The 103789-nt window shown below is 51.5% G+C and carries 101 protein-coding genes and 5 tRNA genes; 91 read left to right on the top strand and 15 right to left on the bottom strand.

Annotation, left to right across the window (positions count from 1 at the left end; all coding sequences use genetic code 11):
* Positions 1-17: 17 nt before the first annotated feature.
* The 3 genes from ACNRUY_RS02690 to ACNRUY_RS02680 all read right to left on the bottom strand — a co-directional run bounded on the left by ACNRUY_RS02690 (position 18) and on the right by ACNRUY_RS02680 (position 1409).
* Positions 18-221 (bottom strand): hypothetical protein, encoded by a 204-nt coding sequence (locus ACNRUY_RS02690; protein ID WP_488110097.1) that lies wholly within the window; start codon positions 219-221, stop codon positions 18-20.
* Positions 211-555, bottom strand: coding sequence for a hypothetical protein (locus ACNRUY_RS02685; protein ID WP_488110096.1), 345 nt, complete (start codon positions 553-555; stop codon positions 211-213). The genes ACNRUY_RS02690 and ACNRUY_RS02685 overlap by 11 nt, the downstream gene beginning before the upstream one ends.
* A gap of 161 nt (positions 556-716) precedes the next feature.
* The gene (locus tag ACNRUY_RS02680; protein ID WP_488110095.1) at positions 717-1409 is read right to left on the bottom strand and encodes a helix-turn-helix domain-containing protein; all 693 of its coding nucleotides are present in this window, start codon (positions 1407-1409) and stop codon (positions 717-719) included.
* Positions 1410-1543: 134 nt separating this feature from the next.
* Between ACNRUY_RS02680 and ACNRUY_RS02675 the strand changes: the two genes are divergently transcribed.
* From ACNRUY_RS02675 to ACNRUY_RS02570, 22 genes are all read left to right on the top strand, one after another.
* Entirely contained in the window at positions 1544-1813 is a 270-nt protein-coding gene (locus ACNRUY_RS02675) for a hypothetical protein (RefSeq protein WP_488110094.1), read from the top strand.
* Positions 1814-1841: 28 nt separating this feature from the next.
* Positions 1842-2366, top strand: coding sequence for a helix-turn-helix domain-containing protein (locus ACNRUY_RS02670; protein WP_488110093.1), 525 nt, complete (start codon positions 1842-1844; stop codon positions 2364-2366).
* The gene (locus ACNRUY_RS02665; protein ID WP_488110092.1) at positions 2366-3310 is read left to right on the top strand and encodes a hypothetical protein; all 945 of its coding nucleotides are present in this window, start codon (positions 2366-2368) and stop codon (positions 3308-3310) included. Before ACNRUY_RS02670 ends, ACNRUY_RS02665 begins: the two co-directional genes overlap by 1 nt.
* Positions 3300-3995 (top strand): DUF6475 domain-containing protein, encoded by a 696-nt coding sequence (locus ACNRUY_RS02660; protein WP_488110091.1) that lies wholly within the window; start codon positions 3300-3302, stop codon positions 3993-3995. Before ACNRUY_RS02665 ends, ACNRUY_RS02660 begins: the two co-directional genes overlap by 11 nt.
* Entirely contained in the window at positions 3988-4191 is a 204-nt protein-coding gene (locus ACNRUY_RS02655) for a hypothetical protein (protein WP_488110090.1), read from the top strand. The genes ACNRUY_RS02660 and ACNRUY_RS02655 overlap by 8 nt, the downstream gene beginning before the upstream one ends.
* Before the next feature lie 2 nt (positions 4192-4193).
* Positions 4194-4358 (top strand): hypothetical protein, encoded by a 165-nt coding sequence (locus tag ACNRUY_RS02650; protein ID WP_488110089.1) that lies wholly within the window; start codon positions 4194-4196, stop codon positions 4356-4358.
* Positions 4359-4410: 52 nt separating this feature from the next.
* Complete coding sequence (locus ACNRUY_RS02645) at positions 4411-4734, top strand: hypothetical protein (protein ID WP_488110088.1); 324 nt, start codon at positions 4411-4413, stop codon at positions 4732-4734.
* A 5-nt stretch (positions 4735-4739) separates the two neighbouring features.
* Positions 4740-5090, top strand: coding sequence for a hypothetical protein (locus tag ACNRUY_RS02640; protein ID WP_488110087.1), 351 nt, complete (start codon positions 4740-4742; stop codon positions 5088-5090).
* Positions 5083-5544 carry a DUF1367 family protein gene (locus ACNRUY_RS02635; protein WP_488110086.1) on the top strand — a complete coding sequence of 154 codons (462 nt, stop codon included), beginning with the start codon at positions 5083-5085 and terminating at the stop codon, positions 5542-5544. Before ACNRUY_RS02640 ends, ACNRUY_RS02635 begins: the two co-directional genes overlap by 8 nt.
* Complete coding sequence (locus ACNRUY_RS02630; RefSeq protein WP_488110085.1) at positions 5544-6776, top strand: phosphoadenosine phosphosulfate reductase domain-containing protein; 1233 nt, start codon at positions 5544-5546, stop codon at positions 6774-6776. The genes ACNRUY_RS02635 and ACNRUY_RS02630 overlap by 1 nt, the downstream gene beginning before the upstream one ends.
* Positions 6773-6994 (top strand): hypothetical protein, encoded by a 222-nt coding sequence (locus ACNRUY_RS02625; protein WP_488110084.1) that lies wholly within the window; start codon positions 6773-6775, stop codon positions 6992-6994. The genes ACNRUY_RS02630 and ACNRUY_RS02625 overlap by 4 nt, the downstream gene beginning before the upstream one ends.
* A complete protein-coding gene (locus ACNRUY_RS02620; protein ID WP_488110083.1) occupies positions 6991-7320 on the top strand; it encodes a Ref family recombination enhancement nuclease in 330 nt (109 codons plus the stop codon). The genes ACNRUY_RS02625 and ACNRUY_RS02620 overlap by 4 nt, the downstream gene beginning before the upstream one ends.
* A complete protein-coding gene (locus tag ACNRUY_RS02615) occupies positions 7317-7466 on the top strand; it encodes a hypothetical protein (protein ID WP_488110082.1) in 150 nt (49 codons plus the stop codon). The genes ACNRUY_RS02620 and ACNRUY_RS02615 overlap by 4 nt, the downstream gene beginning before the upstream one ends.
* Positions 7467-7925, top strand: coding sequence for a putative PDDEXK endonuclease (locus ACNRUY_RS02610; protein ID WP_488110081.1), 459 nt, complete (start codon positions 7467-7469; stop codon positions 7923-7925).
* A gap of 62 nt (positions 7926-7987) precedes the next feature.
* Complete coding sequence (locus ACNRUY_RS02605) at positions 7988-8206, top strand: helix-turn-helix transcriptional regulator (protein ID WP_488110080.1); 219 nt, start codon at positions 7988-7990, stop codon at positions 8204-8206.
* Positions 8203-8916, top strand: coding sequence for a hypothetical protein (locus ACNRUY_RS02600; RefSeq protein WP_488110079.1), 714 nt, complete (start codon positions 8203-8205; stop codon positions 8914-8916). Before ACNRUY_RS02605 ends, ACNRUY_RS02600 begins: the two co-directional genes overlap by 4 nt.
* 121 nt (positions 8917-9037) lie before the next feature.
* Complete coding sequence (locus ACNRUY_RS02595; RefSeq protein WP_488110078.1) at positions 9038-9355, top strand: hypothetical protein; 318 nt, start codon at positions 9038-9040, stop codon at positions 9353-9355.
* A 12-nt stretch (positions 9356-9367) separates the two neighbouring features.
* Positions 9368-9751 (top strand): hypothetical protein, encoded by a 384-nt coding sequence (locus tag ACNRUY_RS02590; RefSeq protein WP_488110077.1) that lies wholly within the window; start codon positions 9368-9370, stop codon positions 9749-9751.
* A 69-nt stretch (positions 9752-9820) separates the two neighbouring features.
* Positions 9821-10285 (top strand): DUF1441 family protein, encoded by a 465-nt coding sequence (locus ACNRUY_RS02585; RefSeq protein WP_488110076.1) that lies wholly within the window; start codon positions 9821-9823, stop codon positions 10283-10285.
* Positions 10251-12125 carry a phage terminase large subunit family protein gene (locus ACNRUY_RS02580; protein WP_488110075.1) on the top strand — a complete coding sequence of 625 codons (1875 nt, stop codon included), beginning with the start codon at positions 10251-10253 and terminating at the stop codon, positions 12123-12125. The genes ACNRUY_RS02585 and ACNRUY_RS02580 overlap by 35 nt, the downstream gene beginning before the upstream one ends.
* On the top strand, positions 12125-12319 hold the full coding sequence (locus ACNRUY_RS02575; RefSeq protein ID WP_488110074.1) for a phage head-tail joining protein: 195 nt from the start codon (positions 12125-12127) through the stop codon (positions 12317-12319). The genes ACNRUY_RS02580 and ACNRUY_RS02575 overlap by 1 nt, the downstream gene beginning before the upstream one ends.
* Positions 12319-13815 carry a phage portal protein gene (locus tag ACNRUY_RS02570; RefSeq protein WP_488110073.1) on the top strand — a complete coding sequence of 499 codons (1497 nt, stop codon included), beginning with the start codon at positions 12319-12321 and terminating at the stop codon, positions 13813-13815. Before ACNRUY_RS02575 ends, ACNRUY_RS02570 begins: the two co-directional genes overlap by 1 nt.
* A 110-nt stretch (positions 13816-13925) precedes the next feature.
* Here the strand turns inward: ACNRUY_RS02570 and ACNRUY_RS02565 are convergent, their stop codons facing one another.
* On the bottom strand, positions 13926-14192 hold the full coding sequence (locus ACNRUY_RS02565; RefSeq protein ID WP_488110072.1) for a hypothetical protein: 267 nt from the start codon (positions 14190-14192) through the stop codon (positions 13926-13928).
* Positions 14193-14419: 227 nt separating this feature from the next.
* Between ACNRUY_RS02565 and ACNRUY_RS02560 the strand changes: the two genes are divergently transcribed.
* The 20 genes from ACNRUY_RS02560 to ACNRUY_RS02465 all read left to right on the top strand — a co-directional run bounded on the left by ACNRUY_RS02560 (position 14420) and on the right by ACNRUY_RS02465 (position 29487).
* Positions 14420-16438, top strand: a complete 2019-nt coding sequence (locus ACNRUY_RS02560; RefSeq protein ID WP_488110071.1) for a prohead protease/major capsid protein fusion protein — start codon at positions 14420-14422, stop codon at positions 16436-16438.
* Positions 16439-16506: 68 nt separating this feature from the next.
* Positions 16507-16833, top strand: a complete 327-nt coding sequence (locus tag ACNRUY_RS02555) for a DUF2190 family protein (RefSeq protein WP_488110070.1) — start codon at positions 16507-16509, stop codon at positions 16831-16833.
* A 2-nt stretch (positions 16834-16835) separates the two neighbouring features.
* Entirely contained in the window at positions 16836-17141 is a 306-nt protein-coding gene (locus ACNRUY_RS02550) for a head-tail joining protein (protein ID WP_488110069.1), read from the top strand.
* A 2-nt stretch (positions 17142-17143) separates the two neighbouring features.
* The gene (locus ACNRUY_RS02545) at positions 17144-17683 is read left to right on the top strand and encodes a hypothetical protein (protein ID WP_488110068.1); all 540 of its coding nucleotides are present in this window, start codon (positions 17144-17146) and stop codon (positions 17681-17683) included.
* Positions 17680-17856: a DUF2635 domain-containing protein gene (locus ACNRUY_RS02540; protein WP_488110067.1), complete on the top strand. Its 177-nt coding sequence runs from the start codon at positions 17680-17682 to the stop codon at positions 17854-17856. Before ACNRUY_RS02545 ends, ACNRUY_RS02540 begins: the two co-directional genes overlap by 4 nt.
* Positions 17853-19322 carry a phage tail sheath subtilisin-like domain-containing protein gene (locus tag ACNRUY_RS02535; RefSeq protein ID WP_488110066.1) on the top strand — a complete coding sequence of 490 codons (1470 nt, stop codon included), beginning with the start codon at positions 17853-17855 and terminating at the stop codon, positions 19320-19322. Before ACNRUY_RS02540 ends, ACNRUY_RS02535 begins: the two co-directional genes overlap by 4 nt.
* Before the next feature lie 12 nt (positions 19323-19334).
* Positions 19335-19700, top strand: a complete 366-nt coding sequence (locus ACNRUY_RS02530; protein ID WP_488110065.1) for a phage tail tube protein — start codon at positions 19335-19337, stop codon at positions 19698-19700.
* Positions 19700-19984: a phage tail assembly protein gene (locus tag ACNRUY_RS02525; protein ID WP_488110064.1), complete on the top strand. Its 285-nt coding sequence runs from the start codon at positions 19700-19702 to the stop codon at positions 19982-19984. The genes ACNRUY_RS02530 and ACNRUY_RS02525 overlap by 1 nt, the downstream gene beginning before the upstream one ends.
* A 112-nt stretch (positions 19985-20096) precedes the next feature.
* On the top strand, positions 20097-21755 hold the full coding sequence (locus ACNRUY_RS02520) for a tape measure protein (RefSeq protein WP_488110063.1): 1659 nt from the start codon (positions 20097-20099) through the stop codon (positions 21753-21755).
* Positions 21756-21766: 11 nt separating this feature from the next.
* Positions 21767-22921, top strand: a complete 1155-nt coding sequence (locus ACNRUY_RS02515; RefSeq protein ID WP_488110062.1) for a DNA circularization protein — start codon at positions 21767-21769, stop codon at positions 22919-22921.
* Entirely contained in the window at positions 22914-23924 is a 1011-nt protein-coding gene (locus ACNRUY_RS02510; RefSeq protein WP_488110061.1) for a phage baseplate assembly protein, read from the top strand. The genes ACNRUY_RS02515 and ACNRUY_RS02510 overlap by 8 nt, the downstream gene beginning before the upstream one ends.
* On the top strand, positions 23924-24454 hold the full coding sequence (locus ACNRUY_RS02505) for a phage baseplate assembly protein V (RefSeq protein ID WP_488110060.1): 531 nt from the start codon (positions 23924-23926) through the stop codon (positions 24452-24454). Before ACNRUY_RS02510 ends, ACNRUY_RS02505 begins: the two co-directional genes overlap by 1 nt.
* A 31-nt stretch (positions 24455-24485) precedes the next feature.
* Positions 24486-24941 carry a phage GP46 family protein gene (locus tag ACNRUY_RS02500; protein ID WP_488110059.1) on the top strand — a complete coding sequence of 152 codons (456 nt, stop codon included), beginning with the start codon at positions 24486-24488 and terminating at the stop codon, positions 24939-24941.
* Positions 24942-24944: 3 nt separating this feature from the next.
* Positions 24945-26012, top strand: coding sequence for a baseplate J/gp47 family protein (locus ACNRUY_RS02495; RefSeq protein WP_488110058.1), 1068 nt, complete (start codon positions 24945-24947; stop codon positions 26010-26012).
* On the top strand, positions 26003-26599 hold the full coding sequence (locus ACNRUY_RS02490) for a YmfQ family protein (RefSeq protein ID WP_488110057.1): 597 nt from the start codon (positions 26003-26005) through the stop codon (positions 26597-26599). Before ACNRUY_RS02495 ends, ACNRUY_RS02490 begins: the two co-directional genes overlap by 10 nt.
* A 38-nt stretch (positions 26600-26637) precedes the next feature.
* Complete coding sequence (locus ACNRUY_RS02485; protein WP_488110056.1) at positions 26638-27369, top strand: hypothetical protein; 732 nt, start codon at positions 26638-26640, stop codon at positions 27367-27369.
* 11 nt (positions 27370-27380) lie between these two features.
* Positions 27381-28121, top strand: coding sequence for a DUF4376 domain-containing protein (locus ACNRUY_RS02480; protein WP_488110055.1), 741 nt, complete (start codon positions 27381-27383; stop codon positions 28119-28121).
* 115 nt (positions 28122-28236) lie between these two features.
* A complete protein-coding gene (locus tag ACNRUY_RS02475) occupies positions 28237-28560 on the top strand; it encodes a hypothetical protein (RefSeq protein ID WP_488110054.1) in 324 nt (107 codons plus the stop codon).
* On the top strand, positions 28560-28988 hold the full coding sequence (locus ACNRUY_RS02470) for a M15 family metallopeptidase (protein ID WP_488110053.1): 429 nt from the start codon (positions 28560-28562) through the stop codon (positions 28986-28988). The genes ACNRUY_RS02475 and ACNRUY_RS02470 overlap by 1 nt, the downstream gene beginning before the upstream one ends.
* Before the next feature lies 1 nt (position 28989).
* Positions 28990-29487 (top strand): hypothetical protein, encoded by a 498-nt coding sequence (locus tag ACNRUY_RS02465; RefSeq protein WP_488110052.1) that lies wholly within the window; start codon positions 28990-28992, stop codon positions 29485-29487.
* 192 nt (positions 29488-29679) lie between these two features.
* On the opposite strand, the gene ACNRUY_RS02460 is transcribed toward ACNRUY_RS02465, so the two are convergent.
* On the bottom strand, positions 29680-30618 hold the full coding sequence (locus ACNRUY_RS02460) for a hypothetical protein (RefSeq protein ID WP_488110051.1): 939 nt from the start codon (positions 30616-30618) through the stop codon (positions 29680-29682).
* Positions 30619-30801: 183 nt separating this feature from the next.
* Here ACNRUY_RS02460 and ACNRUY_RS02455 point away from each other — a divergent pair, with 183 nt between their 5' ends.
* On the top strand, positions 30802-31572 hold the full coding sequence (locus ACNRUY_RS02455) for a hypothetical protein (protein ID WP_488110050.1): 771 nt from the start codon (positions 30802-30804) through the stop codon (positions 31570-31572).
* Positions 31573-31615: 43 nt separating this feature from the next.
* On the opposite strand, the gene ACNRUY_RS02450 is transcribed toward ACNRUY_RS02455, so the two are convergent.
* Positions 31616-31942, bottom strand: coding sequence for a helix-turn-helix transcriptional regulator (locus ACNRUY_RS02450; protein ID WP_488110049.1), 327 nt, complete (start codon positions 31940-31942; stop codon positions 31616-31618).
* A 191-nt stretch (positions 31943-32133) separates the two neighbouring features.
* Between ACNRUY_RS02450 and ACNRUY_RS02445 the strand changes: the two genes are divergently transcribed.
* From ACNRUY_RS02445 to ACNRUY_RS02375, 15 genes are all read left to right on the top strand, one after another.
* Positions 32134-32313 carry a hypothetical protein gene (locus tag ACNRUY_RS02445; RefSeq protein ID WP_488110048.1) on the top strand — a complete coding sequence of 60 codons (180 nt, stop codon included), beginning with the start codon at positions 32134-32136 and terminating at the stop codon, positions 32311-32313.
* A gap of 847 nt (positions 32314-33160) precedes the next feature.
* A complete protein-coding gene (locus ACNRUY_RS02440) occupies positions 33161-33655 on the top strand; it encodes a CinA family protein (RefSeq protein WP_488110047.1) in 495 nt (164 codons plus the stop codon).
* A gap of 128 nt (positions 33656-33783) precedes the next feature.
* On the top strand, positions 33784-34845 hold the full coding sequence (recA, locus tag ACNRUY_RS02435; RefSeq protein WP_488110046.1) for a recombinase RecA: 1062 nt from the start codon (positions 33784-33786) through the stop codon (positions 34843-34845).
* Between the two features lie 4 nt (positions 34846-34849).
* Positions 34850-35305, top strand: coding sequence for a regulatory protein RecX (locus ACNRUY_RS02430; RefSeq protein ID WP_488110045.1), 456 nt, complete (start codon positions 34850-34852; stop codon positions 35303-35305).
* A gap of 222 nt (positions 35306-35527) precedes the next feature.
* Entirely contained in the window at positions 35528-44845 is a 9318-nt protein-coding gene (locus ACNRUY_RS02425) for a tandem-95 repeat protein (protein ID WP_488110044.1), read from the top strand.
* Between the two features lie 80 nt (positions 44846-44925).
* Complete coding sequence (locus ACNRUY_RS02420; protein ID WP_488110043.1) at positions 44926-45462, top strand: tRNA-uridine aminocarboxypropyltransferase; 537 nt, start codon at positions 44926-44928, stop codon at positions 45460-45462.
* A 102-nt stretch (positions 45463-45564) separates the two neighbouring features.
* Complete coding sequence (gene alaS / locus ACNRUY_RS02415; RefSeq protein WP_488110042.1) at positions 45565-48186, top strand: alanine--tRNA ligase; 2622 nt, start codon at positions 45565-45567, stop codon at positions 48184-48186.
* A 277-nt stretch (positions 48187-48463) separates the two neighbouring features.
* Positions 48464-49705, top strand: a complete 1242-nt coding sequence (locus ACNRUY_RS02410; protein ID WP_488110041.1) for an aspartate kinase — start codon at positions 48464-48466, stop codon at positions 49703-49705.
* Between the two features lie 371 nt (positions 49706-50076).
* Entirely contained in the window at positions 50077-50283 is a 207-nt protein-coding gene (gene csrA, locus ACNRUY_RS02405; protein ID WP_488110040.1) for a carbon storage regulator CsrA, read from the top strand.
* A 579-nt stretch (positions 50284-50862) separates the two neighbouring features.
* Positions 50863-50955 (top strand) — tRNA-Ser (locus ACNRUY_RS02400).
* A gap of 14 nt (positions 50956-50969) precedes the next feature.
* A tRNA-Arg gene (locus tag ACNRUY_RS02395) sits at positions 50970-51046 on the top strand.
* Positions 51047-51644: 598 nt separating this feature from the next.
* Positions 51645-51721 (top strand) — tRNA-Arg (locus ACNRUY_RS02390).
* 62 nt (positions 51722-51783) lie between these two features.
* Positions 51784-51860 (top strand) — tRNA-Arg (locus ACNRUY_RS02385).
* Between the two features lie 9 nt (positions 51861-51869).
* Positions 51870-51962: transfer RNA gene (locus ACNRUY_RS02380), tRNA-Ser, on the top strand.
* 560 nt (positions 51963-52522) lie between these two features.
* A complete protein-coding gene (locus ACNRUY_RS02375) occupies positions 52523-54385 on the top strand; it encodes a hypothetical protein (protein ID WP_488110039.1) in 1863 nt (620 codons plus the stop codon).
* Positions 54386-54425: 40 nt separating this feature from the next.
* On the opposite strand, the gene ACNRUY_RS02370 is transcribed toward ACNRUY_RS02375, so the two are convergent.
* Positions 54426-55604 carry a XylR family transcriptional regulator gene (locus ACNRUY_RS02370; protein WP_488110038.1) on the bottom strand — a complete coding sequence of 393 codons (1179 nt, stop codon included), beginning with the start codon at positions 55602-55604 and terminating at the stop codon, positions 54426-54428.
* A 318-nt stretch (positions 55605-55922) separates the two neighbouring features.
* Here ACNRUY_RS02370 and xylB point away from each other — a divergent pair, with 318 nt between their 5' ends.
* The 7 genes from xylB (at position 55923) to aroC (ending at position 66406) form a co-directional block, all read left to right on the top strand.
* Positions 55923-57392, top strand: a complete 1470-nt coding sequence (gene xylB / locus ACNRUY_RS02365) for a xylulokinase (RefSeq protein WP_488110037.1) — start codon at positions 55923-55925, stop codon at positions 57390-57392.
* A 10-nt stretch (positions 57393-57402) separates the two neighbouring features.
* Positions 57403-58746: a xylose isomerase gene (gene xylA / locus ACNRUY_RS02360; protein WP_488110036.1), complete on the top strand. Its 1344-nt coding sequence runs from the start codon at positions 57403-57405 to the stop codon at positions 58744-58746.
* 169 nt (positions 58747-58915) lie between these two features.
* Positions 58916-61348, top strand: coding sequence for a glycoside hydrolase family 3 N-terminal domain-containing protein (locus tag ACNRUY_RS02355; RefSeq protein ID WP_488110035.1), 2433 nt, complete (start codon positions 58916-58918; stop codon positions 61346-61348).
* Between the two features lie 65 nt (positions 61349-61413).
* Positions 61414-62754 (top strand): glycoside-pentoside-hexuronide (GPH):cation symporter, encoded by a 1341-nt coding sequence (locus ACNRUY_RS02350; protein ID WP_488110034.1) that lies wholly within the window; start codon positions 61414-61416, stop codon positions 62752-62754.
* 551 nt (positions 62755-63305) lie between these two features.
* Positions 63306-64112, top strand: coding sequence for a formate/nitrite transporter family protein (locus tag ACNRUY_RS02345; RefSeq protein ID WP_488110033.1), 807 nt, complete (start codon positions 63306-63308; stop codon positions 64110-64112).
* A gap of 157 nt (positions 64113-64269) precedes the next feature.
* Positions 64270-65214, top strand: a complete 945-nt coding sequence (gene prmB, locus ACNRUY_RS02340; protein WP_488110032.1) for a 50S ribosomal protein L3 N(5)-glutamine methyltransferase — start codon at positions 64270-64272, stop codon at positions 65212-65214.
* A 109-nt stretch (positions 65215-65323) separates the two neighbouring features.
* Complete coding sequence (aroC, locus tag ACNRUY_RS02335) at positions 65324-66406, top strand: chorismate synthase (RefSeq protein WP_488110031.1); 1083 nt, start codon at positions 65324-65326, stop codon at positions 66404-66406.
* A 76-nt stretch (positions 66407-66482) separates the two neighbouring features.
* On the opposite strand, the gene ACNRUY_RS02330 is transcribed toward aroC, so the two are convergent.
* Positions 66483-66989 (bottom strand): phosphoribosyltransferase, encoded by a 507-nt coding sequence (locus ACNRUY_RS02330; RefSeq protein WP_488110030.1) that lies wholly within the window; start codon positions 66987-66989, stop codon positions 66483-66485.
* Positions 66990-67177: 188 nt separating this feature from the next.
* Between ACNRUY_RS02330 and ACNRUY_RS02325 the strand changes: the two genes are divergently transcribed.
* From ACNRUY_RS02325 to ACNRUY_RS02315, 3 genes are read left to right on the top strand one after another with little or no spacing between them, the layout of a single operon-like run.
* Positions 67178-67627 (top strand): hypothetical protein, encoded by a 450-nt coding sequence (locus tag ACNRUY_RS02325; protein ID WP_488110029.1) that lies wholly within the window; start codon positions 67178-67180, stop codon positions 67625-67627.
* Between the two features lie 26 nt (positions 67628-67653).
* The gene (locus ACNRUY_RS02320) at positions 67654-68208 is read left to right on the top strand and encodes a hypothetical protein (protein WP_488110028.1); all 555 of its coding nucleotides are present in this window, start codon (positions 67654-67656) and stop codon (positions 68206-68208) included.
* Positions 68205-68636 (top strand): hypothetical protein, encoded by a 432-nt coding sequence (locus ACNRUY_RS02315; RefSeq protein ID WP_488110027.1) that lies wholly within the window; start codon positions 68205-68207, stop codon positions 68634-68636. The genes ACNRUY_RS02320 and ACNRUY_RS02315 overlap by 4 nt, the downstream gene beginning before the upstream one ends.
* Before the next feature lie 51 nt (positions 68637-68687).
* On the opposite strand, the gene ACNRUY_RS02310 is transcribed toward ACNRUY_RS02315, so the two are convergent.
* The 7 genes from ACNRUY_RS02310 to ACNRUY_RS02280 form a co-directional block, all read right to left on the bottom strand.
* Positions 68688-70502: an AMP-dependent synthetase/ligase gene (locus tag ACNRUY_RS02310; protein ID WP_488110026.1), complete on the bottom strand. Its 1815-nt coding sequence runs from the start codon at positions 70500-70502 to the stop codon at positions 68688-68690.
* Between the two features lie 281 nt (positions 70503-70783).
* On the bottom strand, positions 70784-72226 hold the full coding sequence (locus tag ACNRUY_RS02305) for a TrkH family potassium uptake protein (RefSeq protein ID WP_488110025.1): 1443 nt from the start codon (positions 72224-72226) through the stop codon (positions 70784-70786).
* A 92-nt stretch (positions 72227-72318) separates the two neighbouring features.
* Positions 72319-73296, bottom strand: a complete 978-nt coding sequence (gene acuI, locus ACNRUY_RS02300; RefSeq protein ID WP_488110024.1) for an acrylyl-CoA reductase (NADPH) — start codon at positions 73294-73296, stop codon at positions 72319-72321.
* Between the two features lie 201 nt (positions 73297-73497).
* Positions 73498-74343, bottom strand: coding sequence for a lysophospholipid acyltransferase family protein (locus tag ACNRUY_RS02295; protein ID WP_488110023.1), 846 nt, complete (start codon positions 74341-74343; stop codon positions 73498-73500).
* A gap of 3 nt (positions 74344-74346) precedes the next feature.
* Complete coding sequence (locus tag ACNRUY_RS02290) at positions 74347-75861, bottom strand: AMP-binding protein (protein WP_488110022.1); 1515 nt, start codon at positions 75859-75861, stop codon at positions 74347-74349.
* A gap of 9 nt (positions 75862-75870) precedes the next feature.
* The gene (locus ACNRUY_RS02285; protein ID WP_488110021.1) at positions 75871-76116 is read right to left on the bottom strand and encodes an acyl carrier protein; all 246 of its coding nucleotides are present in this window, start codon (positions 76114-76116) and stop codon (positions 75871-75873) included.
* A 123-nt stretch (positions 76117-76239) separates the two neighbouring features.
* Entirely contained in the window at positions 76240-77133 is an 894-nt protein-coding gene (locus tag ACNRUY_RS02280; RefSeq protein WP_488110020.1) for a LysR family transcriptional regulator, read from the bottom strand.
* A gap of 346 nt (positions 77134-77479) precedes the next feature.
* Between ACNRUY_RS02280 and leuC the strand changes: the two genes are divergently transcribed.
* The 23 genes from leuC to ACNRUY_RS02165 all read left to right on the top strand — a co-directional run bounded on the left by leuC (position 77480) and on the right by ACNRUY_RS02165 (position 103459).
* Positions 77480-78919: a 3-isopropylmalate dehydratase large subunit gene (gene leuC, locus ACNRUY_RS02275; protein ID WP_488110019.1), complete on the top strand. Its 1440-nt coding sequence runs from the start codon at positions 77480-77482 to the stop codon at positions 78917-78919.
* Between the two features lie 4 nt (positions 78920-78923).
* Positions 78924-79574 carry a 3-isopropylmalate dehydratase small subunit gene (gene leuD, locus ACNRUY_RS02270; protein WP_488110018.1) on the top strand — a complete coding sequence of 217 codons (651 nt, stop codon included), beginning with the start codon at positions 78924-78926 and terminating at the stop codon, positions 79572-79574.
* Positions 79575-79616: 42 nt separating this feature from the next.
* Complete coding sequence (leuB, locus tag ACNRUY_RS02265) at positions 79617-80696, top strand: 3-isopropylmalate dehydrogenase (protein WP_488110017.1); 1080 nt, start codon at positions 79617-79619, stop codon at positions 80694-80696.
* A gap of 69 nt (positions 80697-80765) precedes the next feature.
* Positions 80766-81899 (top strand): aspartate-semialdehyde dehydrogenase, encoded by a 1134-nt coding sequence (gene asd / locus ACNRUY_RS02260; protein WP_488110016.1) that lies wholly within the window; start codon positions 80766-80768, stop codon positions 81897-81899.
* Between the two features lie 17 nt (positions 81900-81916).
* Complete coding sequence (locus ACNRUY_RS02255; RefSeq protein ID WP_488110015.1) at positions 81917-82390, top strand: PaaI family thioesterase; 474 nt, start codon at positions 81917-81919, stop codon at positions 82388-82390.
* Complete coding sequence (locus tag ACNRUY_RS02250; protein ID WP_488110014.1) at positions 82387-82845, top strand: PaaI family thioesterase; 459 nt, start codon at positions 82387-82389, stop codon at positions 82843-82845. Before ACNRUY_RS02255 ends, ACNRUY_RS02250 begins: the two co-directional genes overlap by 4 nt.
* Before the next feature lie 121 nt (positions 82846-82966).
* Positions 82967-84013: an Asd/ArgC dimerization domain-containing protein gene (locus ACNRUY_RS02245; protein WP_488110013.1), complete on the top strand. Its 1047-nt coding sequence runs from the start codon at positions 82967-82969 to the stop codon at positions 84011-84013.
* A 219-nt stretch (positions 84014-84232) separates the two neighbouring features.
* Positions 84233-86482 (top strand): motility hub landmark protein FimV, encoded by a 2250-nt coding sequence (locus ACNRUY_RS02240; RefSeq protein WP_488110012.1) that lies wholly within the window; start codon positions 84233-84235, stop codon positions 86480-86482.
* A gap of 224 nt (positions 86483-86706) precedes the next feature.
* Entirely contained in the window at positions 86707-87519 is an 813-nt protein-coding gene (truA, locus tag ACNRUY_RS02235; protein ID WP_488110011.1) for a tRNA pseudouridine(38-40) synthase TruA, read from the top strand.
* A 98-nt stretch (positions 87520-87617) separates the two neighbouring features.
* Positions 87618-88262 (top strand): phosphoribosylanthranilate isomerase, encoded by a 645-nt coding sequence (locus tag ACNRUY_RS02230; RefSeq protein ID WP_488110010.1) that lies wholly within the window; start codon positions 87618-87620, stop codon positions 88260-88262.
* Between the two features lie 64 nt (positions 88263-88326).
* Positions 88327-89559: a tryptophan synthase subunit beta gene (trpB, locus tag ACNRUY_RS02225; RefSeq protein WP_488110098.1), complete on the top strand. Its 1233-nt coding sequence runs from the start codon at positions 88327-88329 to the stop codon at positions 89557-89559.
* A 10-nt stretch (positions 89560-89569) separates the two neighbouring features.
* A complete protein-coding gene (trpA, locus tag ACNRUY_RS02220; RefSeq protein WP_488110009.1) occupies positions 89570-90367 on the top strand; it encodes a tryptophan synthase subunit alpha in 798 nt (265 codons plus the stop codon).
* Between the two features lie 120 nt (positions 90368-90487).
* Positions 90488-91441 (top strand): acetyl-CoA carboxylase, carboxyltransferase subunit beta, encoded by a 954-nt coding sequence (gene accD / locus ACNRUY_RS02215; RefSeq protein ID WP_488110008.1) that lies wholly within the window; start codon positions 90488-90490, stop codon positions 91439-91441.
* A 75-nt stretch (positions 91442-91516) separates the two neighbouring features.
* Positions 91517-91831 carry a hypothetical protein gene (locus tag ACNRUY_RS02210; protein WP_488110007.1) on the top strand — a complete coding sequence of 105 codons (315 nt, stop codon included), beginning with the start codon at positions 91517-91519 and terminating at the stop codon, positions 91829-91831.
* 310 nt (positions 91832-92141) lie between these two features.
* Positions 92142-93428 carry a bifunctional tetrahydrofolate synthase/dihydrofolate synthase gene (gene folC / locus ACNRUY_RS02205; RefSeq protein WP_488110006.1) on the top strand — a complete coding sequence of 429 codons (1287 nt, stop codon included), beginning with the start codon at positions 92142-92144 and terminating at the stop codon, positions 93426-93428.
* A 292-nt stretch (positions 93429-93720) separates the two neighbouring features.
* The gene (locus tag ACNRUY_RS02200) at positions 93721-94269 is read left to right on the top strand and encodes an SPOR domain-containing protein (protein ID WP_488110005.1); all 549 of its coding nucleotides are present in this window, start codon (positions 93721-93723) and stop codon (positions 94267-94269) included.
* A gap of 829 nt (positions 94270-95098) precedes the next feature.
* The gene (tviB, locus tag ACNRUY_RS02195; protein WP_488110004.1) at positions 95099-96376 is read left to right on the top strand and encodes a Vi polysaccharide biosynthesis UDP-N-acetylglucosamine C-6 dehydrogenase TviB; all 1278 of its coding nucleotides are present in this window, start codon (positions 95099-95101) and stop codon (positions 96374-96376) included.
* 82 nt (positions 96377-96458) lie between these two features.
* Positions 96459-97481 carry an SDR family oxidoreductase gene (locus ACNRUY_RS02190; protein WP_488110003.1) on the top strand — a complete coding sequence of 341 codons (1023 nt, stop codon included), beginning with the start codon at positions 96459-96461 and terminating at the stop codon, positions 97479-97481.
* On the top strand, positions 97478-98863 hold the full coding sequence (locus tag ACNRUY_RS02185; RefSeq protein WP_488110002.1) for a UDP-glucose dehydrogenase family protein: 1386 nt from the start codon (positions 97478-97480) through the stop codon (positions 98861-98863). Before ACNRUY_RS02190 ends, ACNRUY_RS02185 begins: the two co-directional genes overlap by 4 nt.
* 74 nt (positions 98864-98937) lie before the next feature.
* Complete coding sequence (locus ACNRUY_RS02180) at positions 98938-99945, top strand: NAD-dependent epimerase (protein ID WP_488110001.1); 1008 nt, start codon at positions 98938-98940, stop codon at positions 99943-99945.
* 96 nt (positions 99946-100041) lie between these two features.
* Positions 100042-101127, top strand: coding sequence for a glycosyltransferase family 4 protein (locus ACNRUY_RS02175; protein ID WP_488110000.1), 1086 nt, complete (start codon positions 100042-100044; stop codon positions 101125-101127).
* A 177-nt stretch (positions 101128-101304) separates the two neighbouring features.
* Positions 101305-102573 carry an O-antigen translocase gene (locus ACNRUY_RS02170; RefSeq protein WP_488109999.1) on the top strand — a complete coding sequence of 423 codons (1269 nt, stop codon included), beginning with the start codon at positions 101305-101307 and terminating at the stop codon, positions 102571-102573.
* 124 nt (positions 102574-102697) lie between these two features.
* On the top strand, positions 102698-103459 hold the full coding sequence (locus ACNRUY_RS02165) for a class I SAM-dependent methyltransferase (RefSeq protein ID WP_488109998.1): 762 nt from the start codon (positions 102698-102700) through the stop codon (positions 103457-103459).
* Positions 103460-103789 lie beyond the last annotated feature (330 nt).

The raw sequence follows: 103789 nt of genomic DNA, 5'->3' as shown, positions 1-103789 counted from the left end.
GATGACGCTGACATTACTCATTGCTGCACCTCCCTGATTCCCATCAACTCATCCTGAAGTCTCTGAACGATTTCCCGCTGCTGTGAATGTTTCTTCTCCAGGTCAAACATTCTGGCAGTGGCTTCTTTGACCGCTTCGTGAGCGGCTGTCCTTTGCTCTTCCAGCGTCTGCAAAAGGTTTTCGTTATGCGCCAGACGACGGAGAGTCTTTTTACGGTTCATAAGCTCCCCCTCTGCGACGGTGCATTTCAATAACGCCAGTGTCGTATTCATCCTCCCTGGCTCTGATTTCCACCTCGGCTATTTGCATAGCGACAGCCTCAATTTCATCAGCGAGCTGATCAAGCGCGACTTTCATCAGGTCAAGAGAGCGCGCATCCATTGTCAGGGTGCGATAGCGCGATATCTGGGAGTTTGGGCGCGCAGAGTTCAGGTCTTCCTGAAGGAGCTCCACAAGACCTTTGGAAATACTTTCCACTTCTATCTCGTGGGCATCTCTGATGCCTTCTGTGTGGGCGTGACGGGCTTCGTCCGCCGATACGGGGCAGTTGTTCATAATTCGAATTTCCTATGTTCGTTTTATGACGGTTCGATATTTAATTTAATCCCTAAAAGGTTTACGGTCAACCCAAAAGGTGTAAAAAGATTTGTTAAAGGTGTGCTGGAGGAAGAGCTTGAAAAGGGTGGCCCGTGAGAGAAGTGCTCACGGGGAAAGAGTTACATCAAAGGAGAGAAGTCATTGAGGTATTGAGCAATGTGTTCGCCGTTCAGAGTATCGGTGGCTTCATCAAGAACAATAGATTCGATGTCAGGCAGGTTTTCGAGCACCGCCTTTGGTACCAGATAAAATGCAATCTCGGATGTGGACTGACAAACAGGAAGCGCCAATACATCAGGAAGACTCATAGAGTAAGAGGATTTGTAGCGGTAGGTGTCGAAGCCAGCCAAAGGAATAAACAGGTCTACCCGAACTGTCTTTCCATACCGTTCAATATTAAACCCGTCCTCTGATTCGGACTGGATTTCTGCACCTTTGTCGATCAGAAGGTTTCTTAAGTCAGTGCGAACCATATAGAGCGCCTGGGGGCGAACCTTCAGCCATTTTTTTCGGGACTCGACAAATGCTGCGGCCGCCTTGTTGGCCTTGGTGATGGCATCTACAGAATTGATTGCTGGTTCTGAAAGGTCGAAATCGGGCGGCTGTACTTTATCAAGATCATGTTCAGGAAGCCCAAACGATTTCTCAATCAGTCGAGCGATCTTGGGGCCTATACCCTTTGTAGGGTTTGGGCCTGCAAACTGGTTTGCCTGCTGCTGGGTGCGACCAATCTTATCCGCGAATTGTGTTATCCCACCTGCACGCTCAACCAGCTGGCGGGCCTTCTGCCAGCGAGCGGTCTTAATATCCATTAGAAGAATTATAAGCATCTCAGGTTGTGCGTCTAATCGCTAATTGCAAAAAAAACTTTAATTTTAATATCTAAAAGGTTTATAAATATATCTCCTTAGGGTAACTTATGGTCTACGAGAGAGCTGGAGGGCTTATGGGAACACTCAGGGAGTACTGGCGGCGACTTCCCAAGAAAGGCAGGCAGGCATTTGCCAGCAGGGTAGGCATAAGCGTCAGGCAAATGGACAACAACTATGTGTGTAAAAACCCGGCAAGGAGGAAAACACCAAGAACGGTAAGACAAGCGGAGTTTATCCAGGCCAGCAATGGAGAGGTAACAGCGGAAGGCTTGGCATTTGATTTTGTGATCGAGCCGTTGTTTGCACTAACCCAAAAAAAGAAAACCCTCGCGGACGAGGGTTGAACCGTCAATGTGACCATAGGAAATCACAATGAACAATTCCATTATCGACAAACAAGAACAAAAACTCAAGCGGCCTTATGCCAGCATCGGCAGGTTGATCAAAAACCAGCGGGAAGGGCTGGGGCTTTCCAAGATCGATCTGGCAGGAAAAATCCAGTGCGGTCTGTCAACGCTTGATCACTGGGAGTCGGGTTTCAAACTCCCCCAGGACAGCAATATCCAGGCGTTGGCCCGTGTGTTCGCAATGAGCCCGGAAAACCTGCTCATGGGCATGAGCTGCATTGAGTCCGCCGAAACAGAAACCCCGGAGCAAGCCGAGCTGACCAATGAGGTTCTGGAGAATCTTATCCACCCTGAGTCGGAAGCGGAGATCGAAGCCGCCAGGGGCACCAGCTTCACCGGCAGCGACAAACCCACGTTCAATCTGATCTTTCAGGAAAGTCGTCTGGTCAATATCCGCATTGTCCAGCAGTGCCGGGTAGTGGACCTCTCCCTTGGGGATTTCCCCGCTCTTGTGATTGACGCCATTGCTGAAGCTGCGAGGGCTGAGTAATGGGGCGTATACGAACCGTTAAGCCTGAACTCTTTCTGCATGACGAGCTGTTCGATGCAGAAGAGAGCTCAGGTCTGCCAGTCAGGCTGGCATTTATTGGCTTGTTTACGGTGTCGGATCGTGAAGGGCGTTTTATCTGGCGGCCAAGGCAGCTCAAAGCGCAAATTTTTCCTTATGACACCTTGGACTTTTCCCAGGTGCTTGACGCTCTGGTTAACGCTGGCTTTCTCACTCATTACGAAGTGAATGGTAAAGGGTATGGCGCTATCAACTCGTTTACCTGTCATCAGCAGATCAACAGTAAGGAAGCGCAAAGCAAGCTACCAGCACCCGATCAGGGAAAGATTATCAGCCACGACCAGCCGTTAAGTGAAAGAGAATCACCCGTTCAGGTAATTCACATGAATTCATGTGAACTCACTTCACCGGTCACGGGAACACATGAAAATTTCAACGGGGAAGGGAAGGGAAGGGAAGGGAACAAGGAAGGGAACAAGGAAGGGAACAAGGAACTGGAAGGAGTTGTGTCTAACGACACTTGTCCAGCCAAGGCTGAACCGGTTGCGCCGAAAGCGAATCACACTGAAAACATTCGAGCTGTGTTTGCTCACTGGCAGGCCGTACTTAACCACCCCCAGGCCAAGCTGGATGAGAACCGCAAGAAGTTTATCCGCAATGCCCTGAAGTCTGGATACACCGTTGATCAACTCAAGCTGGCAATCGACGGTTGCAGCCGAACGCCCCACAACATGGGCGACAACGACCGCAACCAGGTGTACGACGGGATTCACATCATTTTTAAAAATGCGGATCAGATCGACCGGTTTATTGCCAACTCGAACCGGTCAACGGTAGATCAGCTGTCCAGAGCCGGGCGAACCACCCAGGCTGCTGGAGATGCCCTGATTGATGAAATGTTCGGGGAGGGCTCCCATGGATATTAAAAAACCCGAGGAGGTGAAGGAGTTTACCAATCTGATTACCGGCATTGCTGAATACTACGGCAAAGAGTTTTCGGTGGCATCCATCAAAGTGATGATGCTGGGGCTTCAGGTGTACCCGATCAGTGACGTTAAGCGAGCTTGCAGTATTCACCTGAAAAACCCCGACAGCGGTCAGTTTATGCCGAAGGTGGCGGATATCGTTCGCATTATCGACGGTGACACTGGCTCTCAGGCTGGGCAGGCATGGGTGAAAGCAGACAAGGCGCTTCGGATACAGGGGCCTTATGTGGATGTTTGTTTTGATGATCCGTTAATTCATCGAGTGATTGACGACATGGGTGGCTGGATCAAGTTCTGCACTCAGTCCGACGCAAAGGAGTACGCCTTTCAGCAAAAGGAGTTTGAGCGGCGTTATCTCGGCTATGCAGGCCGACCAGTTCCTGAATATCCCAAACTGCTGATCGGTATCGCCACCCATAGCAACGGTGTCAAAGGTTTTGTCAGAAATGAGCTGCCCAAGCTTATCGGAAATCACGAGCGAGCTTTTCTGGTGTATCAGAACGGTTTGGAACCCGGAGAGAAGAAGCCAGGCCCAATGGATTTCTCAAAAATGATTGCGGATATGCGAGCCGGTTCAACAGCGGCTTTACCCAGCAAAAAAGAGAGTGGGGGTGACGATGAGTAAATTGATTAATTTTTTCACCCAGCGGGAAATCTTCAGCGATGGGTCGGAAGGCGACACGCTGGTCGAGGTCATTCTTGGCGGGTTCGCTTTTGTCAGCCTTTTGGTTGTCCTGATCTGGATTTTGGGCAATACGCCACCTGCTTATCACCACCACTCAAACCCTGCAGTTTTCGAAGAACAAACTCAAAAGGATTGACCATGAGCAAGAAGCGGAAGCCCCAGGACAAGGCCAAAGAAGACGCTCGTCGCGTTGCTCTATCGGGAGGAGGCTGCAGCGAGTGTCCATGCAAAAGTAAATCATGGCGAACGATCTGGCTTGAAGAGTTTTCAAGAGCCAAGCAGATAGACCTGTTCGCAGGCTGACCGCTTACAGCGGATTCAGCACAACCTTTTCAAGGTATAGGGATAACCAATTATGTTGATTCTGACCCGGCGCATCGGAGAGAGCGTCATCGTTAACAGTGAAACTCGCCTGACTCTGATTGGTGAGAGCAAGGGCATTGCCCGGCTGGAGGTTCAGCATAACGGACTTTCACGAACCGTAGAGCTGCCGCTGGATGAACCCGGAAGCCTTCACGGAGGCACGTTGACTGTTGCCAGGCACACCCGTTACCCACGCCTGAAACAGCTTCAATTTCGTTTCGATGTGGACAAGGCCGTAGACATTCACAGGGAAGAAATTTGGCAGCGTATTAACGGCAGAGCCTTTCCCCAACCTTCTAAAAGACTGGCGGGGTGATCGCTATGGATGCACGAGTTTCTTCAGATCAGGATCGGGGCGGTGAGCTGGCCGCAGTACTGTACAACCCGAAGCTTTCCCCGGAGCGCAGTCTGGCCAGTGCGGTTGTTCTTCAGGCGTTTATTGAGTGTCGGGCATTGTTGAGAAAGGAAGGGCTGCAGCAGCTTCGCCAGTCGGAGCCTTATCTGTCGCTGGCCTATCCCACTCGCACTCTACGCATGTGGTGTGAAATGGCGGATATCAACCCGGACGCCATGGCAGACAGAGTGCGTAAGGCGATGCGGTCAGAAAAACGTGCCTCAGAAATGCTCAATCGTGTTCTGAATCAGGGGCACAAGGGGAATTTCAGTGCCTGAACTGACATTAATCAAACGACTGGATGGCTCCTTTGTGCCAGCCACCCACCAGGATGCTGAGAAGTGCGAAAAGGTGAAAGTGGGAGCAGGCATCCGCGGGGAGTGGAAGCAGAAGCGCAATGTCGCTTTTCACCGAAAGTATTTTGCTTTGCTCAATATCGGCTATGAGGCTTTCGAACCACGAGAGCAGGATTATCAAGGCTTACCGGTCCAGAAAAACTTTGAACGCTTTCGCAAGGATGTGATTTGTGCAGCTGGCCATTACGAGCCGGTATTCACAATCAACCAGGGCGTTAGGGCAGAGGCTCACAGCATCAGCTTTGCCCGGATGAGCCAGGAAGACTTTGAAACCCTGTACAGCGCCAGTGTTGATGTATTGCTTCAGCGGGTTTTGAAGAATTACACCCGGGCTGATATTGACCGGCAGGTAGAACGAATCATAGGGATGGTGTGATGAACAAGAATCAGATTGATATTTTCTCTGGGGTATCTGCCCGCTTGCAGATGACTGACGCCATTGAGCTGACCAAGCAATCGCTACAGGCCCACGGTGCTGACCATGATCACTGGGGTATCGCCTGGAGTGGCGGCAAGGATTCCAGTGCCACCCTGACCCTGATCATCTGGATGATTGAATCCGGGATGATTCCGGCCCCCAAAAAGCTATCGGTGTTTTATGCGGATACACGCATGGAACTGCCGCCCCTTTCCATAGCCGCTTACCAGATTATCGATGAGCTGAAAGAGCGGGGGATTGATGTTCAGATCGTGATGGCGCCCATGGACAAACGATTTATGGTCTACATGCTGGGCCGTGGCGTTCCCCCGCCCAACAACAACACCCTTAGATGGTGCACCCGGCAAATCAAAATTGACCCTATGCAGGACTCATTGGCGGAGGCTATAGCAGACTACGACGGCAGTATTTTGATGATTACCGGCGTTCGTCAGGGGGAGTCGGCCATACGCGACCAACGCATTTTAATGAGCTGTGGTAAAGACGGGGCGGAGTGTGGTCAAGGGTGGTATCAGGAAGTGTTGCCCCAGGCAAAGGGAATCCGGGGAAGGGTGGCGACCCTGGCACCGCTGCTGCACTGGCGAGTCTGTCATATTTGGGAATGGCTGAAACACTGGGCACCGCAAGAGGAGTTCGGCGACTGGTCAACCGCTGCCATTGCCGATGCCTATGGCGGTGATGAAGCTGAAGAGCTGAGCGCCAGAACCGGTTGTGTCGGCTGCCCTCTGGCACAGGAAGATAAGGCGCTGGATACGGTTATCAGCATGAATCATTGGGCTTATCTGGCCCCCTTGAAGCGCTTGCGTCCAATCTACCGGGAGCTGCGTGAAGCCCATAACCGGCTAAGAAAGCCCGGCACTGATCGAAACAAAAACGGCGCTCTGGAAACCAACCCGCAAAGAATGGGGCCGCTCACTATGGAGGCTCGGCAGTGGGCGTTGGACGAGATCTTGAAAATCCAGAAAGAAGTTAATCAGGACGCCCTGTTTCAGAATAGGCCCTCCATCAGTTTGATTAATGAGCGTGAAGAGGTTCGTATTCGTGAGCTGATTGAAAACAACACCTGGCCCAATAAATGGCGGGGCGATGAACCCAGAGCTGACACCGCCATGGATTTGATTCTGGCTGAAGGTGTTGTCCAGCCGCTTTTGATTGGAGGTCAGTCATGAGCAAGAACATCAAAAAAGAAATGACTTATTTGGCTGATTGCTTGTTTACGGGATGCCTGGTGGTTGCTGTTCTCTATTTGATTCCGGGCATGCTGATTTCTGTAGCAATAAGGCTTGGCCTGCTGCCTGATCGGGTATCAGTCCTTTGGATCATTGGAGTTGCAGTTTGTATCTCTTGGGTGGTGGCGTGGTTTGCTTGCAGGAGAGAATCCAGATGAGCCGCAAAAACAAAACCAAAGCGGAACGAGAACACCTGGCAGATGTAGCAGCCCTGGGCTGCATTGCCTGTCGTCGAACCGGGATGGGGGAAACCCCAGCTGAGGCTCATCATATTACTTCAGGCTACGGCATGGGAGAGATGCGGGACGATTTCAAAACCATTCCGCTCTGTTTTTATCACCATTCTGCCCAGTCACCCACGGTGAGTGTTCATAAATCACCAGCGGAGTTTGCCCGGTTGTTTGGCCATGAGCTGGATCTGCTGGAGCAGACCTGGCGGGATTTGGAAGTGCATCGGGACAGCATTGTCGGGGGTAGGGGATGAAAAGACGACACGGCATCGTTAACCGTTTGGTGCTGATTGGTTTGCTGGGTGGGTTAGGTGGTTATCAGATTATGAGTCTGCCCACTTTGGCACCGTACCAAATCAATCACAGACCCTGGCTGAAAAAGAAAAAGGGGAGATCATAAATGCCCATCAATAGCCGCAACAAAGGGGCGAATGGGGAAAGAGAGTTTTGTAAGGCGTTCTTTTCTGAGTCTGGCATTCAGTTGGTAAGGAACCAGGAGCAGACCCGGTGTGGTGGGTTTGATCTGGTGCCAGAGAATCCAGAACTGAGGAACGAATGGCCTTGGGCAATCGAAATCAAACGCTACGCAAATGTAACTGATGCAAAAGTGAATGTCTGGCTGGAGCAGGCCGTAGAGCAGGCACAGGCCGCAGGCAAGCTGCCGGTTCTGGCGTACCGGGCAGATCGTCAAAGTTGGAAGGTGGTTCTGCCAGTAGGGGCCTTCAGTGGCAGTAAACGAGAAGGCAGAAATCTTTTCCAATGGGCAACGGTTGATATAGAAGTCGCCAGCCTGGTTCTGGGTAATGACCTGGAACTGAAAGCAGTAACGCCTGAAGCAACAGCTTATTGCCTTGTATAGCAGAATTGCCACGGTGGAGGTTTTGCCATTGACCGCTTTGCCAAAAACAGGGGAGAAACACCATGCAGAGTGAAGATAACAAGGACTACCTGGACAAGATCTGGCTCAACACCAATGAACTCTATGAGTACCTGGACCAGCAGTTCAGCAGGGGCACTCTGAGAAACTGGCGAACCCAGGAGAAAGGGCCCAGACACTCCCGCATTGAGGGCAAGGTGCTCTACGCCCGGGGCGATGTAGACCAGTGGCTGGATAAGCAGGTCAAGGGGAGCGGGCAATGAGCTTTGATGTGGATCTGTTCGTGGATATCCGGTCAATGACGAACGAGCTGGATGAGTTTCGCCGCAAGCAGGTTCCCTTTGCCTCAATCCTGACCATGACCCGGTTGGGGGCGATAGCCAAGGGGGATGTGGAAGGCGAGATGCAGCGGGTGTTTGACCGTCCTACCCGGTACACCATGAATTCGCTGTTTCTGGATCCGGCCCGTAAACGGGATGCCGATCCGAAGGCCGTGGTCTGGTTTCGTGACTGGTCACCCAAGGGAACCGCCGCCACCAAGTATCTGACACCGGAAGTGCATGGAGGCGAACGGAACACCAAGCGCTCTGAATCCCTCCTCCGTCAGCGTGGCTTGCTGGGAGCGGATGAGTTTCTGGTGCCTTCGCGCAGTGCCAGGCTGGACCGTTATGGCAACGTCAGTCGTGGCCAGGTGGTGAAGATGCTCTCCAATGTCCGGGCCCAGTTTGATTCCAGCCAGAACTCCAGCAACCGCCGGAAGATTCAGTACTTTGTGGGTCGTCCCGGAGGCAAGGCCAAGGGTGTATGGATGCGCAGGGGGCGGAAGGTCCAGCCGTTCATGATGATCACCCGGCAACCGAAGTATCGTCGTCGCCTGGACTTCCATGGCGTCTCTGAACGGGCTGTGCGGCGTCATTTCAACAAAGAGTTCGGCAAGGCACTGGCCTATGCCATTGCTACGGCGAGGAGATAGGTATGTCGGAAACGTGGAAGCATATTTTGCTGCTGGATACTGCTGGGGCAATCATAGGACTGATAGTGATTGTTTTGTATTACGCCATTGTTATCAGGAAAGAACAGAAAGGGAAAAATAAATGAACTACTGGATGATTTATGCAATCACTCTGCAGGTGATGGCTATCCCACTGTTTCTGGTTTTTCTTGAAACATCTGACAAGGAATCTTCAGAAGCGCTTTACAAATGCCCGCTTCTGGTGAAGTTGATCATCGCTGCCATGTGGCCTTTGTGCATCGCGTGTTGGCTTATTCCCAAAAGGAAAAAGAAAAAAACGACCTGCAATTGTGATGGATGCTCTATCTCTCGAAGTGGTCAAGGCTATCAACCATGTCATAAGAACAAGAGGCCAGAATCGCCAACTCCTCCAGAGCCAAGACTGCATAAGAATTTCTGAAGGAGAGCGGATATGCAAACGCAGAGATTTATCGGGAAAGCAGTTCTCATTGTTTTTGTGATGATCCCAGTGTTCGTGAACTACCAACATCCGGAATGGTTTGTAGATTACTTCCCATTTCTCGCTTTCTTCTCAGGGATAGGGCTTGCAGCGTATCTTCATCAATCATCTGTGATTTATCTGGCCAGGAAGAGAAATGCCAGCGAAATGGCGATTGAGATGGCAAGGGAAGAAATTAAAGCCTTTGATGATTTGGACTTCAGAAGAGAGCTGGAGTTCGCCAGACAAAGAAGATTGAAGCGAGAAGGGTCTTTATTGAATGGAAATCCTGAAACACAGCCATTCTGGGAGGGGGAGGCTATTGGGTCCTTCCTGGACACTTTTGGGCGCGGGTAGTTCGAACCCCGATGAAAAACGACATTTTGAAATTTTCCAAGGGCAACAACATAACCGGGAGCCGTGAAGATGCCGCTATTGAGCACCAACAAGCTCCATGAGCTGACCGGCAAAACCCACCGGACCATCAAGTCCCGGCTGGAAAACATCGAGCCGGTGATTGAGGGGAGAAGCCACCTGTACGAGAGCAAGGAGGTTCTGCCTTTGCTCTACGATGTGGACAAAACAGCGGGTGATTATGACCTGGAGCAGGAACGCGCCCGACTGGCCAAGGAACAGGCTGATGGCAAAGCGCTGGATAACGCCCTCAAGCGCAAGGAACAACTGGAAGTGTCGGCCATGGTGGATCTGGTGGCGGCGGAGTACGCCTTTGTCCGTGGTCGTATGGCTGCCTTGCCGGGGAAGCTGTCCCGGCGACTGGCGTTAATGGATTCCCCTACTGAAATTCAAGACCTGTTGGTGGACAGCATTTCAGAGGCGTTACAGGAGTTGGTGGCGGATGAGCCTGGAAGTATCGAATCTCGATGCGATTGAGTATGCCCGTTCAGAACTGGCCAGGGTGCGCCGGGAGAATCTGAGGCCACCTCCTAATCTGTCACTGGTGGAGTGGGCGGACGAATATCGCTACCTGTCGGCGGAGGCCTCCAGTGAGCCGGGTAAGTGGAAAACCTCAAACGTCGAGGTTTGCCGGGGACCCATGGACGCCTATTCCGATCCCGCTGTGCAGGTGATCACGGTGATGTGCTGCACCCAGCTTATGAAAACTGAACTGATCAACAACATCGTCGGCTATCACATCGACCTGGATCCCTCCCCGATGATCGTTATGCAGCCCAATGAAAAACTGGGTGAAGCCTGGTCCAAAGACCGACTGGCAACGATGATTCGCGATACTCCGGTACTCAACGGACGGATTCTCAGCGACAAGATCCTCCATAAAACCTTTGCCGGGGGGCATGTCTCCATCATCGGCAGTAATGCTCCTGGCGACCTGGCCATGCGACCGGTGCGGATCGTGCTTTGTGATGAGGTGGACAAATACCCCGATAGCGCCGGGGAAGAGGGTGACCCCATCTTCCTGATCGCGGAACGCCAGGCGGTGTTCTGGAACCGCAAGCGGGTAAACGTCTGCAGTCCGACGGTGGAAGGTCGAAGCCGGATTGCCCTGGAGTACAGCAAATCCGACCAGCGCATTTTTGAAGTGCCCTGTCCCCACTGTGGCCATGTGGCGGAAATGAAATGGAGCCAGGTGGACTGGCCGGACAAAGATACCAGCAAGGCCCGCTATGTCTGTGCGGAGTGTGCCAGTCTTTGGAGCGAACCGGAACGACAGCAGGCCATCAAACAGGGCACCTGGCGGGCGACTCAACCCTTCAAGGGACATGCCGGCTTTAACGTCTCCAAGCTGGCCAGTCCCTGGGAGACCCTGTCGGAGCTGGCGGAAAAATGGCAAAACGCCCAGGGCAACCAGCAGCTACTGAAATCGTTCATCAACACCCAGCTGGCGGAAACCTGGAAGCAGAAAGGGGACGCCCCGGAATGGAAGCGGCTCTATGACCGGCGGGACACCTACACCATCGGGCAGGTACCGGAAGGAGTGCTGTTTCTCACTGCGGCCGCAGACGTTCAGAAAAACCGGGTGGAAGTGGAAATCGTGGGCTGGGGGCGGGATAAGCGTTCATGGTCCATCGACTATCTGGTGATTGAGGGTGATATTGCTTCCCCCGAGGTTCAGGCCCGTCTGGATGAAATCGTAACCGGCACCTGGCTAAATCATCTTGGGGTGGAAATGTCCCTGCTGCGTTTTGCCATTGATACCGGCTACAACGCCCAGGTCATCTACAACTGGGCCCGCAGGCACCCGGGCATTGTCATGTGCGTCAAGGGCATGCCGTCCGGCCCGTACCCGATTCTGTGCCGCCCCTCCTATGTGGACCTGAATTTTGAAGGCAAACACATTCAGAAAGGTGTCCAGATCTGGGGAGTGGGAACCGATGCCGCCAAGACAGAGCTCTACGCCTGGCTTCAGATGGAGTTCACAAAAGACAATGATTCGTCATCCCGGCCGCCTGCAGGGTATTGCCGCTTTCCCCAGTACAACGAAGACTATTTCAAGATGCTCACGGCAGAACATCTGGTCACCCGGAAAACCAAACGTGGCACCCAGTACGCCTGGGAGAAGTTCCGGGAGCGCAATGAGGCTCTGGACTGTCGGGTCTATAACCGGGCGGCCGCGGTGGCTGTGGGTATAGACCGCTTCGAAGAAGAACACTGGCGAGAGCTGGAACAGGCACTGGGGCAGTCTCCAGAAAAACAAAAGACACCGGCAGCCAGCCGCAAACGCACCCGCAAGGGGCAATGGATCAAACGCTAATGGCCTTTACACAACAGCAGCTCACCGCACTGGAAGACGCCATCGCCATGGGTACCCTGGAAGTTGAGTATGGCGACAAGAAAGTCCGATACCGCAGCTTGACCGAAATGATGCGGATCCGGGACACCATGCGTCAGGACATTGAGCGTCCCCAGCGGTCACGGGTGGCCTCCTTCAGCAAAGGGCTTCGATAATGGCGGAAAAACAGCGGCTTGGATTATACGACCGGGTTCTGATCAACCTGGCGCCGAATTTCTATATGCGACGCCTGCAGGCCCTGTCCGCGGCCAATATGCTCAAGCGGCGTTATGAAGGGGCCGCCAAGGGGAGGAGAACCGCAGGCTGGCAGGCGGGTGGCAGTTCCGCCACCACCGAGATCGGCCGTGATCTCCATATGCTCATGTACCGCAGCCGCGACCTGCTCAGGAACAACCCCTGGGCTCGGCAGGCACAGCGTGTGATACGAAACAACGTCGTCCGTTACGGCATCGTTGCCGAACTCAAAGGCCCCAACAAAAAAGCCCTGAAAAAGCGCCAGCAACTCTGGCGACAGTGGGCGGAAAGTCACCAGGTCGACGCCAATGGTCAACGAAACCTTTACGGCCTTCAGGCCCTGGCCATGAACACCATTTTTGAGTCCGGGTCGGCGCTGATCCGTCGTCGTCGCCGTCGGGCCAGTGATGGCCTGGCAGTGCCCCTGCAGATTCAGGTGCTGGAACCGGACTGGATCGACACCGGCAAAACCCAGAGCCTGGATAATGGCAACAAAATCGTCCAGGGCAAAGAGTACAACGGCATCGGTCAGCTGGTTGCCTACTGGCTCTTCGACCAGCACCCGGGGGACTACCTTCACTTTCGCCAGTACAATGCCCGCTCCCGTCGGGTGGAGGCCTCTGAAATTCTCCATGTGTTTGACTCGGACCGGCCGGAACAAATTCACGGAGTGCCCTGGTTGTCTCCCGCCATGTTGCGGCTCAGGGATTTTGACGAACTCCAGGACGCCAAGCTGATGCAGCAGAAAATCGCCAGCTGCTTCGCGGTACTGGTGAAAGGCACCGACGCCAACGGGGTGGGCCTGCCCAAAAAGAACAACGGCGACCCGGAACTGCCAGTGGACTCCATCGAGCCGGGCATGGTGGAGTACGTGGGCCATAACGAGATCACCACCGTTACACCGCCCGATGCCGACAACGGCACCGACTATTCCCGTATGGTCTTGCGGGAGATTGCCACCTCCTTTGGCATCACCTATGAACAGCAGACCGGCGACTACAGTCAGGTAAATTATTCCAGTGGCCGTATGGGGCGGCTGGAGTTTGTGGCCAATGTGGAGCACTGGCAGCGGAACATGCTGATTCCCGGTCTCTGCCAGGGCATCTACCGGTGGTTTGATGAAGCCGCTTCCCTGATCGGTGAGAGGGAGCCGGTCACTGCCGACTGGACGCCCCCGGCGGTGCCCGCCCTGGATATGCAGAAAGAAGGGGAGGCGATCCGGGAGTATATCCGGGACGGCCTGATGAGCCAGTCAGAAGGCCTGCGTCGTCTGGGTTACGATCCGGAGAAATTCTTCCAGGAGTACGGGGATGATCTGGCGCGGCTCGATAAGCTGGGGATTGTGCTGGATACGGACCCCCGGAAGACAGCCAGGGGCGGTACACTTCAGCCAGAGGCAAGCCCAGCTGAAGAGTAAGTATTACTTAAAAGGAGTCCATATGAATCAGTTGATAGACTTTTACATACAGAAGCTTGATTGCGAAATGCGCTTGCTGCAAATCAAAGCCGGACAAACGAGCTGCCCGCTCAAAAAATCGCTTTTTTTGGCAGAGTCCAGCCGTGCATCTCTTCGCTTAAAAGGAATCGAAGGTCTTCGTGGCTCATTGACTTCACCTGTGAGGGAAGATACTTAAACTTCTGGATGATGTAGTAGTGAACTGCGTCAAGGCCATCGAGAGCTCTATACCCTTCTCTTTTGGCCAGTTCATCACCAAAAACATCCAGGGTGTAAGCCAGTTCACCCTCGGAGCATCGGAGTCTATGTATAACCTTGTAGTGTTCTGTCGTTTTCATTGAGATCGCTCTATTTGTTCTTGATTGTGTTACACGGGTATGGTCGTACCCGGTAGCTCCAAGACTAAGAAAACAAGAAGCCATTGTCACCATAGAAACCCTGTGCCCAGAAATCCCCCGTCGTTACAACCCGTGACACCCCCTGACCCCCAACCCCTCCCAACCCCTTTCCCCCCTGCATACCATCGTGTCTGAACCTGCGAATTTTCCAATGGAACCCGGACGCGATGGACGACGATCATGTAACCGAACAACACCAGACCCGTGATATTCCGCCCATGCAGTTTGAGGCCCGCGCCATGCCGGGCAGCTGGAACGAAGAGGAACGGACGCTGGAAGTGGTCTGGTCCACCGGTGCCCGGGTGCGTCGGTACGACTGGTGGAAAGACGAAGAATTCAACGAAGAACTTTCCATGGATCCCGCCCATATCCGTATGGAGCGGTTCAACAACAACTCCCCGGTCTGTGATACCCACTCCACCTACTCCCTGAGGAATGTCATTGGCAAGGTTGAGCCAGGGACGGCCACCACCGATGGCACAGAAGGCCGCTGTCGTTTGCGGCTGTCCCGCCGGGATGAGGTGTCCGGCATTGCCCAGGACATTCGTGACGGCATTCTCTGTAACGTCTCCATCGGCTACCGGGTATTCAAGTTCGAGGATGTTTCGGAAAACGACGACAAAATCAAAACCCTCCGGGCGGTGGACTGGGAACCCTACGAACTGTCGTTCGTGCCGGTAGGGGCAGACGATCAGGCCGGTACCCGTTCCCAGCCGGAAGAAAACCACCGTTGTGAATTCATAACCCGGGCGGCAGCGCCCATTAACCCCAGAGAGGAAACCAGGATGGACGAAACAGAAGAAAAGTCCACCGGCGGCCAGCGTGCCGACCAGAGCCAGGGCGGCGCTGCACCGACACCGTCTCCCAGCCAGGAAACCCGCAGTCAGCCCGTGTCGGGTGATGAGGTGCGGGCCGCGGCCGATGCGGCGGTGAAAGCCGAGCGCCAGCGGGTCTCCGATATCCGCCAGGCGGTTCGTTCCGCAAAACTCGGTGATGAATTCGCCGATGAGCTGATCACCAACGGCACGGGGATTGAAGAGGCCCGGAAGCTGATCATCGACAAGTTTGCCGAGCAGGGTGACCAGAACGAAGCCCGTGGTTTTATCAGCTATACCAACACCGCCACTCTGGACGCCAAGCGCTCAGCCATGGAAAACGCCCTGATGCACCGGGTGAATCCGGGCAAGGTGAAACTCACCGATGACGGTCGTGATTTCCGCGGCCTGCGCTTGCTGGATCTGGCCCGGGAAGTGGTGGAGACCAGTGGCGTCAGCACCCGTGGCATGACCCCCAAGGAGATTGCCAAACGAGCACTGTCCACCAGTGACTTCAAGCTGATCCTGGCCAATGTCACCAACAAGACCCTGCAGGACAGCTACGCAGGCAGTCCCCAGACCTTCCGGCCTTTGGTGCGCCAGGTGAGCCTGAATGACTTCAAGCCGGTGCAGCGTACCCGCCTGGGCGATGCCCCTAACCTGGAGAAGGTGAACGAAAACGGCGAGTTCAAGTACGGCAAGCTGGGTGAAGAGGCGGAAAGCTACCGTCTGGAAACCTACGGCAAGATCATTCCCATCACCCGTCAGACCATTATCAACGACGACCTGGACGCCTTTACCCGGCTGGCCCGCATGTATGGTCGTGCCGCTGCGGATCTGGAGTCCGATCTGGTCTGGGGGCTGTTCACCGGGAACCAGAAAATGGCCGATGGCAAAACCATCTTCCATGCCGACCATAAAAACCTCAACGGCTCGGCTGCGGGTATCACCATTGATTCCATTGGTGCCGGTCGTACCGCCATGCGCAAGCAGAAAGGCGTCGATGATCGCCTGATCTCAGTCCGTCCGGAATTCCTGATTCTGCCTTCCAGCCTGGAAACCACCGGGGAGCAGTTTATCAGCCAGAACCTGGCCGCCACCAAAAACGAAGACATCAACCCCTTTGCCGGTCGTCTTCAGCTGATCGCTGAACCCCGCCTGGAAGAGGGTGGCGGCAATGCCAAGGACTGGTTCCTGGGCTGCGGGCCGGACCAGATCGACACCATCGAGCTGGCTTACCTCTCCGGGGATGACGGCCTGGTGCTGGAAGAAGAAGACGGCTTTGATGTGGATGGCGTCAAGTTCAAGGCCCGCCTGGATGTAGCGGCGGCCTTTATCGACTGGCGCGGTTTCTACAAACAGAAAGGCTGAGGGGCTTACTGACTCAGCGCTGGTAACGGGGACCCGTCCCCGTTTCGATCCACTCAGAGGATAAGGACATGGCAGGAAACAAAATACAGGAAGGGCGAATGGTCACCGTGGTGGCCGCGTCCGACGTGGTCAGTGGTCAGGGCATTCTGACCGGTGCGCTGTTTGGCGTGGCAATGACGGATGCCACCACTGGAGAGGCGTTCGAAAAAGACACCTGTGGTGTATACGAGCTGCCCAAAACGGCCGCCGACGATATTGCCCAGGGTGCCAAGGTGTACTGGACCGGTAGCGAAGTCAGCGAAATAGAAACCGACAATACCCTGATCGGTTGCGCCAGTGAAGCGGCCGGTAACGGGGCAACCCTGGTCCGGGTTCGCCTGAACGGCACCGTCTGACCATGGAGTTCGGGCAGCTGGCCAATGGCATGCACCGGGCAATTCTGGCCAGTCCCCTGGCGGAGTCCGCTACGGTGGCCGGAGTCACCACCCGGGTCATCTTCTTCGGGGAGTACCTGGAAGCGGACCCGGTATCCGGGGCACCGGTGGCCAGTATGGACCCGAAAATTGCGGTTCGGCTCAGTGACTTTGCCAACGGGCTGCAACCGGAAGACCGCGTCTCCCTTCGGGGGCTGAACTACATCATTGATGAGGTTCGTCCGGACGGGGAAGGGCTCGCCGAACTGCTACTGAAACGGGACTTCTGACCATGAAGCACCACCGCCAGGCTATCCGCGAAGCCATGGTCGCCCAGTTGACCGGCAAGACCGACGCCGGTGACCGGGTGTTTGCCAACCGGCAGCGGCCACTGCGTCCGGCAGACCTGCCCTGCCTGCTGGTGTACATCACCACGGAAAGCTGTGACACCGGCTATGCCGAACACACCGCGCCCCGACAGGACAAGCGACGGTTGACCGGTGTTGTGGATATCCGGGCAGAGAGCCGGAACGGACTGGATGACCTGCTGGATCGCCTGGCAGCCCAGGTGGAAGCCGCGGTGTTTCAGGATGTCAGCTTTGGCCAGACGGTGGCGGACAGCTTCCTGAGCGGAACCCACATTCAGTTCAGTGAAGAGGGCGAACACTGCATCGGTGCCTGTGAACTGAGCTTTGAACTGCACTATTACACCGATGCCAGTCCCGATCCGGACAGCTGGCCTTACTGGAACAGCGCCAGGGTCACCATCAACACGGACAGCGGTGAATCCGCCGAACAATCCATCAACCTACCGGGGAGTGACCAGCCATGAAGCTGCATATCAAACCCAGAAACGGCCTGAAGGTGCGTACCCCGGCGGGTCATCACCTTCGACCTGAAGGTGAACAGGTCACACAGGACAGCTACTGGCTGCGCCGGCTCAAAGCCGGTGATGTGGAGCTGGTCGAGAACACCACCAGAAAACAGGGAGTGAAGGCAAAATGAGCATCAGCTTTAACCAGATCCCCAACGGCCAGCTGACGCCGTTTGTCTTTGTGGAGTTTGATAACTCCCATGCCAACCAGGGGCCTGCTATCCAGAACTACCGGGCATTGATGCTGGGCCAGCGTCTGCCATCCGGCACTGTCTCCGCCGATGTCCCTGCCCGGGTCACCAGCGAAGAGCAGGTCGCCGAGTATTTTGGCCGGGGCTCCATGATCCATCAGCAGGCCCAGGCGTTTCTCGGCAATAACCGGGTGACCGAACTCTGGGTGATTGCCCAGGACGATCTGAGCGCCGGTGTGCAGGCAACGCTGGATCTGACCATTACCGGCACGGCCACCCAGTCCGGCACCTTCAATTTAATGGTGGGTGGGCGTCGTGTACGTGCCGGGGTGACGGTGGGTGATAACACCACGGCCATTGCCACTGCCGTGGCCGCCGCGGTCAATGCCGACACGGAACTGGCCGTTACCGCCACCGCTTCTGCGAGCACGGTTACCTTCACTGCCCGCCACAAAGGCGAGGTTGGCAATGGTATTGATGTGCGCTGCAACTATTACACCGGCGAACGCTTTCCGGAAGGGGTCAGTGCACCCCGGCAAGCATACCTGACCGGTGGCACCGGCAACCCGGATATCAGTGCGGCCATTGCCGCCATGGGGGATGAGGCTTACCACATCATTGCCATGCCTTACACCGATGCGGCCAACCTCACTGCCCTGGAAACAGAACTGGCCTCCCGCTGGGGACCGGAACGGCAGCTGGATGGGCTGGCGTTTGCCGCGGCCAAAGGCAGTCATGCCGAACTGGGCACCCTGGGGGATTCCAGAAACTCCGAACACGTCAGTATGGGTGGCTTTGCGGGTGTGCCGACCCTCCCCTGGCAGTGCGCTGCAGCACAGGCCGCCGTGGTGGCACTCCATGGCCAGATTGACCCGGCCCGGCCGTTCCAGACACTGCCTCTGGCCGGTGTGCTGGCTCCCTGGCCGGAAGACCGGTTTACCCGACAGGAGCGTAACCTGTTGCTGAACGACGGCATCAGTACCTTTACGGTGAGCCCCGGTGGTGAGGTGCTGATTGAGCGACTGGTGACCACTTATAACCTCAATGCCCAGGGGGCACCGGATCCCAGTTACCGGGATGTAAATACGCTGTTGACCCTGAGCTATCTGCGGTTCGACTTTCGCACCTACATCACCAACAAGTACCCGCGCCACAAACTGGCGGGCGACAGCGTTCAGGTACCCTCCGGGCAGGCCATTATGACGCCCTCCCTGGGCAAGGCCGAAGCCATTGCCAAGTTCATGCAGTGGCAGAACCTGGGCCTGGTGGAAGAGCTGGACCAGTTCAAGCGGGACCTGGTGGTGGAACGTGACGCCCAGGACCCGAACCGCCTGAACTGGCTGTTGCCGCCGGATCTGATCAACCAGCTGCGCATCAGTGCGGCCAAAATTCAATTCAGGGTATAGGGAGGCTGAATCATGAGTCAGATGAGAAAGGGTGGCATCATCGAAGTCACAGTGGATGGCAGCCGCATGGACGCCAAGGGTGCGTTCAGCTACAACCTCGGGCTCCCCCAGCGGGAAGCCCTGGTGGGGGCCGACAAGGTCCACGGGTACAAGGAGACGCCCCAGGTGGCCTACATCGAGGGGGCGATTACCGACAACATCAACCTGGATCTGAAACAGCTGGTGAGCTCGGTCAACATTACCGCGGTTCTGCGCCTGGCCAACGGCAAGAGCGTGGTGCTCAGTAACGGCTGGTATGCCGGAGAAGGCACCGGGAACTCGGAAGAGGGAGAAATTCCCCTGCGTATTGAAGCCATGAGAGGGGAGGAGATCAGCTGATGGCAGCCATGACCAATACCTACACCCTGAAACACCCGGTCATGGTCGGAGACACCCATGTGACCCAGCTGCAATTCCAGCGCCCAAAGGCCAAGCATATGAAAGGCATACGACTGGGGGGCGATATCGGCATGGACGATATTCTGCTGCTGGCCGGTCGGATATCCGGACAGTCCTCCCTGGTGATGGATGAGCTGGACATAGAAGACGTACTGGAAGTGGCGGAGGTAATCAGCGATTTTTTGCCCGCTGGCGAAGCGACTGGGCCGACTGGTTCGGCGTGATCGCCGGTACGTTTCACTTTCCCCCCTCTGAACTCTGGGCCATGGATGACCAGGATCTTGAATTCTGGATCCATCAGGCCCGGCAATGGATTGAAGCCAGGGAGACCTCCTGATGGCCAGAAACCCCAACCTGAAAATCGAAATCAGCGCCCTGGATAAGCTGGCCCAGCCCATGCGCCGGATCAACCGGCGTTTTGACCAACTAAACCGGCCGGTAAAAAAACTCCAGCGCTCGTTCCGGGCCCTGGGGCGGGAAGCGGGGCTGAAGAAAATGGGCCATGCCTTTGCCGGTATTGGTCGCAGTGTGGGCAAGGTGGGCAAGGAGCTGGGGGGCATCATTACCAAAATGGGGGTGCTGGGTGGCCTGGCCGGAGCCGGAGGGCTGGCGGTGGGCAAATCCTTTGTGGACACCGCGGCCCAGTTTGAAAAGTTTGAAACCATTTTATCCCGGCTGGAGGGCAGTGCCGATGCCGGTAAGAAGTCCATGGCCTGGATAGAAGATTTTGCGGCCAACACCCCTTATGAGCTGGAACAGGTCACGGATGCCTTTGTCAAACTCCGGGCCTACGGGATGGATCCCATTGGCGGCGACCTGCTGCGTACCCTGGGGGACACTTCCGCGGCCATGGGCAAAGACATCATGCAGGCAGTGGAAGCGGTGGCCGATGCGGTGACCGGTGAAAATGAACGACTCAAGGAGTTTGGTATCAAGGCCTCTTCCGTGGGTAAGAAGATTGTCTACGAGTACACCAACAGCGCGGGCAAGACCATGCGCAAGGCGGTACAGAAAGGCAACCGGGAAATGATTCAGGGCACCCTGCAGGCTATCTGGAACGATAAATACGGGGGCGCCATGAAAGACCTGTCCAAAACCTGGGAAGGGATGATCAGTAATTTATGGGACCAATGGAACCGTTTCAAAAGAATGGTGATGGAAAATGGCCCCTTCAAACTGCTGAAAGAAAAGTTAAAGGGCTTTCTGGATCGGCTGAACGCCATGGCTAAATCGGGAGAGCTGGAAGCCAAGGCAAAAGCACTGGGCCAGAACCTGGTTATTGCTTTTTACAAAGTGCGTGATGCGCTGTTTTCCCTGCGTGATGGCTTTAAGGAGTTGTCCGAAAAGCTGAAGCCTTTTATTGACTTCGGAAAGCAACTGGTCGACCGGTTTGGCGGCGTCAACGGAGTGCTGACGGCTTTGGGTGTCCTGATGGCGGGTAAGCTGATCATCGCCCTGGGGGCTTTGGTGGTTGCGTTTCAGACGCTGGGGCTGGCGATTATGGCAACCCCGGTGGGCTGGTTGATGGGAGCGCTTGCGGGGCTTGTTGCATTGGGCACCCTCCTGTTCAAGAGCTGGAGTGAGTTTTTTGAATTTTTGAAGTCGCTGGGCAAATGGCTATTGATGAATAACCCCATGGCATTGATTCTGAGAGGCGTCAATTTACTGCTCAAAGCCCTGACCGGCTTCGATATTCTGGACAGCATCAAAAAGAAACTGGCCAATCTGTTGCCCGGCTGGATTACCCGCAAGCTGGGTTGGGGGGAAAGTGACAGCCCTTCTGGCAAAACGGCCACCACCCTGCCTACAGCAGGGGAGGCCCGTTCGGCGGCATCGGTTCGCCAGCAGGCCGCCCGGCAGCAGACCATCGACGTTCACAACCGGGCCGCGGTTACGGTGGACTTTGCCAATGTGCCTAGGGGAACCCGGGTGCAGTCCTCCACGGATCGGGGCACCGATCTGGATACTTCCCTCGATTATGCCATGAGCTGGTAAGGAGTCCATCAATGACCTGGCACCAGCATTACCAACAGGCCAGCTTCCGGGGTGTTCCCTTTTTTGTTGAACTGCACAACGCCAGCGGCGGTCGCAATACGGACAGCCAGGACTTGGTTGACCAGGAAGAGGGCAGCACCGTAGACACAGGGCGCAAGACCCGGCGCTATTCCGTGGACGCCTATGTGGTGGGTGCTGACTACCAGTGGGGGCGGGATGCCCTGTTGAACGCCCTTGATCAGTCCGGGGCCGGTGAACTGGTTCACCCCTACCTGGGCGTACTGCGGGTGATCTGCGACAGCTGGCAGCTGCGGGAGTCGGTGGCAGAAGGAGGAATGGCCCGCTTTTCCCTGACCTTTTCGGAAGAGGGCGAGGCCAGCAACCCCCGGGCCTGGACGGACCGGGTCAGCACTATAGAGAAGCTGGCGGATCTGGCGGAAGCTGCCAGCATCGAGGGCTTTTCAGAAACCTTCTCCACTGACGGCACGCCGGACTTTGTGGCCAGGGATGCCCTGGAACAGCTGGCCAGTGTCACGGAAAAAATCAACCAGGTCAGTGCCCGTTTGGGTGGTCTGGGTAATCAGAGCATTCCGGGCATCAGTGAGTTGAATAACAGCGTCAGCGCTGCCACCGGACTGATGGGGGCGTTTCGCAGTTTGACGACGCTGGGCAACCCTTTGGGCTCCCTGTCATCCCTGGCCGGTTTATTGAATTACGACAGTGGTACCACTGCCATCAATCCACTGACGACCTCCAGACAACAGCAACAGGACAACCGGCTGGCAACGGAAGCCCTGACCCGTGAGGCGGCGTTGATCACCTCGGCGCGGCTGGCGGTACAGGCTCCCTTTGACTCCGTGAACCAGGCAGAGTCCACCCGGGACCGGTTGCTGGGCTCTCTGGATGATATGGCAGGTAATACCTTCAGTGACAATGTCTTTCAACAGTTGCAGGCATTGCGCCAGGGGCTATGCCAGACCCTGCCCGATCCCACACTGCCCCGGGTGGGGGAGTACACGTCAGCGGTTACCCAACCGGCACTGGTGGTGGCCTATGACCTTTACCGGGATCCGGAGCAGGGCAGCGATATTGCCCGGCGGAACGGTGTCGCCCATCCCGGCTTTCTGCCCGGCGGCCAGCCACTGGAGGTGCTGACCCATGGCTGATATCCGGTTAACCCTGGGGGGCAAGATCTGGACCGGTTGGGAGTCGGTCACCCTGAGAACCGGGGTGGAGTTTCTGGCCGGCGCCTTCAGCCTCAGTGTGGGCAGCCAGTGGCAGGGAGTGAACACCCTGGACTTTGACGCCCCCTGTGCCCTCAGCCTGGGTGAGACGCCGGTGGTGAATGGATACATTGGTCAGCTCCACAGTGTCAGCGACACCGGGCTGAAAACCCGGGAACTGCTGGGGTGGGACCGGGCTGCGGACCTGTCCGCCTGCACGGTAGAGCCTGGGCAATTCCGCAACACTGACCTGCTGACGATCATTAACGCCATTGGCAAACCCTTTGGTGTGACCGCCAGCAGTCAGCTACCCCCGGAGCGGGTCCGGCGTTTTGATCTGCTGCCCGGTGAGACCGGATCGGAAGCGTTGGACCGTCTCGGTCGAACCTTTGCGGTGCTGATTTTCAGTAATGGTCGCGGAGAGTTGCAGGTAACCCGGGGGCGTTCCTCTGAGCCATTTCAAACGGCACTGGTGGAAGGGGAGAACATTGTCACCTCAGACCTGAGGGATGACCGCACCCTGCGCTTTTCTCATTACCGAACGCTGGGGCAGCTGGGTGGATTGAGCAATGAGATGGATCCGCAGTCCCGCTGCACACCATCAGGGCAGGCTCGGGATCAACAGATCAGGCGTCATCGACCGTTTACCCTGCTGGCCGAGTCCTCCATGGACAGTCGCCAGTGTCAGCGTCGGGCTCAATGGCAGGCGGCAGTGTCCTCTGCCCGTAGCTGGCGGCTGAAGGTCAGGGTGAAGGGCTGGACTGGCCTGAATGCCCAGCTCTGGCGTCCCTGGGTCAATGTGCCGGTCACCATTGGCAGTCATAACATCAACGAAACCCTGCTGGTGACGGGCTGCACCTATAGCGCCACTCGCTCAGCCCGGTTTACCGATCTGGAACTGGTCAGGGCCGACGCCTATGAGCTGCAGCCGGACAGGAGTCAGTAATGGAGTTTCGACAGCAGCTGGCCCGGGCACTGGCCCCCCTTATACACCGTCTGCAGCTGATGATTGGCCGGGCGGTGATTCATACCCTGAACGACAGTAGCCAACTGCAGAGCCTGCAGCTGGAGGTGCTTGACGAAGAGCTGAAAGAACCAGTGGAGCGGCTGCAGGAGTATGGCTTTACCAGCCACCCGAAACCGGGAGCCGAAGCGGTGGTGCTTTTTCACGGTGGCAACCGCGACCATGGACTGGTCATCGCCGTGGAAGATGTGCGCTACCGATTGAAATCCCTGAAGCCCGGTGAAGTGGCCATTTATGACGACCTGGGCAACCGCATTCACCTGACCCGGGAGCGGATCCATGTTCACGGGGTGACGGCCCTGGTGGTGGATGCTCCGGAAACCACCTGGAACGGCAATATAAATCTTAATGGAACGCTGTCGGCAACGGAGGATGTGACCGCAGGGGGCATCAGCCTGAAAGGGCATAAACACCCCGGCGACAGTGGTGGCACCACAGGAGGCCCTCAATGAGCTGGAGGCCCTCAATGAGCAGGAGACCCCAATGAGCGACTTACGACTGGTGATGTCTGGCGGCGGAGCCGACCTGGAAGTGCTGGCCGGTGACCTGATGATGGATGACGGACTGGAAACCCAGATCATTGTCAGCCTGTTCACGGATCGGCGGCTGCCGGATGACATGACGGTGCCGGAAGGGTTTGACCGGCGGGGATGGTGGGGAGATGCCCTCGGCAATGAGGCAGGGGATGAAACCGGCTCCCTGCTCTGGCTGCTCCAGCGGGAGAAGCTGACCCCGGCGGTGGTGGATCAGGCCCGGCGATACTGCGAACAGGCGCTGACCTGGCTGGTCAGTGATGGCGTGGCGGAACGTGTCATCGTGGCCACTGAAGTGCACCGTCCTGACGCCCTGTTGATCAGCGTGACCGTACAAAGGCCGCAACAGCCCCCAGTAAAATACCAGTACCAGGCCCCCTGGGGCGCCCAGTCCAGCCGGAACTGATTCATGCCATTTATACGACCACCCCTGAAAGAGATTGCCGAGCGCATCACTGCCGATCTGGACAGCCGGATGGGGGGCGCGTCCTTTCGCCGCTCCGTAAAAAGCAAGCTGGCCACCTCCCTGGCCGGGGCCACCCATGGCCTTTATGGCTATCTGGATTACCTGGCCAAACAGATCAACCCGGCAGAGGCGGAAAAAGAGTTTTTGAGGCGCTGGTGTGTCGTCTGGGATGTTCTGCCCCATGATGCGGTGACTGCCACGGGGCAGGTGACGTTTACCGGCAATCCCGGAGCGGTTATCAATCAGGGGGTGATGCTCACCCGCAGTGATGGCGAAACCTACAGGGTCACCACCGGGGTGACGCTCACCGACGGTTCGGCTATAGCGGATACAGAGGCCACTGAAGCCGGGGAGTCCGGCAACACCGAAGCCGGTGTCCTGCTGCAGTTGCAGTCACCCATTGAAGGGGTACAGGCCGAAGCAGTGGTGACCCCCGGGGCGATTACCGGCGGCATGGACGCTGAAAACGATGACGCCCTGCGAGAGCGGCTGTTATTGCGTATTCGCAAGCCTGCCCGGGGTGGCAACCCTGACGACTACGAATGCTGGGCCCGGGAGGTGCCGGGGGTGGATCGAGCCTGGTGTTACCCCAACAAGATGGGGCTGGGGAGTGTTTCTCTCACGTTTACCGCAACGGATCCCGACAACCCCATACCCGACACTGCACTGGTGACCGCCGTCACGGAACACATAGACGCCGTGCGCCCGGTAGCCATGAAAGAACGCTACATCTACGCGCCGGTGGCAGACCCTCAAACCATCACCATTGCCAACCTGCAGCCGGACACCCCGGAAGTGCGGGCCGCTATTGAAGCGGAGTTGAAAGACCTGTTTTACCGGGAAGCGAAACCGGAAGACGGCAACGGGCAGGGCGTGGTGCCGGTCAGCCTGATCCGGGAAGCAATTTCTGTGGCCAATGGCGAAACCGACCACGATCTGGTCAGCCCGGTGGATGATATTACGCCGGCAGAAGGGGCCATGGCCACTTATGGAGGGGTGACATGGCAGTAGATCGAGCCAGTCGCTATGCCGAGCAACTGCGGCAACTGTTGCCCAGAGGTCTGGCCTGGAATACCGACCAGGGCAGCACCCTGAATGAACTGGTGGAAGGTCTGGCAAACGCCTTCGCCCGGGTGGATCGAAGGGCAGAGGACCTGGTCAGCAATGCGCTGCCCCAGTCAACATCGGAACTGCTGCCGGAGTGGGAGCTGGCAGCGGGTCTGCCGGAAGATTGCGGTGGCACCCCTGAAACACTGGAGCAGCGTCGTTCAGCCCTGGTGGAAAAACTGGCGGAAGTGGGGGATCAGTCCCGAGCTTTTTATCTTCGGCTGGCCGACCGGTTGGGGCATACCATCACCATTACCGAGTTCAGCCAGCCAAAGGCAGGCATGGCGACAGCGGGCGATCGGTGCTACGGGGCAGACTGGCATTTTGTCTGGCAGGTAAACATGCCCGACAGCCTGACCATCCATCAGGCCACAGCAGGGCGCAGCGTGGCCGGTGAAGCCCTGACCAGCTGGCAGAGTGGCCAGTTGGAATGCCTGTTTCGACGGCTCAATCAGGCCCATAAAGTGGTGCTGTTTCAGTACGGACAATAACTGGACTACAGCAGGACAATAAAAAACGGAGAACCACCATGCATCGAATTGATGGCCCAGGCGCCACCAGTGACAACCGCTTTACCGGCGGCAACCCCCAGGCGGGCATTCCTGCCACGGTGATTACACCGGACTGGCTGAACAGCCTTCAGGAAGAGCTGGTCAGTGTGATCGGCGAGGACAACCTGGACAAAAGCCAGACCAACCAATTGTTGAAGGCGATTCAGGCCATGAGCGCCAGTCAGGCCGTAGGCAAACTCAATCTTCGTATTATTGATCCCGCTAACCTGCCTGCTTTAGCACCCAATGAGTTGGTACCCATGGGCCAAGAGCTGAACCGGGCGGATTATCCGGAGCTGTGGCAGTACATCGAAAGCAGTGGGGCCATGGTCAGCGATAGTGTCTGGCAGCAGGCCAATCGGGAGGCGTTTTTTAGCTCGGGGAATGGCTCTACAACGTTCCGGCCCGGAAATTTGGTAACCGGAGTGTTTCCGCGATTTCTGGATTTGGCAGGATTGTATGACCCGGATAGGGCCTCTCGCGTTGGTGGGAATGTGGCGGGGAGTTGGCAGAGAGATGATTTAAAAAACCATTGGCACCCATCAATCTCAAATGATGATCCGTACGGGTTTGGTTATTACGGAGGGGGGACTCTGACAAGCTCTTCTGGGCGGTCTGTAACAAATTATGGTGACTCCACGTATCTGGTTGATCACGCAGAAACTCGACCGAAAAACATCGCCATTCTCCCCACTTACACATTCAAATAACGAGAGACGCCATGACTCATACTATCCACCACAGCTTTGACCGCCAATCCCGCCGTTATCTTGGCCCATGCCCAATCCCGGCCAGTATTCTCGACCCGGTGAACCAGTCGGCAGCACCGGCCAACACACTGCCATTCGCGCCCCCGGAAGCAGGAGAGAATGAGACGGTTCTGGTCACAGAAACCGATGATGACTGGGAGGTTGTAAAGGACTATACCGGCACGGTTTATCAAAAGGCTGACGGCCAACCAGTCGAGCACAGTGAGCTGGGAGAGTTACCGGAAACACTAACCCACCTGAAGCCGGGTAGTCCGTTTGATAACTGGGTTGAATCTAGCCAGAGCTGGGTTATTGATCTGGAAGCGGAGAAGAAGCATTACTGTGATCAGGCGCTGGAAGCTCTGAAAACTGAACGCAACCGCCATCGGCTTCAGGGCTTTGCTTATCAGGGGCACCAGGTGGAAGCCACAGAAATCGACCAGGGCAATATTGTTGCGGTCATCACCGGTTACACAGAAGGCATCCGTGCCGAAGATGTGCCGGTGTACTGGAAAACTGCGCCAAACCAATATCTGACCCTGAACGGCAAACCCGATGCAGTTGCCCTTGCCACAGCCATGGACACTTATGTCCAGAGCCTGTTCGGAATAGAGGCCCAGCTGGCCCAGCAAGTTGCGGCTATGACCACCGACCAGCTCAAGGCGTTTGATGCCAGCACACAGTTCCAGGAAGCCTTTGACAACCTGCCATAACTCCCCCTCACTTGCCGTGACCCTTTGTGACTCCCCATGAACCACGCCTGCGTACTGCGGGCGTCGTCCTTTTTACAATGGCAACAGGACTAACCCCCACAGCTGTGTGCCGTAAATGGATGACATGAACAGTGAACTCAGTGCCAGGGCTCTGACCGTTTCTATCGCAATAGGCGCTGCCGTTGTTCGCCTGATTATGGACGCCAGACACATCACCTTTATTGCCGTTCTCCGGGCGGTGTTTGTAGCCGCCTTTGTGGCCTACCTGGTGGGGGAAGCCCTGTCCGGTGTGGCCATCTCGGACGGTGCCAAGAATGCCATGGTGGGTGTCGCCAGCCTGCTCAGCCGGGAACTGGTGGAAGGATTGATTCAGCTGGGTCAGCAGTGGAAGAAAAATCCAAAAGCGTTTCTGGACAGCATTCGCAAAGGGGGAAAGTGATGTTCAAGTTTGGTGCCCGCTCCGAACGGCGCATGCAGGGGGTAGACCCCATGCTGACCCGATGTGCTTCAGAAGCACTGGCCCGTTCAGCTTACGATATGACCATCCCCTGGATGGGAGGCGTCAGAACCGTTGAGGAACAGGCTGAAATCTTCAGCCGGGGTGCATCAAAATGCGATGGGGTAGACCAGCTCTCTTATCACCAGAGTGGCAAAGCCCTGGACATTGAACCCGTTGGCTATAACCGACAACTGGCAGACCCCTCCTACCTGCCTAAAGCCCGAAACCATTTCGCTCAGCAGATGTTTGACCAGTTCTCCCGCATGAAAGCTGCTGGAATCGTACCGGCTAATATCGTCCTGCACTGGGGTGGACTCTGGGGAGCCAACGGCTGGGATCCACAACACTGGGAACTGAGGGAATACTGATATGGACTGGAGCGCTGTTGGCAAACTGATATCCAGGGCAGCACCCCTGGTGGGTGGATTACTGGCAGGTCCCGGCGGTGCCCGCATTGGCGGCATGGTGGCCAGTGCCCTGGGCACCGACCCGGAACCCGAAGCCGTGGCCAAAGCCATCCAGGACAACCCTGAAGCGCTCATCGAACTAAAGCGGTTCGAGACCGAAAACGAACAGCACTTGCGGGAAACCACTTTCAAAACCCTTCAGGTCGAACTGGCCGACAAGGCCAACGCCCGCTCTGCCCACAAAGACAGCAAAATGCCCGCTATCATCACGGTGATGATGACCCTGATTGTGGGTGTGTTGCTGCTGGCCCTGTTCAATCTGGAACTGCCAGAAGGCAACAAGGATGTAGCGTTCATGCTCTTCGGCCAGGCCGTTACCCTTTGGGGCGCATCGGTCACATACTGGGTGGGCACCACTCGCAGTAGCAGTGATAAGAGCAAGATGTTGGGGCAGGCGTAACCATGGGTGAGTATGAAAAAGCCCGCTGGACGGCGGGCTTCTGGTTAAACGGACTGATATCCGAATTTTCGTAGTAGTCGTTTTTTGCGTTTAATGTCTCGGGATACGGAGCTCTTCTGAAAAGAAGCGATAACTTTTTTAGCTTCTTCACTTAAGGTGAATGCAACTGTCTGTTCGGCTTTTCTATTGTTTTTATCTTTCATCGAAAGAAGCCCTCAGTTCTTGAGAAAGGTGCTCAAGGCAGATCCTGCTAGTGAACTGCCGGATTATATCCTCGTAAAGTTCTGATTGTCCTTTTTGAAAGGTTCCCGGCTTTTTGGCCGTAAGTGAGAGCAAATAAATGGTCTCACCCCGTAAGCTATCACTAATCCCAAAGCACAGTAAAGAAGTGTCGGCTTCGGTAGTACCAGCTTTAATATAGCCTCTATTCTTTCGTGCCTGCTCTTTTTTTGTAGAGCTTACAATATGAAGCCCTCTTTTTTCAATGGCTCTCATTGCCGCACTGCTGGGGTTTTGTAGCTGGGCAGGCGTTGTTTTGGGCACTCTGTGAGGGTCAAGATATAGCCACTGATCAGGCTTTCCATCTACCACTCTCGCCAGGGAGAGACGGAACGTTATGTTGGGGTATATTTGCTCAAAAACGGACTTGATCCCAGAGCAGAGCATTCCGATCTGATCCTGGTGGAATTGATTGTCATAAACATCCATGATGTTTCCAGACTGATACTGTAACTTTGCGGTAATTCTTCTTACCTTAAAGTCAACAACTTTGTTGATATTTTCGCTGATTGTTATTAGTTCAACCATGCTGACATCGCTGGCGGATGCATAGTCTTCAATCACGCTATATATAAACTTGAGCAGCCAGACTGACACCAGCACTGCGAAAATGGTCAAAAGAGGGTCTGCAAACCAGCTGGTTATGAAGCCTCGTTTTTCTTCACTGAGAAACGATAAAGACTGGTTCAGCCGATCAATCATGTTCTCACGTGTCATAGCCAGCCCGAGAGCAGGGATGGTTGTCATTAGTAAAGGCCTCACGCCGTTACTTACCAACCTACGTTTATTGAGGCGGACAAACCACAAGGCAGCTCTGCGCAAGGTTCCCGACTGATAGTCCTCTGCCTTCATTGGCCCTTTTTTCCTGTTGTTTTTATCAGCAGAAAATCATACCAATTATTGGCATACTTTGTGTAGTCTCTGACGCGGGAGGGCTAAAGCAGGCATGGAAAGGCATTGATCGGCAGTATTGTTCGCTACCATGCTTATCTGGCAGGATATCGGCTTCACCCACAACAATAATCGGAAACAGGGATGAAACAGCTATTGATGACCACCCTTAACTGGGTGTTTGGTGTGCTTTTTCTATTGGCGGGTATTTTCTCTTTGTGGACATCGCTCAGTGCAGCTGTCGCAATTCTGATGATGTCAGGGCTTTTGCTTCCCCCGGTAAGAAAGTTTGCATATGAAAAATCAGGTTCTGCAATGCAGACCAAACATCGGGCGTGGTCACTGGTCGGCCTTTTTATATTTTCATCCATATTTCTTGGCCAGGCCATTGACGATGAAAATGAGCGTAAGGCTATTGCCCTTGGTTTCAAAGATGCCTCGGAACATCAGAAAGCATTGAGTGTTGGTTTTGATAATTACCAGGATTACCAAGAGTATCTTGCATACATTCAGAAGCAAAAAACAGCTGCTGCAGAAAAGGAAAAGGAAAAAGAAAGAGCCAGGGCAGAGGAAGAAGCCCGATTGGCGGAGCTGAAGAAACAGCAGGAAGAGAAAGCGTGCCGGGAGAGCATCCAGTGTTGGGGTGACCGACACCTGACCGAAGCCAGTATCCAGTGTGATGACCGGGTAGAGCGTTTCGCCAAATACGACCACGAGTGGACCGACGGTTTTTTTGACGCCAAGTTCAGCCGAGCCATCTGGAGAGACCAGGAGGCAGGCCACGTCAAATACGTGGGGGACAAAATCAAGTTCCAGAATGGATACGGTGCCTGGCAAAACCATATCTACGCCTGCTACTACGACACCACCACCGGCCAGGTGCTGGATGTTGAGGTGTATCCGGGGCGGTTGTGAAGACGGCCCTCGTTTGACAAATGGTCGGGGGAGAGGCGTCCGGCTACCTTCTTCCCTGACTCTCCGTTTCCAGCCGCACCTCAGCCAGCTCAATTATTTTTTTCAGCTCCCGTTCGCGCAGCCGGGACATTAAGTACAGCAGTTTTGACATAGTAACACTTTTATTCTGAACCCCCAGGATCAGCCAGTCCATTGAGAAGCCAAAGGCGCTACCGATCTTTTGAATGTCAGTAAGAGAGGGGTTGATTTTGTTTCTTTCCCATCGGCTCCAGGTGCTCGGGTGAACCTGGACCCGTTGGGCCATGTACGACTGACTCTTTCCTAAATCCAGCCTGGCGAGTCGTAGCCTGCCACCAAAAGTGCGTTTCATGTGAGTGTTGCCTGTCAGAGCAAGTGAACCAAACGCACAAGAATAGCTGAAACCGTTGCAGCTGCAGCACGTTGGTTAGTCATTGGACGACAGAGACTGATTAAAAAAGTCAAATATGGCAGTATAAAAAACAGGGTTATTACTGTATAAATACACAGTATTTTTCAAGGGTAGAAAAAGAAGAGGTAGGCATGGAGCTGGTAGCCATCATAGAAGTAGCCCGCAGCGAGAACCACGAGGCTCTAAGCCTCATCATCCAAGAAGAAGAAAAAGGAGCAAAGCTATGCAGCATTAGGCGCCATATTCTGGCAGTAGACGAACGCCTGTTTGCGGCGTTGAAGAAGGCGGAAGCACTCTCACCTTCCAAATAAGAGTGCATTCCAGGTGATCCACGCAAATAGATCGGTGCCGGGTGTTGACATATCAACACTCGATACCCGGTTATTCCCCCGAAGGGTATTGTATTACCCGGACACCCGGCTCAGTGGCCGTTTGTCCAGCGGGCGACATGAACCCGCAGTGTTGCGCTGTCAGACGCGAGGCGATATGAGCGGGTGCTTATACCGTGGCCGAATAGTACCATTGATCAACATGGCTTTACATTGCGCGCCTGCACAAAATTAAAAAATGTGTGAGTAGAGGGGTGCCTGTATGAACAGCTGGTTAAGCGACATTCGCCATGGGGCATTTTTGGGGCATTTTATACAGCAATTAATAGCCTTTCAGAGCCATGGTACGATTTAATTGATTGTTTTAATTCTTTAATAATCAATAAGTTGTATGAAAAAAGGAGGGTGAGAAAAATAAGCGACACATAATGGGCGTGTGTTTGGATAGGTCGGTATTTGTCATCGAGTTCTATGGATTAAGAAACGGTCTTGATTTCCCGGGTTGCTGTCAGGGCCGGTAGTCCGTCCAGGAGCCTGTTATTCAGGCCCGGACGGAATAGCCCATGAGCCCCATCTCAAATAATCATGAAGACAATGTTACCATGAGCTGGCTGCAGGCCACACAGTAACTTCAGTTGCGGTCAATATTGGTTTTAATCAGGCCCGCCTGCACAGGTTGTGGGATGAGCCTGATTCAGGAAAATGTTGTGTTATCGGTTCAGGCATCTCTCAGCATAGTGGTAGCCTGATAAGAAAGTAACGGCTCTTTTGAATAACGAGTGGTAAGCAAAGTGTGCTGCCTGTTATAACGCAGCCTGGTGGGAATACAATGGATTCAGTATCGGTAAAACACAGTGAACTGCTGGTTCAGGAAATCGCTTCAGTATTGCAGAGGCGGGGGTGGTCTCTGGCCACCGCGGAGTCCTGTACAGGAGGAGCCATTGGCAGGGAGTTGACCGCTGTGCCAGGGAGTTCGCTCTGGTATGAAGGTGGCGTTATCAGTTACTCGAACGATGTTAAAACACGTCTGTTATCCGTGCCAGGGCCTGTTCTCGAAAAGTGTGGTGCAGTGAGTGAGCCTGTCGCCCTTGCAATGGCGGAGGGGGTAAGGAAACTTCTATTGACGGACGTTTCCATTGCGGTGACAGGGATTGCGGGGCCAGGTGGCGGGACACCTGACAAACCGGTGGGTACTGTCTGGATCAGTTGGAGCCTTGCGGATAACTGTATAGCCCGGTGTTTCCATTTCCAGGGAGAGCGCTCCCAGGTTCGGTCTCAGGCGGTGATGGAGGCTTTGAAAGGGCTCTTGAACTTGTTGCAGTGATGATACACTGAGCGCTTTGTGATGAATCGAATAATATACTGGACAAATTTCCAGTACATGTTTAAATATACAGTATCTGTAGTTTCCAAGTTTCCTGATGACGTCAGACACAAATTGAGGGCATAAAAATGGATGACAACCGCAAGAAAGCGCTGGCCGCTGCATTAAGTCAGATTGACCGGCAGTTTGGTAAAGGCGCGGTGATGCGCATGGGAGACCAGAAGCAGGAAGCCATTCCGGCGATTTCCACGGGGTCTTTGCAGTTGGATATCGCCCTCGGAATCGGCGGCTTGCCCAAGGGACGTGTTGTTGAAATTTATGGTCCTGAATCATCTGGTAAGACCACGCTGACCCTGAGCTGTATTGCCCAGGCACAAAAGCAGGGGGCAACCTGTGCCTTTGTGGATGCTGAACATGCCCTTGATCCTCAGTACGCCGGCAAACTGGGGGTTAATGTGGATGACCTTTATGTCTCCCAGCCGGACACCGGTGAGCAGGCGCTTGAGATTACCGATATGCTGGTACGTTCCGGTGCAGTGGATGTCATCGTGGTGGACTCCGTTGCGGCTCTGGTGCCCAAAGCCGAGATTGAAGGTGAGATGGGGGATTCCCACGTAGGTCTCCAGGCCCGCCTGATGTCTCAGGCACTGAGAAAACTGACAGGCTCTATCAAGCAGACCAACTGCATGGTCATCTTCATCAACCAGATTCGAATGAAGATTGGAGTGATGTTTGGTAACCCTGAGACCACAACCGGGGGCAACGCCCTTAAGTTCTACTCCTCCGTCAGACTTGATATTCGCCGCACTGGAGCCGTGAAACAGGGTGATGAGGTGATCGGTAACGAGACCCGTGTGAAGGTGGTTAAAAATAAGGTCTCACCTCCTTTCCGTCAGGCAGAGTTCCAGATTCTCTATGGTCAGGGCATTTATCATATGGGTGAAGTGATTGATCTGGGAGTGAAGCTGAAGCTGGTGGATAAGTCCGGAGCCTGGTATGCCTACAAGGGCAAGAAAATTGGCCAGGGTAAAGCCAATGCGGCTCAGTATTTGACAGACCATCCGGACATTGCGGGTGAAATTGAGAGTCAGATTCGCAAAGAGCTGCTGAGTTCTCCCGAGGAGAAGTCGGATGAACCCGCGGGAGAAGCTGCCAGCCAGTCCAAGCAGGATGAACTGCTGGCTGAGTGACTGAATGCGATCTAATACAGAACAGTTGTCAAAACAAGTGCGCCGGTCAGCAATGGATTTGCTGGCACGGCGTGAGCATACGTTTAAAGAGTTGATGATGAAACTGGCCATGCGCTTTCCTGAAGAGCAAGTCAGAAACGAAGTGGTCAGGCTCAGGGAGGAGGGACTTCAGAGCGATGCGCGGTTTGTTGAAAGTTACGTTTATTCAAAAAGAAATAAAGGGGATGGCCCGATCAGGATAAAGTCTGCGTTGAGGCAAAAAGGGGTTTCTTCCTCATTGATCAGTGACTATCTGGATGAGAATGATGAGAACTGGCTTCATTGTGCCAGAGAGGTTTTCCGCCGTAAATTTGACGGAAAAGTTGCCAGGGATCGCAAGGGGTGGGCGCGACAGTCCCGTTTTTTGGCTCAAAGAGGATTCAGTATGAGCCAGATAAAAAAAACACTCAGTTATCAATAATTTCTGATTGAAATAGGGAGCGTTCGTTTGTGCGGCCCTTTTTTCAATTATTAGCTTCATGTTTATATAACTCTTTTTAGAGCCTGGTTATAGATAAGGCTGGGATGGTTTTATCCTTTTTCTTTGTAGGGATAGAGTATTCGTCTTTTGGCTATTCTTAATTGGTCTGCAATTTAATACTTATTTTCTAAAAAGAATTATTTAAATACAAGGGGTTGTTCGATGAGTGACCAGTCAGGAAACAATCAGAATGTTGGAACGAATTCAGATGATGAACTGATTGGTACATCAGGATCGGATCAATTGATTGGCCTGGGCGGAGATGATGTACTAAATGGTGGTTTGGGAGCGGATGAATATGATGGTGGTGAGGGGAATGACCGGTATGTTTTGAGTGATGTGGACTCAATTGAAACGCTACACTTTCGCTCCGATGATAGCCAGCAGGATATTCTTGATGTAAGCCGTCTTCTTCCAAATGAGGGTGTTGACTCTAATAATCTGAAACAATTTATAAAAATTAATTCGTCCGGTGTTTATTTGGATTCATCAGGGTCGGGTCAATTTTCTTCTGATAGTCAGATTGCAAGATTTTCTTCAAATAATCCTCCATTTAATTCCATTGTTGCTGTGCAAATAGCAGATACTTCGATAATTCAATTTGACTGGACATTAACAGCCGATGCACCGTTGCTGGATAGTGCAAATGACTTGCTGCAAGAAAATAATGAGCTGAATGAAGTTGCTGGTACCTATCAGGCAGATGTAATCCAGGGGACAGGGGGAGCTGATTTTATTTATGGTGGCCATGGGAATGATGTTATTGATGGAGGTGCAGGATCTGATTTATCTGTAGGGGGGGCAGGAGCTGATACATATGTCCTTTCGGATAGCGAAGGTGTAGATACTTTTGATTTTATATCGACCCTCCATGAAAAGGATATTTTGGATATCAGTAAAATTTTACCATCAGCAGCTAATGCCAGTAATATTGGGTTATATGTAAAGATAACTTCACAAGGTGTTTATTTTAACAGTGATGGCAGTGGATTGTTTCCTGATGATAGTTTAATTGCCCTCTTTGCTGATAGCAGTATTCTTTCAAATGAACTGGTCTCCTTGAAAATTAACGATAATGATATTCTCGATTTCAAGGTGGATTTTCGTGCAGGAGTTCGTTTGGATGATGGTGAGAACTACCGATCCACTGAAGATCTGAGTGCCAATCTTTACAAATACGACCCTTATAATGATGGCTCTCCGGCAAGGGGTATTCTGGCCAGTAAGGCGGGAGAGAAATACAGTCTCGCTCTTGATGAGCACAACCTGAATGAGGCTTTTGGGGGGGAGGGGGATGAACATCTTGATGCGAGCGGTGTTGCTAATCATTCCTCTGATGCAGCCAATGCTGTCAGGCTATTTGGCCGCAGTGGTGACGACACACTGATAGGAAATGACCTGGGTGGTTTGCTGGATGGTGGTGCCGGGCATGACCGTATTGAAGCAGGTTTGGGGCGTAACCTGATTATTGGAGGGGAAGGACAGGATGAAATTGCTCTGACCTTTGAGCAGTCCAGCGATCTGGAAGACAAAAAATCGGACCTGCTTTATGACTTTACCAGCCAGGAGGGGCACCGGGATACTCTGGATTTAAGTGGCGTCCTGCCGGCACAGGCAACCAGCGATAATATTGCTTCCTACGTGAAATTTACTGATAGCGGTATATTTATTGATCTGGATGGTAATGGTCGTTTTTACCTTGAAAACCAGCTTGCACGGTTTGGTGAGCGGGTCGATGTCGACAACTTCTTTAAACTGCGTCTTCCTGATGGGGAAATCATTCTTTTTAATGCCGGTACAGACTCACCGGTTCAGGGGGCGGAAACGTCTGATGAACTTAATGCCGGTGAAGGCAGTGATTATCTTTATGGGGAAGCCGGTGATGATGTGCTCGATGGTGACAAGCTGGCCAGTTCACGCAGTGCCGATTTTCTGTATGGCGGTGAAGGCAATGACACTATCTATGCGGATAACCTCGATTTGACTGAGGGGGTAATTGATGGTGGTGCCGGTTTTGACAAGGTTGATTTCGATCGGGATGCTGGTGCAGTCTCTTTTGATTTGAAAGCGGCCTCGGTAGAAAGTGTTCTGGGGTCTGATGGCGCGGACCTGCTGGATGGTTCGGGTTTTACCGAAAGCACCGGGTTTCACCATCTGACCGGTGAAGCTCAGGATGAGGCGCAGCATCTCGACCTGTATGGCCGGGGTGGTGATGATGTCATAACGGGTGGGGTCGGAAATGACTATCTGGATGGTGGTGCCGGGGATGATGTCCTGTCTGGTGGGCAGGGACGTGATTTTATGGCCGGTGAAGCAGGTAACGACACTTTTGTTCTTGCTGATGATAATGAAGTGGATTTGCTGTGGGATTACAACACCGATACCGAGCAGGACGTTCTTGATGTATCCGCTTTTCTGCCCAATGATTTCAATTCCGATGACCTTGAGAGTTACCTGTTAGTCAGCGATGAGTTTGTTTATTTAGATAAAACCGGGCAAGGCGTATTCACGGAGAATGAGATTATTGCCAGGCTGGGTGGTAATGCAGCCGTTTCAGACAGTATTCAGGTGGATGTCGGGGGGGCAATTGTCACTGTGCAATCTAACAGAGCTCCTGAAATCAGTGATGAGGTTATCAGCAAAACCACCCAGGAAGACACATCCATCACATTGACTCAGGCGGAGTTGCTGGCCAATGTCTCTGATATTGATGGTGATGATTTAACGGCAACCAATGTGCAGGTGGAGGGGGCATCTGTCGTTCACAATGGGGATGGCAGTTATACGGTGACACCGGATAATGATTTCAATGGGGATCTGGTTATTCGTTATGAGCTAACTGATGGCAAGTTAACGGTTCCCACTGAGCTGAATTTAAGCGTTACCGCTGTCAATGATTTGCCAATACTGTCTTCCGAGATTGTTCTAACTACTCAGGAAGATGAAAGTCTGCTAATCCGTGCTTCTGATATTCTCAGCAATGCCAGTGATATTGATGGTGATACCCTGTCGGTGACCAACCTGGTATCCGCAAATGGCAATAGCACGGTTATCAATAATAATGATGGTACATTCACTTTGTACCCAGATGATCACTTTCAGGGAATAGATGGTCTGGAGATTACCGTCAGTGATGGAACCGATTCGGCGGTATTTACAGCAGAGGTTGAAGTGACAGGGGTTTCCGACGCCCCTATGCTGTCACTGAATATGTCAACCACGCCCATTCATCAGTTCACTGTGACCCAGGGAAGTTGGCAGAACCCTTCAGTATGGGGATGGGCAACGGATAATACACAAGGCAGTGGTCTGGTGGAGGTGAATCAGTCAGCCAGTGTGTATGGTGTGGCGGGAAGTGATAAAGGTACGGTACTGGAGTTGGAAGGTTACGGTGGTGATGCCGGGAATCTCTATAAAAACCTCCCTGTTTCAGCAGGGGATACCTTTGTGATTGAAGTGGATATGTCAGGTCGCAATGGCTTGTCACCGCAATCCAATCATGTACAACTGTTTTTTGAGGGGCAGCAGGTTGATAGCCTGATGCCTGAAGTGGGATTCCAGACCTATAAGTACACACTGACGGCCACGGAAGACAATCCCCGGTTTGAGTTTCAGGTGCCATTCAATGATGGTGCCGGAGCCTTGATTGATAGTGTACGCGTTTTCTCCGCCGATATTATTGGTGACGAGGACACTGCCATAGCGGTGGATATTTCCGCCGCTCTGTCCGGGGCAGGAGAGTCCGAAACCCTGGATCTCAGCCTGGACAACCTGCCCAGTGGGGCAGTGGTTTCAGATGGCAACAACAGCGTCAATGTCAATTCCCCGGGGCATGTGGATATTACAGGTTGGGATTTATCAAATCTTACGGTGACCCCGCCACAGAATTACGTGGGCAATATCAATGTTACAGCCACAGCCACTTCAGTACTGGAGGGGGTCCGTGGTGCCAGTTCTACCATTCATATTCCCCTGGTTGTGAATCAGGTCAATGACGCTGCTGTTGCTGGTGACGTTACTATTGATGGCAGGCAGGGGAGGTCGTTGTCGTTTACCAACGCGGATTTGTTGGCCGGTGCCACGGATCTCGAAGGTGATGAACTGACCATTCAAAATGTTCGATATCACTACCCCGATGGAGATGAGACTCCTGGCAATATCACTTTTGGAGCTTCCGCTGATACGGCTTCTGTTGTCACGCTTGATTCCACGTTAGGTGAGATGAATGCGTTCTCTGTTGAGTTTGAGTATACCTCTACGGGAGGGCATACCGGATCGATAGAAAACATATTCAGCGCTGCTACATCCGCGTCCGACAATATGTTCAATATTTATGTAGACAACGCCACGGGGGCGCTTGTTCTGGATCTTGGCAATGAATCATCCGGGCAAATTACGGGTGTTAATTTGCATGATAAAAATTCCCACAACATTACCGTCACCTGGGAGGGTGATTCCGGCACTCTGACTATTTTTGACAACGGCACTCTGATACAAAGCAGCATTTTTCAGCAGGGGATGACGATTCCTCCTGGTGGACTGTTTATGCTGGGACAGGAGCAGGATACCTATGGCGGTGGACTGGAGGCTTCCCAGTCCGTGACCAATGCCAAACTTGGCCACTTTTCGTTAGCTTATGATGCTGTCGCTGCTGATGAGATTACTGCCGGAAACAGCGTGGCGGATGTGGCCTCAAGCCTTGCCGTTGACCTCAGGGTCATCAATGGTGAACTGGTGGATAAGGCTGGAAACTTCACCCCTTCGGTCGCTGGTGATATCACGCTTCCACCCAATACGGGTGAGCTGGTGACTTATGGCAGTATCGAATTTGGCAGCTCATCCGATACTTCATCGAAAGTCTTGCTCAATGACCGGCTGGACAGCATGACGACCTTTTCTGTGGAGTTTGAATACACTTCTACGGGGAGCCACAGCGGTGGCATTGAAAATATCTTCAGTGCTGCAACGTCCAGCAGCCAGAATAATATGTTTAATATTTATGGACTGAACTCCAATGGATCATTATCCCTTGATCTTGGCAATAACGCTTCCCTGAATATTCCTGAAGTCAATATTATGGATGGTGAAAAACACACCATTACTCTGACATGGGACAGCACTACCGGTGAATTTAAAACTTACGACAATAACACTCTGGTGGCGACAGATACCATTCAACAGGGGCTGACAATTCCTGCTGGTGGTTATTTTATGTTGGGGCAGGAGCAGGATACCTATGGAGGAGGCCTGGATGCATCCCAGTCGGTGACCAATGCCAAAATTGGGCATTTCAGTTTTGGCTATGACCTGGTTTCCCAGACGGATATCGAAGGGGGGATAAGTGTTTCAGAAGCGTCAACGGATTTAGCCGTTGACTTAAGAGTGGAAAATGGTCAGCTGGTTGATAAAGCCGGTAATTTTACACCCTCTGTGACAGGTGATGTGACCTTGACCGAGGGTGAGCACTATGTGTTTAAGTCAGCCTCAGACACGCTGGGAGATGTGCCGGTAGCATTTGAGATATTTGATGGTACTGTTGCTTCCGCTGGAACTGCAGACCTTTTCTTCCGTTATAACAATGCACCTACTGTTACCGCATTTACCGTCCAGACGGATGAGGATTCCAGCCATGTTATAAACAGCGCTGATCTGCTGGCTGGTGCCAGTGACCACGATGGTGACACTTTGTCTGTCACCTCCGTTGAGGTACTCAATGGAACAGGTACCGTCATTGATAATGGTGATGGCTCCTTTATTTTTACCCCTAATGAGCATCTGGGGGATGCCACGGCTTATCTGCAATACACCGTCAGTGATGGAGTAAAAGAGGCGACGGGTATTTACAATGTGGAAATTGGTGCGGTTGTGGATACGCCTGACTTAAGTGTTTCTCCTGTTCTTTCAGAAGATTTCAGTGACTTTTCTGTCGGGAGCCTTGATGGGCAGCAGGGCTGGAATGTAGAGCTGCTTAATAAGGATACCCCCATTGTGATAGAGGAGTCCGCTGGATATGGTGGGGGGAAGGCCATGACCTACAGCAATGCCCATGGTGGCATTGCCGGTGCCTCATTTATTGATACGCAAAATGAACTGATTCCAGACTTGGAGAATGTTAAGCGTTTTACTCTCAGCGTTGATTTGAAAAAAAGCTATTGGGGGTCAACCTTTGGCATCGGAGGGGATCTTGATGATGACGGTATTGTATTAGCTGAGGAGTCGGCCAGTAGTGGCATCAAGTTTGCCTTTGGATCTTATAATAATCAGTACTTGAATGTTTACCTTGCTGACGGCTCTGTGGTGAGTGCCAATACCGGAACGGATGGTGGATGGTATCGTTTCCGCTGGGAGATTGATCTGACGGCCAATAATGGTGAGGGTTCTGGCACATTACAATACTCAAGCCTGGAGGGGGGCGATACATCCTGGCAGTCATTACCCGCACTCACTGATATGAACCTTGGACTTGATCCCACGGCCTCTGATGCGAAAAACCCACTGAACTGGGATACGTTATTTACAAGGTTTAATGCCGCGGGCATTGCTCTGGGGAATATTGAAATAGAAGTCACTGAGCCATTTATCACCCTCAGGGAAGGCTCAGAATATGAGTTGGACCTCCATGCGACGCTGGTGGATACCGATGGTTCAGAAACATTATCTCTGGTGCTGGATGGTATGCCAGAAGGCACTGTACTGACGGATGGCAGCAGTAGCCATACCGTCACAGCAGATGCCCTTTCTGTGGATATCAATGGCTGGAATATCGCCTCGTTATCCATTGCTCCGCCAGAGGATTACAACGGCCAGTTTGTAATGGATATAAAGGCGATAGCTTCAGAGGCTGGGGGGGAGTCTTCAGAAACGATCAGGCAGATAGCGTTCAATGTACTGGCTAATGCTGCACCTGAAACGACTGATGCCCACTTTGACCTCGAAGAAGATGGCTACCATATCTTCTCTGCTTCAGAATTTGGCTTTACCGATGCCAATGCCGAAGATAGCCTGCAGTCAGTAAAAATTACCCGCCTCCCTGCCCAGGGGCGTTTAACTTATGAGGGAATTCTTGTCACAGAAAACCAGGAAATTCCTGCAGACAGGCTTTACGACCTGCGGTTTACCCCGGCCGCCAATGCCAGTGGTGACGGCTATGCAGATATTGGGTTTACGGTCAGTGATGGTGAGCTGGAAAGTGCAGAGGGTACTTTAAGCTTCGATGTTTCAGCAGTGAATGATGCCCCCACTGCCATGGATAGACATATAGAGCTTGCTAAAAATGCGGTTCATCAGTTTACCGCATCCCAGTTTGGTGTGTGGGACAAAGAGAGTGGCACGGAAAATCTTGAAGTAACGATTACGGGAATTAATGGCAGTGGTGTGCTTTACAAGCTTGCTTCAGGAAATGATGAAGGGAGAGCGACCACTACCCTGAACGGGAAGGAATATTACGAGGTAACTTCGGGAGACTCATTCAGTAGGGCAGAGTTGGGTGAATTGGCGTTTATGGGCGGAACAGAAACCGACAATGCCACGGATGCCAGTATTGAATTTAAAGTGGCTGATGCTGAAGGCCTGGAAAGTCAATCGTATCAAATCAGTTTTGACCTGTTGAACAGGGCTCCAGAAACCAGCGATGCGAATGTTGATGCTGTCGAGAACACTGTGCATTCCCTGACTGCGGCTGATTTCCCGGTAACGGAGCTTGATGGTGATAACTATACCGTAACCATTGACAATATTGAGGGTTCTGGAAAACTTGTGCTTACCGCACCGGTAGCCGACGTCTTGCTGGCAATGGGGGCTAATGCCAGCATTGAGAGTGAAACCATTGAAACGGAAATCTTTTTTGAAGATTTTGAAGGAGGTCCTGCTGGGCTCACTGATATTAATCTCTGGGATTGGACGACATCAACCCCCAGCCAGCACATGGAAGTCAATGCGGAGTCCGTTTACCTGGGAAGTGATGCAACAGGAGATCATGGCCAGGTGGTTGAGCTGGAAACCTACGCTAACTCAACCTGGGCTGGCATTATGCGAAATGCTGATGGTATCGAAATAGGAGATACCTTTACCCTGAGCTTTGATGCAGCTGCACGGGCAGGTGCTACCGGGGATGATGGTATTAGTGTTCGCGTTCAAAAATCAGATGGTTTCCACCAGTACCATGTTGAGCCAACGGATGGCCAAGGATGGCAAAATTATGAGTTTACCTTTGTGTCTGATGTGGCTAATCCAACGATTATCTTTAATTCCCACTCCGACGATGGTGCCGGAGGGATTATGGATAATATCCGTGTGGTGAAGACAGAAGAAATTCACTCCATTGATGATCAACCTGACAGTGAAATAGATGTAGTAGGCGCTCAACTTTTAGGCGTGGATTTGGTCTCTGATCCTGATCAAGGCGAAGTGATGTATTTCAACGCCACGACAGACGTTGTGAAATTTAACACTCCCGTTGAGATAGGGAATACCTGGACAATCAGTGTTAACTTTAAGGATTTGTATTTAAATGGTGTGCCAAACACCCTGACACGCGGACCCGGTGGTGATCATCATATTTTAATTAACCCCGCCAATAACCAGTTGTCCGTTTATGACAACTATGGGGGTACCGGCTGGCATGATACCGGGTTTGTCATTACCGGCTATGACGATAACCGTTGGCACAACATTACCGCTACTGGTCAGAACGGTGAAACGCACTTCTATCTTGATGGTGACTATGTTGGTAGCAGTGATTTCCAGGTAACCTTGCCTATCGATGATATTGGTAACCTTGATGGCTCAGATAATAACAGTGGTGATAATCAGATGTTTGCCAGTTACCTGTCTGATTTCAAGGTGTTGAATCAGGCGTTAAGCCCCATGAATGTGAAAGCGCTTGTTCATGACGGCTATGAAATTCAACCGGGGGATACACTAACCACTGCACAGCTGGATGCTGTCAGCTTTGAACCGGATGCAGATGCCAGTGGCGCTGGCCTTGTCAGCGTTCAATACCATGCAACGGATGAAGACGGGTTGTCCGGTAATACATCAACAATGACGTTTGATGTGGGTAGTGAACATGTTTCAACTGAAGGTCTTGGTCAGTTGGTGGGTGGAACCGCAGATGATACTTTCTTTATCAGCCATGATGGAGTAACCGCAACCGGTGGTGAGGGAGCTGACTCATTCACCTTTACTGCGCCGGGTACCACTGATAACCCTGCAGAGCTGACGATTACAGATTTCAGTACGGATGACGGTGATACTCTGCATATAGGTGATTTGCTGTCAGAGAATGGCGCACTGGATGATTATTTGAGCCTGAATTTTGAAAACGGTGACACCACTCTGGAGATCAGCTCAGAAGCCAATGGGGAGGCGACCCACAAAATAAAACTGGAAGGCCAGGATTTATCCTCCTACGGAGGGGGAGCCACTGATTCTGAAATCATCAATAACCTTCTGAATGACGGCAATATTGATCTTGATTGATTTTACTGGCGATTGCATTGTACATTTTTTATGACCATGCATGTGCTGATGTTTGTTGAATCTACTGCTATTGAGCTGTTATGCCCTCCACCCCCCTTTTTTGTCTGATCACCCATCCGAACGAACTCAGGAAAGAAACCAACACCGGTGTTCTGGTGCAAGAGGCTTTTTCGGATGCGATTGTTGTGGAGTGGCACCGGAATCAGCCCTCCTCAGTTCTTCTGGAACTGCTGGCCTCTCCTGAATATCTGTTCCAGCTGCTGATGCCAGAGCAGTACGCCATTTATCAGCAGTTACCTCCATCTCGACCTCAGACCGGGGAGCCCAAAAGAGGGTTCATCATTCTTGACGGCACCTGGCAGCAGGCCCGGAAAATGTATCGTCAGAGCCCTTATCTGCACGAGTTGCCCCTTTATTCTCTGTCGGATTGCCAACCTTCGAATTACACCCTGCGGCGGAATCAGAAACCCGGTCACCTCTGTACTGCCGAGGTGGTAGCAGAAATTTTAAGGCTGGAAGGGGATCAGGAGGCGTCTTGCCAGTTACATGGTTCGGTGGCGGACTTCTGCGACCATTTTCGGCGAAAGCGGGTTTTGCCGGAGCAGGAAGTCCAGTGAGCCTGATTCTTTCAGGAATCGCTTACAGAGATACCCATATTGCCCTTGGATTCTATATAATGGCGCTTTTGCTGTTAGACCCTCCTTCAATGGATGACCTGTATGAAAAGTTCTGAGATTCGATCTGCTTTCCTTGATTACTTTAAGGAACAGGGGCATGAGGTGGTGCCCAGCAGTTCGCTGGTGCCCCATGATGACCCGACGCTGCTGTTTACCAATGCCGGGATGAACCAGTTCAAGGACACTTTTCTGGGACGGGAGTCGCGGGATTACAGCCGTGCCACTACATCCCAGAAGTGCGTCAGGGCAGGGGGAAAGCACAATGATCTCGACAATGTAGGTTACACCGCCCGTCACCATACTTTTTTTGAAATGCTGGGTAATTTCAGTTTTGGGGATTATTTCAAGCAGGAGGCCATTCATTTTGCCTGGAATTTTCTGACCAGAACGCTTGGTATTCCCACAAACCGGCTTTGTGTGACGGTGTATGAATCCGATGAAGAAGCCTATGGCATCTGGCTGAACGAAGTTGGGGTGCCTGCCGAGGATATTATCCGCATCGGTGACAACAAGGGGGCTCCCTATGCCTCCGATAACTTCTGGCAGATGGGGGACACAGGGCCCTGTGGTCCCTGTACTGAAATTTTCTTCGATCATGGCGATCATATCTGGGGTGGTCGGCCCGGCACTCCGGAAGAGGATGGCGACCGGTTTATTGAGATCTGGAACATCGTGTTCATGCAGTACAACCGGCAGTCCAATGGCGACATGCTTCCCCTGCCCAAGCCCTCTGTGGATACCGGAATGGGGCTGGAGCGGATTGCGGCGGTGATGCAGAAGGTTCACAGCAACTATGAGATTGATCTGTTCCAGGAGTTGCTTAAGGATGCATCGGATATTCTGGGTGGTGTAGCCACTACCGAGGCTTCTCTGAGGGTGATCGCAGACCATATCCGCTCTTGCAGTTTTCTGATCAGCGACGGTGTCATGCCTTCCAATGAAGGGCGAGGCTACACCCTTCGTCGTATTATTCGCAGAGCCTGCCGTCACGGCCACAAGCTGGGGGCACAGACCACCTTCTTTCATAAGCTGGTGTCGTCTATGGTGCGGCTTATGGGGGATGCTTACCCTGAGCTGGTTGCCAATCAGTCTCAGATTGAGCGCATCCTGCTCCAGGAAGAGGAGCAGTTTACCCGCACTCTGGATAAAGGCATGAAGCTGCTTGAAGAGAAAATTGCCGGCCTTGAAGGGCAGGTGATTCCCGGTGAAACGGTCTTTACGCTTTATGATACCTATGGCTTTCCGGTGGATCTGACGGAAGACATTGCCCGGGAGCGGCAGCTGAAGGTGGATACCGACGGTTTTGAAAGTGCTCTTGAGGCTCAGCGCGAGAGAGCAAGGGCTTCCAGCAAGTTTGGTGTTGATTACAATGAGCAGCTGGTTCTGGAAGGTTCAACAGAGTTTACCGGCTATCAGGATGTTCAGGGCCAGGCAAAGGTCGTGTCGCTGTTTGTAGAAGGTCAGCCGGTTGATTTCATCAGCGAGGGGCAGAAGGCTACCGTCGTATTGGATCAGACACCCTTCTATGCCGAGTCCGGTGGTCAGGTGGGCGATACCGGCGAGCTGACATTCGCAAACGGTACTCTCAATGTTCTTGATACCCAGAAGCAGGGGGATAATCATCTGCATCGGGTTGAAGTGGTTTCTGGCAAGCTGAGACCCGGTGAAACCGTTAACTCCTCAGTAGACGCTGACAAGCGTCAGGCCACCTCCCTGAATCACTCCGCAACCCACTTGCTGCATGCTGCTCTGAGAAAACTACTGGGCGGGCATGTCACCCAGAAAGGCTCCCTGGTGAATCCCGAGCGGCTGCGGTTTGACTTCTCTCATCTTGAGGCGGTCAAGCCGGCCGAGCTTCAGGAAGTGGAACGTCTGGTGAATGAGCAGATCCGTGCCAATACACCGGTTCAGACAGAGCTGATGAGTATGGAGGCCGCCAAAGAAAAAGGGGCTATGGCTCTGTTTGGCGAGAAGTACTCCGATGAAGTCCGGGTGCTGTCCATGGGGAGCGATAACTTTTCTGTAGAGCTCTGCGGTGGTATTCATGCGGGCCGGACCGGCGACATTGGCTCATTTCGTATTGTTGCTGAGTCGGGCATTGCTGCCGGTGTGCGTCGGATTGAGGCGGTAACCGGTGCTGGAGCCGATGCTTTTGTCCAGGGGCGTTTCGATGAGTTGAATACGGCCTGTGGCCATTTAAAGGCAAAACCGGAACAGTTGGCTGCCAAGCTCCAGGCCCTGGTTGCACAGAATAAAGACCTGGAAAAAGAACTTCAGCAGATGAAGCAGAAGCTGGCCAGCGCGGGCAGTGCCGATCTGGTATCCCGGGCGGTTGAAGTCAAAGGGGTGAAACTTCTGGCTGCGGAGCTTGAGGGGGTTGATCCCAAGTCCCTGCGGGATATGGTGGATCAGTTGAAGAACAAACTGGGTACCGGTGTTGTTTTCCTGGCGACCCAGGCGGGAGGTAAGGTACCTCTGGCGGCAGGGGTTACCAAAGACCTCACCGCCAGGGTCAAGGCCGGAGATCTTCTGAAAAGCGTGGCTGAACAGCTGGGAGGAAAAGGCGGTGGCCGCCCGGACTTCGCTCAGGGTGGCGGTTCAAAGCCTGAAAAACTGCCAGAAGCCCTGAAATCCATTGAAGTCTGGCTGGGTGATCAACTGTAAACGTTTCGACACTCCATCGTTGTAATGGGTTAACGGATGTGTAAAAACGGGCTCCAGAGCCCGTTTTTATTTTCTGCAGGCATGCAATCAATGCCCTATTCATGCTACATTCTGGCCTCGGCTTAATCACAGAGAGATGGCGGTTCTCACACTGACCGGCCTGTTCTGGCGCAGATGTTGTAGGCCCTGGGATTGAAAGGGACTTTTGTGGACAGAAGGAGGCCAATGTGAGCAACGGCTCTCATGGCTCACAGCTGTATGAAGTAGAACGAATAAAATGGCGCTGATAGTACAGAAATTTGGCGGCACCTCAGTGGGAACACCGGAGCGAATACAGGGTGTTGCCGACAAAGTGAAGGGGTTTCGCGAACAGGGGCACGATGTGGTGGTAGTGGTTTCTGCCATGAGTGGAGAAACCAACCGCCTGGTTGAACTGGCCCACACCATGCAGGATCAGCCTACGCCCAGGGAGATGGATGTAATTCTCTCTACCGGGGAGCAGGTGACCATCGGCTTGCTCAGTATGGCCCTGAACGAGCGCGGCTGTCCGGCCAGCTCTTATACCGGCAGTCAGGTGGCCATTATCACCGACGATGCCCACACCAAAGCCCGAATCAAAAAGATTGATACAGACCGGATTCATAAGGATCTGGAGCTTGGCCGTGTCGTGGTGGTAGCCGGCTTTCAGGGCAAGGATGAAAATGGCAATATCACCACGCTTGGGCGGGGGGGCTCTGATACCACAGCAGTGGCCCTGGCTGCAGCCCTCAAGGCGGATGAGTGCCAGATATACACCGATGTAGACGGCGTATATACCACCGACCCCAGAGTGGTTGAGGGAGCCCGCCGTCTGGATAAAGTCACCTTTGAGGAAATGCTGGAAATGGCCAGCCTCGGCTCAAAGGTTCTGCAGATCCGGGCTGTGGAATTTGCCGGAAAATATAATGTTAATTTACGAGTTCTGCATACCTTCCAGGATGGCCCTGGAACACTGATTACTCTGGATGAGGGTAGCGCCATGGAATCACCGGTTGTCTCCGGCATCGCATTCAATAGAGACGAAGCAAAACTGACCATCAAGGGCGTGCCGGATATTCCTGGGGTCGCATCCAGAATTCTGGGGCCGGTCAGTCGCGCCAATATTGAAGTGGATATGATCGTCCAGAACGTGGCTGATGACCGTACTACCGACTTCACATTTACGGTCCATCGCAATGACTATGAGCGGGCCAGGGTGGTTGTTGAAGAGATTGTGCAGGAGCTGGGGGCAAGGGAGCACGATGGTGATATGAAGATTGCCAAGGTGTCCATTGTCGGGGTTGGAATGCGCTCCCATGCCGGCGTGGCCACCAAGATGTTTGAGGCCCTGGCGGCAGAAGGGATCAACATCCAGATCATTTCCACCTCCGAAATCAAAGTGTCCGTGATTATTGCTGAAAAGTACCTGGAGCTGGCGGTAAGGGCCCTGCATTCTGCTTTCGAGCTGGACAGGGAACCTATGGCGGACGGTGAGGTCTAAATTTTCAATGCGATCCTGCGCCGGGCTGGAAATACCCTTTTGGGTTTATGGTCCGGCGTAGATTTCAGAGCAGTTTCACCATAAATGACGCTATTTCCGGCAGGTAAAAATACGAATGGAAATATTGAGTTTGGTGACTAGACTTGGTTTGCTGAATAATTCTTAAGCATGAACGGTTAACCTGGCATATACTTCTGTGCCTGAGCTGAGTACACAGCAGTTTAAGGACGGAACACGGTCTGTCCCGCTACTGGCAGAGATATGGTGTTCATCCTGTTTTCAGGAAGCGCCATGAAGCACTTAACCATTACATCCGCGTGCTCAGAATTGACGGTTGTTGACTTAACAGAGATGTAAATAAGGAGATTGTAATGCTGATTCTGACTCGCCGCGTAGGAGAGACCCTGATGGTAGGGGACGAGGTCACTGTCACTGTTCTGGGCGTGAAAGGTAATCAGGTTCGTATTGGCGTGAATGCCCCAAAAGAAGTGGCGGTTCACCGCGAGGAAATTTACCAGCGCATCCAAAAAGAAAAAGAGCACGGTGTGGAGCCTTCCTCTCTGACGGAATCCTATTAAGCTGAATGCCCCTTTTTTCTGGTTGTTACTGGGAGCTTTTGCAGTAATTACACTGGGGAATAGTTGAGCGTTCTTAGTAAAAACAGTCGATGAAATGCCTGGCTTATCTGCCGGGCATTTTTGTTTCTGCCAGCAGTAAGTGATGATTGTTTGTGGGAATGAGTTTGGTATCTGTGAGCATCTTGAGGTCTGTCGTTATTGGGGTGTTTTTTCTCATACAAGGTGGCTGCCGGACTTATGCGCTTGAGCATAAAATTCAGTAGAGCCAGTCACTGTCTTGGTTCAAACGGCTTCGATGGATTTGTGCAAATACCCACAGGACCCAAAGGGTCTAAAGGCACAAGTACCCACAGGACCCAAAGGCATATATAGCCGGTCTATTTAATCGAACTCATCGGAACAGTCCTAAACCGCTTATGGCTGCGGGCGTTCTATCTGGGTTTCAGCCCTGAATTGCCTTCAGTCCGGCAGGCTCCCAGGGCTTTCATTGCGATGAAACAGACTCAGTCTGCTGGCTTGGCAGGCCGGGAAAAAAAGCTTGCAATCCCTAAGCGGCAGGGTAATATAGCCAGCGTTCCCGGTGAGGTGGCCGAGAGGCTGAAGGCGCTCCCCTGCTAAGGGAGTATACGGTTTGTAGCCGTATCGAGGGTTCGAATCCCTCCCTCACCGCCATTTCCTGAAAATACGCGCTCGTAGCTCAGCTGGATAGAGTACCTGGCTACGAACCAGGCGGTCGGAGGTTCGAATCCTCCCGAGCGCGCCATTTTCCATTCGTGTAATATTTCTCTTTTTTAATTCTCTCTGGCTAACAAGCTCTTTTCTGTCCTTTTTTTGGTGCTGGATTGTTCATTTGAGCTTGATGGCAGCTGCTCTTGTTTTCAGAGAATGTCAGCCTATGTGTTGATGTCTGTTTTCGTTTTCCGGATTGCTATTGTTTGCCTTGTCTTTTCGCTCTCAATGGGAAACGTTAACTGAACCCTTCTGTCTAAATCCGCTTTTTTTGTCTTCCTTAAGGCCCATCTTGGGGGCAAGTCCCCGTTTCCTGTCAGTCGAGCCAACAGACGAAAGCATTGTCGTCTGCCTGTTGTCGTTTTCCTCTCGATGTCATGAAGCGTCTTCCTTTATCCTGATCTGTGTTCCATAACGAAAATAGCTGCTCATTTTTTGTCTGCAGAGCTTGCCTCAGTAGCTGGTTTTTATGCGTTTATCCCATTTCTGTTGTGTTCTTGCTGTTTAAGCTGGGGAGGGGCTGGGTAGGTTTATCGCACCTCCATAGACGACTATTGTGATGGGCGAGTGAGTAAAAACCGAATTTGACTCATCCCCCTGAAATCTCTATAGTTCACCTCCGTTGACGCAGGGCGCTCGTAGCTCAGCTGGATAGAGTACCTGGCTACGAACCAGGCGGTCGGAGGTTCGAATCCTCCCGAGCGCGCCAAGTCAATAACCGGTTGACGAATCATTCTGATTTGAATACCTTTTGCAAGTCTTTTCATTTACGCGCTCGTAGCTCAGCTGGATAGAGTACCTGGCTACGAACCAGGCGGTCGGAGGTTCGAATCCTCCCGAGCGCGCCATTTTGAGACGGTGAGGTGGCCGAGAGGCTGAAGGCGCTCCCCTGCTAAGGGAGTATACGGTTTGTAGCCGTATCGAGGGTTCGAATCCCTCCCTCACCGCCATAATCCCTTTCATGGTCCCTTATTTCTGGGATTAAATTTGAACTGCCTCCTGATTTCTGGGCTTTCTAGCAAAGACTCCATTTGATTCAAAGAATATAACGCACTCTTTAATTGAACCTCTTTGAATTTCCCGCACTTCATGATCATGATTGATAGCAATGGTCCTGAACGGTCTGCTGAGATATAAGGTAGTAGAGTGAATTCGAGTTAAACGACTGCTGCCAGTTGATGGTTTGGTTCTATTGATTGCGTGAAAGCATTGTCAGTTTTCTCTTGTTGAATAATATTTCAGAAAGCCCTCGCAAAATAATATTTTTGTTGTCGTCTGATGGTATCTATTTATTTAGTGATACGACTGGTAGCAAAAGTTTCACACAGCTCCTTATCTTTGAATTTCAGTTTCAGTGAAAAGCATGATTTTTCATCAAACAGTAGAAATTGTGAGAAAGAGTAGAAGCTTGTCTTGTATCAATACCTGCCTTAAATATTGCTATACCCTTTCTGCTGCCTACAACTTTTGATTGCTACAGCTGCAAACCTAAGTCTTATAGGGGGGAATTATGGCTTGTACGGTTAAAAATGCTGTTCGAATTTTATCTTCTTTTATCATTGTTGCTTCTTTGGCCGGTTGCAGTGATGATGAAAATAATGAAACTGTTCAAGATGAAGACAGGCTGGGAATAACCCATCTATCAAAAGAAGGGGATATCATTCCTGGTTCTGTTTTGAAAGCAGTGTCTTCCTGCCTGGGTTGTGATCAGGAAAGAACCACTTACACGTGGGTTGTTGATAGAAATAATAACAATCAATTTGGTGATACTAAAAGAATTGATCATTTGAGCACCGGTGATCACCTTGTGCAAAGTGATTATTATGTCGTACAGGATCAGGACTTTGGGAAAAAAATCAAGTTAATTGCCACAGCTTATTCCGGTTCGAACGTAATCAGTGAAGAGTACGTTGTTTTTCAGCGAACTTCGGTTGTTGATGTTATTCCAAGTTTTTCTTCTATAGCCGCCTTGAAAAACGATGGCAGTGTGGTTGCCTGGGGAAATCCAGATTTTGGGGGTGATACCGGTTCAGGCAGTAGTGGTGACCTTAGCTCAGGTGTCGTGAAGGTAGTGGCTAACGACTCTTCTTATGCTGCGCTTAAAAGGGATGGAAGTGTGGTTGCCTGGGGACCCCGCAGTTTTGGTGGAAATGTGAATGTAGGCAGTGGTGGGGATCTGGCCAGTGGAGTAGTGGATGTCGTACCGGCCATGTCTGGCGCTTATGCTGCTTTAAAAGAGGATGGCAGTGTAGTGGCATGGGGGAATAACTCTTTTGGCGGAGATATCTTTGTAGGAAGTGGAGGGGATCTCACCTTTGGCGTTCAAAAGATTACAACTAATAACAGTTCTTTTGCAGCTATAAAAAAGGATGGCAGTGTGGTGGCATGGGGGAACAGTATATATGGCGGTGATATTCATGCTGGCAGCAGTGGTGACCTGTCATCTGGCGTTACAAATACTTTTGGTAATGTATATACCTATGCCGCGCTCAAGCAAGATGGAAGTGTTGTAGCTTGGGGTCACCCTTCCTTTGGAGGTGATATTAATGTGGGCAGTGGAGGGGATTTAAACTCCGGAGTGGTGGATGTCACACCTGCGAAATATGCTTTTGCTGCCCTCAAGAATAATGGAAGTGTTGTGGCGTGGGGTTTTCCTGATTATGGAGGGGATACTAACATTGGCAGTGGTGGTGATTTGAGTGGGGGAGTTGAGCAAATGGTTGCTTCCAACCTGGCCTTTGCGGCCTTGAAAAACGATGGCAGTGTCGTGGCTTGGGGGTTCAGATCCAGTGGTGGAGATACTTCCCTGGGCAGCGGGGGAGATCTCGGCTCTGGCGTGACCAGAATTGTATCCAGCTCAAAGGCTTTTGCCGCTTTAAAGCAGGATGGCAGTGTTGTGGCCTGGGGCGACTGGCAGTCAGGAGGAGATGCGGACGACAGAACCGGTGGTGACCTGGATGCAGGTGTTGTTGAGATTGTTGCTAATGAAAATGCCTTTGCAGCCCTGAAAGAGGATGGCAGTGTTGTTGCGTGGGGCCCGGAAGAGTCCGGCGGTAATATTTATCAGAGTGGTTCATCATTAAGTTCTGGTATCGTCAAAATATTTGCAACGGATGGTGCCTTTTCTGCGTTACGTGAAGACGGTGTGGTTTTTGCGTGGGGGGCAGAGGATAGAGGGGGTAAAATTGATAACAATGGCCTTTCTGGAACAGTGGCAGGCGTGAAAGAGGTGTTTGCTTCCAATTCGGTGTTTGTTGCATTAAAGCAGGACGGTCATGTGGCGACCTGGGGCAGACCCACGAGTGGTGGTGACAGCAGTGCAGCGGAAAAAGCATTACTGCCTGTTGAAGAGATTATTGAAAGCAGTTTGTAAATAATATTGGAATGAGAGAAAACGAGCCCTCTGATGGTTGTCAGTGGGTTCGTATATACCTTTCTTCTTGGGATGGATAACCGGTTCTATACTGCTTTGGCGTCATACCGATTTCTTTTTTAAAAAGTGCGTAGAGGTATTGAACAGAAGGGTAGCCGCACAGGGCTGCTACTGAGGCAATGGGCTTATCCGTTATAGATAGTAGCTCCTGTGCCCTTTCCAGCTGAGCGTTGGCGATGTATTTATGGAGAGAGCAGCCGGTTTCCTTCTTGAAGCGTGCTTCAAGGTTGTTTCTGGATAAACCGGATTGGAAAACCAGTTCGGTTGCATGGATGCCTTCATGGAGCCTCCGTCGTATCAGGCCAACAGCGTCTCTGACATAGTGATCCCTGAAATGGCTGTATTGAGTCGACTCCCGTTGTACCAGTTTTTCCGGCTGCACCAGCGTAAGTTCTGCGACCGGGTTGCCACTCAACTGCCGGGCAAGATTATCAGCTGCCCTGAAGCCGAGTTGGTAGCAGTTCTGACGGATTGAGGACAGCGATGGAGAGCAAAGACTGTTCGCCAGGTCATCGTCGTCCACACCCAGTATTGATACCTGCTCAGGGATATTCAGCTTAAGGTGTCGGCAAGCCTCAATCAGTTGAATGGCTCTGGCATCGGTTACCACCATGATTCCTATGGGTTTTGGGAGTCCTGCCACCCAGTCACAGAGATGGTTTAAATGGGCATGGGTCGCTTTGGCAGAGTAACCATTGAATGGATAGCAGGCACTGCCTGTTTTCCTGACCATTGAAGTAAACGCTTTCAGTCGTTCAAGGGCCCAGCGATTGTCTCCGGAGGGGGGCATGCCATACACCGCAAAATGCCGGAAGCCCAGAGCCTGAAAATGTTCCAGCGCCATGCTGGCAATTCCCTGGTTATCAGTGGCAACGTAGCTACAGTCCGGATATTCGTCTTTATTGAGGTACGAGCCACCAATTCCAGTGACAGGTTTATTCTGGCAAGACAGCGTACGCTCAACATCAGGGTCGTCATAATCAGCAATATAAGCATCGCACTGTTGTAAAAAATCAGGATCAAGCCGACAGCGATAGTCTTCTTCAATTAATAGCTGCCAATTGGCCTGTTGCTGGTTTCGCCATGATGCAATGCCACCCATCACCCTTCGGTCATAAACTTTGTTACCGTTAAACAGAACCCCGATGCAGTGTTGCATACTGATTCCTCCCCTTCACAAAAAGCACTTCGACACTATAAAAAAATAATGAGACGAGTATTGAGCCATCTCAGCGATTGCCTTCTGGTAAGGGTGCTCATTCTGTTTTTTTGACCTGAATCATTTATTGCCCGGGTTGTAAAAAAAACATAATTCATTGTTTGTTTTTCATAATTGTTTCCGGCTATAGGGCTCTTTACCCTGTGACTTCCAATATTTGATGTCTTTGCCAATTCCAAAGTGATCGCCATTGCTATTGATCAAAAGGCGATTAAAGCCTGTTCAGCTGGCATGGCAAAAATCAGTCAGGAGTAATGTATGTTCCTTGGTATAGACTTGGGAACCTCCGGAGTGAAGGTTATTTTGCTGGATGAAAATGACCAGATACAAGCCCAGGTTTCCGTTCCTCTCTCCCTTTCCAGGCCCAGGCCAAACTGGTCGGAACAGGAGCCTGACAGCTGGTTTAATGCCGCTTTTACAGCCATCGGTGAACTGGGAAAAACAGAGGATCTATCGGTTGTAAAAGCCATCGGACTGTCTGGTCAAATGCACGGTGCGACTTTATTGGATAAGGGGCTGAAGCCATTGCGACCGGCCATTCTCTGGAATGATACTCGCAGCTTCCATGAGTGCCAGGAACTTGAGGCAGCAAACCCCGCTTTTCTTTCCCTGGGGGGGAACCGGGTAATGCCCGGGTTTACCGCGCCAAAATTGAGATGGGTTGAAAGACATGAGCCGACGGTTTTCAAAAAAATCCATAAAGTCCTGTTACCCAAGGATTACCTGAATCTTCAGCTTACCGGTGAAATTGTTTCCGACCGCTCTGACAGTGCCGGTACGCTCTGGCTGGATATTGCCAGACGGGACTGGTCAGACTCCTTGCTGGACAGTTGTCACCTAAGTCGCGAGCAGATGCCGGCCCTGTTTGAGGGCTGCGAGGTCAGCGGTTACCTTCGCAGTGACCTGTCAAGGCGCTGGGGTATGGGGCGGATTCCGGTTGTGGCCGGTGCTGGAGATAATGCCGCCGGAGCCATTGGCGTGGGTGTCACGACGCCTGGGCAGGCGATGCTTTCTCTGGGTACGTCCGGTGTCATTTTTGTGGTAACCGATGGTTTCCATTCCTGCCCCGAACAAGGGGTCCACAGTTTCTGTCATGCCTTGCCGGATACCTGGCACCTGATGTCTGTAATGCTCAGTGCTGCCTGTTGCCTTGACTGGCTGGCCCGCCTGACCGGTGCCCGGTCGGTGGGTGCATTGTTACAGGAGGCAGAGCATCAGGGGCGGTTCAGTGAGCAATTGGTGTTTTTGCCGTATCTGTCGGGTGAACGCACTCCCCACAATAACTCTGATGCCCGTGGTGTGTTTTTCGGTATGGATCATGACACACGCCGCCCGGATCTGACACGGGCTGTGTTGGAAGGGGTATCCATGGGGCTCAAAGATGGTTACCAGGCTTTGCAGAGCGCTGGCGCAAGGATGGATCAGATCACTTTGATTGGAGGGGGGGCTCAAAGCCCGCTCTGGCGGCAGATGCTGGCTGATATTCTTCAGATGCCCCTGCATTATCGAGCCGGCAGCGAAGTAGGACCGGCTTTGGGGGCTGCCCGTCTGGCCCGGCTTGGCTTACAACGGGATTACTCACCGGCTTCAGTGGCTGATTTCTGTCCGGTACCCGAGTTGACACAAACTCATCAGCCGAACCCTCTGTTAGCCGATCAATACCACAGCAAACATCGACAATTCCAGCGTATTTATCAATCACTGATCGACGATTTCGGTGCCCATTAAGGAGAGTGTGATGAGCCAGGCAATCCATAAAGAACTGTTTTCAGGCATTGACAAGGTTTGCTTTAAGGGGAGTCAAGCGGGTGATGAGCGTTTAGATACCCTGTGCTACCACTTTTACGACAAAGATCGGGTGATCCTGGGCAAGACCATGGCCGAGCACCTGAGACTGGCGGTGTGTTACTGGCATAATTTCTGCTGGCAGGGAAACGATGTTTTTGGCGATCCGTCTTTTCGCCGACTGTGGAACCAACCGGAGCCAATGGTAGCTGCACGCCTTAAAGCGGACGCCGCTTTTGAGCTGGCCGGTAAGCTGGATGTTCCCTTCTACTGCTTCCATGATACCGATGTAGCACCTGCCAGCGATTCTCTTAAAACCTTTACGGATGGCTTCAAGGCCATGACGGATTATCTGGGGGATAAGCAGGAAAAAACCGGAATCCGGCTATTGTGGGGAACGGCTAACTGTTTTGGCCATCGTCGCTATATGTCGGGAGCCGCTTCCAGTCCGAACCCGGAAGTATTTGCCTGTGCAGCTACCCAGGTGGCCCATGCCATGGAGGCCACACATCGCCTCGGAGGGGAAAACTATGTGCTATGGGGAGGCCGTGAAGGTTACGAAACGCTACTGAACACAGACCTGCGCCAGGAGCGGGAACAGCTTGGCCGATTTATGCAGATGGTGGTGGAGCACAAGCACAAAATCGGGTTCAGGGGCACTTTGCTGATCGAACCCAAACCCCAGGAGCCCACCAAGCATCAATACGATCATGACGTTGCCACTGTTCATAGTTTTCTACAGCAGTTTGGCCTGGAGCATGAAGTGAAGGTCAATATTGAAGTGAATCATGCGACGTTGGCCGGACATACTTTCCAGCATGAAATTGCCACTGCAGCATCACTGGGTATTCTCGGCAGCATTGATGCCAACCGGGGGGATCTGTTGTTGGGCTGGGATACCGATCAGTTTCCAAACAGTGTGGAAGAGATGACCCTGGCCATATACGAAGTAATCAAGGCTGGAGGGCTGACCACGGGTGGGTTTAATTTTGACGCCAAGCTGCGGCGACAGAGTATTGATAGCAAAGATCTGTTTCATGGGCATGTGGGGGGGATCGACACCCTGGCGCTGGCTTTGATAAAGGCTGCCCGGTTGCTGGAACAGGAAGTTCTGCTGCAGGCCGTGGCTGAACGTTATCAGGGCTGGAGCACGCCCTCTGGAGAAGCCATTCTCCGGGGTGAACAGTCCCTGGATAGCCTCCGTAACCAGGTGTTGAAACAGGATCTTCAACCTGAGCCGGTATCCGGGCAGCAGGAGCACCTGGAAAACATGGTTAACCGCTACATTTTCAGCTGACACGACGGAGGTCAGCGGCATTGTTGTAATGCCATGGTTTTGGCATCCACGGTGGCTGTTTATCACAGTCGCCCATCACAGTCTGATCATTAGTTGAGTTTCGTTTGCACCGCTAGACCAGGATTGCAAAAGGGTTGTCATCCTGGAAAAGCAATGGGGGGAATGAATAATGACCGATATAACCAATGAAATACCCTATAAAAACCCGGAACTGTCCATCTCTGAGCGCGTCACTGACTTGCTGGGGCGGATGACCATTGAAGAAAAAATGGCCCAGATGCACGCCTACTGGCTGTTTTATGATGAAGACGGTGAACTGGCCACCAAGCCCGTGGCCATGCTGGAAGCACCGGACCCAAATGAACTCAGGAAGAAAATGAAGTACGGCATGGGGCAGATAACCCGTCCCCTGGGCAGTCAGGCTGTTGCTCCTGAAATCAGCGTCAAGCGGCTGAACAAATTGCAGAAGTTTCTGGTTGAAGAAACCCGGCTCGGTATTCCGGCGATGTCCCATGAAGAGTGCCTGGTGGGTATGATGGCCAGGGGAGCCACTCTGTTTCCTTCCTCTTTGAGTTACGGAAGCACCTGGAATCCGGAACTGATTGAGCGGGCGGCCCGGGCCATACGGGTTGAAATGAAAAGTATCGGGGCACAACAGGGGCTGGCTCCCGTTCTGGATGTTTCCAGAGACGTTCGCTGGGGCCGAACAGAAGAAACCATGGGGGAAGACCCCTATCTTGTTGGTCTTATGGGTACCCGCTATGTTCGTGGCCTGCAGGGCAAAAATCGTGATCTGCTGGCGACCCTGAAGCACTTTGTCGGTCACTCCGCCAGCGAAGGGGCCCGCAATCATGCTCCGGTTAATCTGGGTTACCGGGAGCTGAACGACACTTTTATGCTGCCTTTTGAGATGGTGGTCAAACAGGCTGACCCTGGTTCAGTGATGCCGGCTTATCATGATATTGATGGTGAGCCCTGTCATGGTTCGGATTTCCTGCTTACAGAAGTGTTACGCAAGCAGTGGGGTTTTAATGGCCTGGTTGTGGCGGATTATGGCGGTATTGATATGTTGTCCGGTCATCACCGGGTCGCCGGAGATATTGCCGGCTCTGCCGCCATGGCATTTAATGCCGGCCTTGATATTGAACTGCCTATGGGGGTTTCTGCAGAACACTTGCCCGCAGCACTCGAAAGGCGAAGCATCAGTGAAACCCGGATTAACGAAATTGTTGCCAGTGTTCTGACTGAAAAATTCAGGTTGGGGTTGTTTGAAAACCCCTATGTGGATGAAAAAGGCATTTGTTTCCAGTCTGAAGAAGCCCAAACCACCGCTAAAGAGATCGCGCTGCAGTCTGCAGTGCTTCTGAAAAACGACGGCACTCTGCCAGTGGACCCGGGCCATGGGCAGAATATTGCCGTAATAGGCCCCACTGCGGCAGACCCGATGGCTTTGCTGTGCGGTTACAGTTTTCCGGCCCATGTGGTGATGTTTGATGGGAACCGCCCGGAATCCGTTGATAACGTTAAGACACCGCTGTCGTCCATAACGAAACTGTATGGCGAGGAACGCACTTCATACGCCAGAGGTTGTGACATTCTGCCCAAAAGAACTTCTGAGGCTCCGGTCTTCCCGGGACAAGCTGAAGTAGAGCCAATGCGTGAGTCTCCTGTCAGTCAGGATATCTCACAGATTCCAGAGGCGGTTGCCGCTGCTGAAAAAGCGGATATCGCCCTGGTTTGTGTGGGGGACCTGGCAGGGTTGTTCCAGACAGGAACCGTAGGGGAAGGCAGTGATACTGATTCCCTGCAGCTGCCCGGAGTTCAACAACAGCTGGTGGAAGCGGTCATTGACTCAGGTACCCCCACTGTCGTGTTAATGACCTGCGGCCGGCCATACACTTTAAGTGACAAAATCAGAGAGCAGGCGGCTGCCATTCTGATGAGTTTTGCCCCCGGGCAGGAAGGGGGGGAAGCCCTGGCTGAGTTGATTGCCGGAATCCGCAGCCCTTCCGGGCGACTGACCGTATCCATTCCCGGCAGTGCAGGCGCTGTGCCATTTTACTACAACCATAAGTTCAAAAGTTGTGGCACTCCCATTGCCCGGCATTTTGGCAGCTGGTATCCCTTCGGTTATGGCCTGACCTACACCCGTTTTGAATATTCCAATCTCTCTTTTGATTCTGCCAATATTGATATTAAGACAGGAGACGTTTTATTCAGCTGTGAGGTGACCAATACAGGAACCCGGTCCGGTACTGAAGTGGTCCAGGTGTATTTTCGTGATCTTTATGCCTCGGTTGTACGCCCGGTAAAAGAACTCAAAGCTTTCAAGCGGGTATCGCTGGAGCCGGGAGAACAGGCTCTGGTGACCTTCAGGGTTCCTGTGGATATGCTGAATTTTACCAGCCTCAAGGGCAAAAGGGTGGTAGAAGGCGGCGAATTCCGGGTTATGGTCGGAGCCTCAAGTAATGACATTCAACTGGAAGGAATCGTCACCATAAACGGTACATGCCGTAAATTGGAAAAACACTGGCGTATGGAAAGCGAGGCCAAAGTCGAACACGTTGAGCGCAAGGTTTCAACGGTTTCGGAGTCTGTTTAAAACCATTCCGGGCAACCCTTCCGGGTTGCCTTTTTTTCTGTTTTAACTGAAGGGGGAAGCCCGCCGTGAGTACGATTACTGTGCGGGAAAAAGTGGCATTTGCCATGGGGGATTCTGCCAGCAATATTGTTTTCCAGTCTGTTACCCTGTTGCTGGCTTTCTTTTACACCGATATTTTTGGCATTTCCGCGGCGGCAGTGGCCACGCTGTTTTTGGTGGTGCGTGTCATTGATGCCGTCACGGATCCGCTTATGGGGGCAATTGCCGATCGAACGCAAACCCGATGGGGACGTTATCGCCCTTACTTACTCTGGCTTGCCGTGCCCTATGGCATTATTACTGCGCTGGCATTTACCACACCGGACTGGGGGGACAGTGCCAAACTGGTTTACGCCTATATCACCTACTCATTAATGATGGTTCTGTACACGGCCATCAATATTCCCTATTGCGCCCTGGGGGGTGTCATTTCCAGAGAGCCGGAAGATCGGATGAGCCTGAGTGCGTACCGCTTTGTTTTTGTCTCCCTTACGGGGTTGGCGGTTGCTTCGCTGGTGCTCCCCATGACCGAAGCCTTTGGGGCGGATAACCGGGCCAAAGGGTATCAGATGGCCATGGCGGTTATGAGCCTGCTTGCCGTCCTGCTTTTTTTCCTGTGTTTTGCCTTTACCCGCGAGCGGGTAAAACCCGTGGCATCCAGCACCCATAACTTCCGAAAGGAACTCAAGGCCTTGTTCCTGACCAATGACCAGTGGCGTGTCATTGCCGGTCTTAATTTTCTGTTCCTGATCACCAGTGTGATGCGTTCGACGGTGAACCTGTACTACACCTCCTATTATATGGAGCGGCCGGATCTGGGAGCTACCGTGTTGTCACTGTTTATGATGGGCAGCGTTGCCGGAGGGATTCTGGCCCGGGTACTGACCCGGTCTTTCTGCAAGCTGGCCATATTCCGGTTACTGATTCTGTGCTCGGCTGGGCTTTTATTCATTCAGTATTTTGTACCGCCAACGGCGGTCGGTCTGATCATGGTCCTGTTGTTTCTTCTGGGGATAACCAATATGGCGGCGGCCACCATCCTCTGGGCCATGAATGCGGATGTGGTGGATTACGGAGAGTTGAAAACAGGGCGTCGGACTGATGGCCTCACGTTTTCTGCCACTCTGTTTGCCCTCAAGCTGGGAGTGGCTGTAGGAGGAGCCATGGCCACCTGGCTGTTGTCTCAGTATGGATACGAAGCCAATGCCGTACAGACGGAAGAAGCCATTTCCGGCATTGTGATGTTGAACACCCTTTTTCCGGCCATCGGTTATCTGGTGGTCTTTGGCTGGATGATTCAGTACCGGCTGCATAGCGAGAAGGTGAGGGAGATTAATAGCGAATTGGATGGAGCAGGTGCTTATTGAACCCGGCTCTGCAAAGTGGACAGAGATTGTGCACCCTTTTCACAGGGTGCACTCTGGTCGTGCGTTAATGGTGGATTACTAGGGGCTGTTGATGTTTTGTCGTGTGCTCAGCCAAAGCCAGCGTTTTCGTGCCAAGGCGCAGTAGCGCAGGAATACCGTCGTCTTTCAAGCTGCTGCAACGATGGTACGGAAGCGCTGGCTTTGGCCCTTCGGGTGGTTCGTAAAGCGGCCTTCCGGCTGTGTTGAACTGGCTTGACGTAGAATGCGCGCTGCGCCAGTCCGCCTTGCGTTAGGCCGCTTTACTAACCACTGAGCTCACGCTAAAACATCAACAGCCCCTAATCAAAGAGCCGGGCATTTACTGTTATTGCGAATGGCACACCCTTTGCTGTACGTAGATTTGTAAAAGAAGGTTGTTTTTTGCTGCTCCTGTCCTGGTTTGATCTTCAACAGGATGAGAGAGGAAAACAGCCATCGTTTATCGATCAGAATTCGGGGGAAGTGCATTCTGATTGGTTATTATTCAATCGAATAACGCTGAAGGGAATGCCATGTCTTATTTAGTCCCCGCGGATTTTGTCACCAAAATGGTGGACGCCGGTGAAGCCAAAATTCATATGTCCACCCGGGACACTCTGATCAGAGCCTATATGGCCGGAGCCATTCTCGCCCTGGCCGCGGTTTTTGCCATTACCATTTCTGTGCAGACCGGCTCTGGATTGCTGGGTGCTGTTCTTTTCCCGGTGGGTTTCTGCATGTTGTATTTGATGGGGTTTGACCTGCTGACCGGGGTGTTTGTGCTGGCCCCTCTGGCATTACTGGATAAACGTCCGGGTGTCACCGTAAAAGGGGTGCTGAGAAACTGGGGGCTGGTTTTTACCGGTAACTTTGCCGGCGCATTGACGGTGGCCTTTATGATGGCGTTTGTCTTTACCTATGGTTTCTCGGTCGAGCCCGGTGCCATCGGGGAAAAAATAGCCGGTGTCGGTGAGGCGCGAACCCTGGGTTATGCCGAGTATGGACTGGTTGGCTGGCTGACGATCTTTTTCCGCGGGATGCTCTGTAACTGGATGGTTTCCATGGGGGTGGTGGGAGCGATGATTTCCACCTCGGTCAGTGGCAAAGTGATCTCCATGTGGATGCCGATCATGCTGTTCTTTTTTATGGCCTTTGAACACTCTGTAGTGAATATGTTCCTGTTTCCATCCGGCATCATTCTGGGCGCAGATTTTTCGGTAATGGACTATCTGGTCTGGAATGAGATCCCCACGGTTCTGGGTAACCTGGTCGGTGGTCTCGCTTTTACCGGATTAACGCTTTACACCACCCATGTAAGAACGGCACCCAGCCGGGCCTGATGCATTTCCGGGCAGGGCAGGTCTCAGACCTGAGGCCCTGCCTCCCTCTTCGAATATCAAACCCTTCGTCCTTTTTCCTGGCAAATATGCTATTTTAGACCGCTTTAATGATCGCGAGTGGGGCTTGTTTCCTACAACGAGCCCTGGAGGATAGCATGTGACCGACTCCAATGAGTCCTGGGAAGGCCTGGTTTCCATCCGGGATTTTGTACGCTGGGGCGCCAGCCGTTTTAATGAAGCAGGCCTCTTTTTCGGACATGGCAGTGATAATGCGCTGGATGAGTCCATGCACCTGGTGTATCAGGTACTGCAGCTTCCCTGGGATTTGCCGGAAAGCTATCTGGACAGTCGTCTGTCCATGAATGAACGGCAGTCGGTGGCCAGCCTGATTGAGCAGCGGGTCAGCAGTCGTAAGCCCCTGGCTTATCTGGTCAACCAGGCCTGGTTCTTCGATATGCCCTTTTATGTGGACGAGCGGGTGCTGGTTCCCCGCTCGCCGGTGGGTGAGTTGATTCGTCAGCAGTTTCAGCCCTGGCTGGGTGAGGTGACCGTCAGCCGGGTTCTGGATCTTTGCGCAGGGTCCGGTTGTATCGGCATTGCTTCTGCCCATGCTTTCCCGGAGTCCCAGGTAGATTTGCTGGATATTTCCGATGATGCTCTGGAAGTGGCCAATATCAATATTGACCAGCATGAACTCTGGGGCCGGGTACAGGCCATTCAGTCAGACCTGTTCGGATTCCTGGATCATCTGCCGGAAAGACCCCGTTATCAGTTGATTCTCAGCAACCCACCCTATGTGGATGCTGAAGACATGTCCGATATGCCCGATGAATTCAGTCATGAGCCCCGCCTTGGTCTTGCGGCCGGGGATGACGGGCTCGACTTTGCCCGCCGGATTCTGGCCCAGGCAGCCGATTACCTGGATGACCGGGGACTACTGGTGCTTGAGGTGGGAAACAGTCAATGGGCGTTGCAGGATGAATACCCGGAAGTGCCGTTTGTGTGGCCGGAGTTCGATGCTGGAGGCCATGGTGTTCTGGTATTATCCGCAGAGCTTTGCCGGGAGTTTCAACCGCTGTTTAAAAGCCGGCTGGCAGCCTGACTGAAAGAAGCTGTGGCCACCCAGAGGCGGAACAACAAAGAGCGGGAAAGGCGGGTGGCCTGATAACCACCGGCCTTCCCCGGATAGACAACAATGAGATGGCTCGAATATGGCAGGAAACAGCATAGGGCAACTGTTCAGGGTAACCAGCTTTGGGGAGTCCCATGGCCTGGCTCTGGGGTGTATTGTGGATGGTTGCCCTCCCGGTATGCCCCTGACAGAGGCTGACCTCCAGGTAGACCTGGACCGACGCAAGCCCGGTACGTCAAAGTTTACCACCCAGCGTCGTGAACCGGATCAGGTGAAAATTCTTTCCGGTGTTTTTGAAGGCAAAACCACCGGTACGCCCATCGGGCTGCTGATTGAAAACCAGGATCAGCGCTCCAAGGATTACTCTGAAATCATGAACCTGTTCCGGCCAGGTCATGCCGACTACACCTATACCCATAAATACGGATTTCGGGATTACCGGGGAGGAGGGCGCTCTTCCGCCCGTGAGACAGCCATGCGCGTAGCAGCAGGTGCCATTGCCCGGAAGTACCTGCAAACCATGGGGATTGAAGTCAAGGGATGGCTTTCCCAGATCGGCTCTATCAAAGCGGAGTCCTTTGACTGGAATGAAGTGCGCAATAACCCGTTCTTCTCTCCGGATGCGGATAAGGTGCCTGACATGGAAGCCCTGATTACCCAGTTGCGAAAAGAGGGGAACTCTGTAGGTGCGAGGGTCTCGGTGATGGCGACCGGGGTGCCTCCAGGCTGGGGGGAGCCGGTTTTTGACCGTCTGGATGCGGATCTGGCTCATTCACTGCTGAGTATCAATGCGGTGAAGGGGGTTGAAATCGGAGATGGTTTTGACTCCGTCCAGCAAAAGGGCACCGAACACCGGGATGAAATGACCCCGGAAGGATTTCTCTCCAATCATGCTGGTGGGATTCTGGGAGGCATCAGTTCTGGCCAGGACATTGTTGCCCATATTGCCCTGAAGCCAACGTCCAGCATTACCACGCCTGGCAAAACCATCAATAAGGACGGTGAAGCTACGGAAGTGGTCACCAAGGGCCGCCATGACCCCTGTGTGGGCATCCGGGCGGTGCCCATTGCTGAAGCCATGATGGCCATTACCCTGATGGATCACTTTATGCGACAGCGGGCGCAGAATGCGGATGTGGTCAGTCCGGCACCAGTGATTTGAATGATATGAGCCATGTGGCACCGGTTGGCATGGCTCATTTTTTGTTTTTTCGGACGGGGTATCCGTGAGTCAGAACTTACTGCCCAAAGGTGTCGATATTTTCTGCATCCCAGGCATAATTGATCCAGTAATCTTCAATTTCTTCACCCACAAAAAAGTGTTTCAACGCTTCAGGCAGGCGTCCTTTTTTCTCCTTCTTTTTGTTGTGCACCACAAACGCTGAAAATTCAGCCCCGGGCTGGCTTTCAAACAGGTGCTGGAGAGTGAACTCCAGGGTGGTTCTTTCATCATCCACTTCATCAATGACCAGTACTTTCTTGCCGGTCAGGTCTATATCCGTTTCCAGCCATTGTAACTTAATGGGCTGCTCCGCCGGGGCGGTGCCGGTTTCATCACTGTATCTGGACAGTGAGACAATCAGGATGGGCCGGTTAATGTACGTTCTCATGATCCGCGCAGGGATCAGGCCACCACCGCCAATGGCCAGCAGATAGTCTGGCTGGTAGCCAGCCTTGGTCAGCTCGGTGGCGGTTTTCTGGATGGTGTTGTGGATATCGTTATAGGTAAAGTTGTATTGCTGCATGAAGGGGGCTTCAGATGATCCGGTTTTGAAAGCGGGTTATTTTATGCCTGCAGCTCTATGGGTTCAATGAGGAGCCTGTTTTGAACTTTCCTGAAAATACTGGTCTAAACTTCCTGATTTGCTGCAACTGACTCTCTTCCAGCGGTTAACTGGAGGACAGGTTTACTCAGGATTCGGGAGGTATCCCTATGTATATAGCCGTTTTACGGGGCGTTTCTGCACTTCTGCTTTTGTCTGCACTGTTTGGTTGTACCGCTACGGAACACCGTAAGGCTGTGATGGATGACTCCACGGACAAAATGACGGTGGGTAAGGTTCAGCGTGAAATCCGCGTTGGCATGAGTGGTGCTGAGGTGGCCCAGGTGCTTGGATCGCCCAATGTGGTCTCGACGGATGAGGAGCGTCGGGAGGTCTGGATCTATGACAAAGTGGCCACAGATACCGCTTATTCTGCCAGCAGTGGCGGCGTAACTGCGCTTATTCTTGGCTGGGGCAAATCATTTGGGGGTGGGGGAATGCCTGGTTACAGTGCTGGCTCTGGTGCCAGTTCCAAGTCACAGCGGACCCTGACCGTGATTATCAAGTTTGATGATCAGAAAAAGGTTCGTGACTTTGCCTATCATACGTCACGGTTCTAGAGGGCGATATGCAGGCAGGTTGTTCCATGAAACCCTATGGAAGTATGGCTTGCTGGCAGGCTTTGCTGCTGGCGGTGGTATTGGTCATGGCAGGTTGCCAGAAGATACCTAAAGATGCTTTGAAATTGTCTCCAGAGTCTCTCGAAAAGCGCTCTCTTCAGACCCGGAAGTACCAGGGGGTATCGGAAGAGGATATTTTATCCGCGTCGGCCAGCGTCATTCAGTACCTTGGCTTTAATATTGATGAGAGTGAAGCCCGTCTGGGCCTGATAGTGGGCTCCAAGGATCGGGATGCCACCAACTATGGGCAGTGGGCGACCTCTGCTGCGGTGGCATTTTTCAGCATGGGCATGATGTCAGTGGATGTTGATAAAAGCCAGAAGCTGCGGGTGTCCCTGGTGGTTCGTCCTGTGCCTGATAGTGATGGCAAGGGGCATTTTGTCCGGGTCACTTTCCAGAGGATTATCTGGGATACCAAGGGAAAGGTGACCTTGACGGAGCGGCTGGAGGAGCCGTCGATGTATCAGGAATTTTTTGACCGGTTATCCAAGGCTGTGTTTCTGGAGGGACAGAAAATATGAAACCAATGTCGTTGATGAACATCCTGTTCATTATCTGCCTGATCACTGGCCTGGCCGGCTGCCAATCCTGGTCTCGAAAAGAGCTGCTTTCCACCAGTGAAAGTCAGGTTCAGGCACGAAATATCCAGACCCGGGCATTTGACACCAGTGACAAGTCCCTGACTCTTCGAAGTGTGATCTCTACCTTGCAGGATTTGGGGTTTGTGGTTGATAAGGCGGATGAAGTGCTGGGTACAGTCAGTGCCACCAAGCTGGATGGCTATCAGTTGCGGGTGACCGTGACCGTCCGTCCAAGAGGGGATAAACAGATGCTGGTACGAGCGAACGCTCAGTACAACCTCACGGCGGTTGAAGATCCTGTTATCTACCAGGACTTTTTCACCTCACTGGGTAAATCCATGTTTCTGACCGCTCACCAGGTGGACTGAGGTGGGTTTTGGAAGGCAGGTTGATTCTGCCTTCCATGGATTACGGTTTGATCAGGTCTTTGCCTTGGCGTACATCGCTTCAATTTCTTTGCGGAACCGTTTCATAATGATTTTCCGGCGGAGCTTCAGTGTGGGAGTAATTTCCCCAAGCTCGATGGAAAACTCTTTGGGAAGAAGAGTGAATTTCTTCACCTGCTCGAATTTGGCCAGTTCCTGCTGCACTTTGGCAAGACGTTTCTGAATCAGTTCCTGAATGCTGGTGTGTTGTACCAGCTCTTTGTGGCATTTGTATTTCAGGTTCAGTGCTTTTGCATGTTCCTCAAGGGCTTCAAAGGCTGGAACGATCAGGGCTGTGACGTAGTTTCTGGCATCGGCGATAATGGCGATTTGCTCAATAAACCGGTCTTTGCCCAGGGTGCCTTCAATGTACTGTGGGGCGATGTATTTACCCGTTGAGGTTTTCATCAACTCCTTGATGCGCTCGGTCATTCTCAGGGCGCCGTTTTCATCGATCAGACCCGCGTCGCCGGTATGAAGCCAGCCATCTTCCGTGAAGGTTTTGGCGGTTTCTTCCGGTTTTTTGTAGTACCCGCGCATCACCGTGTCGCCTTTCACCTGGATCTCGCCGTCTTTGCCGATGCGAACATGAATGCCAGGCAGGGGGAGACCGCAGCTGCCAAATTCAAATTCGGTGTCACGGAAACAGGTGACCGTGGCTACGGTTTCTGTCATGCCATAGCCTACTTTGACATCCAGGCCAATGCTGTGAAAAAAACGGTTGATGTCATCGTCCAGTCGAGCGCCGCCACAGGGCATGAAGCGAATGCGGCCACCCAGGCCATCCCGGATTTTGCTGAACACCAGGCGGTCAGTCAGTTGATTCAATTTGTGAAGGTAACCGGGGACGGTCAGTCCTTTTCGATGGTACTCCATGTGGGAATGACCAATCTTCAATGCGGTTTTGAAGATCAGGCGACGAGCCAGTGGTGCTTCTGCCACCCGGCTATGGATCATGGTGTAGATCTTTTCAAACAAACGGGGAACGGCACACACAACGGTCGGTTTTATCTGCTTCAGTGCTTCGCTGACCTGTGTAGGGTCCTTCAGGTAAACATTGGTGGCACCCCGGGAGAGGACATAGTAGCTCCAGGCTCTCTCAAAGATATGACTCAGGGGCAGAAAACAGAGTGAGGTATCAAGGCTGTCCAGGTGGATGACTTTGTCATGGCCGGTGAAGCTGGCGGCCAGGTTAGCATAATCCAGCATCACGCCCTTGGGTTCGCCGGTGGTGCCAGAAGTGTAAATCAGGGTGAACAGATCCTCCATGCAGCGGGAGGCGAGGCGCTGGTCAAACTCTGAAGATTCTCCGGTACCCTTTTGTGTAAGGGTATTGAAATACAGGGCCTGTTGGCAGCCCTGCAGGTCAACCTCCTCATTAAAAACGACGATGGTTTTCAAAAAGGCAGAGGATTGCAACAGTTCCAGTGCTTTGTCGAACTGCTCCTGGTCGCCCACAAACAGCAGGGATGCTTCAGTTTCATCCAGAATGTATTGAGCCTGCTCTGTGGTACAGGTGGGGTAGAGCGGGACGGTGACCAGGCGTGCCTGGAGACTGGCCAGATCAGCCATGGTCCATTCCGGTCTGTTCTGGGACCAGATTCCCACTTTGTCCTGAACACTCAGGCCCAGGGTCAGCAGCGCCCGGGCCAGCTGATCAATACGGGTAATGAGTTGCTTCCAGCTGATGCCGCCCCTGCCAGCCTGATCCGTTGAGGACCCTGCGGTACGCATGGCTATCTGGTCCGGGTTGCGCAGGCCGCGTTCTCGAAGCTGACTGATCAGATGCATTGAAAGAGGTGATTTCATGGGCGTTTTTTCGGGCGCAGGTTCGGACACGGGCTTTGGCACTGGAGACGGTCTCAAGAGCTGGAAGAATAGGACTTTGGTTCAGAAAACGAGAGAGAATGGTACCTGATGGGTTCGATAACAAAAATTGATCCACGTCATTTTATGCCAGTATCCACTGATGAAAGTGTAACCGTTGGTAACTGAGTGATACCGGATAAACGTCTTTTTTTCTTTCCCTGTGGGCCGCTGGAATGTTTCTTGGGCACAAGTAGGAGATTTAGAAAGTGCGATTGGTATTACTACCCTTTCCAGAATGCAGGCGTGAACAAAACCAGTACGGTAATCACCTCCAGCCTGCCCATCAGCATGCCAAAGCTTAGCAGCCATTTGGCCGTGTCGGGAAGGGAACTGAAATTACCGGCAGGCCCGATTATCTCCCCCATACCCGGCCCTACATTGGCCACGGCGGTAGCGGCACCGCTGATGCTGGTAATGGGGTCCAGCCCACAAAGGGTCAGCAGCAGGCTCATTAACGTCACCAGCAGTGCCAGGAAAAAACTGAATCCGATCAGTGAACGAAGAATGTCGCTGCTGATCGACTGGCCATTGTAGGTCTGAACAAAACAGGCCCGGGGGTGCACCAGTTGTTTTAACTGGATGTAGAGCAATTTGGCACCGATCTGAAACCGGAAAATTTTGATGCCTCCAGCGGTTGAGCCTGAACAGCCGCCAACGAAAATCAGGAAAAAAAACATCAGGGAGGCAAATCCCCCCCACAAGGTGTAATCACCGTGGGCGTATCCGGTGGTGGTGACGGTTGAGGTGGTGTTAAAAGCCACCAGGGTCAGTGCCCGCCAGAAGCTGTAGTCTGAGTGAAAGACCAGCCAGAGGCTGAGTATGCCCCAGACTACCAGGAGAAAACCGATGAAGGCCTGTACCTGGGTATCCTGGTGCAGGCAATGGACCTCTCCCCGAATGCAGCGGACAAACAGCACAAAAGGCAGACTAGCCAGAATCATAAAGACGGTACTGGTCCAGATAATGAAGGGGTTTCTGAAATGGGCCATGGAAGCGTCAGAGGTGGAGTAGCCTCCGGTGGAAACCGTGGTCAGGGCATGGTTAATGGCCTCGAAGCCGGACATGCCCCCCAGGAAATAGAGGTAGGCACAGACAGCGGTCAGGGCCAGGTAAACGGTGACAATGCGTTTGGCGATGCTGCCGGAGCGGGGCATGGCCTTTTCGGACCAGTCTGATGATTCACTCTGAAAAAGACGCATGCCGCCTACTTTAAGGAAGGGCAGTACGGCCACGGCCATGACGATAAAACCAACACCCCCCAGCCACTGAAGCAGGGACCGCCAGATCAGGACACTGGGTGCCATGGTGTCGAGGCCGGCAAGCACGGTTGATCCTGTGGTTGTGATACCTGACATGGTTTCAAAAAAAGCATCGGTGTAGCTGATGGGGAGTTTGAACCACAGGGGTAAGGCAGCGAACCCGTTAAGGGTCAGCCAGCACAGCGTGGTCAGCAGAAAAATCTGCCTGGGTTTCATATTGAAATGCGCTGGCCGGAAGGAGAGGGTCAGCAGCCCCCCGGCCAGAAGAGTGATGCCTGCAGAGGCAATGAACTCCCAGATATCAGGGTTGCCAGTCAGCAGGTCATAAATCACAGGCAGCAGCATCAACTTGGCCAGCGCCGTCAGGAACAGACCAATAACGTAGAGTACCGGACGATGACTCATAACCAGCCTTATTTCAACAGAAAAGGCCGGGCGCTCACTGCGGGCACCCGGCCATGGAAGTGCTATCAAATAGCGGCTGGAGGAAGGATAGCTTATAACCGGATCAGTGTTCTGCCGGTGACCTGGCCGTTGGTGATGGCTTCTGCCAGCTCAGGAACTGCTTCTAGGCCCACTTCCTGGGAGACATCGTTGTAGGAAGATTCGGGCAGCAGTTCAACCAGTCGGTTCCAGGCCTGCTTCCGTTTTGCAGTGGGGCACATGACAGAATCCACGCCCAGCAATTTCACCCCGCGGAGAATAAAGGGCATTACCGTAGTCGGCAGGTCGAAACCGCCCGCCAGACCACAGGCGGCAACCGCACCCTGGTAGTCTACCTGGGCCAGTACTTTGGCCAGAACTTTACTGCCTACCGTGTCGATGCAGCCCGCCCAGAGTTGCTTCTCCAGGGGACGGGCAGGTTCCAGCAGCTCATCCCGGGCCATGACCCGGTCAGCACCGATGGATTTGAGCCACTCGGTGTTCTGGGGTCGGCCGGATACTGCAACGGTTTTATAGCCCAGGCGCTTCAGCAGGGTAAGCGATACACTGCCCACACCGCCGCTGGCGCCGGTCACCAGAACTTCTCCTTTATCAGGAGTGATGCCAGCCTCTTCCAGGGCCATCACACACAGCATGGCGGTGAGGCCTGCGGTGCCGATGATCATCGCTCTGCGGCTGTCCAGACCTTCCGGCATGGGAACCAGGTAGTCGGCTTTGACGCGGGCTTTTTCCGCCATGCCACCCCAGTGGTTTTCGCCCACTCCCCAGCCTGTCAGGATAACGCGATCTCCGGGCTGGTAACGCTCATCGCTGGATTCAGCGACAGTACCCGCATAATCAATGCCTGGAACCATGGGAAACTGCCGGATGATTTTCCCTTTTCCGGTGATCGCCAGACCATCCTTGTAGTTCAGGGAAGAATATTCGACAGCCACGAGAACCTCACCTTTCGGCAGGGCTGACTCTTCCAGTTGCTGAATGGATGCCGTAGTGATTTTGTCCTGTTGATTGAGAACCAGTGCCTTGAACATAAAAGACAAACTCTAGTTAAAATAAAGAGTAAAAGACTATACCCCTGTCACCCGGTTATGACGATAGTTATGAGTAGTTAAGCTGCGCTGCGGGAATGCGTGAACCCCTGATTATTAGCTTGCAAAGTTGGTGTGGTTCAGAGCTATTCTGACACAGCTGAAGCCGAGTGTGCACCATTGAAGAACGCTCTCAATGGCGGGTCATTTGATGCGAAACCGGTTGTACAGCCAGAACCAGCATTGGGGAAATTCCCGGATTACTTTTTCCATGCTGGTCAGAATCTTTTTCATGTATTGATCCCGGTTCTGATCACCGGATGTGTTCGGTTGGGTCATCTCTTCTGGTGATGACAGTTTTTCAATATAAACGACCAGCTCTTTTTTTTCCCTGACACCGTAGATGAAAAACAGTGGAACCTGGGCCATGGCGGCAAGGGATGCAGCCGTTTGGGGAACGGTTGTTCTCTGGCCAAGAAACTCCACTTCCGGGCCATTGTCACGTAAATCACTGTGAACAAATACGCACTGGTGGTTGCGCAAGCAGCCGAGCAGGTCAAAGAAGGTGCCTTTGCTTCTGGAGATATAAGGGATGCCTATCTTTTCCAGCATGGCGGCACCGAGATAGTGCAGTTGTGGGTTGGACTGACCTGATCCGATAATCGTGCAAACCGGATAGCCCAGTTGCTGGATCGCATAGGTAGGGGCTTCGGTCTGGGCAATATGGGCGGAGGCAAATACTGCCCCCTGCTCACCAGGTTTTGGTAATTGTTCGGCACCGACAACCCGATAGTTTTCGTTGGGGATCTGCAGGATATCGAAAGTGTCCTTGCAAAATGATCGGGTAGAACGCTTTACTACAGCCCGGACCTGGTGGGCCTGATATTCTGGAAACACCGTTTTAACCCGTCGGAACAGGCGTTTTTTCTGGGTTTGATACAGCAGGGTGGAGAATATGGTTGAGCATACTCTACGTACAGGTGCAGGGCTGTTAATCAGGCGCCAGCAGAGGGCGTAGATTCCTTTCAGTTTTTTTGCGGATGCGGTCATGATTCAGGAAACCTTCGAGCCGGAAGTTGCTGATGATCCTTGCAATGATTGCCATTGATTTTGCTGGTACAGTTGCAACAGTTGCTTGCGATCCAGTTTATGGCTTCCGTTCAGTGGCGCTTTTTCAAGGCAAACCGGAAGAATTTCCGAAGGCACCATGTACTCAGGCAATATTTGGCCCAACGCTTGCCTGAGTTCTTCGCTTCTTTCCCTGTCATGGGGCCAGCCCTCGGGTTGGAAGGCAAAAGCAATCAGCCGGGTCACCTGGCCCTTTCTTTTCAGAGGCAGAACGACTGAGCAGGAGACGCCATTCAACTGATCCAGGCGCGCTTCAATCTCGGGTATTTCGATTCGGTAACCATTCAACTTGATCTGTCCATCACGACGGCCAAGGCAGAAAAGCAAGCCGTCTTTCAAGTAGCCAAAGTCTCCGGTTCGATAAGCCCGCATTCCGTTATACGAAAAGAATGCAGTATTGGCGGGGTGATGGACGCCGAGGTATCCGATGGAAACATTGTCACCGCAGAGAATGATTTCTCCTTCGCCATCCGTTACCTGCTGATCATCATTCATGATCAGTATCTCACCGCTGGGTTTGCTGTAGCCGACCGGTAGCTGGACGGGGTGCTCTGCCAGGGTCTGTTCATTGACCTGCATGAGGGTTACCACTACGGTCGCTTCAGTGGGGCCATATGCATTATAGACACAGCCATCACCAAAGCGGCGGTTTAACTCACTGGCTGTTCTGGGGGGCAGGGGTTCACCGATGAAAATAAAGTGTTTCAGGGCCGGGAATGCGTCTCGACTAAACTCTCTTGCAAGGAACCAGCGTGGGGCAAAGGAGGGGGTTGAAATCCAGACGGAGCACTGGTGCTGCCGAAGTAAACGGAAAAAAGCCCGGTGATCAGCGCAAGTTGTTCGATCCACCAGCAGCAGACTGCCGCCGTGGCCCATGGAGATGGCAAGATCCAGTACCGACACATCAAATGAGAATAGGGCCTGATTCAGGTTGACGCTGTCAGCATCGGCTGGAAAGTCTCTCTCCACCCAGCTCCAGAAATCCAGAAACGCGGAATAGGTGATTTGAACACCTTTGGGTTGCCCGGTGCTACCTGAGGTGAATAAGATGTACATCAATTCCCGTTCAGGATTGCAGAACTGACCCTGGCCAATGTCAAAATTAGACCATTGTGCGGTTTCCAGGTCGATAAGAAGTCCCTTGCCCAGTTGCTTCTGAATTGCCTTTAATCGCTCTCTTGGGTATAGAGTATCCACTGGTACGTAGGGAATGCCCAGTTGCAGGCAGGCCAGCATGATGGCTACAAAGTCATGTTGTTTATGCCCGTAAATCACCACAGGCTGTTCAGGGTTGGCTGTGGATTGCAGTCGTTCAGAAATATAATTCACCCGGAGATTCAGGTTTTCCCAGGAGGTGACTGCGCCATCAGAAATCAGTGCAGCTTTATTTTGATTCTGGTCGCACTCAACAAAGCAGCGGCGGTTAAAGTCAAACTTCATAAGTGTTGATCACGCGGCCAGTGAAGCGGATTTGTCCAGCTTTTGTTGCACCAGGTTGGCAATGGCTCCAACTGAGTCGAGGTTCTCTGGGGTCAAGTCGTCCATTCCCACCTTGATGGTAAATTCATTTTCCAGGGAAAAGACCAGTTCGACGATGTCCACAGAATCGAGTAAACCTGATTGGATCAGTGATTCCTGGTTGTTTACGGGTTTTTGTGTAATGGTTTGGATGAGAGGTATAATTCGATTGTGCATAATTGTGAAACTCTCCATTCACAGATCACAGCAAGTCAGAAATGATGATCTGGTTAAGTTTTGATCAGTAGGATTTTATTTTTATTAGCTTAACAAAACCTGAATCAGGCGGGAGAATTGTGGTTAACCGCAGTTGTCTTGATATTGATCCAGCAGCCGGGCAAAAGCCCTGGCGCCATTAGACAGTGAACGTTTACTGTGAAGGATATACCCCAGTTGTCTTACGGGGGGCTGAAGCACCGTTTTCAGATCCACATCCAGGGGCAAAAGGTCTTCTCCCAGCATGGTTCTGGGCAAAATGCACCAGGCCAGGCCAATGGCTGCGAGCATCCTCAGGGTTTCCAGATAATTGGTGGACATGGCCGTATGAAGTTTCAGGCCCTCCTGTTCAAACAGCCGGTTGACCAGTTGATAGGTAAAAGTGTTTTTTCCGGGCAGAACCGCCTGATGCTGGCTTAACTCGCGGGTAGTCACTTTGTTCAACCCCACCAGAGGGTGATCCCTGGCTGCCATAAAGGTAAGGGGGTCGTTCCACAGTAATTCCGATTGAACGTTGGGCTTGCTCCGGGGAGAGAGGGTAATAACGGCCAGCTCAATTTCGCCCCGGTTCAGCATTTCATAGGAGGCTTCCGAATCCACAAAGCGGATATCCAGTTTGACCTCGGGGTATTGACGGGAGAAGGCTTTCAAAATCTCTGGCAGTCGTCTTAACCCGATATGGTGGCTGGTGGCGATGGCAAGGGGGCCCTTGATTTCGCCACTGAGGTTGGTTATTTCCTGTCGTGTGTTCTTCAGGAGATCCAGCATTTGCCGGGCCCTTGGCAGGAGGGTGCGTCCTGCTTCATTCAGTACGACCTGGCGTCCAACCCGGTCAAAGACCGGTGTGCCCAGCTGGTCCTCCAGGGCCGCTATCCGCTTGCTGACGGCAGGCTGGGTAAGGTAAAGCTTTTCAGCGGCTTCTGAAAAGGAGCCGGTGTCAACGATGGCCAGAAAGGCAGTGAGATTGGTGGTATCCATTACGCTATTATCCGGCAAGGGCTAGTTATTCTCAATCGTTATCCAAAATATGAAAAAGATGAATTTGAGTGATTGCTGGTAAGGGGCTAGGATAGTCACCATTACGGAATCCCCTGGGTCTGTAGTGGTAAAAGCGCATAAAAATCAAACAACTGCTTTTTTTATACCCAATGGATTTGAAGTTGCTGCGCAGCGGCCAGTAAGCGAATCCTCAGGAGCATAGAAACACTATGTGACTGAGGTGAGCGAACGCAGCCAACAAAGCAGCAGCTTCAAAGCCGACGGGTATAGTCTTTGTTCATACCCGTTCTTACGGGATGCTTATAAAGAAAATGAGGATGTCCTGATGGCTGGTAAAACCCTGTACGACAAGTTGTGGGATTCACACCTTGTCCGTCAGCGTGATGATGGTTCGGCACTGGTCTACATCGACCGGCACCTGCTGCATGAAGTCACATCACCCCAGGCCTTTGAAGGCCTGAGGCTGGCAGGCAGGAAACCCTGGCGTCTGGATACCAATCTGGCCACTCCTGATCATAATGTCCCCACTACTGTCAACGAGCGCCAGCATGGTATTGAGGGCATCGAAGACCCTGTTTCCAGAATTCAGGTAAAAACGCTGGATGAAAACTGTGGCGATTTTGGTATCACGCAGTTTGACATGAAAGATCGTCGGCAGGGCATTGTCCATGTGGTGGGGCCCGAGCAGGGCGCTACCCTGCCGGGCATGACGGTGGTTTGTGGTGACTCCCATACCTCTACCCATGGTGCTTTTGGTGCTCTGGCCCATGGCATTGGCACCTCTGAGGTAGAACATGTCCTGGCCACCCAGTGCCTGGTGGCTAAAAAGATGCAGAATATGCTGGTGCGGGTGGATGGTGAACTGGGGCCTGGTGTTACCCCCAAGGATGTGATTCTGGCCATTATCGGCAAAGTGGGGACGGCCGGAGGAACCGGTTATGCCATGGAATTTGGCGGGGAAGTGATTCGGCGCATGACCATGGAAGGGCGTATGACCCTGTGTAATATGGCCATTGAAGCGGGAGCCAGGGCTGGCATGGTGGCGGTGGATCAGATCACCATTGATTATGTCAGAGGACGGCCTTTTGCTCCTCAGGGGGGGCAGTGGGAGGCCGCAGTGGCTGCCTGGCAGGACCTGCATTCCGATGAAGACGCTGAGTTTGATCATGTGGTGGTGCTCAGAGGAGAAGAGATCAAGCCCCAGGTGAGCTGGGGAACCTCGCCGGAAATGGTGCTGCCGGTGGATGCCAGGATTCCCGACCCGGGTAAGGCGCCGGATGAAACCCGGCAGGAAGGGTATGCCCGGGCCCTGGAATACATGGGGTTGGAAGCGGGGCAGAAAATTACAGATATTCCCGTTGACCGGGTGTTTATTGGTTCCTGCACCAATTCCCGTATAGAAGACTTGCGGGAAGCGGCCGCGGTGGTGAAAGGCAGGACCGTTTCTGATTCCGTCAAGGAAGCCCTGGTGGTTCCCGGATCAGGCCTGGTCAAGGCTCAGGCGGAGAAAGAAGGTCTGCACCAGGTCTTCATTGATGCGGGCCTCCAGTGGCGTGAGCCCGGCTGCTCCATGTGTCTTGCCATGAATGCGGACAAGTTGGGTCAGGGGGAGCACTGTGCTTCAACGTCCAACCGCAACTTTGAAGGGCGCCAGGGCTTTGGTGGCAGAACCCATCTGGTCAGTCCGGCCATGGCGGCGGCAGCGGCGGTTACCGGGCACTTTATAGACGTTCGTGAATTGATGGCAGCAGGTAATCAGGAATAAGATCATGCAGGCATTTACCGTACATCAGGGGGTGGTGGCTCCATTGGATCGGGCCAATGTGGACACCGATATGATCATCCCCAAGCAGTTTCTGAAGTCCATCAAGCGCACCGGGTTTGGTGTCAACCTTTTTGATGAGCTCCGTTATCTGGACGAAGGGTTTCCGGGGCAGGACTGTTCAAACCGGCCTTTGAATCCGGATTTTGTTCTCAACCAGCAGCGGTACCAGGGAGCCTCTATCCTGTTGGCCCGACAGAACTTTGGCTGTGGCTCCAGTCGTGAGCATGCCCCCTGGGCGCTGGATGATTTCGGCTTCCGCTGTGTGATTGCCCCCAGCTTTGCTGACATCTTTTATAACAACTGTTTCAAAAACGGTATTCTTCCCATCACTCTGCTGGACGATGTGGTGGATGAGCTGTTTAAGGCGGTGAACCTTCAGGAAGGCTGCCAGCTGACGGTGGATCTGGAGCGGGAAAAAATTATTACCCCCGCCGGTGAGGAAATTGAATTTACCATTGATGCTTTTCGCCGCCACTGTCTGCTCAATGGGCTGGATGAGATCGGCCTGACCCTGCAGGATGAAGCGCATATCAGGGATTTCGAACAAAAGTATAAGCATCGACAGCCCTGGCTGTTTGCCGGTGAGCAAGCCTGAGCCTGTGATTTTGATGAATGGGAATACCGAAGGAAAAGAACAATGAGTCAACAGATACTTTGCCTGCCAGGAGACGGGATTGGTCCTGAAATTGTTGCTGAAGCCCTGAAAGTACTGGATGAGGTCAGGCAACAATTCAGTCTGGATATAGAGGTCAGTCATGGTCTGGTAGGGGGGGCAGCTATCGACGCAGAAGGTGCGCCACTGAGTGATGAAACACTGGCGCTGGCCAGGGCGTCGGATGCCATCCTGTTTGGTGCCGTGGGTGGCCCAAAGTGGGATGAACAGCCCATGGCGCTTCGTCCGGAAAAAGGCCTGTTGAAGCTTCGCTCTGAGCTGGATCTGTTTGCCAACCTGCGCCCTGCCATTCTTTTTCCCCAGCTGGCTGAGGCTTCAAGCTTGAAACCGGAGCGGGTGGCTGGGCTGGATATTCTGATTGTCCGTGAGCTCACCGGTGGGATTTATTTTGGGGAGCCAAGAGGTGTCCGTGAACTGGAGAATGGTGAGCGGGAAGGGTTTAACACCTATGTTTACCGGGAGTCAGAGATCAGCCGGATTGCCAAAGTGGCTTTTGAAGCCGCGCAAAAGCGCGGTGGTCGCCTGTGTTCAGTGGACAAGTCTAATGTTTTGGAAGTGACGGCGTTGTGGCGTGAAGTGGTCACCAGAGAGGCTATGCAATACGCTGATGTGGAGCTGAGCCACATGTACGTCGATAATGCCGCAATGCAGCTGGTTCGTGCCCCCAAGCAGTTCGACGTGATGGTTACAGGCAATATGTTCGGTGATATTCTCAGCGACTGTGCTGCCATGTTGACCGGCTCCATCGGTATGCTGCCCTCTGCCTCCCTGAATGGAAACAATCAGGGAATGTATGAACCGGTGCATGGCTCTGCCCCGGATATCGCCGGGCAGAACAAGGCTAATCCCCTGGCCCAGATCCTTTCCCTGGCTATGCTGCTTCGCTATTCCCTGTCTGAAGGTCAGGCCGCTGATGCCATTGAAAAGGCGGTCAGTGATGTGCTGGATCAGGGGCTGAGAACCGGAGACATTGCCTCTGAAGGTTGCAAATTGGTGGGAACGGTCGAGATGGGCGATGCGGTGGTCAACTGTTTGCGGCAGTAAGTGGGCAGTAGTGCGTGGGTAGTAATATGAGCGGCAGCGTAACACATTGAGTTGGTTGGGGGATGCAGTATGAAAAAAGTCGGTTTTGTGGGTTGGCGTGGCATGGTGGGCTCGGTGCTGATAGAGCGCATGCTGGAGGAGAAAGACTTCGCCCTGCTGGCCGAAAAGGGCTGGGAAGCGGTGTTCTTTACCACTTCCCAGCTGGGGCAACCCGGGCCGGATGTCGGTCTTCCAGCGGCTCACCAGACAAGAGCACTTCAGGATGCCCACTCTATTGATGCCCTGAAAGCCATGGATGTGATTGTTTCCTGTCAGGGAGGCGACTACACCGGAAAAGTATTCAAGCCCCTCAGGGATTCGGGCTGGGATGGCTACTGGATTGATGCGGCGTCCTCCCTGCGAATGAACGATGACTCGGTGGTGGTGCTGGATCCTGTTAACCGGGAGGTTATTGACCGTGCCCTCAATGACGGAGTTCGCAACTTTGTGGGGGGGAACTGTACGGTTTCATTAATGCTGATGGCCATGGGAGGGCTGTTCCGCGCGGATGCGGTTGAGTGGGTCAGTGCCATGACCTACCAGGCGGCCAGCGGAGCCGGTGCCCGGAACATGAAAGAGCTGATCAGTCAGATGGGCTGCATTCACAGTAATGTCGCTGAAGCACTCGGTGATCCCGCCAGTGCCATTCTTGATATTGACCGGAAGACCACAAGCCTGTTGAAGAGTGGTGATCTGCCACAAAGTGAATTTGGTGTGCCCCTGGCAGGGAGCTTGATTCCTTACATTGATAAAGAACTGGACAATGGTCAAAGCCGGGAAGAGTGGAAGGCCCAGGCAGAAACCAACAAAATTCTGGGGCGCCAGGATAACCCTGTGCCCGTCGACGGTGTTTGTGTCCGTATCGGTGCCATGCGCTGTCACAGTCAGGCATTGACGGTCAAGCTGCGCAGAGATATCCCCATGGCCGATATTGAGGCGATGATTGCCAGTGCCAATGACTGGGTCTCAGTGGTTCCTAACCACCGTGAAGAAACTATGAAACAGCTGACGCCTGCTGTGGTAACCGGTAGCCTGGGCATTCCTGTGGGTCGTCTCCGCAAGCTCAATATGGGGCCGGAGTACCTCTCAGCCTTTACCGTGGGGGATCAGTTGCTCTGGGGAGCGGCAGAACCTCTGCGCCGGATGTTGAATATACTGGTCTGAGAGAAGCTATAAAAATCATGATGACTGACGAACAGCTAATCCAGTTTGCTGAGAATTTTCTAAAAGTAGTTCCCCACTGTCACCACTTGAATATGTCCTTACTCAAGGCCAGCGGGGAAGGTCTTGAGTTGGAAATGCCTTATGATGACCGTTTGGTGGGTAACCCCGAAACCGGGGTTATTCACTCCGGCGCCATTACCACTCTTATGGACTCATGTTGTGGTCTCTCGGTACTGACGGTACTGGATGAGCTGGAAGCCTGCCCCACCCTTGATCTCAGAATTGACCACATGACCACTGCCGTGCCGGGAGTGCCGGTTCGTGCTTTTGCAGAAGCCTATCACTTGACCCGCACCATTGTGTTTACCCGGGGAGTTGCCTATCAGGAGAGCCCGGATAAGCCACTGGCTCATGCGGTTGGTACATTTATGCGTGTGGGCAGGCCTTTTATCAATAAAAAATCCCATAAGGAAAAAGGGGGCAAGTCATGAACCCCGAGTTTGCCAAAGTGATCAGTGAGGCCAGGGAGTCCCGGAACTACAGCCTTTTGACCGAAGGTATACCCTATGCCCGGCTCATTGGAATGGACTGCGTGCCCATGGGGGATGATGCCTTGTTTGTTCTCCCGGAATGCCAGACCAATATAGGCAATCCTCTGCTTCCTGCTCTTCATGGTGGAGTGATTGGTGGCTTTATGGAAATGTCGGCGGCGCTTCATTTAATGCTGTTTATGGATGAAGCCCGACTGCCAAAAATCATTGATTTCTCCATTGATTACCTGCGCTCCGGTCAGCCCAGGGATACTTATGCCCATTGTGAGGTGTGTCGGCAGGGGGCCAGGGTGGCTAATGTGGCGATTACCGCCTGGCAGAGCAAAAGGGAGTTGCCCATTGCCATTGCCCGTGGCCATTTCAAGCTGTCGGCGGGCAATCACTGCAGTGAATAACCGGGTAAAGCCCTTGCCTGTGATCGGGGGGATGTTTAAAGTGGTGCCGTTTCATGCGTCCCTCAGTCCTCTGGTTATAGACGGCTGAGCAAGGCTGATTGCAATCACTGGTTTCTTTTTTATGACCCGAACTTACGACATCGCTGTATATTCCGCAGATTCCCTGGCGGGAGAGGCTCTTATTCGCCAGCTTGAAGAGGGGGGGGAGCAGGCCTTACCGGTTTTGAATCTTTATCCCCTGGCTGAAGAGGAGCAGGCCAGCGGCACCGTTGATTTTCATGGGCAGGAACTGGAGCTGATCTCAGGGGAAAGCTTTGAATTTACCCAGGTGGACTTTCTGTTCATGCCTGCCGGAGCTGTCCGTCAAGCGGGATTAATGGCCAGGGCCGTTGAGGCAGGCTGCATGATCATTGACGGCTCACGGGGCGCTTCTGTTCAGGGCCATGTCCTGCCTGTGATTCCAGGGGGAGGGGAGCACCAGATGCTGGCGGATGGAGCTCTGGAAGAAGCAGCGCATAACCGTTACCTCGCCTATCCGGGCAGTCCTGCCTCCTTATTGCTGCCTTTATTGAGGCTGGTTCATCACCAATATGGATTGAGCCGGGTTAATCTGACGCTCTGTCAGCCTGTTGCAGGTCTGGGGCAGAAGGCCGTTGAAGCGCTCAGGACCCAGACGATTGATCTGCTTAATGGCAAGCCTGTGAACAGTTCTGGTGATGAAGACAACCTCTCGCACCGCATTGCTTATAACCTTCTGCCGGCCTCACAGGGGAGCAATGAAGAAGGGCTGGCCGATGTGGAGAAAACGATTCGTGATGAAGTGTTGATGGCGGTTTCACCAGAGCTGGATGTTCGTGTGACCTGTGTCACAGCCCCTGTTTTTTTTGGTGACAGTTTTGTGGTGGATCTGGATACTGTGCAGCCAGTTGATTTGCCTGAGCTGTCGGAGAGTCTGGCCTGTCTGTCAGGGGTTGAGGTGTTGCCTGAAGGTGAAACTGCAACGGTGGAAGACATTGCCGGCAGTGATCGTATTGCCCTGTCTAGGCTCAGGCAGCCCTGCGTTTATGGAACGGGCTTGAGTTTCTGGCTGGTGGCCGATAGCCTCAGAAGAGGTGCTGTTCATGGGGCGGAACTGGCAAGGTTATTGATAAAAGACTTTGCAAAATGATAACTTAGCCTAGGTGTTTGTCTGTTTACACTTCCAGGCAAGCATCCAGATGTCCCGATCGTTTGTTGTGTCTGAAGCTCTGTGGTAACAGGGTTATAAAAGCATTGCTGATTATTGATCCAGCGGGGGCTGTTTCCAGGCCATCTCATGATGCCAAAAATGAGCAGGCTGGGGACAGAAAGGGGCTCAAACAGTATTTGCATAGAACAAGGATTCACGATGAAACTGCAAAAACTTGTAGTGGTGATGGCAGCGCTGGCGGGAGGACTGAACTCTGGTGCTGCCAGTGCGCTGGGCCTGGGGGAGGTCAAGCTCTATTCAGCTTTGAACCAGCCTCTGGTGGCCGAGATTGAGCTGCTGCAAGTCAAGGATTTGACCCGGAATGAAATTCTCTCCAACCTTGCCAGCAGGGCGGATTTTGAGCGGGCCGGGGTTGAGCGGCCGTTTTCCCTGACGCACCTGAACTTTAAAACGGAAGTGGGACCAGATGGCAAAGGGGTGATCAAGGTCAGCAGCAGCAAGCCGGTGAGTGAGCCTTATCTGAATTTTCTGGTAGAGGTGCACTGGCCCAGCGGACGCCTGCTCAGGGAGTACACTCTGCTACTGGACCCACCGTCTTTTAATGAGCAGGTGCCTGGCCAGGTGGTTGCTCCAAAAACCAATGCTTCGTCCAGTCAATCCTATCCGGTTTATGATGAAGCTCCTGCTTCACGGGACTATCTGCCGGCCCCCGAGCCTCAAAGGCCTACTGCTTATGACCGGCAGGAGCTTCCAGTTCGCAAGCTGTCTCCCTCATCCTCCTCTTACCCTTCCTCTGTCAGAGGTGCAACTTACACTGTCCGGCGCAATGACAGTCTGTGGGAAATTGCCGAGAGAGTGAGACCGGGCAGTGATGTCACTGTTCAGCAGACGATGCTGGCGATTCAGCGGGGTAACCCTCAGGCCTTTATTGATAACAATATCAACCGGATAAAGAGAGGGCAGGTTCTGCGTGTGCCTGCCCGGGAAGAAATTAACCGGCTGACCGTACGTGAGGCCATTGCGGATGTAGCAAGGCAGAACCGGGAATGGCGTGACCAGCGTCGGGTGGTTCAGCTGGATGCTACCCGACGCTCCACCGCCAGAAAAGAAACGGAAAGCAGTCCGGTCGATGGCAAGCTGGCCATTGTGGCGGATAGTGGTTCGTCCAGTGATGGGCAGGACCTTGGTGGCGGTAATGGCCAGGCCAATGCAGCCCTGCAGACAGAGTTGGCGATGACCCGGGAGCAGCTGGACCAGTTTGCCCGGGAAAATGCCGAGCTGAAAAGTCGTCTTAAGGATCTGGATGAACAGATTGCGACCCTGAAACGGCTGATCACTTTGAAAGATGATCAGATGGCAGCCCTTCAGAATCAGACTGCCGACGCCCCGGCAGCCCGTCCGCAACCTGTTGAACAGCCCGCAGTAAAGCCCATTGCGCCTGCCCCTGTTCAGGAAAAAGGGTTTTTCGACTGGTTGTTTAACAACCCCTTATTGTTGTTGCTTGGGGTTATTCCCATTGCTCTGGCCGGGTTGATACTGCACCGTCGCAGAAACCAGCAGGAAACGGACACAGAGGATGGGGCGGATATCATCCCGCTGGATCTGAGTTCAGACTCAGAGGGTGACTCGGCTGACACTGCAGGCCTTCCGGGTGAGGATGAGTTGCAGTTTGATGAGGCACTTGAAATTGACGATGCCCTGTTGGATGAAACTTCCGGCGAGGCGGTGGCTCAGCAGACAGAAGATGCTTTGAGTGAAGCGGATATTTATATTGCCTATGGCCGCTTCAATCAGGCCGCCGATCTTCTGGATAAGGCCATTGAGGCTGAGCCTCAGCGCAGTGATCTGCGGTTGAAGCTGCTGGAGGTTCACGGGGAAAATAACGACCTTGATAAATTCAAAGAGGCGCTTGCAGCCCTTGAGGCTACCGGAGATCAGGATGCTATCCGTGAGGCGGATGCCTTTAAGTCTCGTTTCCCGGGGGCTTTTGAAACTGACGGCGCTGAGGCGGATGATCTTGGTTTGGGTGATCTTGACCCGAATGAGCAGCAGGATTCGGATCTGGGTGACCTGGACTTCGACCTGGATGATCTCTACGAAGAAGATGAGAAGGCCTCTTCCGCTTCAGCACCTGCTGAAACGAGTGAGCAGGAAGAAGAGCTGGACTTCGATCTGGATGATCTGGACCTGGATCTTGATCCCGCAGCCCAGGACAGTCAGGCTGCTTTCTCCGGGGAAGGAGGTTCCAGTCTGGAGGCGTCCATTAATGATGATGACCTGGACTTGTTGACTGAAGACGATGAGGTGGCCACCAAGCTTGACCTTGCCCGGGCTTATATGGATATGGGCGATATGGAAGGGGCCCGTGGAATCCTGGAAGAAGTGGTTGAGCAGGGCTCTGAAGAGCAGAAGCAGGAAGCCAGGGCGTTGATGGAGAACGCTGGTTAATGCTAGCCATTCTAACGGCTTTAGCTTAAACGGCTATTTATTAAAAGCGGTTGTTATGGATAAAGGGCGAGTCTCCACAAGAGGTCGCCTTTTTTTTATCTGCATTTTTCAGGGCTGGTGGCAGAAGGCTTTTTGTTGAGAAAGGTTTTTGGAGCAGGTTTGTCCCGATAACGTGCTTCTGGTAAATTTCCTCTCTTTTTTCTTGTTTCAGGTGATGCAACTTCATGCCTCGATACGCGGCCAGTGTTCAATATGATGGCTCCCGGTTTCATGGGTGGCAGATTCTCAAAACCGGTTTACCCACGGTTCAGGCGGCCGTTGAAAAAGCTCTGTCGAAAGTGGCGGATCATCCAGTGTCTGTGATATGCGCTGGTCGCACGGATGCCCGTGTTCATGGTTGTGACCAGATTGTTCATTTTGACTCGCCGGCCGTTCGGTCAAACCGTGGCTGGACCTATGGGGCTAACGCCAACTTGCCCGATGAAGTGGCGGTCAACTGGGTCAGGCCAGTCAGTGAGGACTTTCATGCTCGTTTTTCGGCGCTCTGGCGTCGTTATCGCTATGTGATTTATAACCATCCGATCCGTCCTGCCCATCTTTCAAAGGGGGTGACTTGGAATTATCGCCCTCTGGATGTGGAAAGAATGAAAGCCGCTGCTGAGTATCTGATCGGAAAGCATGACTTCACCTCTTACCGGGCGGTTCAGTGTCAGGCGAAAAACCCGGTTCGTGAGGTTACCCGCCTGGAGATAACCCGCCACGGCTCCCTGATTATCCTGGACATACAGGCCAACGCTTTTCTGCACCATATGATTCGCAATATTGCCGGTGTTCTGATGTCGATCGGGTGCGGTAAACGAGAACCCCAGTGGGCCAGAGAGGTGCTGGAAGCCAGGGATCGCACCCAGGGAGGGGTAACGGCATCGCCCTGTGGGCTTTATTTTGTCGGGGTCGGTTATGATACACAGTTTGATTTGCCTGGCGTTGAGCCCGGCCCTCATTTTATTGCTCCGTATCTCAAGGGGCAATCGGCTTAACAATCTGCTAAGATCAGCCATTGCCTGAAGGGCCTGTCATGACAGTCATCCTGATACAGGCGGTCAGGGTTTCTCATGAGTTCACGGGTTGAATAAATATGGAAATACCTCCAGGAATCAAGGTTTGCGGTATCACCCGGGTGGAGGATGCCCGTGCGGTAGCTATGTCTGGTGTTGATGCACTGGGACTTGTGTTTTATGAAAAGAGCAAGCGGTATGTTACCGCTGAACAGGCGCTAGAGATTGCCCGCGCAGCGCCTCCTTTCGTTTCTCTCGTGGGGCTTTTTGTGGATGCCTCTGAGGCTTTTATTGAGAGTGTGCTTGAAAAGGTTCCCCTGTCCCTGTTGCAGTTCCATGGCGGGGAGTCAGAAGCTCAGTGCAACCGCTGGGGGATGCGGTACATCAAGGCAATCAGCATGAAAAGCGGCGTGCCTGTTCAGGAAATTGCAGCTCAATACGCCTCTGCCAGTGGCTATCTTCTGGATACCTATTCTCCTGCGATGCCAGGGGGGTCGGGTGAGGCGTTTGACTGGGAGCTTGTCCCGGAAAATCTGGGCAGGCCCTTGATATTGGCGGGTGGCCTGGATGCAACCAATGTGGCTCAGGCTATTGCCAAAGTGAAGCCTTATGCGGTGGATGTCAGCAGTGGTGTCGAGCAGCAGCCGGGCATCAAGGATAAGGAAAAAGTCAAAGCTTTTGTTAAAGCGGTCAGTAGGTGTGGCGATGCATATAGCAATGCATAGACAAAGAGGGCGTAGATAAACCATGGTGGATCAAGACAACTCCGGTTCTTTCTCCGATCAGGAAATGCTGGATCGTTTAAACGGGCTTCCCGATTCAACAGGTCACTTTGGTCGTTTCGGTGGGCGCTATGTGGCCGAGACTTTGATGAGTGCTCTTGAAGAACTGGATGGCACCTGGCGTCAGCTCTGGCAGGATGAAACCTTTCAGGCGGATTTTGATCGTGACCTGGCGGAGTTTGTAGGGCGTCCGTCGCCTTTGTACTATGCCGACCGCTGGACCCGGGAGCTGGGTGGAGCCAAGATCTACCTCAAGCGTGAAGACCTCAATCACACGGGGGCTCACAAAATTAACCATGCGGTGGGTCAGGCTTTGCTGGCCAAGCACATGGGGAAGACCCGGATTATTGCCGAAACTGGAGCTGGTCAGCATGGAGTGGCTACGGCAACCGTGGCGGCCAGGCTGGGCCTTGAGTGTGTGGTTTATATGGGCGCCAAGGATGTCAAACGACAGGCTTTGAATGTTTACCGTATGAAACTGCTGGGTGCTACAGTCGTGCCGGTTGAGACAGGTTCCCAGACGCTGAAAGACTCCATCAATGAAGCGCTCAGGGACTGGGTGGCCCGGCCGGAAGATACTTTTTATCTGCTGGGCACCGTTTGTGGCCCTTCCCCCTATCCAGAAATGGTCAGAAACCTGCAGAGTATTATTGGGCGTGAAGCCCGTCGCCAGATCATGGAGCGAGAAGGTCGCCTGCCCGATGCGCTGGTCGCCTGTGTCGGTGGGGGCTCTAATGCCATGGGCTTGTTTCATGAGTTTGTTAAAGATGAATCCGTAAAACTCTATGGGGTGGAAGCGGGTGGCCTTGGTGTTGATACCGATAAGCATGCTGCCCGGATGAGTGCAGGTCGTCCCGGGGTTCTCCAGGGAGCACGCACTTATCTTATGACCGATGAAAACGGTCAGATTATTGAAAGTCATTCGGTTTCCGCCGGGCTTGACTATCCAGGGGTGGGACCTGAGCACAGCTACCTGAAGGAGATTGGCAGGGCGGAATACCCCTATGCTACGGATGATGAAGCCCTGGCTGCGTTTCGTAAGCTGACTCGTCTTGAGGGTATTATGCCCGCCCTGGAAAGTGCCCATGCCCTGGCCTGGGTGGAAAAACTGGCCCCAACGATGTCGCCGGATCAGATCATTATCTGTAATCTTTCAGGGCGTGGGGATAAAGACATTCATACGGTGGCGGCCATTGACGGGCTTTCTCTTGACGGAAAAGAAAGCGGCCTGGCATTTTAAGGGGTGAAACATGCGACTGAAATCCTGTTTTAAACGGCTGGAGGGAGAAGGCCGTAAAGCGCTGATCCCTTATATTCTGGGTGGTGATCCGGCAGATAAAACCGTGGATATTATGCATCAGCTGGTGTCCAGCGGTGCAGACATTATTGAGCTGGGCTTTCCTTTCTCGGATCCGGTAGCCGACGGGCCGGTGATTGCCCAGGCCCATGAGCGGGCTGTATCACAAGGTGTTACATTGAATGACGTTTTTTCAATGGTTTCCACCTTTCGTGAGAGGGATAATGAGACCCCGATTGTATTAATGGGCTATCTGAACCCTGTAGAGATTATGGGTTATGAGGCGTTTGTCGAGCGTGCCAGTGAGTCCGGTGTAGACGGTGTGCTGATGGTGGATCTCCCTCCTGAGTCTGCCCATGAGCTTCTTGATCTGCTCCATGCCAGGGGTATGGATATGATCAACCTGATCACGCCGACCACTTCTGATGAGCGTATTCGTAAAATCTGCGGTGTGGCCAGTGGCTACCTTTACTATGTCTCCCTGAAAGGGGTGACCGGTTCTTCCGCGCTGAATGTCCAGGAGGTCCAGGACCGCGTCAGCCACATCAAGAACTTCGCAGAGGTGCCCGTCAGTGTGGGCTTTGGTATCCGGGATGGTGAGTCTGCTGCGGCCATCAGTCGTGTAGCGGACGGAGTGATTGCCGGAACGGTTCTGGTTTCAGAGCTGGCCAAATTTTCACAGGAGGGAGATGCCTGTATTGATCGTGTCTCTGACCGGGTGGCCGACATGCGTCTGGCAATGGACAGATAGTCAGGATTTACCCGTGAATTTCAGGTGAAAGCTGGCGTAAGCCTGGCAGCCCACTGATTCACGGGTTGACCGCTCTTTGCCCCGGAAAGCGGCTTGTGAACCGGGAAACAGGATGAACAGATGAGCAACTGGTTAGTCAATAAACTTATTCCGTCTTTATCGCGTTCTGCCGGTGAGCAGAAAAGCAGTAATGTGCCTGAAGGTCTCTGGCGTAAGTGTGTAAAGTGCGAGTCCGTGCTTTATCGCCCTGAACTTGAGCGTAATCTTGGTGTATGCCCAAAGTGTCGGCATCATATGCGCATCAATGCCCGGACCCGGCTGGGCTATTTCTTTGATTCAGAGAGTACGGAGGAGCTGTTTGCTGATCTGGAACCGGTGGATAAACTGAAATTCCGGGACAGTAAAAAGTATCGGGATCGCCTGGCCGCAGCCCAGAAGCAAACCGGTGAAAAAGATGCGCTCGTTGCCATGCGGGGGACGGTGGAAAGTCAGCCAATGGTAGGTCTTGCTTTTGAGTTTTCCTTTATGGGGGGCTCCATGGGCTCGGTGGTTGGGGAGAAGTTTGCTCTGGCTGCTGAACTTTGTCTTGAGGAGAGGCTTCCTCTGGTCTGCTTTTCTGCCAGCGGTGGTGCCCGCATGCAGGAAGCACTGTTTTCCCTGATGCAAATGGCAAAAACCAGCGCTGCCCTTGAGAAAATGAAGCAGAGCGGTGTTCCGTATATTTCTGTAATGACCGACCCACTCTACGGTGGTGTTTCTGCGAGCCTGGCCATGCTGGGGGATGTCAATATGGCAGAGCCAGGAGCTCTGGTTGGGTTTGCAGGCCCGAGGGTGATTGAGCAGACAGTTCGGGAAAAATTGCCCGAAGGGTTTCAGCGCAGTGAATTTCTGCTGGAGCATGGCGCTGTAGATATGATTGTGGAGCGCTCTGAGCTGAGTACGACAATAGCAAGGCTCTGCCGTAAAATGCAGGGGCTGGCCATTGCCGATGCCGGTTTCTCCGATGCAGAGCCGGTGATTATTGATGAGCCGGCTGAAGATGAGGGCGAGGGGTTGATGGCACGCCCTGCATGATTTTCTGAGCATTCCCCCAAGCCTTGACTACACTTTTCCAGCATTAATAACAATGCATGATAATAGAGGTGCAGTATGGCTGGACTGGAGATGCAGGTTGCAAGGCTTGCGGATGATGTAGAACGGTTGAAAATGTTGCGCGAGAGTGATCACCAGCAATGGAATGACCACCAGGAAGAAATTCTTGAGTTATGCCGATTGGATCATGAACGGCTTGTCAAGCTGGAGGTGATTCAGACGGAGTTGCTGATTCGGGTTGGAACTCTGGAAGCAGGGCAGAAAAAGCTGCAAGAGGGTCAGCAAAAACTTGAGACTACACAGCAGCAGATTGTTGAAGAGCAGAGAGTCATCAAGGCTTTGCTGCATCAGGTTCTGGAAAAACTTCCCTGAGGTTGTGCTTACTCGTATTATGAGGTTGTCGCAGAGTCGCCGGAAGGTCTCAGTTTTTTGCGATAACCTCTCTAGTACTCCACGTAATTAGCATTGACATGTTCCGCTCATCCTGAGCTTGTCGAAGGATGGTGGCGCTTCACATCGATGCTTCGACAGGCTCGGTGAGAACGGAGGTTGAAATCTTCAATCCCATTGAAATGATGTGCTAGTGTGGGAACACTCTTCGGTGTATCAACTGACTTTTTTTTCTTCAGCCCTCTCGGGCGCAAGCTTCCTGCGATTTACTCATTCAACTTAAGGAGTATTGATGTTGAGTTCAGGACGATCCCTTTCTCAATGGCTGGACTGGCTGGAAACCTCCCGGCCGGAACATGAAATGGATTTTGGGCTGGAGCGGATTCAGCACGTTGGAGAAAAGCTTGGCTTATTGAAGCCGGCCCCTCTGGTGATTACGGTGGGGGGCACCAATGGTAAAGGATCTACCATTGCGGTGCTTGAGTCGATTCTTCTGGCTGCGGGCTATAAGGTCGGGGTCTTTACATCCCCCCACTTTGTCGCCTTTAACGAGCGGATCAAAGTCAATGGCCGGCCGGTAAGCGATGGCCGTTTATGCTCGGCTTTTGAGACTATCGAGGAGGGCAGAGGGAATACCTGGCTGACTTATTTTGAGTTTGCCACCCTGGCAGCTTGTGCCTGCTTTCAGGAAGAGGGAGTGGATATAGCCCTTATGGAGGTGGGGCTTGGCGGGAGGCTGGATGCCACCAATGCGGTTGAACCGGATATTGCCGCTATTACCACGGTTTCCCTGGATCATCAGGAGTATCTCGGATACACCGTAGAGGCCATTGCCCGGGAGAAGGCGGGGATTATGCGTGCGGGCAAGCCTGTGGTCTATGGTGGAGAGCCTGCGCCGTCCTCGTTGGTGGATCATGCTCAGAGGCTTGGTGCTTCGCTTTTCATGAAAGGCAGGGAGTTTACCATGACGGATGGAGGGGATAGCTGGAAATGGTCCGGGGTCGACATTGAAGGCAGACCGGTCATGTTGGATTACCTCCCTGTTCCCAATGTTGTCATGGACAATGCAGCAACGGCACTGCAGGTTTTACAGTTTCTTCCGGTTAAAGTTGAAAGAGAGGCGGTGCTTGAGGGGCTGAAAAATGTGGCAATCACAGGCCGCTACCAGGTTCTGACTGCAAAAAATCACCAGGATGAATCCATTGACGTTATTCTGGATGTTGCCCATAACCCGCAGGCTGCTGAAAAACTGGCCGATCGTTTAACCCAGTCTCCATGTTCCGGGAGTACCCGGGTGGTACTGGCCATGTGCAGCGATAAAGACCATCATTCTGTGGTTGGTCTGCTTAAGTCTGTGGCTTCACAGTGGTATGTATCTCAGTTTGACTCCCCCAGGGCTTTGTCGGGTGAGGAGCTGCTAAAAAACCTTGAAGCCTATGATCAGAAAGGCGTTGCTTTTGTCGATGTGCAACGGGCCATTGACAGTGCTCTTGACGCATCTAAGCCAGGTGACAGGGTGGTGGTGACGGGATCGTTTTTGACGGTAGCGGCGGCATTAACCCATCTTCGGCAGGTTTGAGTCTAGCTGTAAAAATCTGTTTGGTGCGCTGTTTCTTCCATATGCTTTTGCCTGTGAAGATCGGGCTTTGAGTTATACAGATAACTATGCAGTAACAAAGCTTTTGCAAGTCCATTCCCCAGTGGTAGGTAGAGTGATGGATTGCTGTTAGTGAATACTTCAGTGGTGGAATATAGATAGCAAACAGGGGTAAGATGGCAATAATAGCCATCCAGTCAAATGTTTAGACTATGAGCGGAGTATCAGTTTGGGTCAGGGGTTAGTTCAACGATTGATTGGGGCCGTCGTGCTCATGGCCTTGCTCATCCTTCTGGCTCCGGCACTGTTTCGGGGAGGGGAGACTCACCCTCTGATTCGGGGAAGCGACTCTACGGTTCAAGGTGATTCTGATGTTCAGCAGAGAATAACCGATCCCTTACCCCGAACCATAACAGGCGCGCCCTCTTCACTTCCTGCCGAAAAAGCCCCCCCTGTTCCGGAATTTGTCCAGGTACTAAACACCTCTCCTGAGCCGGTCTCTGTGGAAAATAGAGCTACCGGATCAGAAGTTAAGGCGGAATCTGTTGGTGACTCGCCAGGAGTGGATGGAGATGGCCAACTTAAGGCCTGGACGCTTCAGGTGGCGACATTTTCTGACCGGAGCAACGCGGATAAACTTGAAAAGCAGCTTAAGGGGATGGGGTACTCTTCCTACACCAGGCCTGTGCTACGTGATGGTGGACGGTCATTCTATCGAGTCTACCTTGGCCCCGAGGTAAGAACAAAGGAGCTCCTTGAAGCGAGGGAGAGACTCAAAAAAGAGCTTGGGCTTGAAGGGGTGGTGACCCGTTTTGTTCATTGATGGCCTCTTGTTGAGCGTAAAATGGGGTTCAACGATGTCGGATTGCTGGTGACGAAAGTCTTCGGTAAAGAGCGGTAGATAGTTTCCCGCTGTCGTGTAGAATAGTAACTGAACAATGAGCAGAAGGAAGAAGGGCCTTTAGAGGCCTTTCCTTTTTTTGGTTCTACAGTGTGTTTCATGGTTTGTCCAGTGAAACTGAGGCTTTTTCGGTAAGTGCGTAAATCGAAGGGCGGTAGCGTGTTTTTTGGTTGGATGGTAGGTGGCCAGTAAGACTTTACCCTTAAACTTTTGAAGAAGAATAGCCTGAGATAGGCGGTTGTCTGATCAACAGACAGAGATTATCTGTCGTAGGCTTAAAATACTTTGGTGAGTCTTCCAGGGTCTGGTTGTTTAGCCCCAGTGAAAATAAAATCCATTGAAAGCTTGATGTAGTAATGGATAAAAATGATTGTTAAGTCAGAAAAGGCAATGCAAAAGAAATTTATTCTTGTTTTCGAGAAGTGGATAACTATTTATTAAAAAACACGAACAACGTGCAAGACCAGTTTTAAGCGGAAGCACGAGAAGACTGCATAAGTACTCATTGTCTGTCCGAGCTACTGGCAGGATGCGGGATTTCGTGATCTTGCTGTTAGTGATAATTTCAACAAATTCTGTCGTTAATTTTATACATAAGTTCTATTTAAAAGAAGTTGTTTTCTATTGGCAGCAGTTGAAGATTTTGAATCTAAGCAGGTGTTGGTCATTGTTATTTGTATGCAGGGTATAATTGAATTTAAATTAAAACGACCAACGAGTTTGAAGTGCTTATTTGTCTATAGGAAAAGAAATGCAATTTGATAAAGATCCTGTGGTTGCAGTGATTGGTTTAGGCTATGTGGGATTGCCATTAGCTGTTGAGTTTGGGAAAAAGTATAATACTATTGGCTTTGACATAAATGGAAGTCGGGTCGCTGAATTGGTTTCTGGCTGCGATGTTACCCTAGAGGTTTCTGATGAAGAACTGATGCAATCAGAGAAATTGATTTATACTAGCGATTTGCATGATATTAAAGGTGCAAATGTATATGTTGTTACTGTACCTACGCCAATTGATCGTCATAAGCGCCCAGATTTAGCACCATTAGTCAATGCGAGTACTATGCTAGGTAATGTCGTCAGTGAGGGTAATATTGTTGTTTATGAATCGACTGTTTACCCTGGAGCGACTGAAGAAGAGTGTATTCCGTTGATTGAACAGATATCTGGTCTGGTATTCAATCAGGATTTTTTTGCGGGTTATAGTCCTGAAAGAATCAATCCGGGAGACAAGGAGCATAGGGTAACAAACATCAAAAAAGTAACTTCTGGATCAACACTTGAAGCGGCACAATATATTGATGAACTTTATGCTTCTATAATCACAGCAGGCACCTATAAAGCCAGCAGTATAAAGGTGGCAGAAGCAGCCAAGGTGATTGAAAATACCCAAAGAGATCTTAATATTGCTCTGGTTAATGAGCTAGCTGTTATCTTTAACAAGTTGGGCATTGATACCGAGGAGGTGTTGCTGGCTGCTGGTACAAAATGGAACTTCCTTCCCTTCCGGCCAGGACTTGTTGGAGGTCATTGTATAGGTGTAGACCCTTATTACCTCACTCATAAAGCAAAAGAAATAGGCTACCACCCCGAAGTTATCCTTGCAGGCCGAAGGATTAATGATGGTATGGGGCAGTACGTTGTATCACAAGTAGTAAAAATGATGATCAAGCGCCGGATACATGTTGAAGAATCAAATGTACTGATTATGGGGCTATCGTTTAAAGAAAATTGCCCTGATTTGAGAAATACGAGAGTGATTGATCTTGTAAAAGAATTCAAAGAATACGGCGCCAATGTTGATATATATGACCCCTGGGTGAATCCAAAAGAAGCTGAAGAAGAGTATGGTGTTAATCCTGTTTCTGAAATGGTTTCTGGTAAATATGATGCTATTGTGCTTGCAGTTGCGCATACTCAGTTCAAAGAAATGGGAGCTGGAAACATCCGTGACCTGGGGAGAGATAACTGTATAGTGTTTGATATTAAGTATGCTCTTCCAGCAGAAAGTGTTGATGGGCGTCTATAACAAATCATCAGGTCAAAACTTCCTGTAGTGTAGCAAATGAGGCTCTTGCTGTACTTTCCTAATGCCTATCGTAGTATGTAAAATGAAATACGATCAAGTTAAACAAAAGCTAATGGAAGAACCTAGAAAATGGGTGATCACTGGGGTCGCAGGATTTATAGGTTCAAACTTGTTGGAGACCTTGCTGAAGCTAAATCAGAAAGTGGTAGGGCTTGATAATTTTGCAACCGGTCATCGAGAAAACCTTGATGAGGTACAGTCTCTTGTCAGCGATAAGCAATGGAAGTATTTCACTTTTTATGAGGGAGATATTCGAAACTTAGATCATTGTCACAAGGCTGTAGCTGATGCGGACTATATTTTACATCAGGCAGCGCTTGGCTCCGTTCCAAGATCAATCAATGACCCTATTACCAGCAATGAAACCAATATTACAGGTTTTCTAAATATGTTGGTAGCCTCAAGGGACGCAGGAGTCAAAAACTTTGTTTATGCAGCTTCCAGTTCAACATACGGCGATCATCAAGCCCTTCCAAAAGTTGAAGAGAATATTGGAAATCCACTTTCACCGTATGCAGTAACTAAATATGTTAATGAGTTGTATGCCAGGGTGTTTGCCAGAAGTTATGGGTTTAAAACTATTGGTCTGCGCTATTTTAATGTATTCGGCCAGCGACAGGACCCAAATGGAGCCTATGCTGCAGTAATACCAAAATGGATATCGGCACTAATTAATGGTAATGATGTTTATATAAATGGTGATGGCGAAACCAGCAGGGATTTTTGTTATATCGATAACGCAGTTCAAGCCAATATTCTAGCTGCCTTGGCTGATGATAAGGACAAAGATCAGGTTTATAATATAGCGGTAGGGGACAGAACAACGCTGAATGAGGTTTTTTCAGCTATATGTGATGTTTTATCTGAAAGGATTTCCTATTGCAAAGAAGTTGAGCCAGTGTATAGAGCCTTCAGGGAAGGGGATGTCCGTCACTCACAAGCAGACATATCTAAGGCAACTCGTTTAATAGGTTATCAGCCAACTCACCGGATCATAGAGGGACTGCATGAATCCATTGGTTGGTACATCAGAGATATATTATGAAAGTTACGGTATTTGGAATCGGCTATGTTGGCTTAGTTCAGGCCGCGGTTCTGGCTGAGGTTGGACATGATGTAGTATGTGTTGATGTGGATAAAAAGAAGGTTGAAGATTTAAAGAGGGGTGTGATTCCTATCTATGAGCCAGGCCTTGAATCTCTGGTAAGAAATAATTACGAAGCAGGCAGGCTTTCTTTTACAACAGAGGCGAAAAAAGGTGTAGACCATGGCCAATTTCAATTTATTGCTGTAGGTACACCTCCGGATGAGGATGGAGCTGCGGATCTGCAGTACGTTTTAGAAGTCGCAGCAACCATTGCTGATAATATGAAGTTTGCTGACAACGATAATCCAGATATAGATCAATCAAAAATTATCGTAAATAAGTCTACAGTACCAGTTGGCACTGCAGACAGGGTTATAAATAAAGTTCAAGAAGTGCTAAATACCCGGTTTGAGTATTTACGATCATTTGATGTACAACTACCTCTTGAATTACCTGTTTTCCAGGTTGCCTCAAATCCAGAGTTCTTGAAAGAGGGTGCTGCAGTAGCTGACTGCATGAAGCCTGATCGGATCATTATCGGGACAGATGATGAAATGACCCGTGAAAAGTTTCGAGAGCTTTATGCACCCTTTACTCGTAATCATGATCGGATGCTTTTTATGGATGTACGAAGTGCCGAATTAACGAAATATGCCGCTAACTGTATGTTAGCTACCAAAATCAGTTTTATGAATGAAATGGCCTGCTTGGCAGAGCGTTTGGGTGCTGATATAGAGGCTGTGCGCCAGGGAATTGGATCTGATCCTCGTATTGGTTATCATTTTATTTATCCTGGTTGTGGTTATGGTGGATCCTGTTTTCCAAAAGATGTGCAGGCGCTGAAACGAAGTGCAGAAGGCATTAATTTTGATCCATTGATGTTGCGCGCAGTTGAAGAAAGAAATAACCTTCAAAAGCAAGTGCTGTTTGACAAAATTAATAACTATTTCAACGGTGACCTTTCCAGAAAAACGTTTGCACTTTGGGGGCTTTCCTTTAAACCAAACACAGATGATATGCGTGATGCTCCAAGTCGAGTGCTGATGGAAACCCTCTGGCAATCAGGAGCAAATATTCAGGCCTTTGACCCTGAAGCGATGGAAGAAGCTCAGCGTATATATGGCGTACGTGAAAATTTATCTCTTTGTAGTACCAGTCATTCTGCCCTGCATGGTGCAGATGCTCTGATAATCTGTACTGAATGGAAGTCCTTTCGGGCTCCTGATTTTAGTGAACTGCATAAGCTATTAAATCGGCCTGTTATTTTTGACGGCCGAAATATGTATGAGCCTGAGCGTATGAAGCTTAAAGGCTTTACTTATATATCCATTGGACGTTGAATTCTTAACCCGTAAGCGTCATCCTAACCAAAGAGGCTTTGAAGCTGGGCCTCGCTATACAGAATGTTAATTAAATGAAATATCTTGTTACTGGTGCTGCAGGTTTTATCGGGTTTTTTACTTCTCTCCGCTTATGCGAAATGGGACATGAAGTTGTTGGGCTTGATAATCTGAATGATTATTATGATCCAAGCTTGAAAATGGCTCGCCTGAATCAATTAAAATGTAATAACAACTTTAAATTTGTCAAAATGGATTTAAAGGATAGAAAAGCAATTGCTGATCTGTTTAAGGTAGAGAAATTTCACCGAGTGATTAATCTGGCTGCTCAAGCTGGTGTCCGATTTTCAATTGAGCAACCTTTAGCTTATATTGACAGTAATGTTGTGGGTTTTGCTCATATTCTTGAAGGTTGTCGGCATAATGATGTTGAACACTTGGTGTATGCCAGTTCTTCTAGTGTCTATGGTGCAAATACAAGGCTACCATTTTCTGAACATGATAATGTTGAGCACCCGCTGAGTCTATACGCAGCCAGTAAAAAAACCAATGAATTGATGGCACACACATACAGCCATCTTTATGGTATGCCAAGTACAGGGTTACGTTTTTTTACCGTTTATGGGCCCTGGGGCCGTCCTGATATGGCTCTCTTTAAGTTTACAAAAGCTATTCTTGCTGGTGATCCAATCGATGTATTCAATTTTGGAAAGCACCGGCGTGACTTTACTTATATTGATGACATTGTTGAGGGAGTGGTTCGGGTGGCTCAAAGCCCCGCTTTGCCTCAGCCAGGATGGGACAGTGACACGCCAGATCCTGCATGCAGTAAAGCCCCTTGGTGTGTCTACAATATAGGTAATAATCAGCCTGTGGAACTTATGGATTGTATTAGGGCGCTTGAAAAATCGCTCGGCAAGAGGGCGGAGCTTAACCTTTTGCCATTACAACCTGGTGATGTTCCTGATACCTATGCCAGTATTGATGGTTTAGTTGAACAATTTAAATACCGACCTTCAATATGTATTGAAGATGGAATAGAAAGATTTGTTAACTGGTATATGAGTTATTTCAAAGTATGATATAAGTTTATATAATTTATTTATAAGCTGTTACATCAAAAATTGCCTTTTTTCAGATTTTTGTCTTTCAATATAGTTTGCTTTGAAAATATATTTATGAAAGTTTTGCTTTTGTTTTCCAGTAATGAGTTAGGGGGAGCTGAGCGTAGTCTTTCCCGCATGGCACTTGCTAGTGAAACTTCTACGTATGAGCTTGGAACAATCAAAGGTGATGGGGCATGGTGTGACTGGTTACGCTCAAAGGGTCATGACCCCATCGTCTTTGGAAAAAGTGGTTTTTATAACGGTGGAATGTTAGGTGCATTGATTCGACTTTTTTATTATCTTCGAAATTATCCTGTTGATGTCGTTTATGTTTGCGGTATTCGCTTGTCGCTTGTGTTGCGGCTTTTACGATTTTTGATTCCTTCTATCAAGATTATTCATGGTATACGATGGAATCCGGATAGTCCTAGCCGCCTTGATGTGTTTACTCGATTTATTGAACGTACAACTGGTTTTTTGATTGATGGCTGGATTACTAACTCTCGAGCTGCAAAAAGTACATTAATGAAGCGTTGTGGAATCAATGCTGATCAGATTAATGTAATTTATAATGGTATTGATTTATTTCCTGATGAACTACCTAAATATGACAGTAAACCCCTTGAAGTTATTACTGTGGCAAATCTAAACCCCAGAAAAGGGCATCGTGAATTTTTAAAAGTGGTAAAAAAAGTTATTCAAAAACTTCCACGAGCTCAGTTTGTTTTTGTTGGTCGTGATGATATGAATGGCTGTGTGCAAAAATCAATTATAGAGGCAGGCCTTCAGAACTCAGTTCGCTTTGAGGGGTTTAATCAAGATGTAACCCCATGGTATAAGCGTGGGAGAATATCTGTGTTACCATCTTTATGGGGAGAAGGTTGTCCAACATCAATTTTAGAGGCACTTTCGTTTGGAGTACCAGTGATAGCCCATGCCATTGATGGTGTGCCTGAGTTAGTAGATGATGGACGTGATGGATACCTTTTCTCTGTTGGAGATGAGGCTATGGCTGAAAAAATCGTCGATTTACTAGTTGATGCCCAATTAGCGGAACAAATGGGTAGATATGGCCGAGACAAGGTTATAACTCACTTTATGCTCAATTCTTGTGTTGTTCAGCATGATAAAATTTATAGTAAGTTGATTAGATGCTAGCTTAACTGGTTTTGATGGTTGCTAATTTTAAATTCTTCTTAGTACTTTACCTTAGAAATTTATACAAGCATATAATTTAAATTGTTTGTGAGATACTGTTTTAAGAATAGTGAAATCTAATACAATCTTGCTCACGTTTACAGTGTTTTTTATCTGTGCTATGTTGGTTTTTTGTTTGTGAAAAAATTATTCAAAATTTCTTTTCTCAGTGGGTGTTTAACACTTGCAAAGCTGATTAGCAGTTTTGTTATCGCTAAAACGGTGGCGTTATATGCAGGCCCTGCAGGGCTTGTGATGGTTTCTCAAATACAGAGCTTTGTTATTGCCCTTAACGGAGTAGTGGCTTCTCCAGCAGGTGCTTGTGTCGTTAGATATACAGCAGAAAAAAAAGAAGAAGGCTTTGATTCCTGTTCTCCTTGGTGGTCAGCAACATTACACTGGTTTTTATTGCTATTCTTTTTATCTACTACCGTTGTATGTCTTTTTTCTGTTTTTCTTGCTAAGTTTATTTTACATGATCCCAGCTTGTACTGGATTATTATTTTTATTAGTTTGACTTTGCCGTTATCCACAGCCAATATTTTGATTTCTTCAGTTCTGAATGGCTTTCAGAAATACCGTTCCTATGCAAAATTAAGCCTTTGTGCAGTTTTTTTTTCTACTGTGGCTATTGTTATATTTATTTCATTGTACAAAACTGTAGGTGCTCTATTCGCTATCGGAAGCTATTATGCCTTGTCAGGTCTGATTATGTTATCAGGTACTATTAATGAAGAATGGTTTAAAGTAAAATACTGGTTCCAAAGTTTAAGAAAAGAGTATTTTTATAGTGTGGGAGGTTATGTGTTAATGGGGGTTGCTACTGTAATCTCTATGCCTGCTGCGCTTATTATTATTCGAAAGTTAATGATAGCTAGTGTAGGAATAGAAGAAGCAGGATATTGGGAAGTAGTTTGGAAGATCTCCGAGGCTTATATCGGAGTTATTACAACGGCTTTGAGTATTTATTATTTGCCGGTTTTGTCGGGATTACAAACAAAACAGCTAATAAAAAGTGAGATTTTTCGGGCGATTAAAATAGTTTTTCCATTTCTATTTCTATCATCTTCTGTTATTTACATTTTTCGAGACTTAATTGTAGTTGTTTTGTTTTCAAGTGAATTTAAACCTGCCAGGGACTTTTTTCTGATGCAATTTTTAGGGAGTGTGGTGAAAGTAATTGGCTGGTTTTTTGCCTACACTCTTGTGGCTAGAAATAGTTCTTTATATTATGTTTTTTGTGAGTTTCTATTCTCTTTTGTTTTCGTGATGTTCTCATATTTTCTTGTCGATTCCATGGGGGGGAATGGAATAAGTTTGGCATATTTTATTAGTGGTTTTGTCTATCTGATTGTGGTTGTTGTTTCGTTCAATAAAACATTAAAAACAAAGACTTTGTTTTACTGATTGCATTTTAAAAATGCCGGTTTCGTTTTTGAGATGTCATTGTGATATCAGCGATTTAGATCAGCTTTCCACTTAATATTACAGTTTTAGGGCTTATGGTTTAGTTTAGAGTATGGTTGATGATATGAATAGAAATGATTATAAAGATTTGTATTGGACGAGAGAATATGTGACAAAATTCTGGAATTATGAATCACAATTTCCAGAAAGATACTTTACATATGCCGCCGGTGCTGGAATTGCAAAATGGATAAAAAATACTTTTCCAGGAAAGAGTACAATTCTCGACTATGGTTGTGGACTTGGTTTTTTAAGTGAACAACTTGTTGAATACGGGTTTGAAGTTTACAGTTATGATGTTGCGGAAGATGCTGTAGAAAAAATAAATTCGCGTCTAAAAGGAAAAAGTAACTTTAATGGAGCATATTGTGATATACAACAGCTTAAAGAAAAAAATATTGTTTTTGATCTTGTTGTATGTTGTGAAGTGATTGAGCACTTGTATGATAATGTCCTGAATAGTTTAATCCGTGATATTAATTCAATACTTGGCGACAATGGGGTTGTTATTTATACAACGCCTAATGATGAGGATCTAGAGGAATTAATGCTGATTTGCCCTGTCTCTGGCGAAAGGTATCATAGATGGCAGCATGTTAGAAGTTGGAATCAAAATAGTTTGAAACAATACTTTGAGTCTTTTTATGAAAGTATTTCTTTTTTTGAAGAGAATTTTGAATATAAAAACAAATCAGTTCTTGCTAAGGTGATAATTTCTTCTTATGTATTGATAATGAAACTTTTATCTAATACATCTATTTATGATCGTAGAGTGTCAAATTATTTTGAGCGAAGTTTGATTGCTGTTTGTAAGATTAAGAGTTGAATTTTCTCAGGCAGTGCAGAGGGGGCTAGGTTTTGAAGATTAAAAGTCTGGAATAAAATACTATTTATATTTAGATGCAATCTTATGTGTGAATTGTTGAGTTGTGAGAGCTTGCTTAGGTTTTGGGTTGTTTTTGAATTAAAATTTAATTCTAATCGATTTGGTTTTTTCTCATTTGAAATGTTTTAGCAGATTCTATAATATGTAGTAGTTCAGACCTGATCTGACAGTCACCGATTTTTCAGAGGGTGTCTGTCAGGTCAAATTCAGGCTACAAATTTTTCCTTCCAGATCTCTTTGCCATCTATCAGAGTTTCCATTGGCGTTCTT

The organism is Endozoicomonas sp. Z74 (assembly GCF_057680865.1).
This window is presented reverse-complemented; position numbering and strand designations above follow the sequence as displayed.

Excerpts from the sequence above, each read along its gene's own strand:
- folC (WP_488110006.1), top strand. The coding sequence starts at position 92,142 with ATGTTGAGTTCAGGACGATCCCTTTCTCAATGGCTGGACTGGCTGGAA.
- ACNRUY_RS02620 (WP_488110083.1), top strand. The coding sequence starts at position 6,991 with ATGAGCCGCAAAAACAAAACCAAAGCGGAACGAGAACACCTGGCAGAT.
- ACNRUY_RS02495 (WP_488110058.1), top strand. The coding sequence starts at position 24,945 with ATGCCATTTATACGACCACCCCTGAAAGAGATTGCCGAGCGCATCACT.
- ACNRUY_RS02165 (WP_488109998.1), top strand. The coding sequence starts at position 102,698 with ATGAATAGAAATGATTATAAAGATTTGTATTGGACGAGAGAATATGTG.
- ACNRUY_RS02460 (WP_488110051.1), bottom strand. The coding sequence starts at position 30,618 with ATGAAGGCAGAGGACTATCAGTCGGGAACCTTGCGCAGAGCTGCCTTG.
- ACNRUY_RS02325 (WP_488110029.1), top strand. The coding sequence starts at position 67,178 with ATGTATATAGCCGTTTTACGGGGCGTTTCTGCACTTCTGCTTTTGTCT.
- ACNRUY_RS02540 (WP_488110067.1), top strand. The coding sequence starts at position 17,680 with ATGAAGCTGCATATCAAACCCAGAAACGGCCTGAAGGTGCGTACCCCG.
- ACNRUY_RS02440 (WP_488110047.1), top strand. The coding sequence starts at position 33,161 with ATGGATTCAGTATCGGTAAAACACAGTGAACTGCTGGTTCAGGAAATC.
- ACNRUY_RS02600 (WP_488110079.1), top strand. The coding sequence starts at position 8,203 with ATGAGCTTTGATGTGGATCTGTTCGTGGATATCCGGTCAATGACGAAC.
- ACNRUY_RS02530 (WP_488110065.1), top strand. The coding sequence starts at position 19,335 with ATGAGTCAGATGAGAAAGGGTGGCATCATCGAAGTCACAGTGGATGGC.
- ACNRUY_RS02250 (WP_488110014.1), top strand. The coding sequence starts at position 82,387 with ATGAACCCCGAGTTTGCCAAAGTGATCAGTGAGGCCAGGGAGTCCCGG.
- ACNRUY_RS02465 (WP_488110052.1), top strand. The coding sequence starts at position 28,990 with ATGGACTGGAGCGCTGTTGGCAAACTGATATCCAGGGCAGCACCCCTG.
- csrA (WP_488110040.1), top strand. The coding sequence starts at position 50,077 with ATGCTGATTCTGACTCGCCGCGTAGGAGAGACCCTGATGGTAGGGGAC.
- acuI (WP_488110024.1), bottom strand. The coding sequence starts at position 73,296 with ATGTTCAAGGCACTGGTTCTCAATCAACAGGACAAAATCACTACGGCA.
- ACNRUY_RS02525 (WP_488110064.1), top strand. The coding sequence starts at position 19,700 with ATGGCAGCCATGACCAATACCTACACCCTGAAACACCCGGTCATGGTC.
- ACNRUY_RS02410 (WP_488110041.1), top strand. The coding sequence starts at position 48,464 with ATGGCGCTGATAGTACAGAAATTTGGCGGCACCTCAGTGGGAACACCG.
- ACNRUY_RS02645 (WP_488110088.1), top strand. The coding sequence starts at position 4,411 with ATGTTGATTCTGACCCGGCGCATCGGAGAGAGCGTCATCGTTAACAGT.
- ACNRUY_RS02590 (WP_488110077.1), top strand. The coding sequence starts at position 9,368 with ATGCAAACGCAGAGATTTATCGGGAAAGCAGTTCTCATTGTTTTTGTG.
- ACNRUY_RS02650 (WP_488110089.1), top strand. The coding sequence starts at position 4,194 with ATGAGCAAGAAGCGGAAGCCCCAGGACAAGGCCAAAGAAGACGCTCGT.
- accD (WP_488110008.1), top strand. The coding sequence starts at position 90,488 with ATGAGCAACTGGTTAGTCAATAAACTTATTCCGTCTTTATCGCGTTCT.
- ACNRUY_RS02670 (WP_488110093.1), top strand. The coding sequence starts at position 1,842 with ATGAACAATTCCATTATCGACAAACAAGAACAAAAACTCAAGCGGCCT.
- truA (WP_488110011.1), top strand. The coding sequence starts at position 86,707 with ATGCCTCGATACGCGGCCAGTGTTCAATATGATGGCTCCCGGTTTCAT.
- ACNRUY_RS02445 (WP_488110048.1), top strand. The coding sequence starts at position 32,134 with ATGGAGCTGGTAGCCATCATAGAAGTAGCCCGCAGCGAGAACCACGAG.
- ACNRUY_RS02245 (WP_488110013.1), top strand. The coding sequence starts at position 82,967 with ATGACCCGAACTTACGACATCGCTGTATATTCCGCAGATTCCCTGGCG.
- ACNRUY_RS02615 (WP_488110082.1), top strand. The coding sequence starts at position 7,317 with ATGAAAAGACGACACGGCATCGTTAACCGTTTGGTGCTGATTGGTTTG.
- trpB (WP_488110098.1), top strand. The coding sequence starts at position 88,327 with ATGCTGGATCGTTTAAACGGGCTTCCCGATTCAACAGGTCACTTTGGT.
- ACNRUY_RS02255 (WP_488110015.1), top strand. The coding sequence starts at position 81,917 with ATGATGACTGACGAACAGCTAATCCAGTTTGCTGAGAATTTTCTAAAA.
- ACNRUY_RS02560 (WP_488110071.1), top strand. The coding sequence starts at position 14,420 with ATGGACGACGATCATGTAACCGAACAACACCAGACCCGTGATATTCCG.
- ACNRUY_RS02305 (WP_488110025.1), bottom strand. The coding sequence starts at position 72,226 with ATGAGTCATCGTCCGGTACTCTACGTTATTGGTCTGTTCCTGACGGCG.
- ACNRUY_RS02520 (WP_488110063.1), top strand. The coding sequence starts at position 20,097 with ATGGCCAGAAACCCCAACCTGAAAATCGAAATCAGCGCCCTGGATAAG.
- ACNRUY_RS02240 (WP_488110012.1), top strand. The coding sequence starts at position 84,233 with ATGAAACTGCAAAAACTTGTAGTGGTGATGGCAGCGCTGGCGGGAGGA.
- ACNRUY_RS02455 (WP_488110050.1), top strand. The coding sequence starts at position 30,802 with ATGAAACAGCTATTGATGACCACCCTTAACTGGGTGTTTGGTGTGCTT.
- ACNRUY_RS02570 (WP_488110073.1), top strand. The coding sequence starts at position 12,319 with ATGGCGGAAAAACAGCGGCTTGGATTATACGACCGGGTTCTGATCAAC.
- ACNRUY_RS02355 (WP_488110035.1), top strand. The coding sequence starts at position 58,916 with ATGACCGATATAACCAATGAAATACCCTATAAAAACCCGGAACTGTCC.
- ACNRUY_RS02185 (WP_488110002.1), top strand. The coding sequence starts at position 97,478 with ATGAAAGTTACGGTATTTGGAATCGGCTATGTTGGCTTAGTTCAGGCC.
- ACNRUY_RS02375 (WP_488110039.1), top strand. The coding sequence starts at position 52,523 with ATGGCTTGTACGGTTAAAAATGCTGTTCGAATTTTATCTTCTTTTATC.
- ACNRUY_RS02680 (WP_488110095.1), bottom strand. The coding sequence starts at position 1,409 with ATGGATATTAAGACCGCTCGCTGGCAGAAGGCCCGCCAGCTGGTTGAG.
- tviB (WP_488110004.1), top strand. The coding sequence starts at position 95,099 with ATGCAATTTGATAAAGATCCTGTGGTTGCAGTGATTGGTTTAGGCTAT.
- ACNRUY_RS02685 (WP_488110096.1), bottom strand. The coding sequence starts at position 555 with ATGAACAACTGCCCCGTATCGGCGGACGAAGCCCGTCACGCCCACACA.
- ACNRUY_RS02490 (WP_488110057.1), top strand. The coding sequence starts at position 26,003 with ATGGCAGTAGATCGAGCCAGTCGCTATGCCGAGCAACTGCGGCAACTG.
- ACNRUY_RS02475 (WP_488110054.1), top strand. The coding sequence starts at position 28,237 with ATGGATGACATGAACAGTGAACTCAGTGCCAGGGCTCTGACCGTTTCT.
- xylB (WP_488110037.1), top strand. The coding sequence starts at position 55,923 with ATGTTCCTTGGTATAGACTTGGGAACCTCCGGAGTGAAGGTTATTTTG.
- ACNRUY_RS02545 (WP_488110068.1), top strand. The coding sequence starts at position 17,144 with ATGAAGCACCACCGCCAGGCTATCCGCGAAGCCATGGTCGCCCAGTTG.
- recA (WP_488110046.1), top strand. The coding sequence starts at position 33,784 with ATGGATGACAACCGCAAGAAAGCGCTGGCCGCTGCATTAAGTCAGATT.
- ACNRUY_RS02605 (WP_488110080.1), top strand. The coding sequence starts at position 7,988 with ATGCAGAGTGAAGATAACAAGGACTACCTGGACAAGATCTGGCTCAAC.
- trpA (WP_488110009.1), top strand. The coding sequence starts at position 89,570 with ATGCGACTGAAATCCTGTTTTAAACGGCTGGAGGGAGAAGGCCGTAAA.
- ACNRUY_RS02470 (WP_488110053.1), top strand. The coding sequence starts at position 28,560 with ATGTTCAAGTTTGGTGCCCGCTCCGAACGGCGCATGCAGGGGGTAGAC.
- ACNRUY_RS02425 (WP_488110044.1), top strand. The coding sequence starts at position 35,528 with ATGAGTGACCAGTCAGGAAACAATCAGAATGTTGGAACGAATTCAGAT.
- ACNRUY_RS02580 (WP_488110075.1), top strand. The coding sequence starts at position 10,251 with ATGAGCCTGGAAGTATCGAATCTCGATGCGATTGAGTATGCCCGTTCA.
- ACNRUY_RS02230 (WP_488110010.1), top strand. The coding sequence starts at position 87,618 with ATGGAAATACCTCCAGGAATCAAGGTTTGCGGTATCACCCGGGTGGAG.
- ACNRUY_RS02675 (WP_488110094.1), top strand. The coding sequence starts at position 1,544 with ATGGGAACACTCAGGGAGTACTGGCGGCGACTTCCCAAGAAAGGCAGG.
- ACNRUY_RS02555 (WP_488110070.1), top strand. The coding sequence starts at position 16,507 with ATGGCAGGAAACAAAATACAGGAAGGGCGAATGGTCACCGTGGTGGCC.
- ACNRUY_RS02505 (WP_488110060.1), top strand. The coding sequence starts at position 23,924 with ATGGAGTTTCGACAGCAGCTGGCCCGGGCACTGGCCCCCCTTATACAC.
- aroC (WP_488110031.1), top strand. The coding sequence starts at position 65,324 with ATGGCAGGAAACAGCATAGGGCAACTGTTCAGGGTAACCAGCTTTGGG.
- ACNRUY_RS02210 (WP_488110007.1), top strand. The coding sequence starts at position 91,517 with ATGGCTGGACTGGAGATGCAGGTTGCAAGGCTTGCGGATGATGTAGAA.
- ACNRUY_RS02550 (WP_488110069.1), top strand. The coding sequence starts at position 16,836 with ATGGAGTTCGGGCAGCTGGCCAATGGCATGCACCGGGCAATTCTGGCC.
- ACNRUY_RS02485 (WP_488110056.1), top strand. The coding sequence starts at position 26,638 with ATGCATCGAATTGATGGCCCAGGCGCCACCAGTGACAACCGCTTTACC.
- alaS (WP_488110042.1), top strand. The coding sequence starts at position 45,565 with ATGAAAAGTTCTGAGATTCGATCTGCTTTCCTTGATTACTTTAAGGAA.
- xylA (WP_488110036.1), top strand. The coding sequence starts at position 57,403 with ATGAGCCAGGCAATCCATAAAGAACTGTTTTCAGGCATTGACAAGGTT.
- ACNRUY_RS02655 (WP_488110090.1), top strand. The coding sequence starts at position 3,988 with ATGAGTAAATTGATTAATTTTTTCACCCAGCGGGAAATCTTCAGCGAT.
- ACNRUY_RS02420 (WP_488110043.1), top strand. The coding sequence starts at position 44,926 with ATGCCCTCCACCCCCCTTTTTTGTCTGATCACCCATCCGAACGAACTC.
- ACNRUY_RS02295 (WP_488110023.1), bottom strand. The coding sequence starts at position 74,343 with ATGACCGCATCCGCAAAAAAACTGAAAGGAATCTACGCCCTCTGCTGG.
- ACNRUY_RS02200 (WP_488110005.1), top strand. The coding sequence starts at position 93,721 with ATGGCCTTGCTCATCCTTCTGGCTCCGGCACTGTTTCGGGGAGGGGAG.
- ACNRUY_RS02565 (WP_488110072.1), bottom strand. The coding sequence starts at position 14,192 with ATGAAAACGACAGAACACTACAAGGTTATACATAGACTCCGATGCTCC.
- ACNRUY_RS02625 (WP_488110084.1), top strand. The coding sequence starts at position 6,773 with ATGAGCAAGAACATCAAAAAAGAAATGACTTATTTGGCTGATTGCTTG.
- ACNRUY_RS02665 (WP_488110092.1), top strand. The coding sequence starts at position 2,366 with ATGGGGCGTATACGAACCGTTAAGCCTGAACTCTTTCTGCATGACGAG.
- asd (WP_488110016.1), top strand. The coding sequence starts at position 80,766 with ATGAAAAAAGTCGGTTTTGTGGGTTGGCGTGGCATGGTGGGCTCGGTG.
- ACNRUY_RS02320 (WP_488110028.1), top strand. The coding sequence starts at position 67,654 with ATGAAACCCTATGGAAGTATGGCTTGCTGGCAGGCTTTGCTGCTGGCG.
- leuD (WP_488110018.1), top strand. The coding sequence starts at position 78,924 with ATGCAGGCATTTACCGTACATCAGGGGGTGGTGGCTCCATTGGATCGG.
- ACNRUY_RS02595 (WP_488110078.1), top strand. The coding sequence starts at position 9,038 with ATGAACTACTGGATGATTTATGCAATCACTCTGCAGGTGATGGCTATC.
- ACNRUY_RS02285 (WP_488110021.1), bottom strand. The coding sequence starts at position 76,116 with ATGCACAATCGAATTATACCTCTCATCCAAACCATTACACAAAAACCC.
- ACNRUY_RS02175 (WP_488110000.1), top strand. The coding sequence starts at position 100,042 with ATGAAAGTTTTGCTTTTGTTTTCCAGTAATGAGTTAGGGGGAGCTGAG.
- ACNRUY_RS02575 (WP_488110074.1), top strand. The coding sequence starts at position 12,125 with ATGGCCTTTACACAACAGCAGCTCACCGCACTGGAAGACGCCATCGCC.
- ACNRUY_RS02610 (WP_488110081.1), top strand. The coding sequence starts at position 7,467 with ATGCCCATCAATAGCCGCAACAAAGGGGCGAATGGGGAAAGAGAGTTT.
- ACNRUY_RS02450 (WP_488110049.1), bottom strand. The coding sequence starts at position 31,942 with ATGAAACGCACTTTTGGTGGCAGGCTACGACTCGCCAGGCTGGATTTA.
- ACNRUY_RS02315 (WP_488110027.1), top strand. The coding sequence starts at position 68,205 with ATGAAACCAATGTCGTTGATGAACATCCTGTTCATTATCTGCCTGATC.
- ACNRUY_RS02430 (WP_488110045.1), top strand. The coding sequence starts at position 34,850 with ATGCGATCTAATACAGAACAGTTGTCAAAACAAGTGCGCCGGTCAGCA.
- ACNRUY_RS02370 (WP_488110038.1), bottom strand. The coding sequence starts at position 55,604 with ATGCAACACTGCATCGGGGTTCTGTTTAACGGTAACAAAGTTTATGAC.
- ACNRUY_RS02190 (WP_488110003.1), top strand. The coding sequence starts at position 96,459 with ATGAAATACGATCAAGTTAAACAAAAGCTAATGGAAGAACCTAGAAAA.
- ACNRUY_RS02345 (WP_488110033.1), top strand. The coding sequence starts at position 63,306 with ATGTCTTATTTAGTCCCCGCGGATTTTGTCACCAAAATGGTGGACGCC.
- ACNRUY_RS02515 (WP_488110062.1), top strand. The coding sequence starts at position 21,767 with ATGACCTGGCACCAGCATTACCAACAGGCCAGCTTCCGGGGTGTTCCC.
- ACNRUY_RS02180 (WP_488110001.1), top strand. The coding sequence starts at position 98,938 with ATGAAATATCTTGTTACTGGTGCTGCAGGTTTTATCGGGTTTTTTACT.
- ACNRUY_RS02280 (WP_488110020.1), bottom strand. The coding sequence starts at position 77,133 with ATGGATACCACCAATCTCACTGCCTTTCTGGCCATCGTTGACACCGGC.
- ACNRUY_RS02585 (WP_488110076.1), top strand. The coding sequence starts at position 9,821 with ATGCCGCTATTGAGCACCAACAAGCTCCATGAGCTGACCGGCAAAACC.
- leuC (WP_488110019.1), top strand. The coding sequence starts at position 77,480 with ATGGCTGGTAAAACCCTGTACGACAAGTTGTGGGATTCACACCTTGTC.
- ACNRUY_RS02330 (WP_488110030.1), bottom strand. The coding sequence starts at position 66,989 with ATGCAGCAATACAACTTTACCTATAACGATATCCACAACACCATCCAG.
- ACNRUY_RS02535 (WP_488110066.1), top strand. The coding sequence starts at position 17,853 with ATGAGCATCAGCTTTAACCAGATCCCCAACGGCCAGCTGACGCCGTTT.
- ACNRUY_RS02640 (WP_488110087.1), top strand. The coding sequence starts at position 4,740 with ATGGATGCACGAGTTTCTTCAGATCAGGATCGGGGCGGTGAGCTGGCC.
- ACNRUY_RS02510 (WP_488110061.1), top strand. The coding sequence starts at position 22,914 with ATGGCTGATATCCGGTTAACCCTGGGGGGCAAGATCTGGACCGGTTGG.
- ACNRUY_RS02480 (WP_488110055.1), top strand. The coding sequence starts at position 27,381 with ATGACTCATACTATCCACCACAGCTTTGACCGCCAATCCCGCCGTTAT.
- ACNRUY_RS02660 (WP_488110091.1), top strand. The coding sequence starts at position 3,300 with ATGGATATTAAAAAACCCGAGGAGGTGAAGGAGTTTACCAATCTGATT.
- ACNRUY_RS02310 (WP_488110026.1), bottom strand. The coding sequence starts at position 70,502 with ATGAAATCACCTCTTTCAATGCATCTGATCAGTCAGCTTCGAGAACGC.
- ACNRUY_RS02690 (WP_488110097.1), bottom strand. The coding sequence starts at position 221 with ATGAACCGTAAAAAGACTCTCCGTCGTCTGGCGCATAACGAAAACCTT.
- ACNRUY_RS02500 (WP_488110059.1), top strand. The coding sequence starts at position 24,486 with ATGAGCGACTTACGACTGGTGATGTCTGGCGGCGGAGCCGACCTGGAA.
- ACNRUY_RS02630 (WP_488110085.1), top strand. The coding sequence starts at position 5,544 with ATGAACAAGAATCAGATTGATATTTTCTCTGGGGTATCTGCCCGCTTG.
- leuB (WP_488110017.1), top strand. The coding sequence starts at position 79,617 with ATGAGTCAACAGATACTTTGCCTGCCAGGAGACGGGATTGGTCCTGAA.
- ACNRUY_RS02290 (WP_488110022.1), bottom strand. The coding sequence starts at position 75,861 with ATGAAGTTTGACTTTAACCGCCGCTGCTTTGTTGAGTGCGACCAGAAT.